55 protein-coding genes, 1 other RNA gene and 5 pseudogenes (2 of these 61 only partly in view) are annotated in these 115,343 nt (G+C 63.3%); 42 read left to right on the top strand and 19 right to left on the bottom strand.

The annotated features are described in order from the left end of the window. A protein-coding gene (locus ABQZ00_RS18415) for a monovalent cation/H+ antiporter subunit A (RefSeq protein ID WP_323538541.1) crosses the window boundary here: on the bottom strand, positions 1 to 38 show its 5' portion. 2,791 nt of this gene lie to the left of the window's left edge; only the first 38 of its 2,829 coding nucleotides appear in the window; its start codon is at positions 36 to 38; its stop codon lies off the left edge, out of view. A gap of 167 nt (positions 39 to 205) precedes the next feature. On the opposite strand from ABQZ00_RS18415, the gene ABQZ00_RS18410 reads away from it, so the two are divergent. Beyond that, the gene (locus ABQZ00_RS18410) at positions 206 to 1,108 is read left to right on the top strand and encodes an NAD-dependent epimerase/dehydratase family protein (protein WP_323538542.1); all 903 of its coding nucleotides are present in this window, start codon (positions 206 to 208) and stop codon (positions 1,106 to 1,108) included. 88 nt (positions 1,109 to 1,196) lie between these two features. Here ABQZ00_RS18410 and ABQZ00_RS18405 read toward each other — a convergent pair. The 6 genes from ABQZ00_RS18405 to ABQZ00_RS18380 all read right to left on the bottom strand — a co-directional run bounded on the left by ABQZ00_RS18405 (position 1,197) and on the right by ABQZ00_RS18380 (position 7,784). Then, a non-coding RNA gene (locus tag ABQZ00_RS18405) (sX9 sRNA) lies at positions 1,197 to 1,272 on the bottom strand. A gap of 123 nt (positions 1,273 to 1,395) precedes the next feature. After that, the gene (locus tag ABQZ00_RS18400; RefSeq protein ID WP_323538543.1) at positions 1,396 to 1,881 is read right to left on the bottom strand and encodes an Mpo1 family 2-hydroxy fatty acid dioxygenase; all 486 of its coding nucleotides are present in this window, start codon (positions 1,879 to 1,881) and stop codon (positions 1,396 to 1,398) included. 110 nt (positions 1,882 to 1,991) lie between these two features. Further along, positions 1,992 to 3,587 (bottom strand): M4 family metallopeptidase, encoded by a 1,596-nt coding sequence (locus ABQZ00_RS18395; protein ID WP_055853261.1) that lies wholly within the window; start codon positions 3,585 to 3,587, stop codon positions 1,992 to 1,994. A 449-nt stretch (positions 3,588 to 4,036) separates the two neighbouring features. Next, positions 4,037 to 5,911, bottom strand: coding sequence for a peptidoglycan-binding protein (locus ABQZ00_RS18390; protein ID WP_323538544.1), 1,875 nt, complete (start codon positions 5,909 to 5,911; stop codon positions 4,037 to 4,039). A 51-nt stretch (positions 5,912 to 5,962) separates the two neighbouring features. Continuing rightward, positions 5,963 to 6,607: a hypothetical protein gene (locus tag ABQZ00_RS18385; RefSeq protein ID WP_503064297.1), complete on the bottom strand. Its 645-nt coding sequence runs from the start codon at positions 6,605 to 6,607 to the stop codon at positions 5,963 to 5,965. 250 nt (positions 6,608 to 6,857) lie between these two features. After that, positions 6,858 to 7,784, bottom strand: coding sequence for a phosphoribosylaminoimidazolesuccinocarboxamide synthase (locus tag ABQZ00_RS18380; RefSeq protein ID WP_311239012.1), 927 nt, complete (start codon positions 7,782 to 7,784; stop codon positions 6,858 to 6,860). A 207-nt stretch (positions 7,785 to 7,991) separates the two neighbouring features. Here ABQZ00_RS18380 and ABQZ00_RS18375 point away from each other — a divergent pair, with 207 nt between their 5' ends. Next, a complete protein-coding gene (locus ABQZ00_RS18375; RefSeq protein WP_055853254.1) occupies positions 7,992 to 8,321 on the top strand; it encodes a J domain-containing protein in 330 nt (109 codons plus the stop codon). A gap of 119 nt (positions 8,322 to 8,440) precedes the next feature. Here the strand turns inward: ABQZ00_RS18375 and ABQZ00_RS18370 are convergent, their stop codons facing one another. Then, the gene (locus ABQZ00_RS18370) at positions 8,441 to 9,280 is read right to left on the bottom strand and encodes an outer membrane protein (protein WP_323514485.1); all 840 of its coding nucleotides are present in this window, start codon (positions 9,278 to 9,280) and stop codon (positions 8,441 to 8,443) included. A gap of 129 nt (positions 9,281 to 9,409) precedes the next feature. Between ABQZ00_RS18370 and rpe the strand changes: the two genes are divergently transcribed. From rpe to ABQZ00_RS18335, 7 genes are all read left to right on the top strand, one after another. Next, positions 9,410 to 10,081: a ribulose-phosphate 3-epimerase gene (rpe, locus tag ABQZ00_RS18365; RefSeq protein WP_104614356.1), complete on the top strand. Its 672-nt coding sequence runs from the start codon at positions 9,410 to 9,412 to the stop codon at positions 10,079 to 10,081. Continuing rightward, the gene (locus tag ABQZ00_RS18360; protein ID WP_323538546.1) at positions 10,078 to 10,569 is read left to right on the top strand and encodes a GNAT family N-acetyltransferase; all 492 of its coding nucleotides are present in this window, start codon (positions 10,078 to 10,080) and stop codon (positions 10,567 to 10,569) included. Before rpe ends, ABQZ00_RS18360 begins: the two co-directional genes overlap by 4 nt. A 364-nt stretch (positions 10,570 to 10,933) precedes the next feature. Next, the gene (yegS, locus tag ABQZ00_RS18355; RefSeq protein WP_323538547.1) at positions 10,934 to 11,863 is read left to right on the top strand and encodes a lipid kinase YegS; all 930 of its coding nucleotides are present in this window, start codon (positions 10,934 to 10,936) and stop codon (positions 11,861 to 11,863) included. Positions 11,864 to 12,665: 802 nt separating this feature from the next. Further along, entirely contained in the window at positions 12,666 to 14,141 is a 1,476-nt protein-coding gene (gene trpE, locus ABQZ00_RS18350; RefSeq protein WP_323514483.1) for an anthranilate synthase component I, read from the top strand. Further along, the gene (locus ABQZ00_RS18345) at positions 14,141 to 15,226 is read left to right on the top strand and encodes a threonine aldolase family protein (RefSeq protein WP_323538548.1); all 1,086 of its coding nucleotides are present in this window, start codon (positions 14,141 to 14,143) and stop codon (positions 15,224 to 15,226) included. The genes trpE and ABQZ00_RS18345 overlap by 1 nt, the downstream gene beginning before the upstream one ends. 13 nt (positions 15,227 to 15,239) lie before the next feature. Continuing rightward, positions 15,240 to 15,995, top strand: a complete 756-nt coding sequence (locus ABQZ00_RS18340) for an SIMPL domain-containing protein (protein WP_323538549.1) — start codon at positions 15,240 to 15,242, stop codon at positions 15,993 to 15,995. 187 nt (positions 15,996 to 16,182) lie between these two features. Further along, entirely contained in the window at positions 16,183 to 17,406 is a 1,224-nt protein-coding gene (locus ABQZ00_RS18335) for a tyrosine-type recombinase/integrase (protein WP_323522789.1), read from the top strand. 251 nt (positions 17,407 to 17,657) lie between these two features. Here ABQZ00_RS18335 and ABQZ00_RS18330 read toward each other — a convergent pair. Beyond that, positions 17,658 to 17,865 (bottom strand): annotated as a pseudogene (locus tag ABQZ00_RS18330) (transposase); the annotation flags it as partial. Positions 17,866 to 18,418: 553 nt separating this feature from the next. Between ABQZ00_RS18330 and ABQZ00_RS18325 the strand changes: the two are divergent. Then, a complete protein-coding gene (locus ABQZ00_RS18325) occupies positions 18,419 to 19,183 on the top strand; it encodes a helix-turn-helix transcriptional regulator (RefSeq protein WP_323522790.1) in 765 nt (254 codons plus the stop codon). Positions 19,184 to 19,207: 24 nt separating this feature from the next. Here the strand turns inward: ABQZ00_RS18325 and ABQZ00_RS18320 are convergent, their stop codons facing one another. Next, positions 19,208 to 19,891, bottom strand: coding sequence for an acyl-homoserine-lactone synthase (locus ABQZ00_RS18320; RefSeq protein ID WP_323522791.1), 684 nt, complete (start codon positions 19,889 to 19,891; stop codon positions 19,208 to 19,210). A 534-nt stretch (positions 19,892 to 20,425) separates the two neighbouring features. On the opposite strand from ABQZ00_RS18320, the pseudogene ABQZ00_RS18315 reads away from it, so the two are divergent. From ABQZ00_RS18315 to ABQZ00_RS23890, 20 genes and pseudogenes are all read left to right on the top strand, one after another. Next, positions 20,426 to 21,138, top strand: a pseudogene (locus ABQZ00_RS18315) (transposase); the annotation flags it as partial. 73 nt (positions 21,139 to 21,211) lie between these two features. Beyond that, a protein-coding gene (locus tag ABQZ00_RS18310) for an IS3 family transposase (RefSeq protein WP_323522792.1) occupies positions 21,212 to 22,332 on the top strand; the annotation gives its coding sequence in 2 pieces (ribosomal slippage) (positions 21,212 to 21,470 and positions 21,470 to 22,332; 1,122 coding nt in all). 14 nt (positions 22,333 to 22,346) lie between these two features. Continuing rightward, positions 22,347 to 22,894: pseudogene (locus tag ABQZ00_RS18305) on the top strand (integrase core domain-containing protein); the annotation flags it as partial. Between the two features lie 505 nt (positions 22,895 to 23,399). Further along, positions 23,400 to 38,408 (top strand): SDR family NAD(P)-dependent oxidoreductase, encoded by a 15,009-nt coding sequence (locus tag ABQZ00_RS18300; RefSeq protein WP_349775720.1) that lies wholly within the window; start codon positions 23,400 to 23,402, stop codon positions 38,406 to 38,408. A 106-nt stretch (positions 38,409 to 38,514) separates the two neighbouring features. Beyond that, the gene (locus ABQZ00_RS18295) at positions 38,515 to 63,081 is read left to right on the top strand and encodes a non-ribosomal peptide synthetase (RefSeq protein ID WP_323522794.1); all 24,567 of its coding nucleotides are present in this window, start codon (positions 38,515 to 38,517) and stop codon (positions 63,079 to 63,081) included. Between the two features lie 57 nt (positions 63,082 to 63,138). Next, the gene (locus tag ABQZ00_RS18290) at positions 63,139 to 77,679 is read left to right on the top strand and encodes an SDR family NAD(P)-dependent oxidoreductase (protein ID WP_323538550.1); all 14,541 of its coding nucleotides are present in this window, start codon (positions 63,139 to 63,141) and stop codon (positions 77,677 to 77,679) included. Further along, the gene (locus tag ABQZ00_RS18285; protein WP_323522796.1) at positions 77,676 to 84,893 is read left to right on the top strand and encodes an alpha/beta fold hydrolase; all 7,218 of its coding nucleotides are present in this window, start codon (positions 77,676 to 77,678) and stop codon (positions 84,891 to 84,893) included. The genes ABQZ00_RS18290 and ABQZ00_RS18285 overlap by 4 nt, the downstream gene beginning before the upstream one ends. 68 nt (positions 84,894 to 84,961) lie before the next feature. Beyond that, a complete protein-coding gene (locus ABQZ00_RS18280) occupies positions 84,962 to 85,879 on the top strand; it encodes an ACP S-malonyltransferase (protein ID WP_323522797.1) in 918 nt (305 codons plus the stop codon). 93 nt (positions 85,880 to 85,972) lie between these two features. Further along, complete coding sequence (locus tag ABQZ00_RS18275) at positions 85,973 to 86,410, top strand: lipocalin-like domain-containing protein (protein ID WP_323522798.1); 438 nt, start codon at positions 85,973 to 85,975, stop codon at positions 86,408 to 86,410. 241 nt (positions 86,411 to 86,651) lie between these two features. Then, on the top strand, positions 86,652 to 86,855 hold the full coding sequence (locus tag ABQZ00_RS18270) for a hypothetical protein (protein WP_323522799.1): 204 nt from the start codon (positions 86,652 to 86,654) through the stop codon (positions 86,853 to 86,855). Between the two features lie 1,112 nt (positions 86,856 to 87,967). Further along, positions 87,968 to 89,227 carry a hydroxymethylglutaryl-CoA synthase family protein gene (locus ABQZ00_RS18265; protein ID WP_323522800.1) on the top strand — a complete coding sequence of 420 codons (1,260 nt, stop codon included), beginning with the start codon at positions 87,968 to 87,970 and terminating at the stop codon, positions 89,225 to 89,227. Beyond that, the gene (locus ABQZ00_RS18260) at positions 89,215 to 90,000 is read left to right on the top strand and encodes an enoyl-CoA hydratase/isomerase (RefSeq protein WP_323522801.1); all 786 of its coding nucleotides are present in this window, start codon (positions 89,215 to 89,217) and stop codon (positions 89,998 to 90,000) included. The genes ABQZ00_RS18265 and ABQZ00_RS18260 overlap by 13 nt, the downstream gene beginning before the upstream one ends. Positions 90,001 to 90,088: 88 nt before the next feature. Continuing rightward, positions 90,089 to 90,328: an acyl carrier protein gene (locus ABQZ00_RS18255; protein ID WP_039412192.1), complete on the top strand. Its 240-nt coding sequence runs from the start codon at positions 90,089 to 90,091 to the stop codon at positions 90,326 to 90,328. Then, entirely contained in the window at positions 90,315 to 91,601 is a 1,287-nt protein-coding gene (locus ABQZ00_RS18250) for a beta-ketoacyl synthase N-terminal-like domain-containing protein (RefSeq protein WP_323522802.1), read from the top strand. Before ABQZ00_RS18255 ends, ABQZ00_RS18250 begins: the two co-directional genes overlap by 14 nt. Continuing rightward, positions 91,598 to 92,731, top strand: a complete 1,134-nt coding sequence (fabD, locus tag ABQZ00_RS18245) for an ACP S-malonyltransferase (protein ID WP_323522803.1) — start codon at positions 91,598 to 91,600, stop codon at positions 92,729 to 92,731. The genes ABQZ00_RS18250 and fabD overlap by 4 nt, the downstream gene beginning before the upstream one ends. 46 nt (positions 92,732 to 92,777) lie before the next feature. Further along, positions 92,778 to 93,761: an acyltransferase domain-containing protein gene (locus ABQZ00_RS18240; protein ID WP_323522804.1), complete on the top strand. Its 984-nt coding sequence runs from the start codon at positions 92,778 to 92,780 to the stop codon at positions 93,759 to 93,761. Positions 93,762 to 93,849: 88 nt separating this feature from the next. Continuing rightward, the gene (locus ABQZ00_RS18235; RefSeq protein ID WP_323522805.1) at positions 93,850 to 94,566 is read left to right on the top strand and encodes a 4'-phosphopantetheinyl transferase superfamily protein; all 717 of its coding nucleotides are present in this window, start codon (positions 93,850 to 93,852) and stop codon (positions 94,564 to 94,566) included. A gap of 105 nt (positions 94,567 to 94,671) precedes the next feature. Next, positions 94,672 to 95,634, top strand: a complete 963-nt coding sequence (locus tag ABQZ00_RS18230) for an IS1595 family transposase (RefSeq protein WP_323522806.1) — start codon at positions 94,672 to 94,674, stop codon at positions 95,632 to 95,634. A 356-nt stretch (positions 95,635 to 95,990) separates the two neighbouring features. Continuing rightward, positions 95,991 to 96,941 (top strand): DUF932 domain-containing protein, encoded by a 951-nt coding sequence (locus tag ABQZ00_RS18225; protein WP_323522807.1) that lies wholly within the window; start codon positions 95,991 to 95,993, stop codon positions 96,939 to 96,941. Further along, the gene (locus ABQZ00_RS23890) at positions 96,911 to 97,450 is read left to right on the top strand and encodes a JAB domain-containing protein (protein WP_503064296.1); all 540 of its coding nucleotides are present in this window, start codon (positions 96,911 to 96,913) and stop codon (positions 97,448 to 97,450) included. Before ABQZ00_RS18225 ends, ABQZ00_RS23890 begins: the two co-directional genes overlap by 31 nt. Positions 97,451 to 97,557: 107 nt before the next feature. On the opposite strand, the gene ABQZ00_RS18215 is transcribed toward ABQZ00_RS23890, so the two are convergent. Next, a complete protein-coding gene (locus ABQZ00_RS18215) occupies positions 97,558 to 97,755 on the bottom strand; it encodes a helix-turn-helix domain-containing protein (RefSeq protein ID WP_228318198.1) in 198 nt (65 codons plus the stop codon). A gap of 237 nt (positions 97,756 to 97,992) precedes the next feature. Between ABQZ00_RS18215 and ABQZ00_RS18210 the strand changes: the two genes are divergently transcribed. The 4 genes from ABQZ00_RS18210 to ABQZ00_RS18195 are packed head-to-tail and all read left to right on the top strand — an operon-like array spanning position 97,993 to position 99,877. After that, entirely contained in the window at positions 97,993 to 98,718 is a 726-nt protein-coding gene (locus ABQZ00_RS18210) for a J domain-containing protein (RefSeq protein ID WP_323538551.1), read from the top strand. 25 nt (positions 98,719 to 98,743) lie between these two features. Beyond that, on the top strand, positions 98,744 to 98,962 hold the full coding sequence (locus ABQZ00_RS18205) for a hypothetical protein (protein WP_323522809.1): 219 nt from the start codon (positions 98,744 to 98,746) through the stop codon (positions 98,960 to 98,962). Between the two features lie 2 nt (positions 98,963 to 98,964). Continuing rightward, entirely contained in the window at positions 98,965 to 99,234 is a 270-nt protein-coding gene (locus ABQZ00_RS18200; protein ID WP_323522810.1) for a hypothetical protein, read from the top strand. A gap of 10 nt (positions 99,235 to 99,244) precedes the next feature. After that, complete coding sequence (locus tag ABQZ00_RS18195; RefSeq protein WP_323522811.1) at positions 99,245 to 99,877, top strand: hypothetical protein; 633 nt, start codon at positions 99,245 to 99,247, stop codon at positions 99,875 to 99,877. 361 nt (positions 99,878 to 100,238) lie between these two features. On the opposite strand, the gene ABQZ00_RS18190 is transcribed toward ABQZ00_RS18195, so the two are convergent. The 5 genes from ABQZ00_RS18190 to ABQZ00_RS18170 all read right to left on the bottom strand — a co-directional run bounded on the left by ABQZ00_RS18190 (position 100,239) and on the right by ABQZ00_RS18170 (position 104,715). Next, positions 100,239 to 100,955, bottom strand: coding sequence for a MobA/MobL family protein (locus ABQZ00_RS18190; protein ID WP_323522812.1), 717 nt, complete (start codon positions 100,953 to 100,955; stop codon positions 100,239 to 100,241). Positions 100,956 to 101,606: 651 nt separating this feature from the next. Continuing rightward, entirely contained in the window at positions 101,607 to 103,046 is a 1,440-nt protein-coding gene (locus ABQZ00_RS18185) for a YfjI family protein (protein ID WP_323522813.1), read from the bottom strand. Then, on the bottom strand, positions 103,043 to 103,330 hold the full coding sequence (locus ABQZ00_RS18180; protein ID WP_323522814.1) for a hypothetical protein: 288 nt from the start codon (positions 103,328 to 103,330) through the stop codon (positions 103,043 to 103,045). Before ABQZ00_RS18180 ends, ABQZ00_RS18185 begins: the two co-directional genes overlap by 4 nt. A 12-nt stretch (positions 103,331 to 103,342) precedes the next feature. Continuing rightward, on the bottom strand, positions 103,343 to 103,747 hold the full coding sequence (locus ABQZ00_RS18175; protein ID WP_323522815.1) for a helix-turn-helix transcriptional regulator: 405 nt from the start codon (positions 103,745 to 103,747) through the stop codon (positions 103,343 to 103,345). 125 nt (positions 103,748 to 103,872) lie between these two features. Next, entirely contained in the window at positions 103,873 to 104,715 is an 843-nt protein-coding gene (locus ABQZ00_RS18170; protein WP_323522816.1) for a hypothetical protein, read from the bottom strand. 427 nt (positions 104,716 to 105,142) lie between these two features. Between ABQZ00_RS18170 and ABQZ00_RS18165 the strand changes: the two are divergent. After that, positions 105,143 to 105,594 (top strand): annotated as a pseudogene (locus ABQZ00_RS18165) (DDE-type integrase/transposase/recombinase); the annotation flags it as partial. Between the two features lie 97 nt (positions 105,595 to 105,691). Here the strand turns inward: ABQZ00_RS18165 and ABQZ00_RS18160 are convergent. The 3 genes from ABQZ00_RS18160 to ABQZ00_RS18150 all read right to left on the bottom strand — a co-directional run bounded on the left by ABQZ00_RS18160 (position 105,692) and on the right by ABQZ00_RS18150 (position 109,792). Then, positions 105,692 to 106,150, bottom strand: coding sequence for a hypothetical protein (locus ABQZ00_RS18160; protein WP_323522817.1), 459 nt, complete (start codon positions 106,148 to 106,150; stop codon positions 105,692 to 105,694). A gap of 100 nt (positions 106,151 to 106,250) precedes the next feature. After that, positions 106,251 to 108,233 (bottom strand): XVIPCD domain-containing protein, encoded by a 1,983-nt coding sequence (locus tag ABQZ00_RS18155; protein WP_503064304.1) that lies wholly within the window; start codon positions 108,231 to 108,233, stop codon positions 106,251 to 106,253. Positions 108,234 to 109,129: 896 nt separating this feature from the next. Next, positions 109,130 to 109,792 (bottom strand): imm11 family protein, encoded by a 663-nt coding sequence (locus ABQZ00_RS18150; RefSeq protein ID WP_323522819.1) that lies wholly within the window; start codon positions 109,790 to 109,792, stop codon positions 109,130 to 109,132. A 188-nt stretch (positions 109,793 to 109,980) separates the two neighbouring features. On the opposite strand from ABQZ00_RS18150, the gene ABQZ00_RS18145 reads away from it, so the two are divergent. The 7 genes and pseudogenes from ABQZ00_RS18145 to ABQZ00_RS18115 all read left to right on the top strand — a co-directional run. After that, entirely contained in the window at positions 109,981 to 110,118 is a 138-nt protein-coding gene (locus ABQZ00_RS18145; RefSeq protein WP_503064295.1) for a transposase, read from the top strand. Between the two features lie 67 nt (positions 110,119 to 110,185). Further along, positions 110,186 to 111,050 (top strand): annotated as a pseudogene (locus ABQZ00_RS18140) (IS3 family transposase); the annotation flags it as partial. A 604-nt stretch (positions 111,051 to 111,654) separates the two neighbouring features. Then, positions 111,655 to 112,233, top strand: coding sequence for an anthranilate synthase component II (locus ABQZ00_RS18135; protein ID WP_055853244.1), 579 nt, complete (start codon positions 111,655 to 111,657; stop codon positions 112,231 to 112,233). A 202-nt stretch (positions 112,234 to 112,435) separates the two neighbouring features. Next, a complete protein-coding gene (locus ABQZ00_RS18130) occupies positions 112,436 to 113,068 on the top strand; it encodes a flavin reductase family protein (protein WP_323538552.1) in 633 nt (210 codons plus the stop codon). 126 nt (positions 113,069 to 113,194) lie between these two features. Then, positions 113,195 to 114,232, top strand: coding sequence for an anthranilate phosphoribosyltransferase (gene trpD / locus ABQZ00_RS18125; RefSeq protein ID WP_115552772.1), 1,038 nt, complete (start codon positions 113,195 to 113,197; stop codon positions 114,230 to 114,232). 141 nt (positions 114,233 to 114,373) lie between these two features. Then, positions 114,374 to 115,171: an indole-3-glycerol phosphate synthase TrpC gene (trpC, locus tag ABQZ00_RS18120; RefSeq protein WP_311239007.1), complete on the top strand. Its 798-nt coding sequence runs from the start codon at positions 114,374 to 114,376 to the stop codon at positions 115,169 to 115,171. Continuing rightward, positions 115,164 to 115,343 carry the 5' end (the start) of a haloacid dehalogenase-like hydrolase gene (locus ABQZ00_RS18115; RefSeq protein ID WP_055853237.1) on the top strand. Its footprint extends 537 nt past the window's final position, so 180 of the gene's 717 nt are visible here — the first part of the coding sequence; its start codon is at positions 115,164 to 115,166; the stop codon falls past the right edge of the window. Before trpC ends, ABQZ00_RS18115 begins: the two co-directional genes overlap by 8 nt.

Raw genomic sequence — 115,343 nt, 5'->3', positions numbered from 1 at the left:
AAGGGCAGCGCCAGCAGAATTTCCAACGGAAAAGGCATGCAGGGAACACAAGATTCGCGAGCAGGCCAGAGAGTTTAACAAAACGTTGACTGACGCCCGTGTCAACGCCGGTGCCGTGCATGCGAAGGTTTCCCCGCCAAACGGCAGGCGCATCGGCGTGAGGGACTCGGTATGCTGCTGTCATTCATCACCGCGTAGTTTTCCTGTGACCGCTGCCCATCCCGCTCCGTCCACCGCTGTGTCTGCGCCGCGCGCCCTGGTGTTCGGCGGCAGCGGGCAGATTGGCGAGCGCCTGTTGACCCGGCTGTTGAGCCGCGGCTGGCAGGTAACGGCATGGTCGCGGCAGCCGCGCGCGGCGCGCTCCGGGTTGATCTGGCGGCAAGGCGATCTGGCCGTGCCGGCCGCCGCGGGCGAGGCGTTCGAGGTGATCTTCAGCTGCGGACCGCTGGACCACTTCGCCCGCTGGTATGCCGAGAACCCGGTCGCCGCGCCGCGCATCGTGGCGTTCGGTTCGACCAGTGTCGAGGTCAAGGAGCATTCGATCGATGCGGCCGAGCGCGACGTGGCGCAACGGCTGGCGCATGCCGAACAGGCGCTGTTTTCTGCGGCCATGGCGCGCGGCGCCACCGCCACCGTACTGCGCCCGACCCTGATCTACGGTGCCGGACGCGACAAGACGCTCACCCAGATTGCCGGCCTGGCGCAGCGCACCGGCGCCTTCGTGCTGCCCGCCAATGCCACCGGTTTGCGTCAGCCAGTGCATGTGGACGATCTGGCCAGCGCGGCGCTGGCGGTGATCGGACAAGCGGCGACCCAGCAACGCAGCTACGCGGTGGGCGGCGGCGAAGTGCTGGCCTACACGCAGATGGTGGAGCGGGTGCTGGAGGCGCTGCCACGGCCGGCGCGGCTCTATCAGGTGCCTCCAAGCCTGTTCGGGTTGGCGCTGACTGCAGCGCAACGCCTGGGCCGCCTGCGTGGCATGAACGCGGCGGCGCTGCAACGCATGCGCGACGATCTGGTGTTCGACCTGGAGCCGGCACGTCGCGACTTTGGCTATGCCCCGCGCGCGTTTCGCCCGCTGCCCGAAGAGCTCGGTATTGGCGAGTAAGCGATTGCGCGCGTCCGGTCGCGGTGTTGAGCAGCGCATAGCGGGTTCGACGCGCCGATAGCCGCAGTGCTCACGCGCGACTCAAAGCGGCTAACAAACTTAGCGAACAGTCGTCAGGTGGGTACGGACGGCCCACTCAGAACCGGAAGGTGCGCGTGGTACATGCTGCACCGAGCACCGAGCACCGAGCACCGGCCTGGCAGTGAACCCAGTCGTTTTGTTAGCCGCTCTAGACGGGATGACAGCTGCGTGGCCTTGCATCTGCCGGGTCTGCGCGCTCACCGCACTCAGTAGCGCCAACCCAACTGCCGATACACCTTGGCCAGCACCCAGATCGGCCCGATCAGCAGATAGGTCAGATCGGTCAAAAAGCTCGGCTTGCGGCCTTCGATCTTGTGGCCGACAAATTGCGCAATCCACGCCAGCACGAACACCGATAGTGCGGTGGCGAACAATCCAGTCAGCCCAATCCGGCCTTCGATCAACCGGCACAGGCAGCCGAAGAAAAAGAAGATGCCCAGCATGCCCAACCCGAGCGGGCGCGACAGCCGGTTGTAGTACGACCATGTCGCGAACATCGACAACGCCGCCCACACGCCGCTGCTGAACCAGGTGCCGCCCACCGGAATGCACCACAGCAGCCCCACCACCGACCACAGGATTGCCGGCACGGCCACCACATGGATCAGTTGATTGGTGTCGTTGCGGTGATCATCGGAATAGCTGGCGAAATAGCGTTCGATCGGTCGCGCGGTCGCGGTGCGTTCGGTCATGTTCCCTCCCAGGAATGACTCCAAGCATACGCGTGCGAACGGCCGCAGTGGCGCTCTGCCGGCAACCGGGCCCCACCACGCCCCAATGGCATGGGGAGGCCCGGACAGCATCAGTTGACCGACACCGCACTCCAGGCGGCTGCAACCGCGCGGTACTGCGTGGAGGTGCCGCCATACAGATCGGTGGCCGCGCTCAACGTCGCCCGACGGGCTGCCGCGTAATTGGTGGAGGACGTCATGTAGACGGTGAGTGCGCGATACCAGATACGGCTGGCCGCGGCCCGGCCGATCGCCGTCAATGCGGTATTACCGTTGCAGACCAGTCCGGCCGGGGTCACGTTGTAGCTGGTGCCCGCACCGAAACCACTCGGCACTACCGCGCCTTCGGCCAATAAGTAGTAGAAGTGGTTGGCCACACCGGAGCTGTAATGCACGTTGAGCGAGCCGATGCCGCTGCGGTAGCAGTCCGGCGAATCGCCATCCAGGCTCGGCTTGAACATGTAGCGCAACGCCAGCGTCCCGCTGCTGTTGCCGGGGATGATTTTCTCGCCGATCAGGTAATTCCCCGGCTCGGCCGGGTTGTTGGCGTAGTACTCCACCATGCTGCCCATGATGTCGGAGGTGGCCTCGTTCAATCCGCCCGATTCGCCGGAATACACCAGCCGTGCCGAGCGGCTGGTCACGCCGTGTGTCATCTCGTGGCCTGCCACATCCACCGACACCAGCGGCGTCAGGCTGCTGCCGTCGCCATCGCCGAAAGTCATGCAGAAGCAGTCGTCCGACCAGAATGCATTGTTGTAGCGGCTTCCGTAATGCACGCGGCTGCGCGCGCCTTTGCCGTCGTTGGCGATCCCGGTGCGCGCGTGGGTGTTCTTGAAGTAATCCCAGGTCAGCGCCACGCCGAAGTGCGCGTCGGCAGCCACCGTCACTGCATCGCTGGTGGCGCCGTTGCCCCAGGTGTTGTCGGCATCGGTGATCAAGGTGCCGTTGCCGGAGGTGGCATTGCGCAGGTTGTAAGTGGCGCCGCCACCGCGGCTCAGATCGGTCAGCTCATATCCGCTGCTGCAACGCGTGGTCGACAGCGCCACGCTGCCCGCATACAGCGAGCGCCCGGTGCCGGCCGCACTGGTGCCGCCTGCGCATGCGGTATGCACCGTGTCCCAGGATTCGAGGATGCGTTGATCGGCCGCATCGACGATGTAATGCATTTCGGTCGGCGTCTGATCGGGTTTGATACCGCTATAGATCACCTCATACACCAATCGCGGTGCGCCTTGGCGCGCGTACAGCGCAAGGCTGGCGCGTGGCGCGGCAGCCTGCGGCACATCGAACTGCGCGCCAGCCACGCGCAATGCGGTGGCTGCATCGATGCCCGGCAGCAGGCTGGGACGTAGGTTGGTGTCCATGGTTTGACTCAACTGCCGCATCACCCCGCGCCGCGAATGCACCACCACATCGCCGCCGATGACCGGCAGGCCCTGATAGGTACGATCGAAGCGCACATGCTCGGTGCCATCGGCATCGACGATGCTGTCGCGTGCGATAAAGGTATCGGCCGGCGCACGATTGGCCAGCGCTGCGGCGTTGTTCCCCAGCAGGGACTGCGCACGCGATACCGCCGCAGTGGTGGATAAATCAGCAGCCGTAGCGACAGCAGAAAACGATAGCGCGCAGCAGATTGCTGCGCCCAGTACATGGAATTGCATGACGACTCTCTCCAGAAAACGTGCAATGCAAAGACCGGCGGCACCCCCCGACAGCCGGTCGCCGATGGCACCTCGGGTGCCGGCAGCTACGCTTGCACAGTCCCGAACTGGACAGTAGTAAAAATTACGGATGTATCGCGTTCTGTGCGCCCGGCCACTTTGCGCTGCGGACCGCATCGCAGAGATGTGCCTGCCCCATTGCGCGCAGAGCTCCCGCAGCCTTGTGTCCGCGCAATCTCTCTCTCGTGTTCGGCAGATTGCGTGGATTGATGCGCCGACATGCGGGTCGTGCTGCAGACGATCACGATGAATGACGCGGCTGCATGAAGTCAGCAGTCAAAAGCGTGAGATCTCACTTCTACCAGCGTGCATAAACCGCTGTGCAGATAAAAAGCAGATACAAAAAAGCCGGCCATACAGGCCGGCCGGCCTTTTCGTGCGCTGCGAACTCAGCGACCGCCGATGGCGACCTTTTGCTGCTCTTCGTGCGCCTGTTGCTGCTGCGACTGGCCGGCCAGCAACTGTGCGCTGGTCTGCTCCAACGGCGGGGCAGGCTGGTTCAGATCCACCGCCGCACGGAAGCCAGGCGTGGTCCCCATCACGAACGCCTTGCCGTCTTGCACCGTCACGCTTTGCAGTTTGTCTGCGCTGTCGATGCCGTTCTGCTTGGCCTGCAAAGTGATGTTGGCCGCGGTCTCGTTGGAGATCATGCTTGGCAGCTTGGTGCGAATCGCGTTGTGCAACGCATGGTCCGGATGCGATGCATCGTTGAGCGACGGACCCTTCGGCGCCGCCACCGGGGCGTCGGCCGCTTTGGCCGCAATCTGCGCCGCAGGCGCCGACAACGCCGTCCGCGTATCGCGACCGACGACACCGTCCTGCTGCAGCCCATGCTGCTTCTGGAACGCCATCACCGCCTCGCGCGTGTTGTCGCCAAAGCGCCCATCCTCGGCAAGCCGATTGCCCTGCGCATCGCGCACGCCGAGGCGGTTGAGGTCCTGCTGCAGCGACTGCACTTCGTCTCCGCGGACCCCGTGCTTGAGCAGCTGATGGGAGGTGGTGTCACCCGATGCCTGATGAATTGGCGAGACATTCGCAGGAACCTGAGTGCGCGCTGCGTTGGGTTCGGCCGCGCCGTGCAGCGGTGCACGCACCTGGAATTCGGGTTTGGGAGTCAACGCACCAACGATGCGCGTACCGCTTCCATCCCAGTAACCGCCAGGAGTGATTGTGACCTCGGCCGGCCCCGTGCTGCCCTGGGAGCCGATGAACTGGATATTCCCCTTGGCGTCGTAGCCTTTGAAGATCCCGACATGCTGGCCCTGCGACGACGAGAACATCAGGATATCGCCCTGATGCAACGATCCATTCGGCTTGCGCGCGTCTGCGGCCGACGTGACATCGAAATGTTCGCGCGCATAGGACGTAGTGTTGGTGCCACTGAACAGCTTGGCAGTCGTGAAGCCGGCAGCATTTTCACCGGGTACATCGTATCCAGCGTTTTTGAGGCCTCGCCAGACGAAAGCGGAGCAATCCACTCCCCGCCGTCCATCGCCGTCGGCATCACGCTCCAGTCGGCTGCTGTCTCGGCCTGGGCGCGGGTTATCCGGGCGGCCATACTCGTATTTCTGACTTCCGCCAAGGAAGTGCTGATACGCCTCGTTATACACGGCAGCACCACTGGCAGCTGCTGCGACCTGGCCGGCCACGGGCGTGGTCCCAGCCTGTGCGGTGGGTGATTGCGTTTGCACTGGCGCTGTTGTTGGCGTGTGCGAAGGTTGCTGGATGGTTTCTACCTCTCCTGCACGCCAGCCCTCGAAGCGCCGAATCCCATCTGCGAGTACCTCGCGTTCGCGCACGCTCATCTGTCCAACAGTTTTCTCGCGCAGGTCCACCCCGTGTCGATCGCCCTCTGCGAAAATCGCAGCGGCCTGCTCCTTGTGGTGGGTCTTGCCACTGTAGTCGGCGGTTGAATAACTGGGCAGCATCTCCTCGACGGTCTTTTCCGCGAAGCGACGCTCTAATAGCTGAATTTTGGCTGCGCGGCCAGCTTCGTAGCTTTCGAAGACAGCATTGCCCCATTGGTCCAAGCCAACCACGCCCTGGTAACGGTTCTGTGCGGCATCAAGTGCCTGATCGCGGGTGCGTGGGTTATGGGCAGTGGTATCGGCACTTCCGGCAAATTCAAACTTGAGATTGCCTGGATTGTTGTTACGCCACGATACGGTGCCCCCGGAGCGGGTGATGACGCTGCCATCGTCCATTTCCAGCGTACGCGTCGTGCCTACGCTACTGACTACACGGGTAATTTTTGGATCCGACATGAGCTGTTCCTTTGCTGGTTGGTTGGTCGAACCTGATGGGGATGAGATGGCTCACAATCCGTTCGAAAATACATCGAGTGCATCCGCACTCACCCATCCTTGCGCGCAATTGCCAACGTACTGCCCTGGTGCTGCTGCATGGCAGTTCTCGCCACTTGCAGGCTTCATCTGCTTGATCGGCCTGTCGCCATAGGTTTTGCACAATGCGTTGTTTTTGCACTTTGCAATGCTGTCCACGGGAATTGCGGCGACGTAGTAATAAAGCGGGTTCTGTCCTGCGCGGCCGATCGCCTGGACGCAGACGAGCTGGCCTTGCGCCAGGCTTGCGGTAGCCGTCGCGCTGCTGCCGGTGGTGGGCACGACATTCAATACATCCACTCCCTTCGCCTGTGCTACGCCGGCGAAGAAGCCGTCATCGCCACAATCGGGCGAAAGCTCCACATCATAAAAATCACCGCTGTCGACATTGCCTGCGGTGCATCCTTTTGCAGCCTTTGCATCCGTGCACGTTACGCCGGTGGCCTGGATCAACGCGCCAAGTCTGTCGCTGACGACCGGCGCTGCAGGTGTCGTGGTTTTCGCGGGTGCTGCTGGCGCTGCGACAGGAGGGGCGGGGGCTGCAGATTCGCCGGCCGTGCAGCCGCTCAGTGCGAGCAATAAAGCGGGGAATACCGCACTGCGGAAGGCAGGCAACATGCGGGAGAGGTGACTTGACCGAGCCATTGCGACCTCGTGGGGCAAGAGAGCACGCCATCGCGGCGAGCGTAGGGGGAATAAATTGGATGCGATTATGTGAATTGGCCGTCATGAAGCTGCACACACAACCGCCAACCCGGCGTCGGGAGGCAGTCGATTAACCGGGAGCGCGCCGAGTGTGTCAGCGCTTCAGTCATAACGGCGTCAGCGCAATACGACACCTTGCCCCCTTTAAATCGGGGGCAACTCATCAATCAACCGAAATATTGGCCAGCCGCTGCAGCGCTTCGGCGTATTTGGCGCGTGTGCGGTCGATGACGTCGGTCGGCAGGCTCGGGCCCGGTGCGGTCTTGCCCCAGTCCAGCGTCTCCAGATAATCGCGCACAAACTGCTTGTCGTAGCTTGGCGGGCTGGTGCCCACTTCGTACTGATCGGCCGGCCAGTAGCGCGACGAATCCGGGGTCAGCATCTCGTCCATGATGTACAGGCGGCCATCGGCGTCGGTGCCGAATTCGAACTTGGTGTCGGCCAGCAAAATACCGCGTTCGGCGGCAAAATCCGCGGCGAAGCGGTAGATGCGCAAGGTGGCATCGCGCACGCGTTCGGCCAGTTCGGCGCCGACGGTCTTGACCATCGCATCGAAGTCGATGTTTTCGTCATGGTCGCCCACGGCGGCCTTGGTCGACGGGGTAAAGATCGGCTCGGGCAGTTTCTCGGCCTGGCGCAGGCCGTCGGGCAATTCGATGCCGCTGACCTTGCCGGTGCGCTGATAGTCCTTCCAGCCGCTACCGATTAGATAGCCGCGGGCGATCGCTTCCACCGGCACCGGCTTGAGCTTGCGCGTGACCACCGCACGTTTGGCGTACAGCGCCGGGTCCACGCCCTCGGGCAGTACCTGCTCCACCGCGATGTTGACCAGGTGGTTGGGCATCAGGTGTTCGGTCTTGTGGAACCAGAAATTGGAGACCTGGCACAGCATCTCGCCCTTGCCGGGAATCGGGTCCGGCAACACCACATCGAACGCGGACAGGCGGTCGGTGGCCACCATCAACAGATAGTCGCCGGGCGGCGCGTTGGCGGGCAGGCGGTCGCGGGGAATATCGAAGACATCGCGGACCTTGCCACGATGACGCAACGGCAGGCCGGGCAGATCGGATTGCAACAGCGTGGTCGACACAGGCACTCCTAAGGACGTCGCTATGACGCTGTCCCCGGGACCCGGCGGGCCCGCGGGTGGGCAGCGGGCCGCGTAGTGTACGGCGCTTCGGCGCGCCCCGCTGGATTTATTGGCGGCTGCCGTGCACCGGTTGTGGACGGCCCGTCAGCCAGGCCGGGCGGGCGTTCGGGTAAGATCGCCAGCCCGCCTTGCCACCCCCGATTGCTCATGTCCTGGTACGGAAAATTGCTCGGCGCATTGGCCGGCGCCTTGCTGTTCCGAGGCGCGCCATTCGTGGGGCTGATGATCGGCCTGGCCATCGGGCACGCGGTGGATGCCGGCTGGTTCAAGCGGCGCGCGGAAAACCCGTACGAAGCCCTGGGACTGGAGCCGGACGCGACCACGGCCGAGATCGATCTGGCCTATCGCCGGCTGATGTCGCGCTATCACCCGGACAAGGTGATCAACGCCGAGCCGGAGGCGCGCCGCCAGGCAGAGAAAAAAGCCAGTCAGATCAACGCCGCGTACGACCGGATCCAGCGGCTGCGCAAGCGCTGAGTGGCAGAGGTGAACGCATTGCGCGTTCTACAGGTCCTAGCAAGCAGGGCCGCTGCCCATCCAAAACAGAAACAGCGCCACCCAGACCGAGCCCAGGTGGCGCTGCCGTCAGCCCTGTATCAGAAGCGATACGTCGCCGTCAGCCGCACTGCATTGGTCGAAAAGTCGGTGTCGGTGCGACGCAGGTCGGTACCGGCCGGATTGACCCGCAGGAACGGGTTGGTGGCAGGCGCGGTGCCTGGACCGACGCGCACGCGGGTGTCTTCGTCCTGCAGGCGGGTGAACAGATATTCCACGCCCACCGAGACATGGTCGCTTAAACGACGCTGCAGGCCCACGCCAGCCTGGTAGCCGTCGGCGCTGTCGCCGCCGCTGCCGGTGAAGCTGTTGGCGGTGTTGCTGCTGGCAAAGCTGTGGTCGAACTCGCCGCGCGCCACGCCGGCGGTGAAGTACGCCAGGTAATCGCCCTGCGCGCCGAATGCATAGCCGATCCGGCCGCGCAGCGCGGCGGTGCGGTTGAGCTGGCGGGTGAAGGTGTACAGCGCAGGCGTGGTGCTGAAGGCGCTGACGCTGTCGCGGATGTCGTTGCGGGTGTATTCGGCCACCACGCCATAGACCCAGTTGCCGGCTTGCCAGTCGTAGCCCAGCCGCGCACCGTATTCGGCGCCGCCCTTGTCCTTGCTGCAGCCGCTGGCCGGCGTGCGCCCGGCCGCCGCGCCGCCGCAGAAGCCCGGCGAGAACGCATCGGCGCCGGTGGCGGTGCTGACCTGGTCGCCGTCGCGGCCATCCAGGTTGGTATCGAAGCCGAAACGGCCGCCGGACACGCCGGCAGGATCGGCACCGCCCACATTGGCGCCAATGGAAAAGCCGGACCAGTCGGCCGGGCCGGTTTGCGCCCAGGCGGACGGAGCGAGGGCCAGCAACACGATGGCGGCGGAGGCGAGCGGGGTGGTTTTCATGGAGTCTCCTCAAATCGGGCGCATTGCGCCGGTTAAGTGCATACGCAGCTGGGCCCGCCACGGATGCACGCCTTTCCTCGTCGGGCAGGGGTTGCGACAATGGGGTTTCCGTCTTCCTACGAGCTGCCCATGCAATCGACGGCGATCGCCCCGTCCATCCTGTCCGCCGATTTCGCCCGTCTTGGCGAAGAAGTGAACAACGTCCTCAAGGCTGGCGCCGACTGGGTGCACTTCGACGTGATGGACAACCATTACGTGCCCAATCTGACCATCGGCCCGATGGTGTGCCAGGCGCTGCGCAAGCACGGCATCACCGCACCGATCGACGTGCACCTGATGGTCGAGCCGGTGGATCGCATCGTGCCGGACTTCGCCGAGGCCGGCGCCACCACCATCAGTTTCCATCCCGAAGCCAGCCGCCACGTGCACCGCACCATCCAGTTGATCAAATCGCACGGCTGCCAGGCCGGGCTGGTGCTCAATCCGGCCACCCCTGTGGATATTCTCGATTGGGTGCTGCCGGAGCTGGACTTGGTGCTGGTGATGTCGGTCAACCCCGGCTTCGGCGGGCAGGCGTTCATTCCGTCGGCACTGGATAAATTGCGTGCCATCCGCAGCAAGATCGATGCGCTGGGCAAGCCGATCCGCCTGGAAATCGATGGCGGGGTCAAGGCCGACAATATCGGCGCGATTGCCGCAGCCGGCGCCGATACGTTCGTGGCCGGCTCGGCGATCTTCAATGCGCCCGACTATGCCGATGTGATCGCGCAGATGCGCGCAGCGGTGGATGCGGTGCGATGAGTGCGACCACGCTGCAGATCCGCAGCGCCACGCCCGATGACGTGCCGCTGCTGCATGCGTTGATCACCGCACTTGCGGTCTATGAGCGCGAGCCCGACGCGGTCAAGGCCAGCCCCGACGATCTGCGTGCCAGCCTGTTCGCCGAGGGCGCCACCGCACATGCGCTGATCTGTGAGCACGACGGCCAGGCACTGGGATTTGCGGTGTATTTCTTCAATTACTCGACCTGGCTGGGCCGCAACGGCCTGTATCTGGAAGACCTGTTCGTGCGCCCGGAAGCGCGCGGCAAGGGCGCCGGTCTGGCGCTGCTGCGGCATCTGGCGCAGCTGGCGGTGCAGCGTGGCTGCGGGCGCTTCGAATGGTCGGTGCTGGACTGGAATCAACCGGCAATCGACTTTTACCAAGCCGTCGGCGCCCACCCGATGGACGGCTGGACGGTATACCGGCTTGATGGCGAGCGCCTGGCCGCATTTGCCGCAGGCGGTTAAGAGCGGCTGACAGATTGTCGCGAGCAGTCGACAGCTGGATGTTGACGGTGCACTCAGAACAGAATGTGCGCGTGGTCGATGCCGTTCCGCGCAATGCCACGTCCGCCTGACGCTGAGCGCAGTCGTCTTGCTTAGCCGCTCCAGGCCCGGCATCGCACACAAAAGGAAGGCCGCTCCACCCGGAGCGGCCTTCAAGAAAATTGGAGGCTGATCCTGCCTCCGCCCGTCGTCCCTGCTATGGACTTCTACTCTCCGGGTCATCGATGACATGCCAATGACAGCCCGGTGGCATTACGTATTCACGATCTACCTAGTGGCGCGCTGCTAGCCTGCGTGCACCACTCTCACAGCATCGGCAGCGCGCATGGCCCCGTCCCACTGGCGTCTGATCCTCAACGGCAAGTCCACCGATAATCTGGACCTGCGTGAGGCGGTTGGGGAGTTGCGCAAACGCGGTGTCCAGCTCGAGGTACGCGTTACCTGGGAAGAGGGCGACGCCGAGCGCTATGTCGCCGAAGCGGTCGCCGATGGCGTGCACACGGTGGTGGCGGCTGGCGGCGATGGCACCTTGAGCGAGGTGGCCGCTGCGCTCGCGCACCACGACGGCGATGCCGCCAGCCTGCCATCGCTGGGCTTGGTCCCGTTGGGTACCGCCAATGATTTCGCCACGGCCGCCAACATCCCGATCGAGCCGCTCGACGCGCTGAGCCTGATTGCCGAGCGCCCCGCCCAAGCGATCGATCTGCTGCGCCTGGACACCCCGCATGGCCCCCACTGGTGCGCGAATGTTGCCAGCGGCGGCTTCGGCACCCAGGTCACCGTGGAAACCGACGACGGCCTCAAAAAAATGCTCGGTGGCCTGGCCTACCTGATCACCGGCATGTCGCGGCTGGGCCGGATCGACCCAATCAGTGCCCGCTTTTCAGGTCCGGATTTCAGCTGGGAAGGCGAGTTCATCGCACTCGGTCTGGGCAACGGCCGTCAGGCCGGCGGCGGCCAGGCGCTGTGCCCGGAAGCGGTGATCGACGATGGCCTGCTCGACGTCACCATCGTGCCCGCGCTCAATGGCGAGGTCGCCGCCACGCTCGGCACCCTGGTCACCAGCGGCAAGCAGGCGGCGTTGGAACGCGTCGCCGTCCGCGCGCGCCTGCCATGGCTGGAAATCGTCTCGCATCAACCGCTCACGTTGAACCTGGATGGCGAACCGGAAACCTCGCTGCATTTCCATATCGACTGCGTCCCGGCGCGGCTGCGGATGCATTTGCCGCTGGATTGCCCGTTGCTGAGCGCGTGAGCGCGGTGATTGGGAAGTCGGGAGTCCGGTTTGGGGATTGTGGATTGGGAAGTCGAACGCAGGATTTGGAAAACCTGATCCTGCAGTGCGCACCGCTCAAAGCCCCTCTCCCCCCGGGAGAGGGGTTGGGGTGAGGGTCCCTGCGCCAACACCGATGCCGACACTAGAGGCACCTCGCCCTGCGACGGCTCAGGACAGTGGCTGCCAACAGCGCAACAGGCGCGCAACGACCTGCAGTGCGCGCCGCTCAGAGCCCCTCTCCCCCCGGGAGAGGGGTTGGGGGGAGGGTCCCTGCGCCAACACCAATGCCGACACTACTAGAGGCACCTCGCCCTGCGACTGCTCAGGGCAGTGGCTGCCAACAGCGCAACAGGCGCGCAACGACCTGCAGTGCGCGCCGCTCAGAGCCCCTCTCCCCCGGGAGAGGGGTTGGGGTGAGGGTCCCTGCGCCAACACCGATGCCGACACCAGAGATACCTCGCCCTGCGACTGCCCAGGGCAGTGGCTGCCAACAGTGCAACAGGCGCGCAACGACAGGCTCGCGTTGCCCGGACTTGATACCCATCCGCGTCGAGATGCGCTGACTACAACATCCAACCCCGACCCAACACTACCCAAAGCGCCTTCGCAATTCGCACCGCATCCGCCCGCGCACCTGCTGCCCTGAAGCGGCACTTGCGCTACAGTAGCCACGTGTCCCGCCTGACGACCCCACGCTCCTTCTCTTCCGCTCGCCGCTGGTGGCGATGGTGGCCCGTTGCCGTCGTCCGCCCCGCCACAGAGTCCCGGAAGGAAAGTCGTCTTGATCACTGCAGAGCAGTTCCAGCGCCAAGCCGCTGAAGGTCACACCCGTATCCCCGTTGTCCGCGAAGTGCTGTCCGACCTGGACACGCCGCTCTCGGTCTATCTGAAGCTCGCCGACGGCGCTTACACCTATCTGTTCGAATCGGTCGAAGGCGGTGAGCGCTTCGGTCGCTATTCCATCATCGGCCTGCCGGCGCGGCGCGTGTATAGCTTCCGCGGCCACACGCTGGAAGTCAGCGAACACGGCGAAGTCATCGATACCCGCAACGTCGCCGACCCGTTGGCCGAAGTCGACGCACTGCGTGCCGAGCATTCGGTGCCGCAACTCGATGGCTTGCCCGGCTTCACCGGCGGGCTGGTGGGTTGGTTCGGCTTCGAATGCATCCAGTACATCGAGCCGCGCCTGGGCAGCGGCGACAAGCCCGACGAACTGGGCACGCCCGACATTCTGCTGATGCTCTCCGAAGAGTTGGCGGTGTTCGACAATCTCAAGGGTCGGCTGTATCTGATCGTACATGCCGACCCGCGTCAGCCGCAGGCGTATGTGCGCGCAAACCGCCGACTGGACGAGCTGGCGCATCGCCTGCGTCAGGGCGGCGCCGGGTATCCGCAGGCGCAGATCTCCGACGCCATCGACGAATCGGATTTCCATTCCTCGTTCACCCGCGAGGAGTACCACGCAGTGGTGCGCAAGGCGCAGGAATACGTGCGCGCTGGCGATATCTTCCAGGTGGTGCCATCGCAGCGCTTGCGCGTGCCGTTCCGTGCGCGCCCGGTGGATGTGTATCGCGCGCTGCGTGCGCTCAATCCCTCGCCGTACATGTATTTTCTGGATGTCGGCGGCACCCAGGTCGTCGGCTCGTCGCCAGAAATCCTGGCGCGGCTGCGCGATGGCGTGGTCACCGTGCGCCCGATCGCCGGCACCCGCCCGCGTGGCGCAACGCCGGAGCTGGACAAGGCGCTGGAAGAAGAATTGCTGGCCGACCCGAAAGAGCGCGCCGAGCACGTGATGCTGATCGACCTGGGTCGTAACGATGTCGGTCGCGTTGCCGAGCCGGGCACGGTCAAGGTGGGCGAGCAGTTCGTCATCGAACGCTATAGCCACGTCATGCACATCGTCAGCGAGGTTACCGGCACGCTCAAGGCCGGCCTCAATTACAGCGACGTGCTGCGCGCCACGTTCCCCGCCGGTACCGTCAGCGGCGCGCCGAAAATTCGTGCGCTGGAAATCATTCGCGAGCTGGAGCCGGTCAAGCGCAACGTCTACTCCGGTGCAGTCGGCTACATCGGCTGGCACGGCGATGCCGATACCGCCATCGCCATCCGCACCGCGGTCATCCAGGACGGCTATCTGTATGTACAGGCCGGCGGCGGCGTGGTCTACGACTCCGACCCCGACCTGGAATGGCAGGAGACGATGAACAAGGGACGCGCGCTGTTTCGCGCCGTCGCCCAGGCCGCAAAGGGGCTGTGATGGACGGGCAGGGCGGCGCCGCGCGCATCAGCTTTCGCAACGATTACAGCGAAGGTGCGCATCCGCGCGTCTTGCAGGCGTTGGTGCAAGCCAGTGCCGAGCAGAACGGCGGCTATGGCACCGATCGGCATAGCGAACGTGCTGCGGCATTGGTTCGCAACGCCATCGCGCAACCGCAGGCTGCCGTGCAGTTGCTGGTGGGCGGCACGCAGACCAACCTGATCGCAATCAGTGCTTTTTTGCGCCCGCATCAGGCAGTGATTGCGGTCGAAGCGGGGCATATCGCCACGCACGAAACCGGCGCCATCGAAGCGACCGGGCACAAGGTGCTCACGGTGCCGGCGCTGCACGACAAGCTGACGCCGGCATTGATCGCGCCAGTGCTGGAGGTGCACAGCAACGAGCACATGGTGCAGCCGCGGCTGGTCTATCTCTCCAACAGCACCGAAAGCGGCACTATCTACACGCGCGCCGAACTCGATGCACTGTCGCGTTTTTGTCGCGCACACGATCTGCTGCTGTACCTCGACGGCGCGCGGCTAGGCGCGGCGCTCACCGCCAACGGCAACGATCTGGATCTGCCGACGATTGCCGTGCTCACCGATGCGTTCTATATCGGTGGCACCAAGAACGGTGCGCTGCTCGGCGAAGCCTTGGTCGTGATCCATCCTGCCTTGCAGGCCGATCTGCGCTATCTGATCAAGCAACGCGGCGCATTGCTTGCCAAGGGCATGGTGCTCGGCGCGCAGTTCGCCACCTTGTTCGAGGATGGCTTGTTCTTCGCACTGGCGGCGCACGCCAACGCCATGGCGCAGCGTCTGCGCGCCGGCCTGCTGGCAGCAGGCGCGGAATTCACCAGCGACTCGCCAACCAATCAGCAGTTCATCGCCGTCACCGCGCAGCAGGCCGAGCAACTCGCGCAACGCTACGACTTCGAACGCTGGGAAACGCGCGGCGATGGACGGCTGGTCATTCGCTTCGTGACCTCATGGGCGACCACGGCCGATGCAGTCGATCGGTTGTGTGCGGATGTTGCTGCGCTTCTGCCACTCCCGGTGCACCTGCCTTACCACTCTCAAGGATGAAACGATGAGAACGATGAAGCGAGTGACCAGTTGGATTTTCGCAAGCCTTCTCGCCCTGCCGTTCGTGGCAGCCGCCCAGATCAATACGCTACCGTCGCAACCACACCTACTGGTGAAGGGGGAGGCCAAGCGCGAGGTGATGCCCGATCGGTTCTCGCTGAGCGTCAACCTGCGCGCGGTCGATTTGCAGCCGGAAGCTGCCAGAAAGCGTGTCCAGGCATCGGCAGAGCACATCTTGACCGCGCTGAAGAGGCATCACGTGCTTAAGGACAGCATCGAAGCCTCATCGCTGCAGATCCAGCCTACCTATAAATACTCGCAGCAAGGCGAGCGTGATTTCGAGGGAACTGAGGTCAAGCGCGGTATCGGTGGCAGCTTTCAGTCGCTGGAGGATGTTCGCCAATTCCTGAGCGAAATAAAAACCAGTAGCGAGATGGAACTGTCTGGTATCAAGACCTCTTACAGCAAGGAAGATCAGCTGCGAGCGCAACTCAAGCGCCAAGCTGCCGAACAATCGCGTGCCTCTGCCGCCGAACTCGCGAAGGCGTATGGAGTCATTCTTCGTGGCCTTTATACGATTTCCGATGTCGCGCCGAAATTTTCCTATGGAGTCGAAGCTGGCGATTGGCCGGTCCAGGTATCGCTAGTGTCCGGGCCGCCGTTGCCTCCAGCACCAGCTGCCGACGTTGGAGCTACCGTTGATTCGCTGGAGGCGGGTTCGCTCACGATTTCCGAAAACATCTATGCGGTCTTCCTGATCGCGCAATGAGTCCCTTGCCATGCTGCTGATGCTCGATAACTAGCATTGCAGTGCAGGATGGTCCGCCAGAGTCCTGGAAAGCCTTTTGTATCAAAGGTTTCAAAGCATTTCTTGTCCAGTGTGATTCGTTTGGATCCATCGTAATCCAGTGAATTTGCGGGTATCGTAGCGGGTATCAATAGGCCGATACCCGCGCATGTCGCTGACCGACGCAAAAATCAGAACTGCCAAGCCTGGCGTTAAGCCAGTCAAGTTGACTGACGGCGGAGGTCTCTACCTTGAGGTGCGGCCCACCGGGGCAAAGCTGTGGCGCTATCGCTACCGTATCGCTAGCAAGGAAAACGTCTATGCCATGGGCGAGTATCCGGAGGTATCGCTGGCAGTTGCGCGCGCCGAGCATGACAAGGTGCGCGCGCTGGTAAAACAGGGGCTTCATCCTGCCCATAGCCGTCAAGCGGAGCGGCTATCCAACCACGCAGCGAATGCTAATACGTTTGAAGCAATCGCGGAGGAATGGATTTCGAAGAAGTCTGGAAGCTGGACGCCGTACTATCAGCGGCAAGTTGAAAACTTCCTCACTGCGGATGTCTTTCCTCATATCGGCAGGCTGCCGATTCGCACCGTAACGGCAGCTCACCTGCTTGAGATCATCAGGCGGGTAGAGCAGCGTGGAGCCTCCACTGTCGCCTTGCTTGTCAGGCAATGGTCTTCAGCGATCTTTCGCTATGCGGTTGCTACGCTCCGTGCAGACAACGACCCTGCAGCTGCCTTGAGGGGCGCAATTCATCGCCCAAAGGTCCAGCACCATAAGCCCCTGTCGCGCGAGCAGATTGTGCAGTTCGGCGCTGCGCTGGAGAAGTACGGTGGCTATCGCACAACAGTCATTGCCTTGCGTTTGATGTTACTGACCTTCGTTCGTACTGTGGAACTGCGCAACGCGCAGTGGCAGGAATTCGATCTTGATCAGACGACATGGTGGATACCTGCCGAAAGGATGAAGATGCGCGAACCGCATGTCGTTCCGCTATCTAGGCAGGCTATCGAGCTGTTGAAGGAATTGCAAACGTACACAGGTGGACGTGGCTTTCTATTTCCGAACTACCGGACACCGAAAGAGGCAATGACCGCCACCACGTTGAATCGCGCTCTTGAGCGAATGGGCTTTAACGGAAAAAGCAGTATCGGCTTCTCCGCGCATGGCTTCCGCGCAACGGCATCAACATTTCTAAACGAGATGGGCTTTCGTCTCGATGTCATCGAGCGCCAGCTTGCTCACGCCGAGCGAAATAAAGTTCGGGCGAGTTACAACCAGGCCGAGTACATGCACGAACGAGAAGTAATGATGCAAAAATGGGCAGATTTTGTTGAGAATCCAGCAAGAAGAATATCGAGAGCGGTATATGTGTTAGATAAGGTTTAAAATCACTGTGCTGAGGAACAGCCGTTAGCCGGTGCCCAGTGCACATCATCTGGCGTCATCCGAACCCTTGCACACCCACTGCAGTCGCTACTCGGGGTGGGGGGGCGTCGATACCAGCGCTCGTGATCGGAATCTCAGTGATTTGCTGAAACATCGCGTGCAACGAGGTATGGAACAGCGTCGCATAATGCAGCGCTTGGAATTATCTGAAGTAGCGCGTCCCTGATCAGGTCGTTATCGAGCAGCTGCTAGGCCAGCAGTTTCTTCAATAGCGCGCTCTCGGCATCAAGGTGCCTAAGCCGCTTTGCGTCGGACACGCTTATCCCACCGAACTTGCTGCGCCACAGGCAGAAGAGGCTTTACTGAAACCATGGCGCCGGCAAAGGTTTTTGATCGCCACGCCCGCTTCGCCTCGCGCAGGAGGCCGATGATCTGCTCTTCGGAAAAACGCTTCTTCACGTCCAATTTCCTCGGGGTAGAGAACTGGACTCCAAACTAGTGCGATTCTTAAAATCGGGGGGGGCGTTGTTCAATAGCCGATCGGAGCTCTTGACCCGTCAGCCAGAGTCAGGCACTAAGCTATACCAGCGCTATCCGCGGCTGGCATTAATCGATCCGATACGTGTCTGCTCAGTGCATATTAATAAAGCGAAAGTACTAAATTCAAAAAAACGTAGAGCAGGGGATTTTTTCGTAACATACTTCCTGGAACCATACCCCCGAGGTGGCAGTCTAAACCGCGAGGCAGATTATTGCTCGGATTAAGATTGATTCTCGCCCTCTTTTTTGTGTGATGTCATGCAAAATGAACTGGGATGGTCGTTGCATAAATCAGAGACAAACAGTTTTTCCGGCTCTTACAAAGTATGTCGATTCAATTATACAAAAAGTAAGTAAATTCGAATTGACTTATCTCAACGATGTGGCAATTATCAGCTTGGTAGATACATGCATCTTGACGTCTACTGTAATTGAATAGTAGACCTGCTGCACGACCTAGATAAGGATTGGAATGCTAAATGATCTTATTCGAAGTTTTATAGAGGAAGTGGAAGCCTGTAACGACAAAAAGGACTTGCAAGAAAAGTTCGAAAAGTACCTGTTAGCCTACGGCGTAAGATTTTTCGCCTATAATATCCATCGAATAAGTCCACTCATATCTCACAGCCATCTGGCGTCTGATTCTCAGCGTTTTTTAATAACGAATTATCCCCAAGATTGGTTGTCGTATTATTTCTGGGAAAAATACGATACTATTGATCCGGTAATTGAATTGTTATCTTCGAAATCAGGTTTTGTTGATTGGGATAACATAAAAGATCTAAGTGGATTAAGTAAAAGGCAGGCGGGCGTCATGATGGAGGCGCGTGGCGTTGGTTTATCAAGTGGAATTACATTTCCTCTATTAGCCGAGTTTGGGGAATCAGTTGCGATTAGTCTTGTGCCGCAGGGGCTGGCGGAAAAGGAAAGATTAATTTCATCAATTTCCGAAATATATATACTTGCGCAATGTTTTCACCATAGGGCTAGGAAAATTCTATTTGGCCAATCGATGAAAGAAATTTCATCTCGCAGAAAGACACTGTTATCTTCCAGAGAGGTGGATGTGTTGACCTGGATTGCGAAGGGTAAAACAGCCGCTGAGATAGCGCAAATACTAGAAATTTCAAAGAAAAGCGTGGATTTTTACACGGAAACTGCAAGAGAGAAACTTTATTCTGAAAATCGAGCTCATGCAGTCGTGAAAGCAATAATATTAGGATTAATTGAGTTATAACATTTCTCTGGTTAGCGCTGAATTTTAGTCATGAAGGGATTGCTCTACAGCAGGTGGTGAATGGATAATGCTGCCGTGGTGCTGATCTTGATTGCCAATGCAGTGAAGTCGAATATTTTGGCGTACCTCGCTGGATCGGATTTGATTGCGGCAATCGTTTAGGATTTTTACTGAAACTTCATGCTCAAGTGCCACGGTCGGCACACCATCAATTTCATGTATTTGACCAAGTCGTCTAAATGAGTAACCCGTTTTAGTCAGCATACTTTCTAGATGGAGATAAGTTACTGAGACAAGTTTATCGGCACCGATAGCCAGCGCTGTAGCTTGAATGCCCCATAGTAAAGAAGCTCGAAGATCTAAGTTGTCTCTTATGCGATCCTTGCGCTGGTCAATGGCAAAACGGGTTATTTCAAAAGTTCGAGAAGACCTCGGTGAATTAGCATCAATCAGTTCCGGGAACATATCTATAATTCCGGGAGTAGACGTTGGAATTAGACGGGCACCTGCAACCACTTGGCCCCGGCTATTATTTATCATTAAATAAATAGCTTGATCGTTATCAAATTTATCCTGTTCTATTTTGTCGTTCGCCGTCGGGATGCGCCAGCCTAGCTTTTTAATGAAAATATCATGGCGAAGTTCAAGAAAAGACTCAAATAAATGATTATGCGTTTCGGAACTATGGTTTTTTAATAAAAATATCATTTATAATTCTCATCCAATGATTAAAAAAATGATTAATCATTTGGCGAGAGATTGAATCTGGGGAAATAACTGCTTTGATGGGCAGGTAAAATTACCGGGTGCCCTATGTCGCGCGTGCATCTAACCGCACGGTAAGGCGATCTAAAGATTCAAGTGCAATGCATGATTTGATCGGCGCGAGTTATTTTTCCACCGCCTCCCTGGGTGTATTCCATACCGGTGATTGTCGGTGGATGCGCGTTCATCAGTAACGTGATGTGGTTTAGATACTTCTGGCTGATGGTGGCTAGGTCCGCCCCTTTGGACAGGAGCTGGCGAAGTAGATCGTTAGTGTGCTCGTTGCCGCCGGATCGCCACTGTGCATCTGGATCGGCAAATCACGGCCGATGTTCAGCCGCTCTATCAGTTCGGTAAAACGCATATGTCGGGCCCACTATCAGCCCAGCTGCAGGACTGTATTTGTCAGCCCCCCGTAAAATTGATCCATCCATCACTAGAGGTCTCCGGGCACACTAGCCCCCGAGGAGACCAACGATGCGCAAGAGCAAGTTCACCGAGAGCCAGATTGTCGCCACGCTGAAGCAGGTTGAGGGCGGCCGCCAAGTCAAGGATGTGTGCCGTGAGCTGGGTATTTCCGACGCGACGTACTACGTCTGGAAGTCCAAGTACGGTGGCATGGAGGCAGCTGATATGCAGCGCCTTCGCGACCTGGAGACCGAGCACAGCAAGTTCAAACGCATGTACGCCGAGCTCGCGATGGAAAACCATGCATTCAAGGATGTCATCGCAAAAAGGCTGTAGACCCGGCGCACAAACGCCCGCTTCTTGCCTGGCTCGTCGAGCAGCACGGCTGGAGCGAGCGCCGGGCTTGTTCAGTCGTTGGCGTGGCGCGCTCGACAGCGCACTATCGGCGCCGTCCCGATCGCGATGAGGAGGTCATTGCGCTGTTGTCCGAATTGGCCGAGCGCTTTCCCGAGCGTGGTTTTGGAAAGCTGTTTCAACTCATCCGCCGTCGTGGGCATGTGTGGAATCACAAAAGGGTGTGGCGCGTGTATTGCCTGATGAAGCTCAATCAACGTCGTCGCAGCAGGCGCCGGGTCCCGACGCGCCATCCACAGCCGCTGGTGTGCGGACAACGGCCCAGTCCCGGATGGTCAATCGACTTCATGTCCGATGCGCTGTGGGATGGTCGGCGTTTCCGCACGTTCAATATCATTGATGACTTCAGCCGGGAAGCCTTGGCGATCGCGTAAGCTCCCCCGATCGGCAGACACCGCATAAGTAGATCTTTCTGGCATCGTTCCCAAGTCAGGAGGTTCCATGCGCACATCGAAGTTCACCGAGACACAGATCATCGCCACGCTCAAGCAGGCCGACGCAGGCGTTCCAGTCAAAGACATCTGTCGCCGTCGCCAGGTCGGCATCAGCACGGCGACCTATTACCAGTGGAAGAGCAAGTACGGCGGCTTGGAGGCGTCCGAGCTGCTGCGGGTCAAGGAGCTCGAGTCCGAGAACGCCAAGCTCAAACGGATGTACGCCGAGTTGGCGCTCGACAATGCGGCAATGAAGGACCTGATCGCAAAAAAACTCTAGGGCCGGCGCGTAAGCGCGAGGCGGTGCGGTTCCTTATCGAGGTCCACGCGCGGCCGTTGCGCCGGTCCTGTGCACGCGTCGGGCTGTCGCGTGCCGCCTGGTACGCACCGCCTCTGGACTGGACGGTGCGCGATGCCGAGCTGATTGCCGAGATCGCGCGTTACGTTGAAGCGCACCCCAGTCGTGGCTTCTGGAAGTGCAGCGACTACCTTCGCAAGCAGCAACCAGGCTGGAATCCCAAACGCATCTATCGCGTTTACAAGGCCATGAAGCTCAACCTACGCCGCGCTGCAAAGCGTCGCCTTCCCAAGCGTGAGCGGGTGCCGCTCTACGTGCCGAGGCTGCCAGACACGGTCTGGTCGGTCGACTTCATGAGCGATGCGCTGGCATGCGGACGACGCTTTCGCACCTTCAACGTGGTGGATGACTTCAATCGCGAGGCGCTGCACATCGAGGTTGACACCTCGATCAACTCGCAACGGCTTGTGCGTGTGTTCGAGCAGATCAAACGCGATCATGGCTTGCCGCAGGTGGTGCGCTCGGACAACGGCCCCGAGTTCCTAGGCGAAGCGTTCACCAGCTGGCTCAAGACGAATGGCGTCGCACTGCAGTACATCCAGCCGGGAAAGCCAAATCAGAATGCCTTCATTGAGCGCTTCAATCGCACGTTCCGCGAGGAAGTGCTCGACCTGAATTTCTTCGCCTGCCTCGACGATGTGCGCGAAGCCGCCCACTGGTGGATGATCGACTACAACGAAGCAAGATCCCATGATTCGCTCGGCGGAATGACCCCGGTCGAGTGCCGCAACAAGCACGCCGAAAGCTCTACTTTTGAAGTGCCTGCTTGACGGGGGAGCTTACGGAGGCAGCTGATGTGCAGCGCCTTCGCGACCTGGAGACCGAGCACAGCAAGCTCAAACGCATGTATGCCGAGCTCGCGATGGAAAACCATGCACTCAAAGATGTCATCGCAAAAAAGTTGTAGACCCGGCGGACAAGCGCCCGCTTCTTGCCTGGCTCGTCGAGCAGCATGGCTGGAGCGAGCGCTGGGCCTGTTCGGTGGTTGGCGTGGCGCGCTCGACGATGCGCTATCAGCGTCGTCCCGATCGGGATAATGATGTTATTGCGCTGTTGTCCGAATTGGCCGAGTGGGCTGAGCGCAAGGGCATCGCCCTGGACTTCATCGAGCCGGGGCGTCCGATTCAGAACGGTTTTATCGAACGCTTCAACGGCAGCTACCGGCGCGGCGTGCTGGACATGCATCTCTTCCGCACACTGAGCGAGGTTCGCGAACAGGCCGAACACTGGCTTGCCGACTACAACCAGCAGATCCCGCACGACAGCCTGGGCGGGCTAACGCCCGCCGAGTTCCGTGATCAACATCAACCGCAGACCCCTAGCTTTAGCTGACATTGAATTGCGGGGAGTCGACATATAGATAAGTAAGCCGCTAGGCAGGACATCAACGCATACTATCAAGCGCGCGTTTCAGGTGTTTGGCAGCATCAAAATATCCACATCTCGTTGCTTCTCTAAAAAGATACCGTAGCGCGCAAATAAATCTATATTTCTCTTCACATTCTTGGTCGATTCTAGGCTTGGAGTTCCTCGATTTTTTTAGTGCTGTTATAGAAAAAAATAAAAAAATAGAAACACATAGGACGTACATAAGAAAAAACAAGAGCATCATATTAGCTTCCAATTGCTAGTAGACAAAAGTGCGGGGGGGGTCTAATGATGCCATTTTATATAAGCATAGCAAGAAATATAAAGCGAAGAATCTAGGAATTTTACGGGATGTTGAGAAGGTTGATTTGGTTAACGATGGTGTCGCCAGTTGACCTCATTAATTTCTTACAAGAATTTCTAAAATTCGTTTAAGAACATTCCGTGGCTCGCAAAGGTAAAATTTCCCATGGAAACTGCATCATTAGTTCCGCCATTAGATGAATCATTTGCTTTTAGTCAAGAAGAAGTTGACCTGTTCTCGCTCTTAAGCGGGGATATCAACCCACTTCATATAGATCCTCAATATGGGAAGCGATCTTCCTTTGGCGCCTGCATTGTACCCGGTGTGATGGGAGTTTTAGCAGCACTCGAACGAATAAATATTACATTGGTAGGGAGGCTGGGTACGCTTAAAGTCAAATTTAAAAATCCTCTCTATGTGAATCGTAATTACTCCTGCACAGTCGATCTAGAAAGCGAAGGCTTCTGCAGGTTTTCCGTGCGGGAAGGAAGGCGGGTCCTAATACAAGTCGAAATTTATTGGCTGATCGGAGATGATAACGGGCAAGCTGTTCTAAGCCAGCTTAAGTATGAACCTGCTGGGCAGCAGCAGGAATATATTAAAGAGGCTTCTGATATCTGCGACTACGACGACGCTGTGCTCAATGCTGGCGTGGCGATGACTGGTAGCTATGCGTCGACAGGACTTGGTAAATTTTATAAAAGTGCAGTCAAGCGGTATGGTTCAGCGTTAATTGACATGCTTGCACTTACAAGTTACCTGACCGGTATGAAACTGCCTGGGGAGCGGGCGATATTTTCTGGGTTGAGCTTAAATTTCGAGCGAGGATCGCAAGGTGGTTATTTCAAATATATTCTATCGACGCAACACTTTAATCGAGATTATGGATTGTTAGAAACGCAATTGTTGGTAGATGACACGCAATCAACATTCGCACGGGGAGAGCTCCGATCGTTCGTTAGAAAGAAAATAACTGATTTACCAGTCCGAAATTACATCGCTGCGCTTGAGAGCTCAGAGACCCATCTTCTTTCAGGCAAGATTGCGTTCGTTACAGGAGGAGGGCGGGGACTTGGCTCAGCGCTTGTTCGAAGTCTTGCTGTATTGGGCGCACACGTTTATCTAAATTACCGAGATAGCGGTGATCAAGCACGTGAAGTAGCTCGCGACCTAGAGGAGCATGGTCTATCTGTGACACTGCTTCATGGCAATGCCGGAGACAGCACTTGGCTTGCCTCTGTAGAAGCTGAGCTGTCTGCGAAACACCAACGGCTTGACATCCTGGTTTGCAATGCTTGCGAACCTCCCTCAAGGGTGGATGAAGACGCGTCATCCTTACTTTACCGAGCCAACTACGTCAAGCGCAATTTGCATCTCATTGATGCGCCGCTCAGTGCATTCTCAACTCTGCTCGCGGCAAGTGGCGGTACATGCGTGGCGATCTCTTCGGAAATGGTCGACACCTCGCCGGCGGGGTATGCGCATTACGTTGACTTAAAGCGACAGACAGAAGCGCGCGTGCGGGAGCTTGCCGACGCCGAACCGTCGGTCCGCACGCTCGTCGTGCGTCCGTCGAACCTGTTGACCGAGATGAGCAACACGCCGACGCGAATACTGAACGCGCAGGCGCCAGACGAGGTTGCGATGCGGATCGTAAACGTGCTGTCGACGATGGATGAGCGGCATTGTCTGCTGACGAATTTCTCCGATAAAGCTGCGGCGGTTGCGGTGTCGGTGCTGATGTTGACCGGCAACTTCACGCTCGATGCGATGCTCGATGAATTCGACGGATGGCTGGCATGCCTGCCCGGTCAGCACGCAGTTCGGCAGACTGGCTACAACCGGATGATGCAGGATCTGGTGAGCCCGGACAGTACGTTGAACACGGCCGAGGGTACGGCCAACCTGCTGTATGTGCGCGTGTCGGACTGGCTATACGAGCGCGATGCCTGCTGGCGCGACAGCGGCCTCAATCTGTCCGGCGAGGAGGCGTTCGTTCATCAGATCGCCGATGAGTTCGTCGCTGCGTTGCGCGGCTTTGCCAAGCGCAGTCGCGCAACGCAACTGCTGATCGTCTGTCCCGATCCGCGCCTAGATCCGGCCGATCCGGGTGCTCCGGCCTTGCTCGAGGCGGTCTATGCGCAGTTTGCGGCCCTCGCGATCGAACTGCCGAACCTGATGACCGTATTTGCGCGAGATTATCACGCGATCCACGACATCGACCCCGGTCGGATCGACGACGCCCAGCGTAACCGGATCGCGCATATCCCGTATGTGCAGAGCTATTTCCGCTTTCTGGCGGCGCTGGCCGTGCGCATGCTAAACGCAAAGCGTCAGCAGACAGCGAAGGTGGTGGTGCTCGACTGCGACAACACGTTGTGGAAGGGGGTTTGCGGCGAGGAGAACGACGTCCGCAATCTCGTGATCGACGAACAGATGCGCGGGTTCCAGCGCTCGATGAAGGATCTGCTAGGCCGGGGTTTCATTTTGTGTCTTTGCAGCAAGAATCGCGAGGAGGACGTCTGGCACGTATTCGACCAGCATCCGGACATGGTGCTCACGCGCGACGATATCGCCGCTGCGAAGATCAACTGGCTGCCGAAATCCAGCAATCTCCGTGCGCTCGCAGGCGAACTCGATCTTGGCTTGAACAGCTTCGTGTTTTTCGACGACAACCCGCTGGAGTGCGCGGAGGTTCGGGCCAATGCGTCCGAAGTGCTGACGATCTGCACGACGCAGAGCGAGGTTCCTCTGTCGCAGTGGACGGGGCTTCTGTGGGTGTTCGACCAGTTGACCTTGACCCGCGAGGACAGTGCGCGCACTCAGATGTATCGTGAGCAATCGCAACGTGAAAGGTTCCGAGAGTCCGCCGAGTCGTTCCGCGGTTTCATCGAAGGACTGAATCTGCACGTTGCGATCAAACCGATGACGCCGGAGATGGTGGATCGCGCGTCGCAGCTGACGCTGCGCACGAACCAGTTCAACAACACCACGATCCGGCGTGACCGGTCGGAAGTCATTGCGATGATGCGCGACGACGCATGGCATCTGCTCGTGATCGACGTTGTCGACCGATTCGGTGACTACGGTACGACGGGATTCGTCGCGTATCGACTCGAACCGTCGTGCCTCTACGTCGAATCGTTCCTACTCAGTTGCCGAGTGCTCGGCCGAACCGTGGAAGACCGGGTGATGCAGCGGCTCATCGAAATCGCTGAGGAGACCGGCGTCGGGCAGGTCCATGTTGCGTTTGCGGCTACCAGGAAAAACACGCCGTTCCGGCAATTTCTGGACAAAATCGCGCCACAGGAGATTGTCTCCGGCGATGGTGCGGAGGCCACGCCTAGCCGCTACCTGTTCGATCGCGAGACTTTGCGCGCCGTGCTCGATCGGCAGGCATATCTGGCACAGCAGGAGGGCAGCGATGACGCGCCGGCCGAGCATCGGCCGCCATTCATCGTAAACGAACGGCGTCTGACGCACGACGTAGACTACGGGAAGATCGCGGAACGTATGAACCTGGCATTCGACGATATCCGCGTGTCCGGCGTTGAGGCGATCGCGTTCGGTGCCATGCAAGCGGACGTGCAGCCGATTGCCGGTGCGACTGTCGCTGCAGCCGACCAGCGTATGGCGATGGGCGTGGTTGGCCGCGAGGCGGAGCGCGAGGCGGCACTGATGCGTGAAGTCAAGGCGCGCTACGCGCGCGTGCTAGGTATCGGTCCCGACACGATCGACGAATACGAGGAACTCGAGCGATACGGTCTCGAGTCGATCGACGTAGTGAACCTGACTGTCGAACTTGCCAAGCTCGTACCGGGCCTCGCGCCGGCCTTCCTGTTCGAGCATCGTACCCTGCACAGCGCCGTACGCGCATTGATCACCGATTACAGCACGAGCGTGCCTGGCGCTGCACATGAAACTGCACATCCGGCCGCAACTCCCACTGCGCCGGCGGCGTCCAACACGTCGCGGCGGGCGCCGGCCGACCATGCTGAAGCGAACGAGAGCGACGGTACCCGCGAGGACATCGCGATCGTTGGCTTGCACGGCATCTATCCGGGCGCCGACGACATGAACGCGTTCTGGCAATTGCTGCAGACCGGCGAGTGCCGGATCGTGCCGATGCCCGAAGCGCGCCGGCAGCTGATCGATCGCGCGTTCCCGGGCATTGCATCGACGCTGCACGGTTACATGGACCGTGCCGGCTATCTAGACGGAATCGAGCGCTTCGAGGCAGAGCTGTTCGGCATCACGCCGAAGGAAGCCGAGTTAATGGACCCGCAGCAGCGCTTGTTCCTGCAGGTCGTTTGGGGGCTGTTGGAGGATGCCGGCTATACGCGGCATACACTCGATCGCTCGACTGGCGTGTTTGTCGGCGTGCTGTCGAACGACTATGCGATGTACGCAAATCTGCATGCTTTGCAGCATCCCGAGCAGTACCGCCACACCGACTACTACCAGATCGCGAATCGCGTGTCGTACCACTTCGACCTCACCGGGCCGAGCATGGCGATCGACGCGGCCTGCGCGTCGTCGGGCACCGCGTTCCATCTCGCTTGCCGGTCGATCCGCGATGGTAATTGCGAGTCAGCGATCGTCGGTGGCGTGAACCTAATCCTGCATCCGAGTCGCCTGATCCAGTACTCGCAGACGGGCATGCTGTCGGACAGCGGCAGCTGCACGCCGTTCGGGCAGCACGCCGACGGCACGCTGCTCGGCGAAGGCGTCGGCGCGGTACTGCTGAAGCCGCTGTCGCGCGCAACTGCCGATGGCGACAACATCTACGCGATCGTAAAAGCGTCGTCGATCAACAGCGGCGGCAAGACCAACGGCTTCACCGTGCCGAATCCGAACGCGCAGGCTGGCCTGATCGCGAGCGTACTGCGCGCATCGCGCGTGCCGGCACCAGGTATCGCGTACGTCGAGGCGCACGGCACCGGCACCGCGCTCGGCGATCCGATCGAGGTCAGCGCACTCAGCCGCGCATTCCGCGAAATCGGCGGCGAGAGCGTACGGCGCATCGGATCTGTAAAGGCGAACGTCGGCCACGGCGAATCGAACGCGTTCCTTGCGAGCCTGAGCAAGGTGCTGCTGCAGTTCCGCCATCGCCAATGGGCGCCGACGCTGACCTCTGAGCAGGGCAACCCAGCGATCGATTTCGCGGCGGCTGGCTTCGAGGTACAGCGCACACTCGGCGATTGGTCCGAGCGTGAGGCCGAAGGGACGGTCGCCGCGTGTATCAGCAACTTTGGCGCGGGCGGCTCGAATGCGCACGTGGTGCTGGAGGCGTGGCCCGCGCGTGCGGCGCGCACACCTGGCGGCGCGACGCGCCATCTGGTGCCGTTGTCCGCGCATCGGGCAGAGCTTTTGCCGCTCATCGCCCATCGTCTGCGCGAACATCTGCTGCGTGTCGACGCGATCGCGTGCGATGTCGGCTCGATCGCCTACACGCTGCAGATCGGCCGTCAACACTTGGACCACCGCGTCGTCTTCATCGTCGACGGGCGGAGCACGCTGCTCGATGCGCTTGAGCGATTCGCGGCAGGCGCTGGCGCAGACCCGTGCTGGCTGTGCGGCAGCACGGCCGAGCGCAATGTACTCGGCGATTTTCTCGACCGCCAGCCGGACATGCTCGAGCTGCTCCGGAAATGGGCTCGTGAGCACGACCATCATCGGATTGCGCAACTGTGGTTGCACGGTTTCACCCTGCCGTGGGAGGAGCTGCATGCCCCGACCCCGCCGGTGCGGATCAGTCTACCGACCTATCCGTTCCGCGGACGTCCGCACTGGCTCGAACACACGTATGCGCCTGCAGGACTTGCCGCGAAGCCGGCTCCGGCCTCCGTTGCCTCCGCCGATGGCGACGCGTCGTTGTTCACGCCGGCATGGGTCCGTGAGGATCTGCCCACCGAGGCGCGCTTGCCGGCGCGTAGCGGCGCGCGCCATATCGTGTTCTGCGGGCTCGACACCGTCGCGAGTGTTGCGCTGCGCGCCGCGCTCGGCGCAACCGACGCGACCGTGCAGTTCTTGCCGCCTGTACAGCCGGAGGACACCGCATTTGCCGACCACGCAGCCGCGCTGTTCGCGTCGCTGCGCGAGCGGCTCTTGCACGGTCTGCACGAGCCAGTGCTCGTGCAGGTGACGGCGGCCGGCGCAGACAGCGAAACCTTGGACGGACTCGCGGCGCTGCTGAAGACGGCGGGGCAGGAAAATCCGAATCTGTCGGCGCAATGCATAGTATTGGACGAGGCGCCGGCTGCGGCCGCATGGCTCGATGTTCTGCATGACGAAATGCGCGCTGGCCGCGACGTAGCGGTCCGCTATTGTCCGCAACGGTGCGTACGCGCATGGCAGCCGTTGACGCCGGCAATCGGGCCGTTCTTCGACGGGCTTGTCGTCTCCGCCGGTGCGCCGCGCGCGTACCTGATCACCGGTGGATCGGGGGCACTTGCGCTGCCGTGTGCCAGATGGATCGGCGCGCACGATCGCGACGCGACGATCGTCCTGCTCGCGCGTCGCGACGAGGCCGACTTGATGCGTTCGTCGCAGGGCCACCGGATCGACGCGCTGCGCGCCGAAGGGGTACGGGTCGCATACCGGCGCGTCGATGTTGGCGACCGCCGCGCGCTTGCGGAGTGCGTCGAGGAGATTTGCGCGTCGCTGGGGCCGATTCACGGTGTGATCCATTGCGCGGGCATCGTCCGCGACGCATTTCTGATGCACAAGTCCGAGGAGGACTTCCGCGCGGTCCTGACGCCGAAGGTCGCCGGCGCGCTGAATCTTGACTGGGCGACGCGGAACCAGCCGCTTGCGTTCGTCGCCTTGTTCTCGTCGATTTCGGGCGTGCTCGGCAATTCTGGCCAGGCCGACTATGCGACGGCCAATGCGTTTATGGATGCGTTCGCACATCGCCGCGCCGCGCAGGTGCGCGCAGGTGCGCGCTCGGGTCGGACCGTGTCGATCAACTGGCCGTTGTGGCGGGACGGCGGAATGACGCTGGACCGCGAGCTAGCGACGCTGTTGCACGAACAGCACGGCCTTGCGTCGATCTCGAACGACGCCGGAATGCGGGCGCTCGATCGTGCGCTTGGCTCGGACGCGCATCAAGTGTTCGTCGGGACCGGTATCGAGGACGAGGTCGCTCGTCTGCTGGCCGCGTCGGCGCGCCGGCAGCCAGCGGAGAGGGGCGGTCGCCAGCCGGTGGCGCCGTCTGCGCTCACTCTGGCGCCCTCGGTGTTGGCCGCGGCCGATCTGTATCCGTATCTGAAGCGTGTGCTCGGCGACGCTACGAAACTCGATGCCTCGGCGATCGACCCGCATCGGCCACTGTCGGAGCTCGGTCTCGATTCGATCATGCTCGCGAAGTTGAACAAGGTGCTGGCCGGGAGCTTCCGCCAGCTGCCGAGGACGCTGTTCTACGAATATCCGACGCTCGAGGCGCTCGCCGGCTATCTGGCAGAGCAGATCCGCATTCAGGATATTCCCGCCGACCGCTTTGTGCCCGCGCATGCGATGAGCGAACCGGCGGTGCCGGCGCTCGCGACGCGCTCCGCGGCAGAGCCGGCGCGGCTGATACAGCCGGCGGATGCGCCGGCCGCCCGGCCGCCAGTGCATCCTGCGATGCGCAGCGCAGCCAACACGCCGGCTATGCGCGATGCCGACCCTCCGCGCGAACAGCCGATCGCCATCATCGGTATCGGCGGTCGCTACCCGAACGCGCCGTCGTTCGAGGCGTTTTGGCGCCGTCTAAAGACCGAATCGAGCGAGATCGGCGAGCTGCCGGTGCGCCGCTGGTACGGTCCGCAGGCGGACCCGGAGAGCGACGTGCATCCGCTGCTGCGCGGCCGCAAGGGCGCGTTCCTCGACGATTTCGCGCAGTTCGATCCGGTCTTCTTCCAGATCGCGCCCATCGACGCGTATTCGATCGACCCGCAGGAGCGGCTGGTGCTGATGGCGAGCTGGGCAGCGCTCGAAAGTAGCGGCTACACGCGCCAGCGGCTCAATGCGCGGCACGGGCGCAATGTCGCGGTCTGCGTCGGCGCAACCAAGAGCGGTTTCAATCACTTCTCCTCGGGCGCCGCCGTGCCATCCGGCGGCGCCGACGCACGCGAGACCGTCACGTCGACCTCGTTTGCGAACATGGCTAACCGCGTGTCGTATTTCCTCGACCTGCGCGGCCCGAGCATCGCATTCGACACCATGTGCACGTCGTCGTTGACGGCGATCCATCACGCGTGCCGGTATCTGCAGCATGGCGAGGCAGAGCTTGCGATTGCGGCCGGCGTCAATCTACATCTGCATCCGAACGATTACCTCGCGCTGGAACGGCTCGACATGCTGAGCGACGACGCGCAGGTGCGCTGCTTCGCGATGGAAGGCAACGGCTTCATCCCCGGCGAGGCGGTCGGCGCGGTCGTTCTGAAGCGCCTCGACGCGGCGCTCGCCGACGGCGACCGGATCGACGCGGTCATCACGGCGACAGGCGTCAGCCACAGCGGGCGTACGCATGGCTATACCGCGCCGAGCCTCGCGCAACAGGAGACGCTGATTCTTCAGGTCATCGAACGCTCGGGCAATCACGTCGACGACATCGCCTACGTCGAATCCGCTGCGAACGGATCGAGCATGGGCGACGCCATCGAGTGGGGCGCGTTGAAGAACGTGTTCCGCACGCGGACGCAGCCATGCGCGATCGGCTCGGTCAAGCCGAACATCGGCCATCCGGAAGCCGCCGCCGGCATTGCGCAACTCAGCAAGGTCGTCGCGCAGCTCAGGCACCGCGCGCTCGCCCCGACACTCGTGGACGAGACATCGCTGGACAGCGATCTGCTCGCCGATAGCGGGTTGCGACTTGTCACGCGTTACGAACCCTGGCCGGCGCAGGCCGGCCCGCGCAAATGCCTGATCACGGCTGCGGGTGCAGGCGGCACCTACGCGGCGATGGTGGTCGAGCAGGCGCCGGACCGAGTGGATGCACCTGCGGATCGCACCGCCAACGCCGTCGTCGCGATCGCGCTGTCCGCGCGCACCGCAGAGGCCTTGAAGCGCGTCGCCGCCGATCTGCACGATCATCTCGCTGCATATCCCGAGCATCGGTTGGAGGACATCGCCTATACGCTGCACGAGGGCCGCGAGGCGATGAAGGTGCGCACCGGCTGTGTCGTCACGAGCCGCCGGGAGCTGATGGGCCGGTTGCGCGCAATGGCGTCGGGCGAGCCACCGACGTCTGGCGAAAGGGATGCCACGCTGCCTGTGGCGTCCGTGCATGCGCAGATGCGGCTGGAGGTGGCGTTGCAGGCGTGGGTGGACGGGCAGAATGTGGACTGGTCCGATGCGTACGGCAGCGCGTGGACGAACGCGCATGGCGCGCCGCTCGCGCTGCCCGCATACCCGTTCGAAACGCGCGACTATTGGCGCGCGCCAGCGCATGCGCCGGGCGTAAGTGGGCGCACGGGCTCAGCCTCGGCGCCGGTCGAACCGGAAGTGGCCGCGTACTCGCCCGCGGCATCCGCGCAGCGCAACGAGGCCGCGTCGAGACCCGCGGCTTCGCCCTCAGCATCGCCTGCACCTGTGTCGCCCGAGGCGACGTTGCGCGAGATCGTCGCCGAGGTGAAAGATGCGATAGGTGCGCTACTGGGTTTCGACAAGGCCGATGCGATCGACGACGGGGCGACGTTCTTCGAACTCGGCATCGACTCGATCCGGATGGTGCCGTTCGTAAGCGGAATCGCGGACCGGCTCTCAGTCGACCTCGACGAGACGGTGCTGTTCGATTACCCGACCATCTCCAGGTTCTGCGAACACGTTGCGCGCTTGCGCGCGGCCACCGTGGACCGCGCTACCGGGATGGATGACGGTGCTGCCGGTCGCAGTGCGCCGGTCGCGCTCGCGACGGCCGGCCGGACGCGCGTCGAGACGGCCGCACCGGTGACCGATGCGGTCTTGCGGCAACTGAAGGAGCTGGTCAGAACGATCCTGCAGTACCCGGAAACGGAGATCCTCGACAACGACGTGACGTTCTTCGAGCTGGGCGTCGATTCGATCCGGATGGTCGGTTTCGTCCGCGAACTCTCGGCGAGACTGGGCCTGGATCTCGAAGAGACAGTACTGTTCGATCATCCGTCGATCGTCGCGCTCGCCGGCCATCTCGCTGTGCTCCGGCGGGCCGACACCGCGGCGCTTGCCGATTCGCCGCCGGCATGGCTCGGTCAGGCGGAACTGCAGCAAAACCTGCGCCGCTACGGCCGCACCTATGAAGAAGCGGTGCCGCTCCAGACCGAGGGGGAGGGCCCATTGTTGTTCTGCCTGCATCCGGCGTCCGGCGACGTCGCGATGTTCGGCAGGCTGGTCACGGCGGTCGGCACACGCTGCCGCGCGGTGGGTATCAAAGCGCGGGGTTTCCTGACGAAACGGCTTTTGTGCGCCGACGCCTGCGAGATGGCGGAGTACTACGCCGAGGTGATCCAGGCGATCGATCCGGTCGGACCGTATTACGTGATGGGTGCGTCGATGGGTGGGGTCGTCGCCTACGAGGTTGCGCGCGTACTGCAACACGCGGGCAAGCACGTGAAGTCGGTGTTCATGCTCGAGACGCCACTCATCACCGACCAACGCGACGAGGAAATCTTCGCGCTCGACGAGCTGCAGAACTGGTTGACCAACGCGAACTTCCTGATGATCGCAATGCTGCATCTCGATCCGGCATTCCGGCAGCGCAAGAGGGCCGGGATCGTCAAATGGGAAGATCTCGTGATCACCGAGTCCGATTTGCGGATCGACGACGGCGCAGCGCTCGATGCCGACCAGGTCGAGGCGAGCCTCGTCGCGCTCATCGTCGAGCGGGGCGTTCGCCAGGCGGCGGATATCCTGCGCCTGCGCCTGCGGTCGATGTCCGACACGCACCGAAACAATTTGCGCAGCATGCGCGAATACCGCTGGCAACCGCTCGCGCGGCCGGACGAGGTCGAGATCCTGATGTTTCGTACCGAGACCGCCAAGGCGACGTCCGACGAGGTCTACAACCCGAACTATCTGTACAAGCTGCAGCGCGTGCACGGATCGATGATTCCCCTGCTCGATACATGGGTCGAGAAGATGCCGCAGGTTCGCACCGTGATCGTGGGCGGCGACGACCATTTCCAGCTCTGCAGCCAGGGCATCGGCAATGAGGAAGTCATCGGTCCCGTGCTCGCGTCGATGCATCGCATGCACCCGGCCGCGGCGCAACATGCGACGCCCGCCGACAGCGCGCCGATCGTCGCACAGGCGCCAGCCGCGGCGCCGGCGACCAGCGCCGGACCGGGCGCGTTTCGGGTCGCTGTGATCGGCCTGTCGGCGCGGTTTCCGGGTGCCGAGGACGTCGATGCGTTCTGGCGCGTGCTGTCTGCGGGCGAGAGCCTGATTCGCGCGGCGCCGGCCGGGCGCTTCGCCTCGGCGGACGGCGCGACGGACTACGGTTGCCTGTTCGAGCGCATCGACGAGTTCGACAATGCGTTCTTCCATCTGAGCCCGAACGAGGCGCAACTGATGGAGCCGGCCGAGCGGTTGTTCCTGCAGGAGGCGTGGCGCGCCGTCGAGGATGCCGGTCTCGTGTCCGATCGACTCGCCGGCTCGAACTGGGGGGTGTTCACCGGCAGCGGCGGCGACTACAACCTGCACGTCCAGACCGTACTCGGCATCGCGCCGCAGGTCTCGCAATCGACGCTGCCTGGCCGCGTTGCGTATCACATGAATCTGACCGGGCCGACGATGGCGATCGATGCGGGCTGCGCATCGTCGCTGATGGCGATTCGGCATGCATGCGACAGCCTGCGGCTCGGTCAGTGCGAGATCGCGATCGCGGGCGGCGCGATGGTGTATTCGACGCGCAACCTGATCGCGACCAGCCATTACTACCGCCTGCTGAGCGACACGGAACATGGTGCCGCACTGCTCTCCGGTACGACCGGCATGCTGCCCGGAGAGGCGGTCGGCACGATGGTGTTGAAGCCACTCGATGCGGCCGAGCGCGACGGCGACCGTATCTACGCCGTCCTCGATGCGTGGGGCAGCAACCACAATGGCCGGACCCAGGGCATCGCGGCACCGAGCGCCGTCGCGCAGGCGGATCTGCTGACGTCCACCTATCGGAGCTTCGGCATCGATCCCGATTCGATCGGCTTCTTCGAGGCCAACGCGAGCGGTTCGTCACTCGGCGACAAGGTCGAACTGCAAGGACTGCGGAAAGTGTTCGGTGAGCGCTCCACGCAGCGGCTGGTGCTCGGCACCGTCGAGAACAACGTCGGTCATTCGTTTGCCGCCTCCGGAATCGCACATCTGCTGAAGGTGATCCTTGCGCTTCATCGCGACACGCTGCTACCGACCGCGAACATCGATCCCGCGACGGCGATCGCCGGCAGCGACGGTGACACGTTCGAGCTTCCAACGCGCGTCCGGGCGTGGCCGCGTCAGGCGGGCGTGGCGCGTCGCGCGGGTGTCAGCTCGTACAGTGCGACCGGCATCAACGTCCATCTGGTTGTGTCCGAAGCGCCGCCCGCCGCTTTCACGGCATCGTCCGCGCGACCGGAGCCGGTGCTGCTGGCGATCTCCGCGCCCACGGTCGACGCGCTGCGGCAGCGCTGCCGCGATCTGCTCGATTACGTAAGCGCCACGCCGGCGCCGCCATGGTCGCTCGCGCAGCTCTCCGCGAACCTATTGTTGCGGCGCAATCACTTCCGTTATCGGTGCGCGCTGCGCGTGCGCGATCGCTTGCACACCGAGACCTTGCTGGCGCGGTTCCTCGCAAATGAGGCCGATCCCGACGTGCTGACGAATCTCGACTCGGCGTCGGGCGATGCGGAGTCGGCGGCCGATCAAGCGCGCCTTTCGGCACTGCGCCGCGATGCCGCGGAGTTCAACACAGGGCAGGACGCGTTGCCGCTCGCGCATGCCGCTCGCTGGTATGTGCACGATGTCGCGTTCGACGCTCGGCGCGGATTCGCCGCGAGCGATCTGGCGCCACTGTCGCTGCCCGCCTATCCGTTCGAGCGGACCCGCCATTGGTTACTGTCGCAGGCGATCGCGGCGCCCCTCGCACCGGAGGAGCCGGCAGCCGAACGGCCGGAACGCTGGTTGCTGCGGCAGGTCGCGGCGATCACGGGCGACCAACCCGACGCGTTGCGCGCCGATACGAACTGGAGCACGATGGGCTTCGATTCGCTGATGAGCATGCGGTTGCTGTCGGCGATCAACGAGCAGATGGGCGTCGAGGTGCAACTCGTCGACCTGCTAGACCGACGTACGCCGGCGGAACTGGTCGAGTATTTGAACGGGCTCGGTGCGTTCTCACCGCCGGACGGCGGGCGCGAGAGAACATCCGATCCGGTGGCGATGACGCTGCCGATGGTCCAGTACCCGTGGTTTGGCGAACGGCTCGCGGCGCTGCGTGCGCCGACCAGCGTGGCGAGTTTCGCGTTGCCACCGCAAGCGTCGGCGCCGGAGCCTCAGATCGACCGGCATCTGGTGCTGTCGTATATGCTCGACGCGGGCATCGCGGTGTTCCGCGATACCGACAAGGCGGTGCTGCTGGCCACGCGCTCGGTCGACATCGACGCGCACCTGCGGCACTTTCCCCACGACGCGGTCGCGGCGAGCCTTGGCGCGCTCGTACCCGGACGCTTGTGGGCGCCGCTGTCGCAAGAGCAGGCGCGCAACCTGTATCTGACCGAGCGGATGGACAACACTGCCTGGAACGTGTTCCACGTGTTCCGCCTGCATGCCGTCGCCGTCGATTTCGAACGGCTGCAGCATGCATTGACCCTGCTCGCGCGGCAGCAGGACCTGCTGCGCACGCGTTACGTGAAGGTTGGCGACGGTTATGCGCAATGCGTGTCGGAACTGGTATGCGTGTCGCTTGATCTGATCTCGACAAGCAGCCGTCAGGCCTTCTATCAGTTCATCCAGAGCTGCCGCAGTCACCAGATGCTGGAGGAACACGGCGGCTCGGCCATTCGGATGTGGCTTACAGAAACAGACGGTGCGTTCCATCTTGGTGTGGTTGCGCATCACGCACACGCGGACGCGTTCACGCCGGGCCTGCTGTTCTCGCAGTTGATGGCGCTGTACGAAAGCCTCGATGGCCAGGAAGCAGTACGCGCCGACGCCTATGCGCAACGCGACCAATACTGGCTGTACGCGCTTCGTCAACACGATGCGGGCGGGGCCGACGCCGAGGTGCACCGTGCGTACTGGCGCAACTCGCTGTCCGGCGTCGATGTCGCCATGCGCTTGCCGTATCGCGACGACATCGCATCGGCGCCGTCGTCGCGCAAGCTCGCGGTGAACCAGATCGTGTCTGTGTCGCCCGAGCTTGGCGATCGGATCTCGACACTGAGCAGGGAGCACGGCATTTCGTATCCGCAGCTGTTCGCGGCAGTGCTGGCTGTCGTGTTGCGCGAGTTCTTCGGCAACGATCGTCCGGTGCTGCAGGTGATCCACAACCAGCGCGATCGCGCTGCGTTGGCCGCATGTCTGGGCGACTTCTCGAACGTCGCGTTCGTGCCGTTCGAGATCGACGCGCGGCAAAGCGTGCTCGACACCTTGTACGCGGTGCGCCGAACCCTGCTGACCGGGTTGCAACATGCGCGGATTCCAGCGACGGAACTGCTACAGATCGTTGGTCTGGACGGTTATGCCGGGTACACGGCGATGGTCGGCGATGTCGTGTTGGACAGCGCGGATATCGATACGGCGAACGTCAGTGTCGCAGGCGAGCACGGCGTGTCCACGTACATGGATGCGGTGCTCGAGCAGCGCCGCATCCACTTCCTCGACCAGCCGCTCGCTTCGATGTTCTTCCAGTTCCTGCGGATCGATGGACGTCTGTACATCTTCCACTCGTACAGCCGTGCGCTGTTCGAGCACGAGAAGATGCAGAAACTTCCGCAACTGATCGTCGAACTGACCGGCGCGATGCTGCGCGATCTGGACGCGCCGGTCGCCAGCCTGGTCGCCGCATTCGGGCGGCAGTTCGGCGAGATCGGTCACGCCGTGCGTGCGCTGCCAACGCGCGATGCGCCGACTGGCGAGGCCGCCGGTCTGCTGGAGCGCTTTCTTGGCGGCGATCTGTCGGTCGGTCAGTTGCGCAGCACGCTGCGCGCGGCGTCCGGCGATGTCGAGGCTCTCGCCAAATGACCGGCGGCGCGAAACGAAAGGTGACCGGGGCGAGGCGCACATGCTGCGCTGTGCGTCCGGAATTGAGGATGGATCGATGAGGCAAAAGCGAGACGGGAGCGGTTCGATGAGTCTACTGAACAGGGTGACGGAGCCTGGAAGCAACAAGAGCGACGACGCACAGCGCGTTCTGAACGGGGACGACGTCGACGTATGGTTGAAGCAGCATTTCCTGCTGGACGCGATGTCGCCGCTATCGCAGAACCAGAAGGGCATCTGGTCGCGGCAGATGATGTATCCGGCAGATCCGCTGTACAACGTGGCCGTCGCCTGCGTGGTCGGGAACGGATTCGAACGTCATGCGTTCCGGCGGGCGTGCCAGCGGTTCGTGAACAACCATCAGCTGCTCAACGCGGGCATCGTCGCTCACGGACGCGAACTCGTGCAGTGCATCGATTCCGGGCGTGACCTCGCGTGGCGTGAATTCGATTCCGACGACACGCTCGAGGCGTGCGTGGCGCGCGCGAAGATCGATGCGGACGCACCGTTTTCGCTCGACGACGGTCCGCTGTACCGGATTCACGTGTATGCCACGGCGTCCGGCCAATCAGTCGTGCTGCTGGTCGTGCATCACATCGTTTGCGACGGCAGCTCGCTCAGCCAGTGGCTATCGACGATCTGGCAAGACTATCGGGCCATGCGGCAACAGCGTGCGCTATCTGCGCCGCCGGCGGCGGCCAGCTTCTTCGACTTCGTAAAGTTCGAAGCCGAGCATCTCAGCTCCGCGGCGGGGCAGAAGAGCCTCGCATACTGGCGCTCGCAGTGTGCGGACGGCCTGCCGCCGCTCGACCCGAAACTCGATGTCCCGCTTGCCGCCCACGATGCGTCGGTATTTGCGACCGATCGATTGTCGTTCGCGATCGACGCCGAACTGGCCGCCCGCGTGCACGGATTCCGCGAGACGGGTTCGTTCAACGCGGCCACGCTGCTGATGGGCGCGTTGTTGCTGGCGCTGTCCGCCTGGCGGGACACGCAACGCTTCACGATCGGCTTGCCGACGCTCGGCCGCCCTGCGAGCGAGTTCGCGTCGACGGTGGGCAACTTCGCCAACCTTGTGCCGGTCGTTTGCGATCTCGATCCGACCCAGCAGTTTTCGCGCTGGCTCGATGACTGTCAGCGCTACGTCTATCGCGCGCTCGACCACTGGTATCCCTTCGCCGGGCTGGTAAATGCGCTGCCGCGACACTCGAACCCGCATCAGGCGATCCAGGCCGTGTTCACCTACCAGAAGTTTGGCGACGCGATCGATATCGGCACGTTGCCGCATCGCATCGGAGACACGATCGACCTCACGTTCGCTCACGACATCTACCAGCGCGACGAATACCCGCTCACTTGCGAAGTCGTCGAGCAGGGCGATACCTGGGCGGTGAATCTGAAGTACAAAACTGCGATGATCGGGCGCGACGATGTGCTGTCGCTGCAACACGCATTGCTGGGCGTGCTTGACGACGCGCTTGCGGACCCAGGACAGCCGGTGGGTGTGCTGACGGCGCGCAATACGCATCGCGACGACGGCCCCATGGCGGATGCCGAACTCGTGTCAAATGGCGAGGCTGTGTCGGATGCCGGAGCCGCGCCGGATGCCGGAGCTGCAGGCGCGGCGCAACCGTCGCCCGATGCCATGAGTCTGCCCGCGCGATTCGCCGCACAGCGCAGGCGCGATCCTGCGCGGCACGCCTTAACGTTCAACGGCCGCCACGTCACGTATGGCGATCTCGATCGTGAGAGCGACGCCCTTGCCCGGCATCTGCTGGCGCTCGGTGTGAAGCCGGGCGATCTCGTGCTGTTGTGCGCCACGCCATCGCCGGAACTGATCGGCGCAATTCTCGCGATCCTGAAAGCTGGCGCGGCGTACGTGCCCGTCGATCCCGCATCGCCGCGGCAACGAATCGACCATATCCGCGCGGACACCGGAGCACGCTACGCCATCACGACGTCGGCGTGCGAGGCCTCGGTCGAAGGCGTCGCGCATCGCGTCGTGCTCGACCGCGACGGTCGCTCGATCGCGGCATCGGCCGCACGCGCGTCGGCGCATGCGCTCCCCGAGGTGCGGCGCGAGGACCTTGCCTACGTGATTTACACGTCGGGCACCACGGGCAAGCCGAAGGGCGTGATGATCGAGCACGGCAACGTGTTGCGCCTGTTCGACCGGACTGCGCACTGGTTCGATTTCGGTCGGGACGACGTCTGGGCCCTGTTCCATTCGGTGGCGTTCGATTTCTCGGTCTGGGAGATCTGGGGCGCGCTGCTGTACGGCGGCCGGCTGGTCGTTCTCGACGCCGAGCAACGCAAGGACACGGAGCTGCTGCTCGACGTGCTAGCCGACGAGAAGGTGACGGTGTTCAATCAGACACCGGCCGCGTTCTATTCGGTGGTGCGCGCGGCGACCGGCGGTACGGATCGACGGACGCTGTCGCTGCGCTATGTGGTGTTCGGCGGCGAGAAGCTCGACTTCGCACAACTCGCGCCTTGGGTCGAGCGTTACGGCGAGCATCGGCCCGCGCTCATCAACATGTACGGGATCACCGAGACGACAGTGCACGTGACCTATGCGCCGGTGACAGCGGCTGGCGTAAAGGGCGCGCATGCGTCGGTGATCGGCAGACCGATTCCCGATCTGGATCTCCATCTGCTCGACGAGAACCGCGTGCCGGTGCCGGCCGGCGAGATCGGCGAAATCTACGTCGGTGGCGCGGGCGTGGCGCGCGGTTACCTCAACAGGCCGGAGCTGACGCGACAGCGCTTCGTCGAATACGCGGGTGCGCGGTTCTACAAGACCGGCGATCTGGCGCGCTATAACGCGCAGGGCGAGCTCGAATACATCGGGCGTAATGACGCGCAGGTCAAGATCCGCGGCTTCCGCATCGAACTCGGAGAGATCGAGGCGTGCGTCAACCAGCATCCGGCCGTCGAGAACTGCGTCGTGGTCGCACACGAGCACACCAACGGCGTCAAACATCTCGTCGCGTACTACTGCGCGAAAACGTCGGCCATGAGCGGCAGCGTCGAGGCGCGCGCATTCCGTGAATTCGTCGGCGCAAGCCTGCCTGACTACATGGTGCCGGCTTTTTTCGTCGAACTCGCACAGCTGCCGGTGACCGGCAACGGCAAGTTCGACCGGCAGGAACTGAGCCTTAGGTCGATCGAGCTGGCGCCCGGCGAGCACTCCGCCGCTGCCGCGAGCGCCACACAGCAGCGAGTGCTCGCGCTGTGGCAGCAGGTGCTGAGCGTCGCGCCCGCGCATCTCGATCAGGGCTTCTTCGAGGCAGGCGGCGATTCGCTATCGGTGGTCTTCTTCGCCCGCGCGATCGAGCAGACGTTCGACTGCGTGTTTTCGCCCGCGAATCTGTTCCGGTATGCGACGGTGCGCGACATAGCGAACTACCTGGACAATCTCAAACCGGTCGCTGTCGAAAGCGACGCAGTGCCTGGCGATACGCCGCTGATCGCCGGTGTGGATAATGAAATGTCGTCGCCGGTCGTGCCCGCGTATTACGGCGACAGCCTGGCGATCATCGGCATCTCGTGCGAAGTCCCGGGCGCCGTCGATCACCACGCGTTCTGGGCCAATCTGTTGGCCGGCCGCGAGAGCTCGGAACGGCTGTCGCGCGCCGCGCTCGACGATGCGGGCGTCGGCCCGGAACTGGCCGACCACCCCGACTACGTCCCCATCCGTTTCACCATCCCGGACAAGACGACGTTCGACGCGGACTTCTTCAAGCTGTCGGCGAAGCTTGCGGAGTTCGCCGATCCGCAATCGCGCCAGTTGCTGATGCATGCGTGGAAGGCGGTCGAGGATGCCGGCTATGCGCCCGCGGGGCTCGACGACACAGGCGTATTCGTCGCGACCGGCAACAGCGGCTACCAGACGTTGCTCGACAACGCCGACGACATCGAGCACAACGATCGCTATCTGGCGTACGTGCTGTCGCAGGCCGGCTCGTCGGCGGCGCTGATTTCCTACCATCTGGGTCTGACCGGCCCGAGCATGCACATCGGCACGAATTGCTCGTCGTCGCTGGTCGCGATCGACGCCGCGTTCAAGAGCCTGCGCGCAGGCGAATGCCGGCAGGCGATCGTGGGCGCGTCGACGCTGTTTCCGCATCCGAATGCGGGCTTTCTGTATCAACCCGGCCTCAACTTCTCGAGCAGCGGGCATTGCCGGACCTTCGACGCTGACGCCGACGGCATGATGGCCGGCGAAGGCGTCGCGGTGATCGTTTTGAAGAACGCGCTACGGGCGGTTGAGGACGGCGACGCGATCTACGCGATCTTGCGTAGCGTCGCCGTCAACAACGATGGTCGGCAAAAGAGCGGCTTCTACGCGCCGAGCGTGGAGGGCCAAGGCCGAGTGATCCGGACCGCACTTGAGCGCGCGGCCGGCGTCGACGTCGAATCGATCGCGTACGTCGAGGCGCACGGCACCGGCACCAGGCTCGGCGATCCCGTCGAGGTGATGGCGATCAACGACGTGTACAGGCAGCGGACCGACGCGATGCAGTTCTGCGCGATCGGCTCGGTGAAACCGAACATCGGCCATCTGGACACGGCGGCGGGGCTGGCCGGCTGTATCAAGGTCGCGTTGGCGCTGCACGCTCGCACGATCCCGCCGACCATCAATGTCGCCACGCCGAATCCCGCGATCGACTGGCAGGCGTCGTGCTTCCGCCTGCCGCGCGAGGCGTCGCGCTGGCCCGAGACCTCGCATCCGCCGCGCGCAGCGCTGAGCTCGTTCGGGCTCGGCGGCACGAACGCGCATGCGATTCTCGAAGCATGCCCCGACGCGTGGACTGCGCCCCGGCGTGCCGCCGGGCCGGAACGCGGACCGCAGCTGCTGGTGCTGTCCGCCGACGATCCGCGCTTGCTGCCGACGATGGCAGACACGCTGGCCGGATACTTGGCGGCGCATCCGGATCTGCCGCTCGATTCGGTGGCCTGCACGCTGCAGCTCGGCCGCCAGCCGATGCGGCACCGGCTCGCGATCGTCGCGGCCGACCTAAGCGAGGCCTGCGCGCTGCTCCAGCATTACGCCCGCGGTACGGAGGCCTCGCCGCTGCCCGCGGCGATTGCGATCTCTCGGCCCGACAACACGGCGCCGGCCGCTGGCGACGCGGCCGATGCGGTTGCGGCCGGGCTCGCGCGCCGCGATCTGGCTGCGCTGGCCGAACTGTGGGTGCAGGGACACGCCATCGACTGGCAGCCCCTGTATTCCGGCGTGCGGGTGCGTCGGACGCATCTGCCGACCTATCCGTTCGCGCGCCGTCACTACGCGGTTGCCGCCGGCCCGGCCTTGCGAACCGGTGGGGCCATATGGGCGGGTTCCGCCGCGACGTCTGCTCCGCGCATCGCGTTGCAGCTCGACGAAGACGGATCGAGGCAGGTGCAGTTCCGCCTGCGTCGCGACGATTTTTACCTCGCCGATCACCGCGTTGACGAGCGCGCGGTGCTGCCGGCGGTGATGACGTTCGAACTGCTGCGTGCGGCCGCGATGACCGACGGGACGATCCCAGGCGAACCGTTGTTGCGCATCGAGCGGGTGGTCTGGATGCGACCGGTGGTCTGCGACGGCGACGAGGTGCTGCTGAGAGTCGAGCTCGCCGCGCGGGGTGGCGAGCAGGACCGGCGCGCGCCCGTCGCGTTCGCGTTGACAGGCGCCGATCCAGCGACGGGCGAGTCGTTCGTGTTCGCCGAGGGCGAACTCAGTCTCGACACGGGCGACGGGCGGCACGCAACAGACGCGGGCGCTGGCGAGGACGTGGTCGCGTCGGCGGCGTTGCCGCAGCCGCTGTCGTCGAACTGGATCGACGGCGCGGCTTTTTATCGCCGCATCGCTGCGGGCCGCGTGCACTACGGAGCGGCTTATCTGGGTCTCGTCGAGGCGCACTGGAACCAGGACGGGTTGACCGCTCGCGTGCGCTTGCCGGAGTCGCTGTCCGGGTCGCTTGCGGCGTTCCCGCTGCATCCGAGCTTGCTGGATGGCGCATTGCAGGCGAGCGCAATGCTGGACATGATTCGGCAGCACGGCGGCGACCCTGCCAGCTGGCCGGCGGCAGCGCTCGCGGGGCAGAAGTTGCCGTTTTTCGTTCAGCAGTGCGATGTGCTTGCGCCGCTCGAACCGGAAGTGCTGGTGCGCGTGCGCGACCACCAATCGGCGCCGGCCGCGGGCGAGGCGCGGCACGACATCTTCATTTATGGGGCTTCCGGAACGCTGCTGCTCGCGATTCGCGGTTTCGTCACGCGCGCGCTACGCACGGCGCCCGGCGAGCGCCGTACCGGGTCCGGTCTCGAGGTCGAAGCCGATTCGTCCGGCGTGACGCGCGCTGACGACGTCGACGAGGCCGGCAGCAACCTGAGCGCACTGACGATAGGCTGGACTGCGCTCGGTGCCGATCGCCAATCCGGCGCTTCACCCGCCCCTGTTGTGCTGTTCAGTATCGGCGAAAAGCCGTCTGCCGCGCTTGACGTGCATTTTGCCGGCCGTCTCGCCCGTTACGTGCCGCTGCACGCGGCGCCGGATAATTCTTTGTTGGCGGCCCTGCCGGCCGACGCGCAGATGGTGTTCGCGTTTCCGGCGGTCCAGACGCCAGCCGACGATCCAGCGCTGATCGACGCCCAGCGCGATGGCGTGATCGCGGCGTTTCGCTGGATTCGGGAGATGGTAGGCCACGGTTTCGAACACACGGACTTGGACTGTACGTTCGTTGTCGAGGGTACGCAGCAAGTGCGCGATGACGATACGGTCGCTCCTGCGCACGCAAGCGTGATCGGCTTTGCGCAGAGCCTCGCCGGCGAATACGCGCACTGGCGGGTTCGCGCGCTCGACGTGCGCGCGTTCGCCGAACTCCCGGAGCCGGCGCATTGGCCACGCGCGGATGGGCAGGTCGTGTTCGCCTGGCGCGATGGCCGCTGGTTCGCGCGCGGCCTGGTCGAGATCTGTACACCCGCGCCGCGCCCGACGCTGTATCGGCAGGGCGGTCACTATCTGGTGCTCGGCGGCGCCGGCGGCATCGGTCGCACCTGGACCGAAGCGATGATCCGCGACTACCGTGCGCAGGTGATCTGGCTGGGACGCAAGCCACGCAACCGCGAGATTGACGACGAGATCGCTCGTCTCGGCACGCTTGGCCCCGCGCCGATCTACCTGCAGGCCGACGCAACGGATCTTGCGTCGCTACGCCGCGCGCGGCATGCGCTCGCCGGACTCGGCATCGACACGCTGCACGGCGTCGTTCACTCGGCGCTCGTGCTCGACGATCGCGGCATCGCAAGCATGAGCGAATCGCAATTCGTCCGCGCGCTCGACGGGAAGGTCGCCACCTCTGTGAATCTCACCCACACATTCGGCGATTGCGACCTGGATTTCATGCTGTTTTTCTCCGGCACGATCTCGTTCGTGAAAGCCGGGGGGCAGTCCAACTACGCTGCCGGTTGCAGCTTCCAGGATGCCTATGCAATGGCGATCGGGCAGCAGTGGCGCTGTGCAGTCAAGCTCGTTCATTGGGGTTACTGGGGAAGTGTCGGGATCGTCGCTACGCCCGAATACCGTCGCCGGATGCGAGCGGCCGGCGTCGGCTCGGTCGAGCCAAACCTTGCGATGCAACGACTCGCGCAATTCATGCAGGACAATCACATGCAGCAACTTGCCTTCGAACAACGTCTGTCTGCGCCCGGCGCGCCTTCCGCAAGACTGCCGGTGATGGCTGCGGCAGAAGCCTCGCTCCCGCCCGCCACGGAACCCGATGCCGCGGTCGATTATCGGCAGCACCGGTTGCACAACGCCGCGAGCCCGCTGCTACGTCACCTCGATACGCTGTACGAACACAACGGGCTGCGCGATCCGGTCGTTGAGCGCGCGGCGCTGCTGAAGGTTCGCCAGGCGCTCGGCGAGATCGATGCGCTGCCGATCGGCCGTGCCCACGATGGCGCATACCGCGCCGGTCCGCGCAGCCGCCTCGTCGAAGCGTACGAGCGCTGGTATCAGGAAAGCTGCCGGCAGTTGCAGCGCTACGGTCTGCTCGACGTGTCCGGCGTTGGCTTGCCGGATGCAGACGAAGCTCCGGATGCGGCCTGGGCACAGGTGCGCGACCGCTATTGCGCGCATCCGAGCGTGCGCGCCGGCATCGAGCTGATGGATGCGTGCCTGCGCAATCTGCCGGCGATCCTGCGCGGCGAAACCGCCGCGACTGCGGTGATGTTTCCCGATGGATCGATGCAGCTCGTTGAGAACGTGCACCGCAATCATCCGATCGCCGACTACTTCAACGAGGGCGTTGCGGAAACGGTGATCGACTACGTGAGCTATCGCGCCGGGCGCGATCGCGGCGTACGTCTGCGAATCCTTGAAATTGGTGCGGGAACGGGCGGCACCAGCAGCAAGGTACTGCCGAAGCTGCTGCCGTGGCGCGAGCAGATCGACGAATATCACTACACCGATCTTTCCAAGTCCTTCTTGTTCTATGCGCAGGACACCTACGGTCCGGACGCACCGTTCCTGAAGACTTCGATTCTCGACATCGAGGCACCGCTGACGGCCGAGCATGCGCATGCAGACAAACGCGGTAGCTACGATGTCGTGATCGCGGCCAACGTTCTGCACGCTACGCGCAACATCGACCGAACACTGCGCAACGCGCATGCGTTTCTGCGCGATGGCGGCCTTCTCGTGCTGAACGAAATGAGCGAGAACTGCGCGTTTTCGCATCTAACGTTCGGTCTCCTCGAAGGCTGGTGGCTCTACGACGACGAGTCCGCGCGAATGCCGGGGTGTCCCGGGCTCTTTCCCGGCGAGTGGGCTCGCCAGCTCGAGCGTATCGGTTTCGCAGACGTGCATTTCCCGCTCGATGGCGCGTTGTCGCTAGGCCAGCAGGTGATCGTTGCGCAACGTGCGTGCGACCGGCAGCCGACGCCGTCCGCGCCCGAGGATGCATATGCGGCACGCGACAGCCGCAGCCGAAGCGACCAGAGCAGGCGCGATCAGAGCAGGCATGACAAGGCCGGGATCGTGGCGGTGCTCGTCGCATCGGTCGCGGAGGTGCTGCGTATCAGTGCCGGTGACATCGATCGGGAGCGCAGCTTTTCTGACATCGGTCTCGATTCGATCCTCGCGATCCAGTTGACCAATCGGCTGAACACGCGTTTCGGAATACGGCTTGCCACGATCGAGTTGTTCGACCATAACACCGTCGCGCGGCTGGCCGCGCATCTTGTCGACCGGTATGGCGTGACCGGCGCGGTCAGCGGCACGGCGGTTGCGGACGCAGCGATCGAGGCCACGTCGTCCGAAGCCGCGTCGTCCGCCGGCGCCGGGTTCGCAGGCGTGATGGCGGTCGTACTGGAGCAGGTCGCGAACGCGGTGCGCGTCGGCGCCCATGAGATCGATCCGCACCGCAGTTTCGCTGACCAGGGCGTCGACTCGATCATCGGCGTACAGCTCGTCAACCGGCTGAACAAACTGTTCGGCCTGCGGATCGCGACGACGGCGATCTTCGACCACAACACCGTGCATCGTCTGGCTGGATTCCTGCACGAACGGCACTGCGCGACGCCGCTGGCGAAACCGACTGAAGCCGCCGCACCCGCTTTACCGGCCTCACAGGCCGCACCTGCCCCCGGGCGGCGCGACGCCGCGCCGGAGCGTCAGGCGATTCGCGCGCTGCTCGTCGAACGCTTGGCGGCCGTGCTGCGCATTGCCCCGGACGAGGTCGATGCGCAGAAAAGCTTCGCCGATCAGGGCGTCGATTCGATCATAGGAGTACAGCTGGTGAATCAGCTCAACAAGCGTCTCGGCCTCCGAATCGCGACGACCGTGATCTTCGATCACAACACCGTCGATCGGCTCGTGGCCCATCTGTGCGATGCGCACGGCGCCGCGCTTGAATCGACGGCTGCCGCGGACCCTGCGTCGACCCGCAGCATGGCGGGCGGCACCACCGCCGCGGCGTTCAGAGGCGCGCACGATCGCGCCGTCGTGCCCGCGCCGACGCTGGATTCCGCACCGGTCGCGATGCCGGCCGCCGTGCCGGGACGGATCCGCGCGGTCTCGATTGAGGGGCCCGGCGATATCGACGACCTGTCGATCGTGACGCTAGCGCCGCGCAGCCTTGCACGCGACGAAGTACGCGTGGCGGTGCGCGCGTTCTCGTTGAACTTCTCTGATCTGCTGTGCGCACGTGGGTTGTACCCGAACATGCCGCCGTATCCGTTCGTGCCAGGCAACGAAGCGGCCGGTGTCGTGATGGAGGTCGGCGCCGACGTGACAGGGTTGCGGTCCGGCGACGCGGTCGTCTGCCTGAGCCAGGGCTGCCACGCAGAGCAGGTCGTCTGTCCGATGAGCCAGGTGTTCGCGAAGCCCACGAGCTGGAGCTTCGAGCAGGCATGCGCGTTGCCGATCGTCGGTATCACGATGATCGATGCCTTCCGCAAGGCGGCCGTCACGCACGGCGAGCGAGTCCTGATCCAGACCGCGACAGGCGGCACCGGGCTGATCGCGATGCAGCTCGCCAAGCACCACGGCGCGGAAATTTTCGCGACGGCGGGCAGCGAGCAGAAGCTGCGGTATCTGCGCGAGCTCGGCGTCGTGCACGCGATCAATTACCGGACGCAAGATTTCGCGCAGGAGATCCAGCGACTCGCGCCTGGCGGCGTCGACGTCGTGATCAACACGCTCGGTGGCGATGCGCTGCAGAAGGGGCTGAACGCGCTCGCACCGGATGGCCGGTATATCGAGATCGCGATGACGGCCTTGAAGACCGCGCGGAATATCGACCTGTCATCGCTGTCCGACAACCAGACGTTCTATAGCGTCGATCTCGCGCGCCTGGGCGCGCGTTCCCCGCAGCGCATCGCGCAGTACTGGGACGAGCTTGTGTCGCTCACGGAGCGCGGCATCATCGCGCCGACGATCTCGGAAGTGGTCGAGTTCCGGGAATTTCGCGATGCCTATCGACGTCTCGCCGATCGGGCGACCATCGGCAAGATCGTCGTGCGCGTCAGCGAACCGACGCCGGTGGCGCGCAGCGCCATGCGCGCAGCCGGCACGCCGGCCCGCATGGCCGGCGCGGCCGACGACGCGACGCGCGGCGGAGCGCGCGCGCTCCACGACGACGACATCGCGATCATCGGGATGAGCGGGCGCTTCGCGCGCTCGCCGGATCTCGATGCGTTCTGGACGCATCTCGCCTCCGGCACCAGCCTGATCGCGCCGGTAACACGCTGGGACCTGGGTGACACCGGCCAGGCACGTTGCGATACCGGTAGTTTCCTCGACGACCTGTCGCTATTTGATCCGTTTTTTTTCAAGATCTCCGGCACCGAAGCGTGCTATATGGATCCGCAGCAGCGCTTGTTCCTCGAGGAAGCGTGGAAAGCGCTCGAAGACGCCGGTTACGCCGGCGAGCCCGGCAAGGCGCAGCGCTGCGGCGTCTATGTCGGTTGTTCCGGCGGCGACTATCACCTGCTGTTTCCCGGCCCGGGCGCGGCGGGCGACGCGGGCGAGCGGCCGCCGATCCAGTCGTACTGGGGCAACGCGGTGTCGATCATCCCGGCCCGTATCTCGTACTTCCTCGATCTGCACGGCCCGGCCATCGCGATCGACACGGCCTGTTCGAGCTCGCTCGTCGCGCTGCACATGGCATGCGCGGCACTGCGCAACGACGAGATTTCGATGGCGCTCTGCGGCGGTGTGTTCGTCCAGTGCACGGCCGGCTTCTACCAGCAGGCGCAGCGCGCCGGTATGCTGTCGGCGACCGGCAATTGCTACGCGTTCGATGCGCGCGCCGACGGTTTCGTGCCGGGCGAGGGCGTCGGCGCGATCGTGCTGAAGCGGCTGAAGGACGCGATCGCAGACGGCGACCATGTCGACGGCGTGATTCTCGCGTCGGGCATCAACCAGGATGGCAGCACCAACGGCATCACGGCGCCCAGTGCGCGCTCGCAGGAGGAACTCGAAACCGACGTCTACGACCGCTTCCGGATCGACCCGCGCGGCCTGCAAATGATTGAGGCGCACGGGACCGGTACGCCGCTCGGCGACCCGATCGAGTTCGCCGCGCTCGCCAACGCGTTCGGCCGCTACACGCAGGACCGCGGCTTCTGCGCGCTCGGTTCGGTGAAGACCAACATCGGCCATACGACCACGGCGGCGGGAATCGCCGGGGTGCTGAAGGTCCTGCTCGCGCTGCGGCACCGCCAGTTGCCGCCGTCGTGCAACTTTGCGAACGGCAATCCCGAAATCGATCTCGAGAACAGCCCGTTCTATGTCAACACGCGGTTGCGTCCGTGGGCCGCCGATGCCGGCGAGCGCCGGATGGCGGCCGTCAGCTCGTTCGGCTTCAGCGGCACCAACGCGCACGCGGTGATCGCCGAAGCGCCGCCGGTCGCGGCCGCTGGCCGCCGGCCGGCAACGGACGAGCCGGTGCTGCTGGTGCTGTCCGCGCAGACACGCGAACAGCTCGACCAGCAGCTTGCGCGGATGGCGGAGTTTGCGTCCGGCTCGGACGCGGGCGAGCTGTCGCTTGCCGACGTCGGCTTCACGCTCGCGGTCGGACGGCGCCAGATGCGTCACCGCTGGGCCTGCGTCGCGACGCGCATGGACGAATTTGCCGCGTATTGCCGCGCCGGCGTACCGGTGAAACCTTCCGCGTCTGCGGTGTTCTATGGCGATGCCAACGCGCCAGCGGCGCAGGGCGGCGTGGTCAGCGCTGCGCACGGCGCCAACGGCGATCTCATGGAGCGGGCCCGACAGTACGTCGCAGGCGATCGGCTCGATCCGGCGTCGTGGAGCGGCCTTGGCCACCGCCGCGTGCGGCTGCCGGTGTATCCGTTCGCCCGCGAATCGTATTGGGTCCAGACGCCGACCAGCGCGCCGGCCGAGGCGCGTAATCCCTGGCCGCCGCTCGCCGCGACGGGCGGCGAGCGCGGGCACGCGTACAGCTTCTCACGGCGTCTCGACGGGCAGGAGCCGTTCTTGCGCGACCATCGCGTGCATGGCGAGCCCTGGCTGCCGGCCGTCGTCTACTGGGAGATGACGCGCTGGTCGGTCTTGCAGGCCACGGACGCGGCGGGCCAGGTCGTCGTGCGCGACCTGGTCTTGCAGCAGCCGTTGTCGCTCGGCGCCGGTCCGCGTACCGTGTTCGTTCATCTCGACCGCGACGGTGCGCAGGCCTCGGCACCGCGCTTTCGCTTCACGATCGAAAGCCGGCTTGCGGATACTACCGGCGATGCGGCGGTCTATCTGACCCATTGCAGCGGTACGGTCGAGATTGCGCACACCGATGACGCCGATGCGCGGTGCTTCCTCGATCCATCGGCGTTTCGCCATCAGGCCGAGGAAATCGACGTTACCGCGTGCTATCGCACCCTTGCCGAGCTAGGCATCGAGTTCGGCCCAAGCCATCGCGGTCTGAAGAAGCTGTTCCGCTGCCGTGGCCAGCTGCTCGCGCAGGTCGGCCGTTCCGGCGCGGCCGGGGTCGACGCCGGCTACCTGTTATCGCCGACGATCCTGGACGGCGCGCTGCAGGCGAATATCGGCAATCTGATCGACAGCGCCGCCGACACGCTGCCGTTGCCTTACGCGATGGACAGTCTGACGATCGTCGACGCGCCGCAGGATCCGAGCTGGGTCTGGATCTATCCGAGCCGTGACGGCGCGCGCACCGCGACCGGCGCCAGCCACGACATTGAGGTGTTCGACGACAGCGGCCGGCTGCTGCTGGTGATGCGCGGTTGCCGTTCCGCGCAGGCGAAGCGCCAGCGCGCCCTGCATCCGCTCGTGCACGCGGCACCGAACGCGCACGAGCCTCACTATGTCAGCGCCTTCGACGGTCGCGAATTCTTTCTCGACGGTCACCGCATCGCTGGCGTGAAGGTGCTTCCCGCCGCGTGTTATCTGGAAATGGCGCGCTACGTGAACCAGTGCGCGGGCGTTGACGCCGGCGTGTTGCGCGACGTGATTTGGCTCGCACCGTATCAGGCGTCCGGTTTGCAGGACGGCGCGCGGCCAGCGTCCGTCGCGACGCATCTGGACGCTGGCGCCGAGCGGCGCTGCCGGATCGGCAGCCGCCGCGCGTCGGGCGACGAGGTGTTGCACTTCGTCGCCCGCTGTGATGCTGCGTCGGAGTCGACGCCGGACAGGGTGGACGTTGATGCCGTCGTACGACGCACGTCCGGCCGGCTCGACCGCGACGCAATGGCCGCGCTGGTCGAAACGGCATCGTCGTTCGGCGAGGCGTTCCAGGTGATGACGTGGCTACAGCACGGCGAGGACGAGGCGATCGCCGCGTACCGGCTGCCAGCCGGGCACAGCGAGCCGTTCCACTGGCATCCGGGCATCCTCAGCGCGGCGTTCGGCGCCGTCGAGATGTGGATCGCCGCGCGCGGCGAGGCAGGCGCACATCGTCTGCCTTACGGCATCGACAGCGTATTCGATTACGCACGACCAGCCGATAGCGGCTACATCCTGGTGCGTCGCGTGTCCGGCGAGGGCGCAAAGCTCGAACGCTACGACGTGGATCTGCTCGATGAGCGCGGTCACGTCGCGACAGCGATGCGCGGGTATTCGGTGCGACCCTGGGTGCCGGGCGAGCGCCGCGAGACGACGGATACGGCCACGCGCGCCAGCGCCGTGCCGGTGACGACGGCGACGCTGGGCTGGCGTGATGCGCCGGTTCCGGCGCTGACCTCGGTACAGGCGACGACCGACGTCGACCGGCTGTTCTTCGTGCCGGAGCACGACGTCGCGTTGCAGACGCTGCTGCGCGACCTCGATCCGGCGGCGCGGCTGTGCCGCCTGGGTTGCGCCGACGCCACCGCCGATGCCGAACCCGACGACGACGCCGTGGCGCGCCTGGAGCGCGCATACCGGCAGGCGTTCGAGATGCTTCGCGACTTCGCCGGCGCGTCGGGCACGCGCGCGGCGCACGTGCTGATGCTGGTGCCCGACTCCGGGCACGACGATGTGATGCCGAGCCTTCAGGCGTTGTGCGCGACGGCCGCGCTCGAATACGGCCGGCTGGCAGCGAAGACCGTGTTCTACGCCGTGTCCGGGGTCGCCGACCCGGCTGCCGACGCATACCGGTTGCGGTTGCAACACGAACTGTTGCGGCTCGACCCCGACGCGCCGGAGGTGCGTGTGGCGCTCGACGGAGGGCGCCACGCGCGGCGCGTCGATGTGGGCGTCTTGCCCGAGCGCGCGACGCTTGCCGGGCAACGCCGCGACGGCATCCTTGGGGTGCGTCCGCTCGAGCGCGGCGACGTGGTCTGGCTCGTCGGCGGGATGGGCGGGATCGGGCTGCATGTCGCGCGCGATCTCGCGGCGCGCGGGATGCGGGTGACGATCAGCGGCCGTCGTGCAGAGCCGTCGGGGTGGGACGCGCTCGCCCGCGCGGCGGGCGCGACGATCGACTATGTTGCGGTCGATGTCGCCGATCAGAGCGACGTCGAACGCGCGGTCGCCCGCATCGTCGCGCAGCATGGGCGCCTCGACGCCGTGATTCATAGCGCCGGTGTGATCGACGATGCGTATCTGCGTCATAGCGACGCGGCGGCTGCGGAGTCCGTGTTCGCTCCGAAGCTGCGCGGCAGCGTCAACCTCGATCACGCGACGCGTGCGTTGGACCTGAAGTGCTTCGCTATGTTCTCGTCGCTGTCCGCGCTCGGCAGCCCCGGGCAGGCCGCCTATGCGGTCGCGAACGCGTTCGTCAACCGATTGGCTGTGCGACGCAATCGCGACGTGCTCGCGGGTACCCGGCGCGGCCGAAGCTTCGCGATCGGCTGGCCGCTTTGGCTAGACGGCGGCATGGAGATGCCGCCGGAGCGCCGCGCAATGATGCGTGAGTTGACCGGGCTCGAAGGACTGTCGGCCGTGCAGGGCCTGGATGTGCTGGACGCAGTGCTGAACGCATGCCCGATCGGTATGCCCGACGATGGCGTGCTGCTGGTCGCGCCAGGCGCCGATCGCGAGCGGATCGTGCGCATGCTCGACAGCCGTTTCGTCGTCGCCGACGCCGTCTGCGATGCCGTGGCCGGCAGCGTCGCCGATGCGGTCGCGGCGGAGCCGGTACGGCTTCGTGCTGCCGTGCTCGATGCGCTGAAGACGATCATCGCCTCACAGCAGACGATCCCCGTCGCCAAGATCGATGACGGCGCGCTGTTCTTCGATCTTGGTTACGACTCGATCAGCCTGATCGGTCTTGCGCGGGATCTCGGCGAACGGCTCGGTCTGAGCCTGCAGCCGACGCTGTTCTTCGAATATCCCGCGCTTGGGGCGTTCGCGGACCATCTCGTCGAGGCATATCGCGAGCGGCTGGCTGCGCAGTTCAATAGCGTGCCGATGCGAGCGGACGCCTCGCCAGACGCCGGTGAGGCCGTTGCCGGCGTCACGCAGGAATCCGATGGCGCTGCACGCGCTAACCACGTCGTACGCCACGGACACGCCCTGCACGACGCTGGCGCCAGCCAGCGCGAGCGTGCCGGCGATAACGGCTGCAAGGCTTCACCCGGCGCTGCGCCAGCGCCGATGCTGCTTGCCGCCTTGATCGCGGTCGTTGCTGCGCACTGCCCGGACGCGCCGCAGGCGGTCACGGCGGACAGCGCGTTTTATCGGCTCGGCCTCGACTCCGTGGATTTTATCCAGCTCGCCGACACGTTGAGCGCTGCGCTGTCGATCCAAATACAACCGACGCTGTTCTACGAGTGCCCCGATCTTCGCGCGCTCGGCGAACATCTCGCGCGCACATGTCCGGACCTGTCGTGCGACGCGCTGGCGTCGCTCGCCTCGCATCTGGCGCGGTCCGCTGCCGTCGAGGCCGTCGCACCGCCCGTGGCAGAGGAGCGCATCGCGGTGATCGGGATGAGCTGCCGGTTTCCGGGCTCGGACAACCCGGACGAATTCTGGCGCAATCTGTCCGAGAACCGCGACTTGATCGGCCGCATGTCCGGGCTGCGCGCGGTGCTGTCCGCACGCGACACGATCGATGGCGACCGTACGCCGCCGCTTGAGGGCGGCTTTGTCGACGACATCGAGCGCTTCGATCCGCAATTCTTCGGCCTGACGCCGATGGAGGCGGAGTTCATGGATCCGCAGTCCCGCCAGTTCGTGCAGTGCGCATGGCGCGCTGTCGAGGATGCCGGCTACCGGATCGGCGATCTGGCGAAGCGCCGCGTCGGGGTGTTCGTCGGCGTGACGACGAGCGACTACCGCGATCTGTGGCTGAGCCGGATCGGCGCAGAATCGGCGACCCATCTTGGCTTGGCGCATTTTATGATCGCCAACCGCGTGTCCTACCTGTTCGACCTGCGCGGCCCGAGCGAGGTGATCGACACGGCGTGTTCGAGCTCGCTCGTCGCCATTCACCGCGCCTGCGAGAGCCTGGCGAGCGGCAACTGCGAGATCGCGATCGTCGGTGGCGTCAACGTGATCGCCAATCCCGCCGTCACCGAGGCGGCGAGCGCCGCCGGCATGCTGAGTCCGGACGGGCGCTGTAAGACCTTCGACAGCGCGGCCGACGGCTTCGGCCGCGGCGAGGGCGTCGGTGTCGTCGTGCTCAAGCGCGTGTCCGATGCGATCGCGCACGGCGACCATGTGGACGCTGTGATCGCCGCGAGCGGCGAGAATCACGGGGGCCGTTCAAGCTCGCCATCGGCACCGAATCCCGACGCGCAGCGCCAGCTGATAGTCGATCTCTACCGGCGTGCAGGCATCGACCCGGCGAGCGTCGGTTACATCGAGGCGCATGGCACCGGCACCTCGCTCGGCGATCCGATCGAGGTGAAAGCGCTCGTGCGCGCGTTCGCCGAACTGGCCGAAGGCCGGGCCGCCGCCTCTGCGCACTGCGCGCTCGGTTCGGTGAAGGCGAACATCGGCCATCTCGAAGCCGCCGCCGGCATTTCTGGATTCATCAAGACGGTGCTGATGTTGAAGCACGCCCGAATCCCCGGCAATCCGCACCTCAAGCAACCGAATCCGTATCTCGAGCTGGACGGCAGCCCGTTCCATCTCGTGCGCGAGACGCACGACTGGCCCGCTCCGCAGCGGCGCGCTGGCGTCAGCAGCTTCGGGATGGGCGGCTCGAACGCGCATGTCGTGGTCGACGCGGCCGAGGCCTACGTGATCACCCAGGGCGCCACGCCGGAAACCGCGCAGCGTCCGCTCGCGATCGGGTTGTCCGCGCGCCGACCGGCGGAACTCGACGAGATCGTCGGCAATCTGCTGACGTTCCTGTCATCGCGACCCGCGGGCAAGCTGGCGCTGCGCGATCTGGCGTTCACGCTCGCGCGTGGCCGCGAGGCGTTGCCGCACCGGCTTGCGTTCGTTGCGTGTGATCTCGACGACCTGCAGCGCAAGCTGACTCGCGCGCGATCAGGTGGCGACGCGCACGAACTGGCAAGGCAAGGCATCGCCATCGGCCGCGCCGGCGACGCCGCGCGCAAGGCCGATACGCAGCCGTTGGACGATGCGCTCGCCGCGGCGTATCGCGGCACTGCGCTCGCGCCGGACTCGCTGCGCGAGGTAAGCGCATGGGCGCATGGCGACCTCGACGTGTGGAGCGACACCCTCGCTGGCGACGGCAGGCGTGTCAGCCTGCCGACCTATCCCTTTGGCGGCAAGGCGTACTGGCTGCCCAATCCGGAGCCGGCGTCGCAGGCGCCTTCAGCGCCCAACGCCGCAATACCCGCCTCCCCGACGTCTGCCGGCGATGCGACGCCGGCGCATGCGCTGCATCCGCTACTCCATCGCGACGAACCCGTCGACGCACGCACGCGTCGCTTCGTCTCGTCGTTTTCCGGTAACGAGTTTTTCCTCGCCGACCATCGGGTTCAGGGACTGCGGCTGCTGCCCGGCGTGGCGAGTCTGGAGATGGCGCTGACAGCGGCGTGCATCGCGGCCGGCGAAACCGGCGACACGGGCGCAGTGCTGCGCAATGTCGTCTGGTCGCGGCCGGTCGTCTGGGAGCCCGCGCGCGCGACAGTCGCACTGGAACTGTTGTCCGGCGCCGACGTGCGGTCGTGGCGATACCGGCTCAACGACGGCGGCGGCGACGCGTGTGCCGAGGGCGAGATCGCGCTGACGGCGTCCATGCCGGCCGGCAAGCTCGACCTCGACCGGATGCGCCATGAGCGCGACGCCTCGCTCATCTCCGCCGAGGAATGCTACCACCGCTATCGCGCGGTCGGGATCGAATATGGGCCGGGCCATCGCGCGCTCGAGCGGCTGTTCGTCGGCCGTGACGATGTGCTCGCCGAGCTGGCGTTGCCGGCGGCCTTTGTCGACAGTGCGAGCCATTACAGGTTGCATCCGGGGCTGCTCGACGCCGCCTGGCAGGCGGTGATCGGTCTCGCGCCCGATCGCGGGCAGCGCGAAGCGCGCCTGCCGTTCGCGCTCGACGCGATGCGGATCGTGCGGCAGCCTCGCGCATCGCGACTGTGGGCCTGGATTCGCCCGAGCCGCGACGGCGATGCAAGCGTAGACATGGATATCGCGCTGCCCGACGGCAGCGTGTTGATCATGCTGCGCGGGCTGCATACGCGCAGCCAGGCTGCGGCTCCCGTGCGCGAATCCCGCGCCGACGCGTCGCAAGATCGCGCGGCCTGCCCGGATGGCGATATGCTGCCCGTCGGCGAGGTCACGCTGAGCCCGATCTGGGAGCCGCTGTCGGCCCCCGAAGCGGTGTCGCCGCCCGAGCGCGATGCGCTGTGGGTGTTCGGCGCAAACGACGAGGTGCGTCGGGTGCTCGGCAGCGCGCGCAATGTCGCGTTCTTCGACGGTCTCGACGGGACGGAAGATGCGTTCCGCCGCGCATTGCAGGCACACGTGGCGGACGCGAGAGGTGTCGCCCCGCATGTGCTCTGGATCGCCGGTGGTGGCACCGACGATGGCCTCGATCCGGATGTGCTGATCGCGCGTCAGGCGCACGGCATCCTGCCGCTGTTCCGGTCGATCAAAGCGCTGATCGGCGCCGGTCTCGACGTTGCGCCGCTCGCGTTGACGGTGGTCACGCGCAACGTCCATGCGCTCGCTGCCGATGGGCGCCACGACGTGTCCGATGCCGGCATCGTCGGCTTTGCCGGTGCCGTCGCGCACGAGTATCCGCACTGGACCGTCAGGCACTGGGACATCGACGCACCGGCTGACGCCGGCGGCCGCTTCTTCGGCGCGCTGGACGCGCATCTGGCGGCAACGGCCGGTTCCGACGGCGATGTTCGCGTGCATCGCGATGGCCGCTGGTACCGGCAGCGTCTGGTACGCGTCGTCGATGAAGGCACCGCCGAGCCGTTGTATCGCCAAGGCGGCGTCTACCTCGTGATCGGCGGCGCGGGCGGCCTTGGACGCACCTGGTCGCGGCGCATGATCGAGAGGTTCGGCGCTCGCGTCGTCTGGATCGGACGACGCCCGCTGGACGGTGAGATCCGCACGCATCTCGACGCATTCGGCGCGCCCGGCCGCGGCGGTGTCACCTACCTGCAGGCCGATGCGGGGAATCCGTTCGAGCTGGAACGCGCGTACGCAGAAATTGTCGCGCGTTTCGGCGCGATCCACGGCGTCGTGCATGCGCCGATCGTGCTGGCCGACCGCTCGTTGGCGCACATGGACGAGGCGACCTTTGCACTCGGTTACGACACCAAGCTGAAGACCTGCGTGAATCTGTATCCGCTGTTCAGCCGTGAGCCCCTCGACTTCATGCTGTTCTTTTCGTCGCTGAACGCGTTTTCGCGCTCGGCGGGGCAGAGCAACTATGTCGCCGGTTGCACTTTCACCGACGCCTACGCGAAGAAGCTCGACACGTTGCTCAGCTGCGACGTCAAGGTCGTCAACTGGGGTTACTGGGGCGATGTCGGTATCGTCTCGGGCGAGCGGCACCGCGTTCGCGCGGGTGCCGCGGGCCTTGATTCGATTGGCGCCGACGATGGGCTGCGCGCGGTCGATGCGCTGCTTGCGCGTCCCGGCGCGCAGATCGCCTACGTGAAGACCGCCCGGCCGATTTCCGCGCGCCATTACGATGCATCGACGGTGATGCGCCGCTATGCGCGGACGATTCCTGAAGTCGCCGCGCAGCTTATCGCGCCGCGTGCGGTCGCGGCGCCGGCCGACGTCACCGCACTGAGTCGCGAGACGCTGGCGTTCCGGCGTCGCGCGGGCGCGCTCGTCGAGCGCCTGCTGCTGGCGACGCTGCAGCAGGCGGCGCTCGCGCCGGAAAGTACGACGAGCGCGCGCGCTGCTGCGTTCGGAGATCGACTGCGCGCCTATGCGCCGCAGCACGTCGAGGTCTACGAGAAGTGGCTCAGGCAGAGCCATCGGCTGCTTGTCGAGGCCGGCCATCTGACGGACGCCGGCGGCGAGTTGTCGTGCCGGGTGTCGGCCGTCGCCATCAGTACGCTGTGGACCGACTGGCGACGGCTCGCCGCCGATTACGTGTCCGCGCCCGGCTACGTCGCGCAGATCGACCTGCTCGAATACTGCCTGCGCGCGCTCGGCGACATCCTGCTTGGCCGCGTCGCCGCGACCGACGTGATGTTCCCGGATGGCGGTATGGCCCGGGTAGAGGGCATCTACCGCAACAATGCGGTGTCGGACCACTTCAATGCCATGCAGAGCGAGGTGATCGCCGCCTACGTCGAGGCGCGGGTACGGATGCAGCCCGACGTGAAGCTGCGCCTGCTCGAAATCGGCGCGGGCACCGGCGGCACGACAGCCGGCCTGCTCCGCCGGCTCGAGCCGTGGCACGAGCACATCGCCGAATACTGCTACACCGACGTATCCAAGGCATTTCTGATTCACGGTCGTTCGCAGTACGGCGCACGCTATCCGTTCCTGACCACACAGTTGTTCGACGTCGGGAAAGCGCCGCTCGCGCAGGGAATCGCCGAGAACCGTTACGACTTGGTGCTCGCCACCAACGTGTTGCACGCGACAACGTCGATGCGCGACACCATGCGCCATCTGAAGGCGACGTTGCGCACTTCCGGCCTTGCGGTGGTCAACGAGGTCAGCGAGGTGAACGTGCTTGGGCATGTCACATTCGGGCTGCTGCCGGGCTGGTGGCTCAGCGAGGATCCCGAGCTGCGGATTCCCGGCAGCCCGGCGCTGTCGCCCGATGCATGGGCGGATCTCGGCGAGGCCGAGGGGCTGCGTGCGCTCGCGTTCCCGGCGCGCGAGCAGCATGACCTCGGGCAGCAGATCATCGTGTTCAAGAGCGACGGCCTGGTTCGCGCGCAGCCGCCTTCCAGCGCGATGCCGGACGCGACGGGCAACAGGCCCGAAACGCCCGCGGGCAGCATCGCAGTGCCGGCGCTACCGGCCGTAACCACGCCAATGCCGCCGTCGGAAGACACGCTGATGGAGCGTTCGCTCGCGTTCGTGCAGCGGCTCGTCGCCGATACCCTGAAGCTCGAACCGGACGAACTGACGCCCGACGAGCATTTCCAGGCGCTGGGGCTCGACTCGATTCTCGTCGTTCAGTTAACGAACCGGTTGCGCCACTACTTCGCCGACATCACCAGCCCGCTGCTGTTCAAGGTATCGACGGTGCGCGCGTTGACCGCGCATCTGCTGAAGACCGAACGCGAACGGCTGGTCGAACACGTTCGTCTCGCTTCGCCGGACTTGCCGGACAGCGGGTTCGTCGCAGTGGCTCTGGACCCTGCAGCGGGCCGTCCGGACGACGAGGCGCCGAAGCCGCGCGATGACTGGCACGGCGCCGGAGACGACGGCATCGCGGACACCGATATTGCGATCATCGGCATGAGTGGCCGGTTTCCGCGAGCGCCGAATCTCGCAGCTTTCTGGCGCAATCTGCGCGATGGGGTGAACTGCATCAGCGAAATCCCACCGTCGCGCTGGCGCTGGCAGGACTACTACGATCCGGAACCGGGCAAGGACGGCAAGATCTATGCGCGCTGGGGCGGGTTTCTGGACAGCATCGATCGCTTCGATCCGCTGTTCTTCCACATCTCGCCGAAGGATGCGGAACGGATGGACCCGCAAGAGCGATTGTTCCTCGAAGAAGCCTACCGTGCGATCGAGGACGCCGGCTACACGCCACGCGGGCTTAGCGACACTGGCAGCGTCGGTGTGTTCGTTGGCGCGATGAACGGCGTCTACAACGCGCAGCCGAATTTCTGGTCGATCGCCAACCGGGTCTCGTACTGCCTCGATCTGTCCGGCCCGAGCATGGCCATCGACACTGCGTGCTCGTCATCGCTGACCGCGTTGCATACCGCGGTCGAAAGCCTGCTGTGCGGTTCATGCGAGGCGGCGATCGTCGGCGGCGTCAGCCTGATCGTCGATGCTGTCCAGTACCAGGGGCTGTGCGCCATGACGATGCTATCGCCCGGCGATCGCTGCAAGGCGTTCGGCGCCGATGCGGACGGGTTCGTCGATGGCGAGGGCGTCGGTGCGTTTGTGATCAAACCGCTGCGCAGGGCGCTGGCCGACGGCGACGCGATTCACGGAGTACTGAAGGGAAGTGCGATCAACGCCGGCGGGAAAACGCACGGCTACATGGTGCCCAATCCCGTCCGGCAGTCGGAGACGCTGCGCCGGGCGCTCGAACGCGCCGGCGTGACGCCGGCGCAGATCGGTTACGTCGAGGCGCACGGCACCGGCACCGCACTCGGCGACCCCATCGAGATCTCGGCGCTCACCGACGTGTTCGCCGGTGCAGCCGACGCAGGTGGCGACGCCGCGCACTGCGCGATCGGCTCGGTGAAGTCGAACATCGGCCATCTGGAGAGCGCGGCCGGCGTCGCCGGCATCGCGAAGGTGCTGCTGCAGATGCGGCATCGCCAGCTGGTCGCGTCGCTCCACGCGTCCGATGCCAATCCTGAGATTGATTTCGGCCGCACGCCGTTCCGCGTGCAGCAGCAATTGGCGGACTGGGCGCCACGCAGGTCGGGCAACGGCGTGCCGGCACGCATCGCTGGCGTTTCGTCGTTCGGCGCGGGTGGCGCGAACGCGCACGTGATCATCGCCGAGGCGCCCGAGCGCCGGACCGCCGCGTCGCTATCCGCGACCGGTGCCACGTGCTCGCCCGAGATCGTCGTACTGTCCGCGAAAAGCGCGGACGCGCTACGCAGGAAAGTGAGCGATCTCGCGCGCTATCTGGAAACGGATGGCGCCGGCGTCTCGATTACCGATCTTGCATTCACTCTGCAGACCGGCCGCGAGGCGATGCATTGGCGCGCCGCGTGGATCGGCGACAGCGTCGAAGCCGTGCTCAGCCAGTTGCACGCTTGGCTCGTGCTGGAGGGCGAGGCCGGCAACGACACTGGCACTGGCGCGCGCGGCGCGGGCGCACGGCACGCCGATGCCGATGTGCGACGTCTGCTCGACGACGGTGAACTGGCGGGCGTCGCGCGCGTCTGGGTCAACGGGGCGCAGGTCGACTGGACGCGCTTGCAGCGCGATCCGGGGGTGTCTGCGCGCCGGCTGCATTTGCCGACCTATCCGTTCGCCGGTGCGTCGTACTGGCGTGCTGGCGCGCAGGCGACGTCGTGCGCGGAGCCCGGAGCGGGTGTCGGCGATGGCGGAGACGAAGATGCGTTTGACGAGGCCCTGTATGCCTCAGTGATCGACGATTTGATGCACCGGAATCTGGACGCGCACGCGGCGCTGCAGATTGTTCGTTCCGGTCTATGAACCTGGTCGTGCGACGGCGCTTCGGCGTCCGCCGGCAAGACCCACTACGGAAAACTCATGGCTAATTTCACTCTGGACATCTTTGGGCAAGTGGAGCGAAGCGATCTGCGGCGCGACGAAGCGCTGGATCTACTGCGCCAATATCGGCGTTCGGGCTGCGTCGACGCAACGGGCGTCGTTCGCTGGCTGCATACGCGCCTGCCGGGAGTGGGTCTTCATTCCGGCAGCGGCGCACGCGCGGTGCTGATCTGTGCGCTGACCGGCCGCGAGTTCTTCCTTGCCGATCACCGCATCGACGGCGTGCGCGTGCTGCCGGCTGCCGCCTATTTCGAGTTCGTGCGCGCAGCGGTCCGGCACGCGGGCATGATGCCGTCGGACGGCTTCGTGCTGAAGCATGTCAGTCTTGAGCGGCCGCTCCCGCTCGACGGCGACGGTGATGGCGACGAGGCGCATCTGCTCGTGGTCGAGCTGCTGGCCGACGCGCGCGGCCGGATCGGATTCACGCTTGCCTCGACCGCGCTGCCGCTCGCCGAGGCCGCACCGCGCCTCGACACGACCGCGCCTGGCGCGCTTGCGACCGTTGCGGAACTGACCGTTCACTGTATGGGCGTCTACCTGCCGGCGCCGGCGCCGGCGTTGGCGTCGGCCGACCCGCTCGCGGCGTCGGAGCGGTCGTCCGGGTTGACAGGCTTCGACGCCGAGACTTGCTATCGCTTCATGGCGGCACGCGGTTTCGAATACGGCCCGCGGCAACGCGCGCTGCAACAGGTCGCGTTGCAGTCGGACGATTGCCTGTACGCGGATCTCGTGTTGCCGGCGTCGCTCGCGTCGAGCCTGCCGGGGATGCTGCTGCATCCGAGCCTGCTCGACGGCGCACTGCAGGCCGCGGTCGGTTTCCATCTTGCGGACGCGGACGCCGCTGGCACGCAAGCCGGTCTGCCGTTCGCGGTCGAGGAGATCAGCGTGTGGCGTGCATGCGAGTCGCGCATGCGGGCACGGGTTACCCGTCACGCGATCGACGCTGGGTCGGTCAGCCGCGTTGATGTCGACCTCTACGGCGCCGGGGGGCGGCTCTGCGTCAGCCTGAAGGGTCTGACGTCGCGCGCCCGGCGTACGCATGCGTCGCACGACGACGCGCTGCTGCTTGCGCAGCCCGTCTGGCGCTCCGTGCCGCTTGCACTGCGGACCGGGCGCGAGCGGCAGCCCGGAGCGCACCGGATCGTGCTGGTCGGCGATCTCGGCGCTGGGGCGCACACCGGCGAGGCGCTCGTCGCGGCGCTGAACGCGCGTTGGCCGGCAGGTCTGCCAAGGCCCGAGGTCGTCCGCATCGACTCCGAAGCGGTGGCGCACGGCGGCGATCCGATCGCGGGGAGCCTGAGCCTGAAGCATTGCCTGCAGGAGTGCGTCGCGACACCGTCTCGGGAGTCCGAACGATTGCTGCTGGCCATCGACGACGCATCGGCGCTCGCGCATAGCGCGCATGCGCTGCTGAAATGCGTCGCGGCCGAATATCCGCAGCGCCAGCCGAAACTCGTGTCCTGGGCCCGGCCTGCGACCGTAGACGAAATCGCCGACGCGCTCGTCGGCGAGGCGCTCGCGGGCGACAGCGCCGACTGCGTGCGCTACGCCAGCGAGCGGGAAGTGAAACTCTGGAAGCCGCTCGCCGGCGATGCGCCCGCGCCCGCGCATGCCTGGCGCGACGGCGGCGCCTACCTGATCAGCGGAGGCGCCGGGCATCTCGGCCTCGATTTCGCGCGCGATATCGCGGTGTCGGTCGCCGCGCCACGCATCTTCCTGCTCGGCCGCAGCGACCCGGCGATGCTCGACGAACGGCAGCAGCAGCGTCTGTGCGAGATTCGCGATGCCGGCGCGCAGGTCGTGCAGTACCGCGTCGATGTCGCCGATGCCGACGCGTTGCGGGACGTCGTCGTGCAGATCGAGCGCGAGCATGGCCCGCTGCACGGCGTGCTGCACGCGGCGGGCGTGATCGGCGATGGCCTGCTCGTGAACAAGACAGACGCTGAGTGGGAGCGCGTACTGCGTCCGAAGGTGTTGGGCGCGGCGAATCTCGATCGGGCGACGCGCCACATGGCGCTTGACTGTTTCGTGCTGTTCTCGTCGGGTAGCGCCGTCTTCGGCAACGCCGGACAGAGCGACTACGCCGTGGCGAACGCGTATCTGGGCTGGTACGCAGAACGGCGCCAGGCCGATGTCGATCGAGGCGCCGCGCATGGCCGCTCGCTGTGTATCCACTGGCCGCTGTGGGATGGCGGGATGGCTGACGCAACGTTCGACGCGGACCAGTTGTACCGCGCGACCGGCATGCGGCCGATGCGCGCTGCGCTCGGTATCGAGGCGTTCTGCCGCGGACTCGTGGCGCCGTGCACCGAACTGATCGCGGCGGCGGGCGACCGCGACCGGCTCGAACGCCACTTGCCGGGCGCCGATCGCGCCGATGCTCAGCAGGACGAAGGAACGCTCGGCGCTGCAGCGGTGCAACCGCGCCGAGCGACGGACGCGGAGCGCGTGCCCGACACGCCGCAAGCCGATGCGGCGACACGACACGCCGCCGCCGCGCGCCTGCTGCAGCGGGTCGTCGCCGCCGCACTGAAGCTGTCGGCGGATCAACTACGGACCGACCAGCCGCTCGACCAGTACGGCATCGATTCGGTCGACATGATGAAGGCGACGCGTGAACTCGAGAAGACCTTTGGCGCCCTGCCGAAGACGCTGTTTTTCCAGTACCCGACGATCGACGAACTAGCTGCGTATTTCGCCGACAGGCATGCCGGACCGCTCACCGCGATGGTGGCGCCGATTACGCCGGCTGCGTCCGCGCAGGCACCGGTGCAAGCGCCTGCCAAGCAGGAGATCGAAGCAGTCGGCGCGCGGCGCGCGGCGCATCCGGGCACCACGACCGACCTGCCTGACGCTGCGCAGCGCGACCGACCCGGCGCGTTGCCGTCGTTCGGCGACCCGGAAGTTGACATCGCGATCATCGGCCTGTCCGGGCGCTACCCACGCGCAACCGACATCGCTGCGTTCTGGGACAACCTCGCGGGCGGTGTCGACGCGGTTGGCGAAATTCCAGCGCAGCGCTGGGACTGGAACGCGTACTACCGCGACAGCGACGGCCATCGCCCTGGCGCGCACGCGAGCAAGTGGGGAGGCTTCATCGACGGCGTCGACGAATTCGATCCGCTGTTCTTCAACATTTCGCCGAGCGAGGCGGAAATCATGGATCCGCAGGAACGTCTGTTCCTCCAGCACGCATGGGCGGCGCTCGAGGACGCAGGCTACTGCCGCAGTCGACTCGCAAGGGCCCGACGCGCGCGCGACACGGCCGGCCCAGGCGAGACAGGCGTCTACGTCGGGGTCATGTACAGCGAATATATCCAGTGCGCAGACAACGATCCGGAACGGCTCGTTGGCAGCAGCTATGCGAGCATCGCCAACCGCGTGTCTTATGCGCTCGATCTGCGCGGTCCGAGCCTTGCGATCGACACGATGTGCTCGAGTTCGCTGACCTGCCTGCATCTGGCGTGCCGCGAACTCGCGTCGGGCGATATCGCAATGGCGCTCGTCGGTGGCGTCAATCTGAACCTGCATCCGAACAAATACCACCTGTTGAGCCAAGGCCGTTTCGTCTCGCCGCGCGGCCGCTGCCACAGCTTCGGCGCGGACGGCGACGGGTACGTTCCGTCGGAAGGCGTCGGCGTCATCTGCGTGAAGCGGTTTGCCGACGCGGAGCGCGACGGCGATCCGATTTACGCGGTGATCCGCGGCAGCTCGATCAATCACGGTGGCAAGAGCCAGGGTTACAGCGTGCCGCAGCCGCAGCGGCAGCAGGACGTGATCCGCCGGGCGCTGAAACACGCGCGCGTCGACGCGCGTTCGGTCAGTTACATCGAGGCGCACGGCACCGGCACCTCGCTCGGCGATCCGATCGAGATCGCCGGCCTGAGCGGCGTGTTCGCACGCGATACCGGAGACACGCAGTTCTGCGCGATCGGCTCCGTCAAGTCAAACATCGGCCATTGCGAGGCGGCGGCGGGAATGTCCGCGCTGACGAAGGTGATCGGCCAGATGCGCGCCGGCGAGCTGTTCCCGTCGTTGCATGCACAACGATTGAATCCACACATCGATTTCGCCGCGAGTCCGTTTTCGGTGGTCCAGCAGCGGCAACCTTGGGCGGTCTCGGGGGAGCGACGGATCGCTGGTATCTCGTCGTTCGGCGCCGGAGGCTCGAACGCGCATATCGTGCTGCAGGATTACCCGCTGCCGGCCGCCGACAGCGACGCCGGCGAGCCGTGTCTGGTACCGCTGTCGGCGCGCACGTCGGAACAACTGACGCTGCAAGCGCGCGCGCTGGCTGCATACCTGGCCGATTGTGCACAGGCCCGGGCCGGCGGCCAGCCGCGCAGCGCGAAGGACTGGCTGCGACCGCCTGCCGGACTCGCCAGTATCGCGTACACGTTGCAGACAGGGCGCGAGCCCTGGGAGGCGCGCGTCGCGTTTATCGCCGATTCGCGCGACGAGCTGCTCGGTCTGTTGAACCGCTATCTGGACGGGCGGCCGGACGAGCACCGCACGTTTGCCGGTACCCGTGCGAACGGCAACCGGCTGCTGCCACTCCTCGGCGCGGACCAGGACAGTCACGCGCTGATCGATGTCTGGTTCAAAAAACGCAAATACACGCAGCTGTTGACTGCCTGGGTCGAGGGCATCGATCTCGACTGGGAACACCTGTATCGCGACGATGCTGGCGCAACAGGCCGTCGGCCGCGCCGGGCGAACCTGCCGACTTATCCGTTCGCGAAGGAGCGCTACTGGCTGCCGTCGGCGGGCGCCGATGTTCCGCAGCCGGCCACGCCGGACCGCGCCAGCACGGCGCGTCTCGGCTATCGCGTGCCCGCATGGGAGCGGTTGCCGTCTGCGGCGTCTAGCGAGGAGGCCGGAAGCGGGCGCGTGACGGACGTGCTGCTGTGCGGATGGGACGCGAACGCGGCACGACGGCTGATGTCGCAATGGCCGGCTGGCCACTGTCGTGTCGCCGCCGGTGGCGATATTGCCGATTCCGTCGACGGCGACTTCACGCGTAGCGCGCTGTCGCTGTTTGCCGAACTGCAACGCCTCCTGCCCGACAGCTCTGGCGCCGCCGTTCGCGTGCAAGTGCTGGTACCGTCCGGCGGCCGTGGCGACCTGCTGACCGCGCTCGAGGCGATGCTGTGCAGCCTGGCGTTCGAACAACCCGCGTTTGCCGGCCAGCTCATTCAGTGCGACGACGCGCCCTCGGACGACGCCGCGCGCGGAGTGCGCGAGCAGGCCGAAACGGCCGCGCGGCATCTGCGTGCATCGCTCATCCGCTGCCGCGACGGCGTACTGTCGCGCCGCGTGTGGCGCGATGCGGCAGTGGCCGGGGCTGTCGAGCCGCAGTGGCGCGAGCGCGGCGTGTATCTGATTACGGGCGGCGGCGGCGCACTCGGTTCGTTGCTCGCGCGACGGCTTGCGCGCGCTATGCCGTCGGTGGTGTTGATCCTGACCGGCCGCCGCGCGCAATCCGGGCGCGCGGACACGCCGGTCGGCACGCTGCTCGACGAGATGCGCGGACAAGGAATCACGATCGAATACCGGGCAGCAGACATCGCAGACCCGGCAGCATGCGAGCAGCTCGTCACCGACATCGAACGCGAGCACGGCGCGCTCCACGGTGTATTCCACGCCGCCGGCGTGACGCGCGACGGCGTGGCCCTATGCAAGACCCCCGACACGCTCCGCGCGGTGTTCGCGCCGAAGGTGGCAGGCACCGTGAATCTCGATCTGGCGACGCGCCACCTGCCGCTCGATTTTTTCGTGCTGTATTCGTCGCTGTCGGGCGCGATGGGCAACGCGGGCCAGAGCGACTACGCAACCGCCAACGCGTTCATGGACCGTTACGCGGCTTATCGCGACGCGCTGGTCGCGACAGGAGAACGCCGCGGCCGAACCGTGTCGATCGGCTGGCCGTGGTGGGAAAGCGAGGGCATGGCGCCGGACGCGCATGCGGCACGGCTGCTGCGCGAACAGACCGGCATGCTGCCGCTCCCCGCCGATGACGGCATGCATGCGCTGACATGCGCACTCGCACACAGCGGCGAACACCTGCTGGTCGTCTTCGGCGACGCGCAACGCATTCGCGAAGCCGCCGAGGCCGCCGAGCACGGCCAACCGGCTCCGGCGCGGCCGGCGACTGGCGATGCGATACCACCGCCGTCCGCCTCCGGGATCGACGAACGCGTGACGGACCGGCTGCGCGAAATGCTCGGCCGGCTCTGCAAACTGTCGCCGCAGCGCATCGATCCACTTGCGCAGATCGAGAGCTACGGCATCGATTCGGTGCGCATCCGGCATCTGCAACAATCGCTCGGCGAGCACTATCCAGGCATCGGCACCGCAGTGCTGTACGAGCACACGACGCTCGCGAGCCTAGCCACGCATCTGGTCGCGCAATACCCGGCTGAGAGCCGTACCTGGGCCGGCGTTCACGCGACGGTCGCTACTGCAACGCCGGCGATCGACGCCACCGCGGAGCGTACGCCCACGCCTGTCGCCGACGCGCGCGGCATTGGCGACAACGGCCGCACCAACGATGACAGCCTGGTGGCGATCATCGGCATCGCGGGCCGCTATCCGAAGGCCGCGAACCTTGACGAATACTGGCGCAATCTCGTCGCGGGCGTCGACTGCATCGGCGAAATCCCGGCTGAGCGTTGGCCGCTCGAGGGTTTTTACGTGGGCGACAAGGACGAAGCGTCGCGGACCGGCCGCAGCTACAGCAAGTGGGGCGGTTTCATCGACGGTTTCGCCGATTTCGATCCGCAGTTCTTTTCGATCGCGCCACGCGACGCGTATCTGATGGATCCGCAGGAGCGGCTGTTCCTGCAATGCGCCTGGGAGGCGCTCGAGGACGCCGGATACAGCCGCGAAGCGCTTGCCCGGCATCGCGACCGTGCGGGCGTGTTCGTCGGCGCGACCAAGACGGGATTCGAGCTGTACGGGCCGGAGTTCTGGCGTCAGGACAAGGCGTTCCTGCCACGAACCTCGTTCGGCTCGATCGCGAACCGCGTGTCGTATTGCCTCGATCTCGCGGGGCCGAGCCTGGCGATCGACACCATGTGTTCGAGTTCGCTCGTTTCGATTCACGAGGCTTGCGAATACCTGCGCCGCGGCGGCTGCGACATCGCGATCGCCGGTGGTGTGAACCTGTATCTGCATCCGGCCAATTACGTGTCGCTGTGTTCGGGCCATATGCTGTCGGGAGCAGGGCGCTGCCGCAGTTTCGGCGCGGGCGCGGACGGCTTCGTGCCGGGCGAGGGCGTCGGCGCGGTGATCCTGAAGCCGCTCGCGCACGCACGGCGCGACGGCGACACCATTCACGCGGTAATCCGCGCGAGCGGCATCAACCATTCGGGCAAGACGCATGGCTACATGGTGCCGAGCCCCGCGTCGCAGCAGGCGCTGATTCGCCAGACGCTGGCGAAAGCCGACTGCGATGCGGTGTCGATCAGTTATCTGGAGGCGCACGGAACCGGCACTGCGCTAGGCGATCCGATCGAGTTCCGCGGCCTCGTGCAGGCGTTTGGCGGCGAACGCGGCGACGGCGCGCAATGCGCGCTGGGCTCGGTGAAGTCGAACATCGGGCACCTGGAGGCGGCGGCCGGCATTGCCGCGCTGACGAAGGTCGTGCTGCAGCTACGCCATCGCACGCTGGTGCCGACGCTTCACGCCCGCGAGCTGAATCCCGAAATCGCGCTGGCCGGCTCCGGCTTCTATTTGTCCGACACGCTGCGCGACTGGACGGCGCAGTCGGGCACAGACACGCCACTGCGTTCGGGCATCTCATCGTTCGGCGCCGGCGGCGTCAACGCACACCTCATTGTCGAGCAATATCGCGACGCCGATGCCGCGCTCGACACGTCGGCAGGCAGTCAGGAGACGCCCGCGATGTTCGTGCTGTCCGCGCGTAACGCCGATCGGCTCGACGCCTATCTGGACCGGATAATCGACTTCCTCGCCAAGGGCGGCGGCCCGCTGGCGGAGCTGTGCTGCGTGCTGCAGACGGGGCGCACGGCGATGCCGGAGCGCTGCGCGTTCGTCTGCCGCTCGACGTCGGAACTGCTCGACGCGCTGCGCGCGCATCGGCGCGGCGAGCATGTCGACGGCTTCCACCGTGGACGTATCACCGGCGTGCCCGCGGCCGGCGAACCGGAGGCACCGCTTGCGCCGGGCGACCTCGACGCATGCGTAGGTGCGTGGGTGCGCGGCGCGGCGCTCGACTGGCGCGCGCTGCGCGCGCTGCCGCATGGTGCGCGGCCGGCCCGCGCCATCGCCGTGCCTACCTATCCGTTCAAGCGGCAGCGGTTCTGGCTCGATACGCTGCCGCCCGCGCTGGCACTCGATGCGCGCGACGGCGCGGCTACCTCGGCAATCGCCGACGGCGGCGCGATGGGTCCGACGTCGCCGCGCAACTCGGTGTCGGTCGGCGATGCCCGCGAAGCGACCGGCAGCGGCGCGATCCGACTGCCGGCGCCGCGCGCGTTCGTTGCGTCGCGCCGCTACACGGTGGCGATGCCGATCACGCTCGCGGCGCCTGCCGCGCGCGCAAACGCCAGGCTGAGCGCGGCGTCTGAATCCGCTCCGGCGACGCGTTTGCCGGCTGCAGAGCCGCCGCGCGCGAGCTACCCGGGCGAACCGCTCGTCCCGTTGCGCGATAGCGCGCATCCGACGCGCGTTCACGTTGCGCTGCCCGCCGGCTGCGACGCGATGCGGCTGGTCACGCAACTGACCGCGCTGTTCGAACAGCCTGCGGGCGGCGATCCGATCGACGTGGTGGTGTTGCACGGCCCGCCCGACGGACTGCGCCAATCCCTCGACGGCGTGTCCGATGGCGCGGCGACACGGCTCGTCGATGCGATCGGCCGATCGTCGTCGGTCGTCCTGGCCGCGTTCCACGGCGATGCGATCGAACTCGGCTGGGTGATCGGCGCCGCAAGCGATCTGCTGATTGTCGACATCGACGGCCGCTATGGCTGCCCGTCCGCGCCGCGTCGCGCGATCGACGGCGCGCTTCGTGCGCGTTTCGGCGCTCGCCCCGGCGCCGCCGCGATGCTGTCGGGCGAGGTGCGCACCGGCGCGGCGTGGCAGGCGGAAAATCTCGGCATCCTCGCACTACCCGCACACGCGATCGCCGCACAAGCGCTCACGACCACCGAAGCGCTGGTTGGCGGTGGCGGTCGCGCGGGCGGCCTGCTCAAGGCGCATTGGCGTACGACCTTCCTTGGCGAAGACGGTGCGCTGGGGAACGTGTCGTCGTGGCCGCTGCTTGCGGACCGTGCGCACGCGCCGGATGTGGCGACCGTGGGGCCGGACGCGACGGACCTCGGCAGCCCGGTGCCGCTGCCGCATCCGTGCGTCGAGCTGACGTTTAACGCGCTCGGCGTCGCCACTGCGCGGCTCAACCAGGTGGCCAGCAAGAACGCATTCACCCCGGAACTGGTCGCCGCGATGGAGGCGGTCGTCGCCTGGGCCGGCGCGACCCCTGCGTGCAAGGTGCTGATCCTGACCGGCTACGGTCACTACTTCGCAACCGGTGGGACGCTGCAGGGCTTGAAGGCGATCCAGCAGGGCAACGCGAAATTCACCGACGCGCGTCTGTACGAACTGCCGCTTGCGTGCCCGGTGCCGGTGATCGCGGCGATGCAGGGACACGCGATCGGCGCCGGCTGGTCGATGGGGATGATGTGCGACGCGGTGCTGTTCGCGGAGGAGAGCGTCTACCACAGCCCGTATCTGTCGTACGGCTTTACGCCGGGCGCAGGGTCCACCCTCGTATTCCCGATGAGGCTAGGCCTGGATCTCGGCCGGGAAATCCTGCTCGGCGCACAGCCCTACAAGGGACGGGAATTGCGCGAACGGCTGCCCGGGTTGTCGGTCGTGCCGCGGGGCGAGGTGCTCGCGCTTGCGCACCGGATCGCGACACGCTGGGCGACACCACAGACGCGTGAGGAATTGATCCGCGCCAAGCAGCTGCGTCTTGCGCCGCTTGTGCAGGGGCTACCCGAAACGATTCAAAAGGAACTAGCGATGCACGAAAAAACGTTCTATCACAACCCCGCCGTCGCAGCACTGATCGACCGCTCCTTCGGTCTCGGCGCGGCGCGCACCGGTGACGCGCCGGGCGCGAACGCCGCCGCCGCGCGCGCCCGGTCCCTGGAGACGCTGCTGAAATCGACGCTCGCCGCCGAAATCCAGCTCGCGGTCGAGGAACTCGACGATCAGGCGAGCTTCGTCGACCTCGGACTCGATTCCGTGACCGCGGTGACCTGGACCCGCACGATCTGCCGCGCACTGTCGGTCGAGCTGTCGCCCGCGCACGTCTATGAGTATCCGAGCGTCGCCAGGCTGCTCGCGTATCTGCTCGACATCACCAGCGGTGGGCTCGTGCAACACCCCGTGCCGGCGGACGCGCGTGCCGAGTCGCCGGTACTGCCTGTGCCGACACCGGCGCCCGCCGAACGCACGATCGCCGACATCGTCATGCAGACGCTTGCGGCCGAATTGCAGCTCGACGCGCAGGACATCGACGCGCAGGCGAGCTTCGTCGATCTCGGCCTCGATTCGGTGACGGCGGTGACCTGGGCGCGCAAACTGCACGAACAGCTGTCCGTCGAGCTGTCGCCGACCCAGCTCTATCAGTATCCGAACGTCGCTACGCTGAGCGCATATCTCGGTAGCGCGGGCGCATCGTTGCGCGTTGCGCAACCCGCCGCGACGAACGTGGCGAGCGCGCTGCCGCCGGCCTCGGTCACGCTGCACGGCAGCAAGCCCGGCGAACCCGCCGTGGGCGTTTCTGCGGTTGTCCCCGCCTCGCGCGAGGCGACCCTTTCGAGCGCGGCAACAACATCAGTACCAGCACCAGCACCCGCGAGGTCGCCAGGCGAGCCTGAATCCCGCAAGCGCGTCGATATCGCGATCATCGGTATGGCCGGGCGCTTCCCGGGCGCAACCGACCTCGACGCATTCTGGCGCAATCTGGTCGAAGGGCGCGACAGCATCGTCGAGGTGCCGGCGCACCGCTGGTCGCTCGACGGGTACTACGACCCGAACCCGCAGGCGAAAGGCAAGACCTACAGCCGCTGGATCGGGCTGCTCGACGACGCCGACGCGTTCGACGCCGAATTCTTCGGCATCTCGCCGCGCGAGGCGGAACACATGGATCCGCAGCAGCGGGTGTTCATGGAGAACTGCTGGCATGCGATCGAGCACGCGGGCTACAACCCGTTCAGCCTCGCGACCAAGCACACAGGCGTGTTCGTCGGGTGCGCGACCGGCGACTACGCCGATCTCGGCGAGCGCAACGAAGCCGGTGCGCAGTCGTTCATGGGCGGCGCAAGTTCGATCCTGTCCGCACGGATGCCGTATTTCCTCAATCTCGATGGCCCGTGTCTGGCGATCGATACCGCATGCTCATCGGCGCTCGTGGCGGTCAACGAAGCATGCAACAGCCTGTTGCTCGGCAACTGCGATCTGGCGATCGCCGGCGGCGTGTGTGTGATGGCCGGCCCGACCCTGCATATCCTGTCGAGCAAGGCCGGGATGCTGTCACCGACCGGCCGTTGTCGCACGTTCGACGACGCGGCGGACGGCTTCGTTCCCGGCGAGGGCGTCGGCACCGTGCTGCTGCGCCGGCTCGACGATGCGATCGCCGCTGGCGACACCATCCACGGCGTGATCCGCGGCTGGGGCATCAACCAGGACGGACGCACCAACGGCATCACTGCGCCCAATCCCGACGCGCAGCGGCGGCTTGCCGCTGGCGTCTACCGCCGTTTCGGCATCGACCCGAAGCGCATCACGATGGCCGAGGCGCATGGCACCGGCACCAAACTGGGGGATCCGATCGAGGTCCGCGCGCTGACCGAGGCGTTTCGGGAGTTCGACGCCGGTACCGGCTACTGCGCGCTCGGCTCGGTCAAGAGCAACATCGGACATCTCGCGCTTGCCGCGGGGATCGCCGGTCTGATGAAGGTGCTACTGAGCCTGAGGCACCGGACGATTCCGCCAACGCTGCATTGCGAGAACGTCAATGAGCACATCGATCTGGCGCGTTCTCCGTTCCACGTCCCGCGTGTCGCGCAGGCCTGGCGCACGCTCGACGACGAGTCGCGGATGGCGTGTGTGAGCTCGTTCGGTTTCAGCGGAACCAACGCGCATATGGTGGTCGAGGAGGCGCACGCCGAGGACCGGCGCGCCTCTTCCGACGACGGCGCGCGCGACCGTCTCGTCGTGCTGTCGGCGCGGAACCCGGAGTCGCTGCGGGCGTCCGCCGCGCGACTGCGCGACGCGCTCGCAGCGGGCATCGCGATCGATGACCCGCCTCACCTGACCGATGTCGCATACACGCTGCAGACCGGGCGTGCCGCGTTCCGACACCGGCTCGCGATCGTCGCGCCGTCGGTCGCCGCACTGATCGAGCGGCTCGACGCATGGCTCACGCGCGGGGCCGATGCGGGTGTCGGCATCCACGATGGCACGGCGCCGGCATCGCATGCCGCCGAACGCTCGGCGAGTGTCGCGCAGGCGCTCGCCGACGGCGATGCGCGCGAGGCGGCGTCGCTGTGGGTCAAGGGCGGCGACATCGGCGGCGATACGCGTGCGTTCGATGGGCTGTCGCCGCGTCGGATCGCGTTGCCCGGGTATATGTTCGCCAAACAGCGTCACTGGATCGGCGGTGCGACGCCGGCGCCGGCTCCGCATGTCGATGCGCCGGCCGCCGCTCGGCATGCCGATGCGCCGGCGGCCGGCCGGTCGCGCAAGCGGATCGCGGTGGTCGGTGCCGGACCGGCGGGACTCGTGATGGCGAAGTCGCTCCTCGAGGAAGGCCATCAGCCGGATGTATTCGATCGGCAGGCCGATCTCGGCGGCGTCTGGTTGCTGCACACGCAGAACAAGCGCGCGGGCGCTTACCGCAAGACACGCTTCCAGACGTCCAAGCATACGAGCGCATTTTCCGATTTCGAGGGCGCGTCGACCGACGGGCACTTTCATGGCGTCGCCGACATGCATCGCTATCTGCGCGACTATGCCGAGCACTTCGGTGTGTCCAAGCACATTCGCTACCGGACCGAGGTCAGCCGTATCGAACCGCACGGTGAGCAATGGCGCGTCACCACGTTGCGCGACGGGGAAGCGCGCGCCGAGGTTTACGACGGCGTGGCGCTGTGCCAGGGGCTGTACTGGAAGCCCTGGCGCCCCGCGTTTGACGGACTCGACACGTTCCGCGGCCAGATCCTGCATTCCGCCGAGTACATCGACGAAGCCTGCCTGAAGGGCAAGCGCGTGCTCGTCGTCGGCAACGGGATCAGCGGGATGGATATCGCCGAGGAGGCGACGAAGAGCGCCAGTCAGGTGATCTGGACCATGCGCAAACCGAAATTCATCATGCCGCGGATGACAGGGTTCGTGCCGAACGACTTCCAGTCGCCCGCAAGTCTGCTGGCGACGGTCGATCCGGGACAGATGCTGGAACGGCTCCGTTACTCGATGCCCGAGTACTTCCGTCAGTACCAGGACAGTGGCCTGCTGCCCGACCTCGAAGATTTCCGCAAGCAGCCATTGGTGCAGATCAACGACGGTGTCGTTCCGCTCGTCGCGAGCGGCCGGGTCGAGGCGGTGGTCGACGAGATCGGCGAGTTCGACGCGAGCGGTTGCCGGTTCCGGCATAGCGGGCGCCGCGTCGATGTCGACGTCGTGGTGTTTTGCACCGGCTACACGATGGACGAGCAACTCGACTGCCTGCCGGGCGTATCGATGCGCTCCGATTTTGCGATGGGGATTTTCCACCGCGACAGGCCAAGCCTCGTATCGACGTCGTGCCCGCTGCCCGTTGCGTACTCCGGCACGTTCTTTTTCCCGGAAATGGCGGCCCGCTGGTATTCGCGCATGATGTCCGGCAACACGGAGCTTGCCCGCAGCGAACGCGACTACCGTTTCGATCGCCGTCACGCGGCGATCAATGGGCCGATCGCGAATGTGATGTTCGGCCTGAGGCTCGGCCTGCTGCCCGATCCGGCGCGCGAGTTCCGCGCCTTCTGGGAACTCGTGAATCTGCCCTCGTTCCCGCCGATCTACCGGCTGCGTGGCGATCACGCGGACCCGAATGCCGCCGCGCGCCTGAAGGCGCTGAACCGGCGCAACCTGACGAGCGCCAAGTCGAGCGCAGCCCTCGACACGGTCCGCTACCGGATGCTGGCGGGACTCGGTGACGCGGCGTTGCGCGACCTGGTCGCGCGCGGCGAGATCGACGAGGACGACTACCGGAACGCTGGTCGACACGTGGCCGATGCGATCACGCTCGACTGGAAGCTGCAATACATCCTGCGCACGGACGTTGCGGAGCCGGCCCAACCCGAGCGCGTTCCGCAACTCCCGGATCGCAAGCTGCGGCCAGGCAGCCCGGAATGGAACAGCTATCGGACGCTGCTAGCTCGGCTGAAGGCGGGAGAACTGGATATGCAGGGCGTGCTGAGCGCCCTGGCAGAGCAGGGAGAATTGACATGAACGAGAGTTTTGACGGTTTACTGGATCGGCTGCGAAACGATGAGTTGGGCGTAGCCGAGGGTATCGCGCTGCTCGCGAAACTCCGCGACACGCTCCAATACGACGGCGCGAAGCAAGGCGGCGGCGCCAATGACGACAGCATGCAGCTGCCGCGCTTCGCTACGCCGAACTGGGTTCCTCGGACGTATCGTGAGGAGACGCTAGCGGCAAACATGGCGTTCGATACGATATTGCTTATCTGCGACGCTGCAGGTGCGTCCGACTGGCGCGACTGGCGCGACGGGCTCGCGGCGGCTTATCCGTCCGCCCGGATCGTGCGGATCGATGTGGCCGAAGCCGAACAAACCTCCGATACGCTCAAGGTGATACCCGTCGGTGCGCGTGTCGCCGTGCTGCTGCTCGACGACCTCCATCGGGACACTCCTGCAGCCGATGTCGATGTGCCCGAACGCTATCTGGCGCGCGTGCTGTCGGGATTCGCCTTGATGCGTGAGCTGCTTTGCAGACGCGAAATCGAGCGTTGCCATCTTCTGCATCTGCTACCGATGGGGCACGCGTTGCCGCACGCTGCGGCGTGGCAGGGTCTGGCGAAAAGCGCCGTGCTCGAGTGCCCGCGTTTCGCGAGCGCCGGTATCTGGCTGTCCGATTCCGATCTCGGTCGCGCGACGGTCGCGCTGGTGGTGCGCGAGTTGGCCGAAATGGAACCGGAGCGGCATCGCGACATCGGATGGATCGATGGCCAACGCTGCATGCGTGTGCTTGTGGCCAAAGCACAGGACGGCGGCGTTCCAACGTCTGGGTTGTTCGCTCGCGGCGAGACCGTTCTGATCACCGGCGGTGCGGGCGGGGTCGGCCTTGCGATCGCCAGTCGCCTGACGGCTCGCTTCGATCTGCGTGTTGTGCTATGCGGGCGCCGGTCGGCAGCGGTGCTGGACGTCTGTCAGCGCGACTGGCTTGCACGGCATCCCAACGTGCGCTACGCATGCATCGATGTAAACGATGCGTCGAACGTGCGCGAACTGATGGCCGAGCTCGGCGCGTCCGCACGGCTCGCTGCCATCTTCCATGCAGCGGGCAGCGTTGACGATGCGCCGTTGCGCCACAAGCCGCTGAGCGCGATTCGCGCGGTGCTTGCGCCAAAAGTGCTGGGCACTCAACTGCTGGACCGTCATTCTGCCGGTCTCGGCGTCAGATACTTCGTCTGCTTTTCCTCGATCGCCTCGCTCGTCGGCAGCGCGGGCCAGACGGATTATGCGAGCGGCAACGGTTTCATGGACGAATACTGCCGAATCAAACAGGCAGCGATGGATGCCGGTGCAGGCCAATGCCGTTACATCAGCATCAACTGGCCGTACTGGCGCGAAGGCGGGATGCGCGCCGATCCACGGCGTCTCGAGCGGCTAACCGCGCAGAGCGGCCTGACCTCGCTCGGCGCATCCGAGGGCTTTGCCAGCCTGCTGCATCTGCTCGCGCATCCGGCGCCACAGGTCGTCGTCTTGCCAGGAAATCGCGCGCTGATCGACCGCGCCTTTCTTTCGCCCCAACGGTCGGGAGCGGCGGAGATTACCGACGCTGTGCCGGCGCGCGCGCGACCGCACGCTGCTGACGCTCTGGAGTCCGAACTTCGTGCGCTGATCGCGCAAACGCTGAAGATGGAAGCAGAGGCGATTGCCTGCGATACCCCATTCAACGAATATGGCTTCGACTCGATCCTGTTGACCGAACTCGCCGCGACGATCGGCCGTCGTTATCCGGACCTCACGCTCGCGGTCGATGTATTCCTCGATCATCCGACGCTGCGCGAGCTGAGCGCGTGGATGCATGCGCGGCTGCCGGCGGCGCCGGAAGCCGCGCCGGCAAAGGCCGCCGGCGACGATGACGCATCCTCTTCGCGTCCTGGAGATAGCGTGATGCCAGCGCACGACGTGCTGCTAGATGGGTTACGCGCGCTGGCGTCGACGATCCTGAAACTGCCTGAGGCCGACATCGACGCGGACACGTCGTGGTCGCAGTTTGGTTTCGATTCGATCACCCTGAGCGAATTCGCGACGCTGATTGCACGTGCGTTCCCGACCGCGTCCATCGCGACAGATCTGTTCCTGTCGTGCGCCACGCTCGCGGAACTGGCTGCGCATCTGGGTGCATTGCTGCCGGCGCAGGTTCCGCAAGCGTCGGCGCCGGCACTTGCGAGCATCGTTGTGCACGAGGGCGGTGCGTCCGACAGCACGCCCGCAGACGACGCGCCGGGCGCCACAGAGGAAATCGCCATCATCGGCCTGGCCGGACGTTTTCCGGCTGCCGACGATCTCGCCGGTTTCTGGCGCAATCTCATCGAAGGCCGCTGTGCGGTGACAGCGATTCCTGCTGATCGCTGGCGCTGGCAGGACTATGTGGTCGATGCACCTGGCGAGCCGGGCGGCACCGATTGCCACCATGCCTCGTTCCTGACCGCGATCGACCGGTTCGACGCCGCGCACTTCGGTATCTCGCCGCGCGAGGCGGAGCTGATGGATCCGCAGCAGCGGTTATTGCTCGAGTGCGCGTGGGAGGCGTTCGAGAACGCGGCGATCGCGCCCGACTCCGTGCGTGGCCGCAAGATCGGACTGTTCTTCGGCGCGGAGAAGAACGACTACCTGTCGCTGATCGCCGACGCCGACGTCGCGATGGATGCCTACATCAACACCGGCAACGCGCACGCGATGCTGACGAATCGCGTGTCCTACTTTTTCGGCCTGACCGGGCCGAGCATCACGCTAAACACCGCGTGTTCGAGCTCGATGACCGCGATCTGGGCTGCCGTCGCAGGCTTGCGTAGCGGCGATTGCGAGATGGCGCTCGCTGGCGGCGTGAACATCCTGCTGAGTCCTGGCCTCTTCGCGTTGAACCGCAAGATGGGAATGTTAACTGCCGACGAACACGTCAAGCCGTTCGATCGGGACGCGTCCGGCCACCTGTTCGGTGAGGGGCTGGGACTGGTGCTGCTGAAGCCGCTACGCCAGGCGTTGCGCGACGGCGATCCGGTGCACGGCGTGATTCGTGCCGCCGACGTCGCGCACGGTGGCGGCGGCAGGTTCTTGACATCGCCGCACGCGCCGTCGCACGAGGCGCTGATCCGCAGCGTGCTTGATCAGGCTGGCGCGTCGCTCGACGACATCGATTATCTCGAAGCACAGGGCAGCGGCGACCAAGTCACCGACCGTATGGAACTGGACACCTATCACGCGCTGTACGGAGCCAGCACTCGCCGCACGCCGCTGCCGATCGGCAGCATAAAGGGGCACATCGGCCATCTCGGCGCGGCGTCCGGCGTGACCGCGCTTATTAAGGTTCTTCTGTGCATGAGCCAGAATCGCTTGCTGCCCGTGCTGCATCACCGCCAGCTCAACTGGCCGCACGACGCGCCGTTCGCGTGCCGGTTGCTCACCGAGCATGTCGAATGGCCCCCGAAGACCATCGAGGGCCGCCGCGTGCCGCGCGTCGCCGCCCTACACAACTACGGCTACGGCGGCGTGAATGGCCATCTGCTGGTGCGCGAATGCCTGCCGCTGCCCGTCGCTGCCCTGCGCTGGCCCGTGCTCGCGCGGCTCTGGATTTTTTCCGCGCGCACGGCCGCGCAGCTGCGGCAGACGGTTGCGCGCTTCGTTGCGTACCTGCGGGACGGCGGATATCGGCTATACGGTCAGCCCGAGCCGGGTGTCGAATCAATCGCGTATACGCTGCAAACCGGGCGCCAGTCGCTGAAACACCGTCTTGCGCTGCTGATCGACGACGCGCCCACGGACACTGCGCTGCATAGCGCACTCGGGCGTCTCGACGGATGGCTTGAGCACGGCCAGGGCGACGAACGGTTGCTGGCCGGTGTCGCGGCGCCGGCTGGCGTCTCGGCCGACGATGAAGCGTTCGACGCGCCTCTGCGCGTCGCCGCTCTCTGGGTGAACGGCGCCAGGATCGATTGGGCGCGTTTCTATCGCCCGGTGCGCCCGACGCGGATCCGTCTGCCGACCTATCCGTTCGCGGCGACCCGGCACTGGGTCACGCAGCCCCGCGATTCTGTGCGCCCGCCTGCCATCATGCCGGCCTCGGCGTTCGCCGCCACGCAGTCGTCGTCCACCGCGCTGCATCCTTTGCTGCACCGGATGTCCGGCTCTGATCGCAATCTGCGTTTCGTCAGCACGTTCGCCGGCGACGAGGCGTTTTTTCGCGACCATCGTGTGCGGCGCGCGATGACGCTGCCGGGCGCCGCTTATTGCGAGATGTTTATCGCCGCAGCGACTATGACCATGCCGGAATGTGAGCGGCAATCAATCGGCTACCGGCTCGATAACCTCGTCTGGACCCGCCCGCTGGCGCTGACGGACGCGCCGGTTGCCATTGCGGTCATTATGGAGCGGCTTGATGCGTCGGCGCGCCACCCAGGCGTCCCCGGATACGACGCTTTCCGCTTGCTGGCCAAGGACGCGCACGCCGACGAAGCACCGCCCTATGCGCAGGCCATCGCGTATCCGGAGGCGCGCGCCACGCTCGCTTCTCCTCCGGCCGTCGCAATCGAACGGCTGCCAGTGCATGTGCGCGGCGCGCGGATCGATGGTACGGAGGTTTATCGGCGCTTCCGCGCGCTGGGTTTCGATTACGGTCCGAGCCATGAATGCATCGAGACGCTGTTCCACGACGGCGACGAGGTGCTCGCACTCCTGCGTTTGCCGGAGACGAGCGTGCCTGCGGTGGCGGGTTATCTGCTCGATCCTGGCCTGCTGGACAGCGCCTTACAGGCGTCGATCGGCTTTGGCCTCGATGCACTCGAACAAGGGGGCGCCGCGATGCCGCTTCTGCCGTTCGGGCTCGAACGGCTGCGTTGCTATCGCGCCTCCGATCTGTCGCGCCAAGTCCGCTGCGTGCATCTACGCCGGCGTGCGGATACGGCCGGCAACCCGGTCGTGAAGCTAGATGTCGATCTGCTGGACGGCGACGGCGCCGTTTGCGCGAGGCTGGAAGGCTACAGCGCGCGCCGTGTGAAACCTGATGTGCCCGCCCGGTCAGCGCATGCGCGTGGCGAGACGGTGCAGGCAGCGTCAATGTCGGTGGCCTGGCGCGAAGAGCAGGGCGCGCGCGTCTATCCGTTTCGTTTTCATCCGGACGACCTGTATCTGCGACACCACCAGATTGACGGGCGCTATCTGATGCCGGCCTTTGCAATGATCGATCTCGCGCGCAGCGTCTCCGATACGCTTCCGCACGACGATGGCGCAGTGCTGCGCATCGGCCGCGCGACATGGCGCAAGCCGCTGTTCGTCGGCACGACGGGCCGCGATGCGGTAATGCGGATCGTCCCCCGCGACGGCGGCTGGACGGTCGCTCTCGAAAGTGACGACGAAGGTGGCAACGCGGTCGTCTATGGGCAATGCGAACTCATGTGGATGACGGATGCGCCCGCTATCGATGGTTGGGCCGATCTCGCGCACGACTTGGCCGATCCGTCGGAGGCGCAAGACACAGCGCGCTTGCTCGCCGGTTCGGTGCGCGTACCTGACGGGATCGAGGTCGTCGAATGGGCGCGCCGAGACGACACGATCCGGCTGACCCTTAATTGCGGCAACAGGCCTGGTAATGCCACGCCGGACGCTGGCACGACAAGCTTTGCCCTGGGGTTTGTGATCGTCGACATCTGCGGTGGCAGCGATGACTCGGCCGGGCTTGTGGTGCCCTACGGAATCGAAGAATGCCTCCTGTATCGCGCACCTATGCAACAGGTGCGGGTCGAGATCCGCATGCTGCAGACACTGGGCAGTGCGCGCACGCGTGCTTACGATATCCGCGTCGCCGATCTCGAAGGCAGGGCGGTGATGAAGCTCACGCGGCTCGTACTGGTCGCGCTGGACGACGCTACGCCGCGAGTGGCGCCTGCCGTGTCCGTCGTGGAGACATGCGCCGCCTCGAATCGGTCGGCGGCATTGCAACGCTGGCTTCAGGAACAGGTCGGGCAATTACAGAAAATCGATCCCGACCAGATCGGACTCGACGACGACTTCACACAGTTTGGTCTCGACTCGTTCAGCTTCACTGAGTTGTCGAACCGGGTGAATCGCCTGTTCTCGATTGATACGATGCCGACCCTATTCTTCGATCATGGCACCGCGCGCGCACTCGCCGACTGCCTGCTGCGCACCTATCCGGATCTCGATCTCGAGGCCTGCATTGGTGACGCCGGCCCCGAGACGTCGCCCGACCTCGCGTTGGCGGAGCATGCCGCGACGTCACAGCGCATGGACATCGCCCAGCGTCGCGACAACGTCCATACCTCGCACGAGCACGACAATCTGGGTGATGATGGGGTGCTGCCGAAAGGGACCGCCAAGGCGCCCGAAGCCTTTGATGCCTCCGATGATCTGTTCGTACGCTACTATCGGATGGCGTTCGGTGCGATCGATGGTTTCGGCCGTGAATTTGTCGCGCTACCGAACGGTATGACGCTCGATGTGCTGCACAACTTTGACCAGGACAACCCGAAACCGCCGCTGCTGCTGTTATCGCCGATGGCGTGTCTTGGCACCGCGTGGCTGCATCAGGTACGCGAGTTTGCTGCCGACTACTCGGTGTTCGTTTGCCATTACCCCGGCCATGCGGCGAGCAGCGGGGCGGGTGCGCTGCGCAACGGCGCCGGCGGCCTGGACTGCGTCGCGGAGCTGTTCTGGTCGGCTCTCGATTGTCTCGGGGTCGACGCGCCGGTGCATCTGGTCGGCTGGTCGATGGGCGGGCTTGTCGCGCAGTGTATGGCGCGCGTGGCTTGCGCCCGGGTCGCATCGCTGACGCTGGTGAATTCGATCGAAGGACCGAGCGATGTCGGTGGTGGGGTCGCCGGCGCGATGCGCGCACTGGTCGGCGAGATATCGACGCACGTCGCGCCGGAGGTTAACCGTCATTTTGACGGGGACCATCGCGCGATCAAAGCTTGCTACGACGTGTCGACGTACGACGTCTATCAGCGTCTCGTGATGCAGGGCGGAGTGCTCTCCTGGTTAGCATATCCGCCATTTCCGGTACTTGTGCTCGCGGGCGAGCGCGATCGCGTGGTTCCGATCGAGACCGCGCGGCGCTTGCACGCACGGTTGGGCGAAGCTGGGTTCGAAGTGTTAAACGAAGCCGGGCACTACCTGCCGATGACGCACGCCGGATTTTTCAACAAGCGGCTGCGTCAGCAACTGGAAACGACGTTCTAATCGTCTTTCGTTGGAGGACGCAGCGAGGCCTCCAACGCCCCCTTTCATCCTGCGAAGCGATGTACATAATGAGAAAAGTATTCATGTTCCCCGGACAGGGCTCCCAGCGTCGAGGTATGGGGCGCGAGCTGTTCGGCGAGTACCGCTCGCTCGTCGCGCAAGCGAGCGAGCAGCTCGGCTACGACGTCGCTGAGCTGTGCACCGAGGATGCTCATGGCGAACTCGGCCAGACCCGTTTCACGCAACCGGCGCTCTACGTCGTCAGCTGTCTGTCCTATTTGCATCGGATTGACACTGGCGATAGTGCGCCCGATGTCGTGGCCGGGCACAGTCTTGGCGAATACGCGGCCCTGTTCGCCGCCGGCGCATTCGATTTTGAGACAGGCCTTTCGATCGTGGCAAAACGCGCGATGCTGATGGGCGAGGCGCTCGATGGCGCGATGGCTGCGGTGCAGGGTATTGAAGAGCTGCGTATCCGAGAAATACTGGACAGTTACAACGACGAAATTTCCGATAACGCGCGAGTGCAGGGCGCTGTTTCGTCTGCTCCCGCGTCCGTGGTCGAGATCGCCAATCTGAATCATAGACTGCAATGCGTGATATCCGGGGCACGTGAGCATGTGACCGGTCCGTCACTCGCGCAGCGCTTCGATGACGCCGGCGCGAGCTTCATTGCACTGGATGTCAGTGGCGCGTTTCATTCTGCGCGCATGAAAACGCTGGCTACGCGTTTTGCCGATTTTTTGTCCAACATCGCACTTGCACCGCTGAAGATGCCGGTCGTCTCAAATTGGACTTCGCGCGTATATCCAGGCGGTGATTACCGGCCTGCGATGGTCAACCAGATGTTCAGTCCGGTGAGATGGTACGAATCGATATCCCGGCTGTTGACGCGAGATTATCGCGAGTTTCACGAAGTCGGACCGGGGGACGTGCTTAGCCGGCTGCAACGCCATATCGAAAACGCGCCGTTTCAGTGCACGTGAGGCTCGCCACGGCGATGCAGTCGACCCCTTTGGAATTCATAAACGCTCCAGGCAACGAGGTTATTCATGCATTCAGCTCAAGAGAATTCGTTGATGAAAAAGCCTCCACTTGAAGGCGTTTGGTCACTTATTTCATATGTCGCACGGAGCACATCTGGAGAGGAGTCACTTCCCTTTGGTGAAGAACCGATGGGCCGGCTCATCTACACCCCAACGGGGCATGTGTCCGCAACTCTGTGCCGAATGCCGAGACATCTGGTTGCATCCGACGAAAAAAGTATGAGGATGGATGCCGAGTTCCATATTACATCTGATTGGTTCGACGCCTATGCGGGGATCTATGAAATTGATGTCGCCGCTAACCAGGTAGCGCATCGCGTCGCGCTGTCCAGTCGGCCCAACATGATCGGCACGGACCAAATCCGATACTACAAGTTCGAGAATAATGATCATCTGGTTCTGTCAACGCCACCAATTCTTTCGTGTGGCCACGAGTTGGTTCTTAAGCTTGTGTGGTGGCGGCTCGCGTGACGGTGCCTGTCTCTTCCTTCAACCGGACCCGCCTGTTGCGGTCCGTTTGAGTCATACCTAGACGGTGGTGGATTGAGAATCTTCTGGCATCCCGCTCCACCCGCTATAGCCGCTATCGATGGCCTGCTTCGGGTAGCAATTGCTGTGTTCATGGCAATCGGTCTCGCGGTATTGCGACCTTGGCTTTGCTGGATCAGGCAGTGCAATGCTTGGCCATGAGCGCCTGCACCAGGGGTGTCTTATGACCGCTGACGTTGTCGAATATGAGATGGATCTGGCGAAGGCTGAACTGAGTGTCGAGCATATCTTGGAGGCAGCCTACGAACTGCTGGTGTGGCGCGCGGTGGCCTTGCCCAATAATTCATCGGTGCAGGTATTGAGCGAAGCGGACAGGGGAGTATGCTTCTACGCTTGTAGTCGAATCAGTAGCTTTCAGCGTACCTGAGCGGTAGCGGTAGCATACGATCCTTGCGATCAAGCGCCTGGATCACCGTCTTTTTAATCTATGCAAAATATTGCTGCGTGCAGATCCAGGCCGATCACGTAGGCGGCTTTGGTCTCGAGCTTCAGATCATCGGAGGCCATTGGGTCGTACGCCGATGCGGGTGCGCTTCACAACAAAACCCAGCGTGCCGGGCGCGACAAAGCGACAATATACCGTGACGTCGACGAATTATCGAATTAACCGCGCGCTGTTCGATTATTAGGTCGGTATTTTCGTGTATGAATAGTTGTGTAAAATTATTTATAAATTAATTATTCAGCGAACTATTTCATGTAGACCGTTAACGCAAAGTCATAGCCACTTAGCGCACATGCTTGTGCGGCCTACGTTAGAAAAAAATATCTTAATTGTCTTAACAGGTCTGCCAGGGTATCCGGCAGTTTTTACTGCTGCTTTATTTGCGTATATGATAAAAGGCGATCACGCTTTTATTGTCATCCCCTGCAAGCGTAGCGCTAGCATAATTTTTCCTGATTAGCCCTGACCTTCAGCTGCAGCACCTCCGCGTTTATCGCTAAACCCGCCCAATGCAAGGCCACGATGGGGTCCTGGCTGAAAGAACTTCGGACCGGCTCCTAGCGTCAACGGCGCCGAGAGCGGACATCACGGAAAACATTAGGAAAACGAAGCGATTTGCAGGACTGCAACAAACATCCAGCTGAGGGTCAGGGCTAATCAGGTAATTTTTTAAGCAGCAGATAAGATATTAAAATGGCTAGTAAAATATATAAATATAGTGATCAGCCGGTCAGCTAAATTAGTGCGCAGATAAAGAGCTTTTTGTGAAAAATTTGGGCATCCTTCGTTGTATCTGGGATTTTTCCTGGATTTTTTTTGCACCGCTTTCGCCGAACATTGGGTCGTACTTTTGCTATTTGCTAGAGCGTGTTGTGCAAGTTGAGATGCGATGTATGGTCGTTGGCGGAGCGGGTGCTGTATGGCAAAGGCTTGACTGGCGCCAAGGTAAGAGTGGTAAGGCATGTATTGCCCTGGCGCATCGGAATCTGCATCGCATTCGCCCCGAAGGACGCGCCGTCTAATTTGAGATAAAAATGGATATGGTCGGAATCGAAGCAATGAATTTGTATGCGGGTGTTGCCCGTCTGAACGTGGCGACGCTGGCCCGGCATCGCGGTCTCGACATGCGGCGCTTTGAGAATTTGCTCATGAAAGAGAAGACCGTCGCGTTGCCGTACGAAGATCCTGTGACGTTCGCCGTCAACGCGGCGAAGCCCATCGTCGATGCGCTGGCGCAGCGCGAGCGCGACCAGATCCGTATGGTGATTACCTGTACCGAATCGGGTTTCGACTTCAGCAAGTCGATGAGCACGTATTGCCACGATCTGCTCGGACTCAGCCGTCATTGCCGGATGTTCGAGATCAAGGGCGCCTGCTATTCGGGCATGGCCGGTCTGCAGATGGCGGTCAACTTCGTGCTCTCGCAGACGTGCCCCGGTGGCAAGGCACTGGTGCTTGCGACCGACGTGTCGCGCTTCATGGTCGAGGAGGGTAGCGACGCGCTGTCGGCAGACTGGTCGTTCTCCGAGCCGAGCGGTGGCTCCGGCGCGGTTGCGATGCTGGTCAGCGATCAGCCGCACGTGTTTCAGATCGATGCCGGTGCCAATGGCTATTACGGTTTCGAGGTGATGGACACCTGCCGTCCGGCGTCGGACACCGATGCCGGCAACGCCGACTTGTCGCTGCTCTCATATCTGAGCTGCTGCGAGAATGCGTTCCTCAACTACCGCGAGCGCGTCGCCGACGCGGATTTCGCGACGACCTTTGAGTACCTGGCGTTCCATACACCGTTCGGGGGCATGGTCAAGGGCGCGCATCGGACGATGATGCGCAAGCTGGCGATGGCGAAACCGCCTGCAATCGAGGCGGACTTCGAGCGGCGCGTGGCGCCGGGCCTTGCGGACTGTCAGCGCGTCGGCAACATCATGGGCGCGACCGCCGCATTGTCGCTCGCGAGCACGATCCGACATGGCGATTTCGTGGAACCACAGCGCGTCGGCGTGTTTTCGTACGGCTCCGGTTGCTGCTCCGAATTCTTCAGCGGCGTTGCGACGCAAGAGGGCGCACGCCATCTTGCGGCGCTTGAGATTGGCGAAAGCCTCGACCGGCGCTACGACCTGACGATGGCGCAATACGACACGCTGCTGGAGCACAGCCGCGAGATTCGCTTCGGCACCCGGAATCTCGACTCGGACGCCAGCTTCATCACGCAGGCGCGCGGCGTGCATGCCAGGCCGACGCTGTTCCTGAAGGCAATTCGCGATTTTCATCGGGAATACGAATGGGTCAGTTGAACGGAACATGGCCCAACCTGCGCGTCCGGCTGGACGATGGCGTCTGCCGGATGCAGATCGATCGGCCGGATACCGGCAATGCGATCGATGCGCATCTGGTCGGCGAAATGGCGGACGTGCTCGATCGCTTCGAGGCGACGGCGCGGATCGTCGTGCTTGAGGGGCTGCCCGACGCATTTTGCGTCGGGATGGATTTCGCGCAGCTGGACGCGCGGCGTGCAGGCGGCGCACCGCCGGCGGCGCCGGATCCGGCGCCGCTCTACGATCTGTGGCGGCGGCTCGCGGACGGCCCCTATATCAGCATCGCGCATGTGCAGGGACGTGCGAACGCGGGCGGTGTCGGATTCGCCGCCGCCTGCAACGTCGTGCTCGCAGCGCCAACTGCGAGCTTCAGTCTCTCCGAGCTGCTGTTCGGTTTGATGCCGGCCTGCGTGCTGCCGTTTCTGATCCGTCGGGTAGGATTTGCGAAGGCGCACTACATGACGCTGACGACACAGCCCGTCGACGCCCGGCAAGCACGCGACTGGGGGCTCGTCGACGTCTGCGATGCGAACAGTGACAATCTGCTGCGCCGGCATTTGCTGCGCTTGCGGCATCTGCAAAAGGACGCGATCGTCCGCTACAAGCGTTACGCGGCGTCGCTCGACGACAGCCTCGCTAAATCCCGTGCGCCGGCGCTTGCCGCCAATGTCGAGGTGTTCGGCGACGCGGCCAACCTGGACGGCATCTCGCGCTTCGTAAACGCCGGCAGGCTGCCGTGGGAACGCGACTGACGCCGGATGCACGGCGGCCGCGCGCCCGATCTGGTGCATCAACGCATGCTTCGATCACCGATACTTCAACCAACACGAGAGAAGAGCCATGAGTCAGCAACATATTCTGGAAGTGATTATCCGCCACGTGCGCGACGTCGTTCCCGGGCTGGAAAATCACGTTTTCACGCCGGGTGATTCGCTGCGCGAAATCGGCGCCAATTCGATCGACCGGGCGGACATCATCATGATGACGCTCGAATCGCTGTCACTGAATATCCCGCTCGTCGACATGGCCGGCGCGCAGAACATCGGCGAAATTGCGGATATCATCCATGCAAATGGGTGAATCACATGCCCCAATCATCAGCGGCGTCGGCGTGGTGTCGGCGATAGGTCAGGGCAGCACGGCGTTCGCCGATGCACTGTTCCAGGGACGCCACAGCTTCGATGTGATGCGTCGGCCTGGGCGGCAGTGGTTACTGGACGGCAAGACCCAGGGCACCCGATTCCTCGGTGCCGAAATCGGCGAACTGATGATTCCGGAGACCATCCCGCGCGGCCCGTTGCGTACTGCGTCGTTGTCCGCGCAGGCGGCGCTCGCGGCGCTGCATGAGGCATGGTGCGACGCACGCCTCGACGACGTCGCACCGGAACGGGTCGGCCTCGTGGTTGGCGGGTCCAACGTGCAGCAGCGCGAACTCGTGCTGCTGCAGGACGCCTATCGCGAACGCGTCCCGTTCCTGCGTCCGACCTATGCGATGTCGTTCATGGACACCGATCTGTGCGGACTGTGCTCGGAAATGTTCGGCATTCGTGGTTTCGCGCAGACGGTGGGGGCTGCCTCCGCAAGCGGCCAGATGGCGGTGGTGCAGGCGATCGACGCGGTACTGTCCGGACGTGTTGATGTCTGCATTGCGCTCGGCGCGTTGATGGACCTGTCGTACTGGGAATGCCAGGGGTTCCGCTCGCTCGGCGCGATGGGGTCCGACCGTTACGCTATGCAGCCGGCGCGCGCGAGTCGGCCGTTCGATGCCGACCGCGACGGCTTCATCTACGGCGAGGCGTGCGCGGCGCTCGTGATCGAGCGCGATGGCGCGCGGCACCGCGACGGTGTGACGCCTTATGCGCGCATCGCCGGCTGGAGTCTCTCGCTCGACGCGAACCGCAATCCCGATCCGTCGCTTGACGGGGAGATCGCCACGATCCGTGGCGCCCTCGCGTGTGCCGGCCTCGATGCGCGCGACATCGACTACGTGAATCCGCACGGCAGCGGCTCGCTGGTCGGAGACGTCATTGAACTGCAGGCGCTACGCGAGTGCGGGCTTGCGCATGCTTATCTGAACGCCACTAAGTCAGTCACTGGACACAGCCTGACCGCCTCCGGCGCAGTCGAGCTGGTTGCCGTGCTGTTGCAGATGCGCGCTGGACGCCTGCATCCGACGCGCAATCTCGATTGCCCGATTGCGCCAGATTTAAATTGGGTGCGGCAGAAGCCGATATCGCACGCTATCCGACACGCGCTGAATCTCAGTTTCGGTTTCGGAGGCATCAATACTGCTGTGTGTGTGAGTCGCCACGACGTCGCCGCCATTAACTCTTTCCAGGAGCAAGCGCTATGAAAGTATTCATGTTTCCGGGCCAGGGCTCGCAAGCTAAAGGTATGGGTCGCGAGCTGTTCGATCGGTTCGTCCACCTAGCTGACGAAGCGAGCGAGGTGCTAGGCTATTCGCTTCGCAGCCTGTGCGTCGACGATCCGCGCGGTGAGCTGAAGCGGACGCGCTTCACGCAGCCAGCTTTATATGTCGTAAACGCACTTTCTTATTACGCGCGAATCGAGGATGGCGCCAGCGCCCCGAACTTCCTGATAGGCCACAGTCTCGGCGAGTTCAATGCGCTGCTCGCGGCCGGATGCTTCGATTTTTTGACCGGACTGAAGCTTGTCCAGTATCGCGGCGAGTTGATGGCGCGCGTGTCGAATGGCGCGATGGCCGCAATCGTCAATGCAGATAAGCCGACCATCGAGAGGATTCTCTCCGAGAACCAGCTGACAAAGGTGAGCATCGCGAACTATAACACGCCGTCGCAGATAGTGATCTCGGGCGCTGCCGACGAGATCGCGAAGGCGCAAGCGCTGTTCAGCCAGAATCCGATGCGTTACTACCCGCTCAACACAAGCGGCGCGTTTCACTCGTCTTTCATGCGTCCGGCACGCGAAGAGTTCGCGCGCTTCTTGAAGTCGTTCCGTCTGAACGCGCCGCAAGTGCCTGTGATCTCAAACGTATCCGCGCGTCCGTACGAGCTGTCCGGCATCGACGAGTGCCTCGCAAACCAGATCGACAGCGCTGTGCGCTGGTCCGAGGGTGTCCAGTATCTGCTTGGCATCGCCGAGCGCTGCGGTGAGAGCGTTGAATTCGAAGAATTAGGGCACGGCGACGTGCTGTCACGTTTGGTGGATGCAATCCGGCAGCAAACACCGCAGGGCGTGGCTGCGCCCGCCATCGCGACGGATAGGGGCGCAATTGGTGACGCGTCCGGTCGTACGGCTTCGACAGAATCGCGGACTGCTGAGGATAAAGTTGCAGAATGGAACCGCCGCTATGCTGTCGGCACGCGTGTAACTTCGCGGTTGCCAGATTACAGGGACTTGACTACGCGGACGGAGGCGATGCTGCTGTTCAAACATCGTGCAGCAGTCTATATGAACGGTTATCACGGCTACTTCGATCTCGACGATCTTACCGCCGCTTGAATGCTTGTCTTGATCAATCCGTCGTCGTTTTTCGGGAAGCATCCAGGTGTCCAAATCACGCGTCACATTTTTGTTTTCCGGACAAGGTTCGCAGTCGTTTCAAATGGCGCGCCCACTTTACGAACGGAACCCGGTATTCCGCGAGTGGATGGATTTGCTCGATGACGTCGCAAGCGAACTGGCCGGTGAGTCGATTCTGGCAACGCTTTACCATCGCAACCACGCTCGGACTCAGCCGTTTGATCGCACGCTGCTGAGCCATCCGGCGATCTACATGACCGAATACTCGCTCGCGCGCACGTTGATCGCTGCGGGGGTTGAACCCGATGCGACTCTCGGCGCGAGCCTCGGCACCTTCGCAGCGGCAGCAGTGGCGGGATGCATCGATGCACGCGACGCGCTCGCGGCAGTCATCCGCCACGCACAGGCGCTCGAGGCGAGCTGCGCGCCTGGTACTATGATCGCTATTTTTGCGGAAGCAAGCGTGTTCGATGATGCGAAGCTAGGGCGACATGCCGAACTCGCGGCGCTAAATTTTGACGGGCATTTTGTAGTTGCTGCGACGCTGGCAGGTGCAGTTGAGGTCGAACAGATCCTGCGCAAACGTCAGCTCACATTTCAAAGGCTACCTGTTGAGTTTGCTTATCACTCGCGCCATGTCCGTGCTGCTGAATTGCCACTTAAGGCCGCGCTAGATAAGATGGAAGTGCGCGAAGGGAATATGCCGGTAGTGTGTTGCGCAAGCGGGGACCTTGCTAAGCCAATGAGCCATGCACATTTTGTCGCCGCAGTGCGCGAGCCCATCTATTTTGGAAAAGCGATTGAGCAAATGGAACTTTCCGGTCATCACGACTATATAGATGTGGGGCCGTCTGGAACGCTTGCCACGTTTGTAAAATACGCGATACCCAGCGCCACCTCACGTACTCATACGATATTGACGATTCAAGGCAATGACCTCGAACGGCTTGCTCATGTAATCTCTCGATTCACTGCACACAGCGCGTTCGCTGCTTCACGTGTGAGATGAAATCATGCGACGGGTATCTCGGATTGACGACCGGCGACGGGCAATTGAGCTATGGTGCGCTACGCCTTCGCAAATCGATGAATCACTTATGAGCGAGTATCGAAAGTTGCTCAGTGAAACAGAGCGTGCGCAAGAAATGCGAATGTATTTTGACCGTGATCGATGCCGTTATCTTGTAACGCGTGCGCTAGTGCGGATTGTGCTTTCGAAGTACGCACCGGTAGCACCAGAAGATTGGGTTTTTGCGTTATCTCAATATGGAAAGCCAAGTATTAGTAGTCCACACTCGCTCGCTGCTGATATTTCGTTCAATATAACGCACGGTGGTAATTTAATAATTATCGCTGTTACGCGTGGAATTGATATTGGTGTAGATACGGAAAGTATATCTTCACGTTTGGCTCCTTTGGGAGTGCTAAAAAGTAGTTTCTCGAGTTCGGAAATATCCAGCATATTATCTTTGCCAGGAGATGAGAAAAATCAAAGATTTTACGAGCATTGGACGCTCAAAGAGGCATATGTAAAGGCGCGTGGGCTGGGTACCTATATCCCTCTAGAAGCCGTTGATTTCGATTTAAAAAAAGAAGGATTGATAGAATTAAAGTTCGATCCAATATGGTCGGATCAATCTTCTCGCTGGTATCTATGGCAGCTGTGGCCAGATGATGAACATGTGGTCGCCGTGTGTGCGGAGAATCTAGGAACGGATCCGCCGAAACTATCGATGACATCGATAGTGCCATTTTTAAAGGAAGTACCGTGTTCCTACCGACTGACACGCGTATCTGCGTTGCCTAAATTTTAGCTTTTATGGATTATCCTGATTAGCCCTGATCTTCAGCCGCCAGTCGCAGGATCTGCGTCGGGCCTTGTGGATGCTGCTGTCACCGGAAGCCAATGAGGTAGCGTGATGAGCATCAATGCCGTGCAGTTCCAAGCAGGATTGTCGATGCCTGAGTTCTTCGCGTTCTACGGCACCGAAGCCAAGTGCTATCGCGCGCTTTACAAGTGGCGCTGGCCGCAAGGCTTTCGTTGCCCTGCCTGCACCGAACGGGCGCGGTCGCGCTTCAAGCGTGGCGGTGCCATCTACTACCAATGCAGCGCGTGCCGGCACCAGACCAGCCTGATCGCTGGCACGATGTTCCAAGGCACCAAGCTGCCGCTGCGCACCTGGATGCTGGCCTTGCACCTGTTGACCTCGACCAAAACCAACATGGCCGCGCTGGAGCTGATGCGCCATCTGGGTATCAATTACAAAAGCGCCTGGCGGATGAAGCACAAGATCATGCAGGTCATGGCCGAGCGTGAAGCCATGCGCAAACTGACTGGTTTCGTGCAGATCGACGATGCCTATCTTGGCGGTGAGCGCAACGGCGGCAAGGCCGGACGCGGATCGGAGAACAAGCAGCCGTTTCTGATTGCGGTGCAGACCGATGCCACCTTCACCGCACCACGCTTTGTGGTGATCGAGCCGGTGCGCAGCTTCGACAACATCTCGCTGCAGGACTGGATTGCCCGTCGCCTGGCGCCCGACTGCGAGGTCTATACCGACGGATTGGCTTGCTTCCGCCGCCTGGAAGAGGCAGGCCACGCGCACACCACGCTGGACACCGGTGGTGGTCGTGCTGCGACCGAAGCCGCCGGTGCCCGTTGGGTCAACGTGGTGCTGGGCAATCTCAAGCGCGCCATCAGTGGGGTGTATCACGCTGTCGCGCAAGGCAAATACGCAAGGCGTTACCTGGGAGAAGCGGCTTATCGTTTTAATCGCCGATTCCGCTTGCGCGACATGCTGCCACGACTTGCTACAGCCATGATGCAGTCCACACCCTGTCCAGAACTGGTGCTGCGTGCAGCGAGCAATTTTCATGGCTGAGAGTCAGGGCTAATCAGGTTGTCTTTTGAACTGCATGTGCAGCAACAAAATTATTCTCAGACCCATATTACCTAAACGAAGCAGGGTGTCCTGCCTCGCGTCCGGCGCTCCGCATTGCAGTGCCAGCTTGGGATGCACACGTGATGATGAAGACCAAGGTCGAGTTGATCTACTGCATCATGGTCGTTGCGACAGCCGTCATGGCGGGTATCGTCAAATGCACGGTAGCGTCTACTTGCCCTAACTGCAGTGATTTCTTCGATCACTGATCAGCACAACTAACGTCATATCTCCACAAGGCCCGGCTTGTCCGGGCCTTGTGCATTTTTATGCCCCTCAACTATTCGGAAACGACAATGCACTTGCTTGAATCAATGGCCTATGTAGGCACGAAACCGTGGCATGGCCTTGGGAACCAACTTGCTCGGCAGCAGTCCATCGAAAGATGGAAGCAGCAGGCCGGGATGGATTGGAAGATCGAGGAGTCCGAGGTTCGATACATCGCCGGCAACCAGAACGTTGGAGCTATCAATGCGTTCCCTGGAAACAAGGTCCTTTATCGTTCGGACACCAAAGCGCCCTTGGCGGTGGTCTCAAAGCGCTTCCAGGTCGTCCAGCCAGGGGAGATCCTGGAGTTCTATCGCGACCTGACGGCAAGCAGCGGCTTCGAGCTTGAGACAGCTGGCGTCCTGCGCGAGGGACGCAAGTTCTGGGCGCTGGCTCGGACCGGTCAAAGTACCGTGCTTCGGGGGCGAGATAGAGTGAATGGCTATCTCCTATTGGCGACTGCGTGCGACGGAACACTGGCCACGACGGCTCAATTCACTTCCATCCGCGTCGTCTGCAACAACACCCTGGCAGTTGCACTGGGCAACGGTGGTGCAATCAAGGTGCCGCACCGCAGTCACTTCGACCCAGACCTCGTGAAGCGCCAGCTCGGCATTACGGTTTCAGCCTGGGATGGTTTCGTAGAGCGTATGAAAGCACTGTGCGAATTCCCTGTTGAGCCGGACTCTTCAGATGCACTGTTGCGTCGTGTGTTGACATGTACGGCTCCCAACGCAGTACAGGTGGTCAATGAACAGGCTGTGGCTAAAGTGCGCGCGCTGTACAAGGGCGATGGGCGAGGATCCCAGCTTGCTTCCAGCCGAACAACGGCCTGGGGCTTGCTCAATGCCATCACCGAACACGTTGATCATCATCGGCGTGCTCGAAGCGATGACCATCGCCGTGACGCAGCCTGGTTCGGGCAGGGCGCCCAGATCAAGCAACGCGCATGGGAAGAAGTGTTGGGGATGGTGGCGTGATGCGGGCCGGATCACGCACATCTACGCCGTCTAGCGGCGAGCCTGCATCATCTCAGGAAGTCGCCCGGGCACGGAATGACAGGATCGTTGCACTGGCCTTGCGCATCCTCGAACAGCGTGCCTGTGAGCCAGGGCCGCGACTTGGTGATGTCTCCAAGTGCGGCGCCTTCTTCCGGCTGCGGTTGGGCGGTGAAATTTGCGAGCACTTCGAGATTGCGTTTCTTGATAGCCAGCACCGGCTTATCGGCGTAGAGCGTTTGTTTTCCGGGTCCGTAGAGGGCGCGGAGGTGCATCCGCGCATCGTCGTCCAGCGCGCGCTGGCCTTGAACGCCGCGGCAGTCATCGTCGCTCACAACCACCCAAGTGGCCACACTGAGCCTTCAGCAGCCGACCGGGCTGTCACTGTCCAGTTGAAGACCGTCTTGCAGTTGGTGGAAATCCGGCTGCTGGACCATTTCGTGGTCACGGCACACCAGGCGGTTTCGATGGCTTCCCGGGGATGGGTGTAGGGCTGACATCCGCTCTGGGTTCGGTCTCGGCACAGCGCGCCGTACATCGACTCTTCGTGTTCCACGTTCAGTGGCCGAGCCCTGAAGGGCCGGCCACAGGATTGCCGTCAGTCGAGAAGTGACCCGGGGCGAACCCGGAGCGCCAGTGCGATGCGCTCGATGTTGTAGATCGTCACATTCTTCTCGCCACGCTCGAGCATACCGATGTAGGTCCTGTGGACGCCGGCTGCCTCGGCAAGGTCTTCCTGCGACAGCCCGCGCTCCTTTCTCAATCGCCGGACGTTGCCAGCAAAGACGGTGACCAACCGAGTTTCGTGAACTGCCCGAGCCATCGCGAGATGGTCTGGGTTTGAATACTACTATTCGACATACTACGATTAGCACTAGCTTGGGCTGGAGCCGGCTTCGGCAGGGTCAAGCCGGTTGGGCAGCAGATCAGAAGTTGGGTGGATGAATGAAAAAAGTGGCTCCTCCCTGCGTGGTGCCGGCGTCTGCCTTCCTGGTCGGTCGTAGGGGGAGGCGGCCGTCCTGGGCTTACGCACATGGGCACGCTCAAATCGACGAGAAGCAGGAGATCTAAATTGGGGAAGGGCTACTACGAAGTACTCGGGATCCGTACAAATGCCGGGCCAGAAGAGATAGAGCGGGCATATCGGGGCCGACGTAGCCAGTACCACCCGGACCGCTACGCAAACTCGGATTCGGAGACGCTGGACTGGGCGACCTCGAAGATGCAGGAGGTCAACCAGGCCTACGCGGCACTTCGGGATCCGGTCAGTCGTGCACGCGTAGATGAAGAAGTGCGAAATAAGTCAGCGCGCCCAGCAGGCCCGGCATACGCCACCCGCGCGCCCAAGCCGGAGCCGTCGTATGCACCGACGTTGGTGCAGGCGCTGGACGGCCTGGCACTAAACGGTGAACCGCTTGAGAGGATCTTCATCGCCCCGCGTATCCCTCAGAAAAAACTTGCCGGCGCACTGGAATCCTACGGGCAAGGACTGCAACCACAGGATGTGGTTGTGCTGATTGACGACACGCTCTTTGGCGGTGCACGCGAAGGTGTCCTGATCACCGAAGCACAGATCAGATGCAAAGCCGTGTTCCAACCAGTGGAGATTCGCCTGCTTGGAGTCCTGTCGGCGATCACGACAGAAGGGAAGTACGTCTACATCAATGGCGAGCGCTTCGCCGATCTGAACATGCCTAACAAAGGCGACTTGAAGGCGCTCTTCAAGGCCGTAAGCCGCTATCTGCAGCAAGGCCATTAACCATCACAACAACAGGGGGAAAGAGATGAAATATCTGATTGGGCTCTACGGAGCCTCGGTCGTAGTTGCTGCAATCTGTTTCGCCAATTGGGGGCAATACGCCTACAAAGGCTTTGCCTACAACCTCGGCCGCGCGCTGGTCTGGCCAGCAATTGTGTTCCCGTCGTTCGGGGGGCTTCTCAGCGGGTTGATTTGGCTTGGCGTCATCGGCGGCGTGCTGGTCCTTGTGCAAAGGAGGGCCTAGTCATGGCACGAGATATCGCGAAGGTTGCGGCCGCTCTGGCGGCGTTGCTGATGCTTGGAGCATGCAGCAGCAAGGCGGACAAGGCACGCAGCGAATTCATCGGCAGCTGTGCCAGCAGCGGAGGGAGCGAGTCTGTCTGCGAATGCGCTTTCGACAAGCTGCAGGCGCATTACGGGGAAGAAGGAATTGTTGCAATTCAGTCCGAGGGCTCTCCGCCCCCGGACTTCATCGATCAATTGGCCGATGCCGCACAACAGTGCAGGAAGCGATAAGGAAATGAAGATGAAGCAGATTTACCGGTCCACGATGATCCTGCTAGCCACGCTAGCCGTAACAGGATGTGGTAACGCAGATGAGGTAACAAAAGCCGGCGAGCTCAATCTCGCTGGTTGCAAGGTGCCCGCGGGTACCAAGCGAGTAGAGGCCGAAGCTATCCAGTGCGATGCAGCCAAGGGCGTAACAGCTGAGTCAGAGAAAGCGCCTGCGCTGGAAGCTGTCCAGATCACCCCGGACGCTGAGGTCATCAACGCAGCCATCGCCCAAGAGGCGAGGAAGGCTGACGGAGCGACCGAGTACAAGGACGCGCGGAAGGTGATCGAAGGCGATCTGACCGCGGATGGCAAGCCAGAAGTGGTGGCCCTTTATACGTTAGAGGGTAGCGGAAACGGCAATGGTGCGGGCAGTTATCTGGCGGCATTTGAACGCAAGGAGGGTTCCCAGTTGCAGCTGGCCGGCACGACGTCGGTAGCTGGCTTCGGGGTCGCAGCCCAGAAGGTGAGCTTGAAGGACGGCACCGTGCATGTGACGTTGCTGGTGCCAGGACCCGATGATCCGGCTTGCTGTCCCTCTACGGAAGAGGAAAGCTTGTACGTCTTCCACGGAGGCAAGTGGCTGCAGGTGCAGCCATCACCCTAATCTCTGCCTGCCTCACTACGTAAAGGGAGCATCTGCTCCCTTTACGTAGTACCGACGCCGAGCCATTCTTTTTTTGCAGACGCTCTAAGGTGAGGGGGATCTGGTGTCCGAGGCCACTAAGCGCAGTCAAAGTGTCAACGGCTCTGCCAACCGACCTCATTGCGTATTCTTGCTTGCGCTCTCTGGCTCTACATGCTGTAGCAATGCCAGCAGAAGATCGCCAGGCAAATTGGATAGGCTCTAGGCTGTGAAGCATGATCTGGCATCGTTTCCGAGCTGCCACGACGGTTGCAGCTTAAGTTCTTGCTAGCAAAGTCGCGGGCCCGAAGTGGTTGATGAAGGCGCGGCGCACAGTTGAGCCTCACAAGCTGTGCGCCGACTGGCGGTTAGCAACGTATTCATCCCGTTGCGTTTGGCTCATGTGCCTGATTTGCGCCTTGCCCAAATGGGTCTCGGCCTTGCGGTCGATGCCGCGTGCTCTGAAACTGCGGTGATCGACCTGCCACGAGAGGCCTGCTTCGGCCAGGTACCGATTGATGATCGTGGAGATCGTCATCCTAGATGCGACGAGATCCTGGCTCATCTCGAACGGCGTCTTGCCGCCACTGAGCTTCCTGCAGCCGCCACGCTCGGGATGGGCTGGGTTGTAACGGGTGAAATAGCGATCGGCAGGACGTGCGGTGCCGTCGTCAGGGCGATCGGAGTACATTAGATGGCAGTGGAGATTGATGCACCCGCCAAGCTCTGCCTCTGGGCCATGCAGGGCGGCCTGCCAAGGGCGCGGCCCGACAACAGCCTGCGCGATCTCCTTCATCAAAGATATGTTGGTCTCGATGCTCAGCTGGTTGGGGAGGGCAATGATCCACTCTCGATAGGCGGCGCCGCCATTGCGCTCCCACTCGTCAGCGTACTTCCAGAACGTCAATGGATGGTCCCGGCTCCACTCGGGCATGTTGTCGAAGGCGAAAGCGAGTAGGTCATCTTGCGCAGCCCACTTGCCCATGCGGGCATCGTACCGGCAGTGCTCGGCGGCGCTGCCTTTGTTTCCTTTCTTGATTTCTGCGTGGAACTCGAACACTGGTGCTACTCCGGTTGCGCAGGAAGGCGTGGGCAGGCGCACATTTTGAGAAACGTTAAGTCCGCCTCCTCATTCCTCCCCTATGTGTGGTTGACCAACAGAGGCTCTCAATGGAGGCGAGTACGCTGTTGTCTGATCGGGGTGTGCGGGGTGTGTGCGGTGTATCCGTACATACGGTTACCCTTCCGGTAGAAAAATACCGATCATCGACTTCGTATGAATGATCTTTGGAGCGAACATCCTGCGGCTGTTGGCTAGTGCAGGATACTAGGGAGCCAGCGCCTGCCTTGGGGACGTCAGAGCTGAGGAAGCAAGAAGTATCGGACCGGAACAGTTACTCATCTGGAGGTGACACGCCGGGCAAGCGTCGAAGGCCCTGCCTGATGCCCCAAGATCCAGCGCGCGCTAGCCGCAGTGCTGGAGCGCTGATACGCCAGTGAATGCGTCCTGACACCAAGTTGCATCGTCGGTGCCTCCGCTGCCCGCAGATCATCGGGGAGAGGGGCTGGGTGCTAGCCCCGGCAGAAGCTTCTCGCCCTAGGCCGTGCATACAATGCACACCGCTACTTTTGGGGCACTGTGCATGGTGTGCAGCGTCTTAGATGAACAAAAAAGCCGCCCAGTGGGCGGCTCTTGGAGGGGGGCTCCCCTCTACAAGGAGGGCTTGTCAAAGAAGCTCCGCAGCATCTCAACCCAGAGCGGTCCGCTGCCGCTCTCTTCGTTGTGATAACGAACCCGTATCACGCCGGTGTCTTGGAGGTAGTCAAGCGCTGCCTCAAAGCGTCCCTGATGGCGGATCGGGCCTTCCTTCCGGAGAAGGTTGCGGCGAACAGTTGACCGTCCACGTGAGTAGTACTTGCGATGCATGAAATTGGTCAGTTTGTAGGCATCATCCTCATCCTCGGGGATATCGTCTCCGCTGAACATCCGAAGTGCTTCGTTGATGTGCCAGTTAACTACGGCCAGCGCACGCTTAAGCGTCTCGTGACTGATCTCCGTCCCCGCCTGGCCCGAGAAAAAGTGCAGGATCGCTGCCAGGCGGCTCGCGTTGTCCAGTGCCTTTGCGGCAAAGTCGCGGATACCGAAGAGCTGCCCGTCCTTATGCATGGCTGCCTCAACACGATTCTGGTGGTCTACCCAGAGCTCCTTTGCCTCTTGGGCAAAGGTCAGCCGCACCGGCGTCGAGCGAGCTTGGAAACGTAGTTCGAGGAGCTCGCGAACCCGGGTGTGGAAGAGCTTCAGCTTCTCCCACACTGGCTCATCCAGAGTCATGTAGCGAAAGCCCATGGTTGAAGACGGCCAAGCGACCAGGAACCGAGCCAAGAAACCGGAGCCGCGCGCGAGCCGGCCACGCTTGTCCATGAAGTCCTTGAACACCTCCTCCTGCACCATGAAGCTGAGCGTCATGTTGGGATGCCGTGCAACATAGTTCACGTCGGCGCGCTGGAAGCTGAGGATCTTCGGGCAATCCCACGCCTCATTGATCACGCCGAACTTGTTGGTGACACCTCCCTTCAAGATGATTTCACCCTCGGAACTCATAATCACCACGGACTTGCCCTCGCCACGCAACGCCTCCATCAGTGGGCGTTCGGTGATGCTCTGGTGAATCAGCTGGGCGTGTTCAATTTTCTGCGGCATCTCGGCGTTGAGTGCGATCAGCTTAGTGCGAATCGAATTTACCTCCTCATCGGAGTCTGCCTCGATTGCCTTCTGAAGTTTGCGCTGAAGGACCTTGTGCTTTGCCTTCCAGCAGGTCACCTCTGCTTGGTACGTATGGATATCGCTCTCGGAGGTGGATGCGAGGCGAATGTCGTACTCGAGCAAAGGATCACCTACGAGATTGTCGCAGGCAGTCTTGCGCTCACCGGAGTCGGCGATGGTTGCGTAGAACAGCGACGCGGGACGCTCCTGGCCGGTAGGTGTCTCCACCACAACCAGGCCTTGGCACGCCGCAGACATGACCGTGCCGAAGGAACTGGCGATCAGCGCGAGCGGTGCCTGGAGGTTGTCCTGGGTCTCCAGTACGGCGTCGCGGATCAGCGGATACAGCGCGTTGGTCGGGAAGTTGTCGGGGTTGCGGCGGATCATGCTGCGTCCTCCCCGTCCGAGGTGACCGTTTCCTTGGCGTGCTGCTCCAGCAGTTCCTTGAAACGAGCCGGGTGGAGCTTCAACCCCTTCTTGGACAGCATGGCGAGGATGGACTTCTGCGTGATGCCCTGGTCCATCAGCTCGGTGATCACCGGGTAGAGCAGGGCAAACAGCTCCTCCTTCTGCTGCTTCGGATTGGGTTTGAGGGTGCGCAGCGACATCGCGATGCGCTCGGCCTGGGTCTGCACGCTGGCGGCAGCCGACTTGATGTTGATCTCGTTCATTGGTCGGCCTCCTTAGTGCGAGCTGCGCGCAGCGGCGCAGGATTCGATGTAAACGACGATGTCCTGGTGCAGCCAAGCCGTGGGTGCGCGGTCGCCCTTGCCCAGCTTGAAAGGGCGGGGTATGTCAGGGTCGTACTGCGGAGAAGACTCGTCGAGGCGGTTGTACAGCGTGCTGCGCGAGATCCCCAGCAACTGCAGGACTTCAGGCAGGCGTACCGCGCGAGGTGAAGGAGCCTGGCCTGTCTGGTTCGATTGACCATTGCTGCGGAAGGAGGCAAGGATGCGTTCGAGATGCTTCAGGACGATGGCCTGGAACTCGCGGTCGACCTGATCAAGGCTCGAAGCCGAAGCGCTGCGCGCTGCAGGCTCTGCCATGCGGGTACGGGCGTGACGGTGTGCGTTGGCGATGTTGTTCATGCTGACTCCAAGTGGTTGTGGGCTGAGAGCCCGTCCCTCAGACGGCGTCATTGCCGTCTGAGGGGTCGCACTTTGGAGCTGCTTTTGAATCCTGTCATGGTAAAAACAGGCTGGAGTTTGACGGTCTATCGTTTTTGTAGTAGTGGGTCAGAAAGGAGGCGGGAGGCCTTTTCGGCCACCTTACTGAGCTCTGGGTACTTAGCGGCTTCCTTGGTCGCCCAACGGAGCAGCGGACCTGCGAGCCGGTGCCCTGGCTCGCCCTCTTCTGCAGGGGGGCCTTTGATGGTTTTGTCGTAGTCCGCCACCACAGCGGCGTACCGTTCGGAAGACAATAGCTCCTCCGATACCTGCTCCATCATTGCGTCCTTGTGGAAGCGCTTGTTAGGCGACGCATCTCTCGGTCTGCTTTCCATCCATGACGTGAGCACCTCAATCGCGGCTTGCTCAAGAGCTTGCCTTTGTTGCAAGCCGCGCTTGCTGCCTTGCGCGCTCATTGCTTCGGAGTGCGTCATCGGTGAATTGATGATGCCGATGTAGTAGTGGCACTCGATCAATGCGTGCAGCATCCGTGTCTCGTCGCCGGCATCAGCGGCATTCTTTGCTTCAACCCAGTATCCGATGGCGATGTCCGTGACTTCACGCGTTGCCTGTCGCAGCCATTTTTCGTGTCCCTCCTTTCTGCTGGCCGCTGAATCCTTACGGGTCTTGATGAAGGGGAGGAGAAAGAGCTTCAACTCGTCCTCTGGTCGCGCACGCTCCTCCTTCCAATGCCTGTAGCTGGTGGCGTTGCCGTATTCCTGGAGATTCTCTGTGGCGGATAGCCAGCGCTCTTCGAAGGACTCTCCTGCAGCAGCACGTTCTTCGTAGATCGTTTTGATCTGCACCAAGGTACGTTCAAGGAGGGCCGTGGTAGTTGGCAACGTCGCGCTGCTGTCATAGCGGCCTTGACTGCGGCTTTGCTCGCCCAAGCTCAGTGCAACTATCGGGAGTTTAAGGTGCCGGAGGCGCCTGTCATTGAAAGGTGTAGTGCGATCAGGTGCTGTGTTCATTGCTCGATTTTTAGTCTGGATGCTTCGGGCTTTTAGGAGGGGTGGGAAGTGGCTTCCCCCTGCATTTTCGAACATCAGAACCAGTCGAGGAAGTCACATATCTATGATAGGTCCATCGAGAGAGAGTGGCACCCAGTGATGAGCAGCATCAGAACTCAAAGAGATGTATGTATGTAAGTATTCGCATATTTAAGTATGTTGATGCTGCATACACTGAAGCCAAGAAACATCAAGGAACTCTATCGCCATGAATCCGCGCGCCTTGCCGAGGGCTCAACGAATCAGGCCATCACACCATGCGCGAGCGTTCTTCGGAGCCGGTTGAGACCAGTTCAAGCAGCCGGCGTGCGAGAGCGAAGATCGCAACGTCGAACTGCGCGCGCGCATCCTTGCGTTGGCGCATTGCCATCGCCGCTAAGGCGTGGCGATGAGCTATCTCACATTGCGACAGAAAGAACGCCTCGTGAACTACAAGCGCGTGGAGCGGTTGTATTGCGAGCAGCAGCTGAAGGTCCGACGGCGCAAACGAAAAAAGGTACCCGTGGGCGACGGTCAGCCGCTGTTGCGGCCATCGCAGGCTAACCAAGTGTGGCCAATGGGTTTCGTGTTCGACCGCAACGCCGAAGGTCGAGTGATGATGTGTTTTGTGACCCTGGACGACGCAACGCGCGAAGCGGTCGCAATCGACGTGGAGCGCGCGATCTCGGGCCACGATGACACGCGTGCTGGACCGATTGGTGCACAGTCGCGATTCGCCTCAAGTCATCCGTGCTGACAAAGGCAAGGAGTTTTTCGGCGCGGTGTTCGCTGCTGACGCAAGAAATGGGTGTGTCGAAGATCGCATGAGGCGTGGCGCCGTCCCTCGCTTACTGGGCAAGAGACGATGTGGGCGCTGCTACATTGTCCGCTGTTGCGGGAGCTGCATGTGCTGCTTCTCAGCAGGCAAAAGAGAGCGCAGAAAATCGTACCATTCGAGGTTTGTAGCCTCGCAGCGCGCCTCAACTTGCTCAACAATCCAATGCGAGTAGACCAGCACGGGTGCATTGCCTTCTGCGATGTCATCAACTGCGGCGCCGACGAGCCAGCCAAGTGCAACCATCTCATCATCAGTGCCGGCGACAGGATCATCTTTCACTACGACTGTCCAAGAATCCGTATCGTCACCCTCAACGTAGGCAAGAACAGCTCCATCTTCCCCAATGAGTTCAACAATGATGTTGCGCTCGGCATCAAAAGCGGCCATCCAATCTTTAACCTTACTTGGGGCTGTGAGTAGTCGCGCCTGCGCTTCTTCAGCTCTCTTGCGACGCTCCTTGAGCTTCGCTTTTCGTGCTGCATCCGATTTCTTTGCCATTGTTGCTCCTAGCGTAAAACGCGGTACAGATGCCTGCGCGGCAGATGTGGGCTGTCGTTGTCAAAGTCTAACTTTCGATTCAATCAGCTACCTGTCCCGGTTATGACATTCTCGGCCCCGTCCTGCTCGGGTCGTTTTGGGTCTGGTCACGTGCTTGCGCTAGCTCCTGCAATCGAGTCTGTTCTTGCGTATCGCGGGTCTGACTCGCAGCTAGGTATTGCTGTTCCGGAGCTGCCGCTAGCGCCTCGCTGGTCGGCATATGTGCCCGGTTGGCGAAAGGATCCGGGGAGGAGCCTGGGCCTGAGCGCATCACGAACATCGTCACCCCGCCTGGAAGCTTGTCGGTCGGGACGTTCAGTGCCACGTCCACCTTGTCGCCGGGCTTGAATCCCGCCTCCACGGCTATTTTGTAGGCGCTCGCAACCATGCGATCGCTGCGCTCATCCCACGGCTTGTTGGCGCTTTCATCGAGCCTTGCGATGGAAGAGCGTAGCTGCTCCACCAATGCCGCATCTTGTGGCTTCGGGCCGGCGGCGCTCAGACGATTCACAGACAGCTGCTCGTCTTCCCGAGGATCGTGCGATGCAACAGAGCGCGCACCCATCTGCATTCCCGGTGCGGCGACCTGTGTTGTGGTCGTGCTCGTGGACGCTGCACGCCCTTGCACGTGGTCATCATCCAGCGCAGATGAACGTCCCGGTGCTGTCTGCGGCGACGGCGCGTTGGGTAAGGCGGTTTGCGTAGGCGGTGCTGCAGGCTGCTGCGTCTGAGGCGACTGCGTAGGGGGATTGGGCGAGGTGGCATTCACAGGTATGGCCTGCTGGCGTTCTGCTTGCGATATCTCTGCTGCCGTCGTGGTCGCCCTGATCTCCATGCGGTCGTCGTTCTGGCCAACCACCGTGGCGATTGAGCCATCTTTCTGCAGCTGCAGGAAAAAGGGCATCTGCTTGCCCGTATCGCGTGCATGGTCTTGTGCAACTGCCGTCGTGGCTGCATCGATCTGCGCGTCAGTGCGCGTAATGCCAGCGCGGGCGTACATCCCGGCCACCTGGCTGTGCAAGTCGCTCTGCGTCGGCGTGGGATTGCTGCGGGCGACCTCCGCCATCGACGCCATGTCTTGAAGCCCGGCCTGTTGGCTCTGCCACGTTCGGTTCAATTCCTCGCGTGTGTTGCCAGTGGCCGCATTGGTGCCATAGAACGTGCCGGGCGTGGTCCATTCGCCCCTGGCGTCGCGGATATATGAGTTACCGTCAGAAGCCTGTAAGGGCTGCGGTTGCGTCCGCGCGTTCGTGATGGCCTGCGGCACCGGTTCGCGATTGGTGAACTCATTCCAGCCGAATTGGTTGTAGGCGATCTGGTAGCGGGCCGCTGTTGCTTCCGGAGTGTTGGCGGCGTTCTGCGCGATGATCGTCTGCGATTGGCTCTCCAACGCGGTCGCACGCTCGGTGCTAATCGGGGCGTTATGTGTGATCGGTATCTTGCCGTCGATATTTTCCCTGATTTCAAGCTGCCACTTCCCGGTCTGCGCATCGCGCACGTAGTCGCGGCCCGTTTCAAATGGTTCGCGCGGCGGATGCGTTTCGTTCTTGGCATCCAGGCGGTATGGATCCTGTGGCTTTGGTGGATTTGCCAGCCCGAGTGAGTACGAGTCGTTGGCCGCGCGGTAATTCAGCTCGTCGGCAAGACGGCCAGCAGCAACCAGCCGCGTTTCCTGAAAACCGCCGTTTGGCATCGGTGCGCTCACCTTGCGTGACCAGGTGCCTTGGGGATCTTCCGGGTTGCGCGTCCACTCGTTGCCGCTGCGGTCTGGCTGTGTGTAGATCCGGTTGATGTCCTGCTTCTCGGCCCAACGTTCGCCAAGGTAGGCGCCCGCCACGCCGCCAACCAAGCCAGTAGCCAGCGCGCCAGGCCCCGTCCACGACCCTGTGACGGCACCATAGCCTGCACCAAGCAGGAAGCCGCCTGCGATACCGCCAGCGTTGCGGCCGACGAAGTGCGTGGCCGCTGAGGCGGCCCCTGTGTCATTGCCTTGCGTACTTAGCTGGACCACGCGATGGCCGGTCACGGCGAAGTCGTAGGCTATCAGCGCTACGCCGGCAGCACCCGCGACGCGAGCACCAGAAAGCCCGCGCGCTCCGGCCGCTTCTGCTGCAGCAAGCCCTTCGCCGGCCACGATGCTGCCTTCGCCTGGGACGCCGGGCATGCAGGGCGCAGTCGGTGGCCGTGCGAGGATCGGTGGCATCTCTTGAGGAAAGGTGAGGCGCAGACGCGCCTCCATCGGTTGTGTGATTGGCAGGCGCCCGGCTTGGTTCGCTTCAGCGACTGCTTCGCCCAGTGATTGCCGGCCGCCCCATCTATCACTGAGGGTGGAGGTTCCCGGCTGATCGATCGCGTCCAACGCAAGTTGGACATTGCCTTCAGACCGCGTCACGCCGGCCCAGCGCGCCTCTGCTGCGGCCATCTTCCCCACATCGGCAATCTGCCCAGCATGACTTTGTTGGTAAGCCGCGAGATCGCCATGAAAGGCCCGGATCTTTGCGTTCGCCTGCTGTGGGGTCATGCCCTGCGGCGTGTTGCTTACAAGGTCGCCATTGACCAAGCCCACCTTGAGTGTGTCGGTCAGGCCGTTGACTCTAGCCGCGATGCGCTGTGCTGCGGCTTGATCGCCGCGCAGCGTTGCTTGCCCGTCGGGGGACAGTTCCAATCTTTCAAGCCGATTCGCAAGTTCCTCTGAGTACGCCCCAAGCGGTCCACCGGGGTGAGGCGACAAACCCATCCTCGCGGCCAGTGCTTGGTCCGCAGGAAGATTGAGGATGTTGCGTGGACCATGCAGCTCGAACAGACCGCTTCTGGAAAGCGACTGCAGCAAGCGGCTCTCACTGAAAGCCGCTTGCTCAATGACATGGTGCCCTTGGAAAGCCGGTGTATCAGCCATCGGTGCAACTCCCGCTCAGAAATCCGTATCGAGGGTTTGACGCGTCAGAGGTCTGCGGCGTCTCGCAGCGAAGGGCCGCTAAGTTGGGCTGCGTTCAAGGCATCGAACAGAACGCGGTCACAAATGGCCTCGGTTCCTAGGCGTGACTGGCGGAAGATGTGGGCGTTACCAACGACCTCGCGCTTGAATACAAGGCTTGCACCGCCGGATACGCTGTAGAAGTTGAGGTCTTGCCCGGTCTCGTAATCGTGTTCGATCTCGATCTGGACCCGCGATTCACTCTCGTCAATCGCATCAAGCCAACGCGTCACGCTGCAGAGGTAGTACTGAGGACCCTGCGTGCCGTCGGCAAGGGTGAAGTCGCATGCCGCGAAGGCGAAGCCTTCCGAATCGAAGGTGTCGAACACCTGCTTCAATGCTTCCGAAACGATCCAGATGCCCGCCAGCTTCTCGAAATCACGCGGCATCTCTTGCTGTCCCGGCACCTGCACTAGGTGTGGCCTCACCGGATACTGGCTCGGATCACCATTGGGAGGATCCATGGTGTTCATGCCAGGGGGCAGAAGCAATTCTTCATTGGCAATCTTCAAGCCAGCGCTTTGACCATTGCCTCGGAAGCTTGGCCGGAGGACAAAAAATTCCCCCAGATGGGAGTCGCTCGCGACAGTGACGGGGATTGCTGCCTCATCGTTCATGGTGATTTCCATCGTGGACGGGTGCGCCGCAGATCGCAGCTGATTCCTTTGGTGTGAGGGATTCTATGGCAATGGGCGGCATGCCTGTAAGGCAGGTGGCCGAACATGCGCTAGGGAGACCTCCACCATTGGCGCCCCGTTGAAGCGTCCTCGTTAACTCGATCCACTTGGAAGTAGAGTTCCATCCCAAGGAGCTCTGTATGAAGAAGTCGAAGTTCACCGAAGAACAGATGGTTCGGATCCTCAAAGAAGTCGAGGCCGGTGCAAGGGTTGGCGAGACCTGCCGCAAGCACGGGATCAGCGAGCCGACCTATTACGTCTGGAAGTCCAAGTTTTGACTCCCCGTAAACTTGATCCATCCATAGTTAGAGGTCTCCGGGCACACTAGCCCCAAGGAGACCAAGCATGCGCAAGAGCAAGGTCACCGAGAGCCAGATCGTCCCCACGCTGAAGCGGGTCGAGCGCGGCCGCCAGGTCAAGGATGTCCGTCGCGAGCTGGGCATTTCCGAGGCGACCTACTACGTCTGGAAGTCCAAGTACGGTGGCATGGAGGCAGCTGATATGCAGCGCTTTCGCGACCTGGAGACCGAGCACAGCAAGTTCAAACGCATGTATGCCGAGCTTGCAATGGAAAACCATGCACTAAAGGATGTCATCGCAAAAAAGCTGTAGACCCGGCGCACAAGCGCCCGCTTCTTGCCTGGCTCGTCGAGCAGCATGGCTGGAGCGAGCGCCGGGCCTGTTCAGTCGTTGGCGTGGCGCGCTCGACAGCGCACTATCGGCGCCGTCCCGATCGCGACGAGGAGGTCATTACGCTGTTGTCCGAATTGGCCGAGCGCTTTCCCGAGCGTGGTTTTGGAAAGCTGTTTCAACTCATCCGCCGTCGTGGGCATGTGTGGAATCACAAAAGGGTGTGGCGCGTGTATTGCCTGATGAAGCTCAATCAACGTCGTCGCAGCAGGCGCCGGGTCCCGACGCGCCATCCACAGCCGCTGGCGTGCGGACAACGGCCCAATGCCGGATGGTCAATCGACTTCATGTCCGATGCGTTATGGGACGGTCGGCGTTTTCGCACGTTCAATGTCATCGACGATTTCAGTCGGGAAGCCTTGGCGATCGAAGTGGGCTTCAATCTTCCGACCGCCCGCGTCATCCGCACGTTGGAACGTATCGCGACCTGGCGCGGCTATCCCGCTAAGCTTCGCCTAGACAATGTCCCGGAGTTGTCGCATTAGCCTTGGCCGAGTGGGCCGAGCGCAAAGGCATCGCTCGAGCCGGGACATGCCGCGCCTGATGCCGTCGAGTAGTTCTCCAAGTTCCTTAGGGCTCCACGGCTTGCCGTGCCGCGTGGGTAGGTCGGGGGTCTTGGACGAGGACTTCGTGGACGCAGTCATGTTTCTGCTTCCATGCTCTTCACGCGGTGGTTCAGGCTTCGGCCCCGACACAGCTCAGGCACAGCGTGAGGGCTTTTGTCTTATCAGCCATCTCATTTGTGGCCCGATCTGTTATCTCACACGGCCATGGCTTGTTGGGCGACGTAATTGAGCAAGTAGCCCTGTGCTCGCCCGTATGTCTCGCTGTACTGAGCATAGTGGCGCGCGACGACTATCAGACCCCTGAGGCTGTGATAGATGGCGTTTTGCGCGCACAGCCCATACTTCACGTTCAGTGGCGTCAACCGGCTTGCACGGCAGTCTCGTAGGCTTGCAGCCGCGCAAGGGTCCAAAAGCTCGAGCGAGCCCGTGCGAAGATATGATCCTGTGTTGCTCGCTCCCCAGTAGCTCGGGTATCAAACGAATTGGCGGGTATCAGAGCGGGTATCAGTGAGTGTTTTCGGGCTTTGTCCCTTTTAAAAACAAATAGATAGGCCTGACATGTTGCTCATGCTCGACAACTACGACAGCTTCACCTACAACCTCGTGCAGTACCTGCAGGCACTGGGCGCCGAGGTCACGGTGGTGCGCAACGATGCGATGAGCGTCGATCAGATCGCCGCGCTCAAGCCCGAGCGCATCGTGATCTCGCCCGGCCCATGTACGCCCAACGAGGCCGGTATCTCGCTGCAATTGATCGAGCAGCTTGGCCAGACCACGCCCATCCTTGGTGTGTGCCTGGGTCACCAGAGCATCGGCCAGGTGTATGGCGGCGATGTGATCCGCGCTGGCAACATCATGCATGGCAAGACCTCGCCGATCCGCCACGAGGGCAAGGGGGTGTTCGCCGGCCTGCCGGACAGTTACCAGGCCACGCGCTATCACTCGCTGGTGGTGGACAAGACCACCCTGCCGGATGCGCTGGAAGTCACCGCATGGACCGAGAATCCGGATGGCTCGGTGGAAGAGATCATGGGCCTGCGCCACCGTCAGTTCCCGGTGGAAGGCGTGCAATTCCATCCCGAGTCGATTCTGACCCAGCACGGTCATGCCCTGCTGAAAAACTTTCTGGAGCGGTGATCGCGATGGGCGCTACACCTGTTGCCGCTGGCGGTGCAGCTTGTCTGGGCCGCGAGACATCCGCGTGGCACTCCCGCGCCGGCACGCGTGCCTACGGCGCAATACGCAGTGGGTTGCTGACGGTTTCGCTGCAGCACACAGACAGCGAAACCATCGCTGAGCAAGGCCTGCACGCTGCGCAATTCGCCAAGGTCGCTTCACGATGAACACGTCCAACGACAGCATGCATTTCTACGAACCTGCGCACGGCCACGGGCTGCCACACGACCCGTTCAATGCCATCGTCGGTCCGCGCCCGATCGGCTGGATCGGCTCGCACAGCGCCGAGGGCATCGCCAATCTGGCGCCGTATAGCTTCTTCAACGCCTTCAACTACACCCCGCCGATCGTCGGGTTTGCCAGCATCGGCCGCAAGGACAGCTTGCGCAATATCGAAGCGACCGGTCAGTTCACCTGGAATCTGGCCACGCGCCCGCTCGCCGAAGCAATGAACGCGAGCGCGGCGATGGTGCCGTCGGAGGTCGACGAGTTTGCGCTTGCCGGCTTGCAGATGGCGCCGTCGCGTTTGATCGATGCGCCGCGTGTGGCGGCAAGCCCGGTCAGTTTCGAATGTCGGTTGAGTCAATTGGTGCAGCTGCACAGTGCAAGCGGTCAGGCCGTAGAAACCTGGCTGGTGCTTGGCGAAGTGGTGGGCGTGCATCTTGCGCACGCCGCGCTCGATAACGGCGTCTACGACCCGGCCAAGGTGCAGACCATTTTGCGTGCCGGTGGCCCGGCCGATTATTTCGAAGTGCAGCCGCAGGCGCGCTTCCAGATGCGTCGGCCCGGCCAATGACCGACTGACCGCATCGATTCGGTCCTGCGCACCTGGCTGCCTGTAACAGCCCCGCGCAGTGATCCCTGCGCGACACACTGCAGGCCCTCGCTTGCAGCCGTTTTCCTTCTGTCTATGGCCGTTCCCATGCCCATCACGCCCCAAGAAGCCCTGCAGCGCACCATCGAACATCGCGAAATCTTCCATGACGAAATGGTCGAATTGATGCGGCAGATCATGCGCGGCGAAGTCTCCGACATGATGGTCGCCGCCATTCTCACCGGGCTGCGGGTCAAGAAGGAAACCATCGGCGAAATTGCCGGCGCCGCTACCGTCATGCGCGAGTTCTCGCGCCGCGTGGAGGTGAGCGATCGCCAGCACATGGTCGACATCGTCGGCACCGGCGGCGATGGGTCGCATACGTTCAACATCTCCACCTGCGCGATGTTCGTGGCCGCCGCCGGCGGTGCCAGGGTGGCCAAGCACGGCAATCGCAGCGTCTCATCCAAATCCGGCAGCGCCGATGCACTGGAAGCCCTCGGCGCGGTGATCGAATTGCAGCCCGAGCAGGTCGCCGCATCGCTGGCGCAGACCGGCATCGGTTTCATGTATGCGCCGGTGCATCACCCGGCCATGAAGGTGGTGGCGCCGGTGCGTCGCGAAATGGGCGTGCGCACCATCTTCAACATCCTGGGCCCGCTGACCAATCCGGCCGGTTCGCCCAACATCCTGATGGGCGTGTTCCATCCGGATCTGGTCGGCATCCAGGCGCGCGTGTTGCAAGAGCTGGGCGCCGAACGCGCCTTGGTGGTGTGGGGGCGCGACGGCATGGACGAACTCTCGCTCGGTGCCGGCACCCTGGTTGGCGAACTGCGCGACGGCCAGGTGCGCGAATACGAAGTGCATCCGGAAGATTTCGGTATTGCCATGTCGGCCAGCCGCAACCTCAAGGTGGCAGACGCCGCCGAGTCGCGCGCGATGCTGCTGCAGGTGCTGGAGAACGTACCCGGCCCGGCGCTGGATATCGTTGCGCTCAATGCTGGCGCTGCGCTGTACGTCGCCGGCGTTGCCGACAGCATCGCCGAAGGCATCGTGCGCGCCCGCGCCGTGCTGGCCGATGGCTCGGCGCGCGCCAAATTGGACGCGTATGTCGCCTTTACGCGCCAGGTCGGCGCATCGCACTGACCATGCCTGGCGCTGCAATGCTTCGGCAATCATGCGGCGGCATCTTCACCCTTCCGCAGGCATGCTGCGCAGGTTGGCGTGCAGCCGCGGCCCATTGCGGCCGTCTTGACCGATAATGCCCGCCCGCCAGGACCCGATACGATGAGCGATATCCTCAACACCATCCTTGCCCGCAAGGCCGACGAAGTCGCCGAGCGCAGTGCACGCGTGCCGCTGGCCGAGCTGATCGCGCGCAGCGCAGATTTGCCGCTCACGCGCGGTTTCGCCGCGGCCATGCAGGCCAGCATCGCTGCCGGCGACCCGGCCGTGATCGCCGAAGTGAAGAAGGCCAGCCCATCCAAGGGCGTGATTCGCCCCGATTTCCACCCCGCCGACATCGCGGTCAGCTACGAATTCGGCGGCGCCAGTTGCCTGTCGGTGCTGACCGACGTGGATTTCTTCCAGGGCGCCGATGCCTACCTGCGCCAGGCGCGCGACGCCTGCACGCTGCCGGTCTTGCGCAAGGATTTCACCGTCGACCCTTATCAGGTCTACGAAGCGCGCGTGTTGGGTGCCGACTGCATTCTGTTGATCGTCTCGGCGCTGGAAGACGCGCAGCTGGTCGATCTGTCCGGATTGGCGATGCAGCTGGGCCTGGACGTGCTGGTGGAAGTGCACGACATCGACGAGCTCGAGCGCGCGGTGCAGGTGCCGGTGCCGCTGATCGGCATCAACAATCGCAATCTGCGCACCTTCGAGGTGTCGCTGCAGACCACGCTGGACATGCGCGCCGCGGTGCCGCGCGACCGCATCCTGGTCACCGAAAGCGGCATCGTCACCCATGCCGATGTCCAGCTGATGCGCGGCCATGGTGTGAACGCGTTTCTGGTCGGCGAGACCTTCATGCGCGCGCCCGAACCCGGCGAGTCGCTGCGTCAGCTATTCTTTGCGCATGACTGAGTCGTTTCCCGCACCGCGCGACGATGCGCCGTTGGTGGTCTTCGACTTCGACCACACCTTGTACGACGGCGATTCCGGCAGCCATCTGTTTGCCTGGTTGATCAAGCGCAATCCGTTACGTCTGCTGGTCGCGGTATTGGCCTCGCCGATTCTCGGGCCCATGGTGGCGATG

This window comes from Xanthomonas sp. WHRI 10204 (assembly GCF_040202875.1).
Taxonomy (GTDB): Bacteria; Pseudomonadota; Gammaproteobacteria; order Xanthomonadales; family Xanthomonadaceae; genus Xanthomonas.
This window is presented reverse-complemented; position numbering and strand designations above follow the sequence as displayed.

Bases quoted from the DNA above. Each gene is read 5' to 3' on its own strand.
- ABQZ00_RS18400 (WP_323538543.1), bottom strand. From the start codon at position 1,881: ATGACCGAACGCACCGCGACCGCGCGACCGATCGAACGCTATTTCGCC.
- ABQZ00_RS18395 (WP_055853261.1), bottom strand. From the start codon at position 3,587: ATGCAATTCCATGTACTGGGCGCAGCAATCTGCTGCGCGCTATCGTTT.
- ABQZ00_RS18390 (WP_323538544.1), bottom strand. From the start codon at position 5,911: ATGTCGGATCCAAAAATTACCCGTGTAGTCAGTAGCGTAGGCACGACG.
- ABQZ00_RS18385 (WP_503064297.1), bottom strand. From the start codon at position 6,607: ATGTTGCCTGCCTTCCGCAGTGCGGTATTCCCCGCTTTATTGCTCGCA.
- ABQZ00_RS18375 (WP_055853254.1), top strand. From the start codon at position 7,992: ATGTCCTGGTACGGAAAATTGCTCGGCGCATTGGCCGGCGCCTTGCTG.
- ABQZ00_RS18370 (WP_323514485.1), bottom strand. From the start codon at position 9,280: ATGAAAACCACCCCGCTCGCCTCCGCCGCCATCGTGTTGCTGGCCCTC.
- rpe (WP_104614356.1), top strand. From the start codon at position 9,410: ATGCAATCGACGGCGATCGCCCCGTCCATCCTGTCCGCCGATTTCGCC.
- ABQZ00_RS18360 (WP_323538546.1), top strand. From the start codon at position 10,078: ATGAGTGCGACCACGCTGCAGATCCGCAGCGCCACGCCCGATGACGTG.
- yegS (WP_323538547.1), top strand. From the start codon at position 10,934: ATGGCCCCGTCCCACTGGCGTCTGATCCTCAACGGCAAGTCCACCGAT.
- ABQZ00_RS18345 (WP_323538548.1), top strand. From the start codon at position 14,141: ATGGACGGGCAGGGCGGCGCCGCGCGCATCAGCTTTCGCAACGATTAC.
- ABQZ00_RS18340 (WP_323538549.1), top strand. From the start codon at position 15,240: ATGAAGCGAGTGACCAGTTGGATTTTCGCAAGCCTTCTCGCCCTGCCG.
- ABQZ00_RS18335 (WP_323522789.1), top strand. From the start codon at position 16,183: ATGTCGCTGACCGACGCAAAAATCAGAACTGCCAAGCCTGGCGTTAAG.
- ABQZ00_RS18325 (WP_323522790.1), top strand. From the start codon at position 18,419: ATGCTAAATGATCTTATTCGAAGTTTTATAGAGGAAGTGGAAGCCTGT.
- ABQZ00_RS18320 (WP_323522791.1), bottom strand. From the start codon at position 19,891: ATGATATTTTTATTAAAAAACCATAGTTCCGAAACGCATAATCATTTA.
- ABQZ00_RS18300 (WP_349775720.1), top strand. From the start codon at position 23,400: ATGGAAACTGCATCATTAGTTCCGCCATTAGATGAATCATTTGCTTTT.
- ABQZ00_RS18295 (WP_323522794.1), top strand. From the start codon at position 38,515: ATGAGTCTACTGAACAGGGTGACGGAGCCTGGAAGCAACAAGAGCGAC.
- ABQZ00_RS18290 (WP_323538550.1), top strand. From the start codon at position 63,139: ATGGCTAATTTCACTCTGGACATCTTTGGGCAAGTGGAGCGAAGCGAT.
- ABQZ00_RS18285 (WP_323522796.1), top strand. From the start codon at position 77,676: ATGAACGAGAGTTTTGACGGTTTACTGGATCGGCTGCGAAACGATGAG.
- ABQZ00_RS18280 (WP_323522797.1), top strand. From the start codon at position 84,962: ATGAGAAAAGTATTCATGTTCCCCGGACAGGGCTCCCAGCGTCGAGGT.
- ABQZ00_RS18275 (WP_323522798.1), top strand. From the start codon at position 85,973: ATGAAAAAGCCTCCACTTGAAGGCGTTTGGTCACTTATTTCATATGTC.
- ABQZ00_RS18270 (WP_323522799.1), top strand. From the start codon at position 86,652: ATGACCGCTGACGTTGTCGAATATGAGATGGATCTGGCGAAGGCTGAA.
- ABQZ00_RS18265 (WP_323522800.1), top strand. From the start codon at position 87,968: ATGGATATGGTCGGAATCGAAGCAATGAATTTGTATGCGGGTGTTGCC.
- ABQZ00_RS18260 (WP_323522801.1), top strand. From the start codon at position 89,215: ATGGGTCAGTTGAACGGAACATGGCCCAACCTGCGCGTCCGGCTGGAC.
- ABQZ00_RS18255 (WP_039412192.1), top strand. From the start codon at position 90,089: ATGAGTCAGCAACATATTCTGGAAGTGATTATCCGCCACGTGCGCGAC.
- ABQZ00_RS18250 (WP_323522802.1), top strand. From the start codon at position 90,315: ATGCAAATGGGTGAATCACATGCCCCAATCATCAGCGGCGTCGGCGTG.
- fabD (WP_323522803.1), top strand. From the start codon at position 91,598: ATGAAAGTATTCATGTTTCCGGGCCAGGGCTCGCAAGCTAAAGGTATG.
- ABQZ00_RS18235 (WP_323522805.1), top strand. From the start codon at position 93,850: ATGAGCGAGTATCGAAAGTTGCTCAGTGAAACAGAGCGTGCGCAAGAA.
- ABQZ00_RS18230 (WP_323522806.1), top strand. From the start codon at position 94,672: ATGAGCATCAATGCCGTGCAGTTCCAAGCAGGATTGTCGATGCCTGAG.
- ABQZ00_RS18225 (WP_323522807.1), top strand. From the start codon at position 95,991: ATGCACTTGCTTGAATCAATGGCCTATGTAGGCACGAAACCGTGGCAT.
- ABQZ00_RS23890 (WP_503064296.1), top strand. From the start codon at position 96,911: ATGGGAAGAAGTGTTGGGGATGGTGGCGTGATGCGGGCCGGATCACGC.
- ABQZ00_RS18210 (WP_323538551.1), top strand. From the start codon at position 97,993: ATGGGCACGCTCAAATCGACGAGAAGCAGGAGATCTAAATTGGGGAAG.
- ABQZ00_RS18205 (WP_323522809.1), top strand. From the start codon at position 98,744: ATGAAATATCTGATTGGGCTCTACGGAGCCTCGGTCGTAGTTGCTGCA.
- ABQZ00_RS18200 (WP_323522810.1), top strand. From the start codon at position 98,965: ATGGCACGAGATATCGCGAAGGTTGCGGCCGCTCTGGCGGCGTTGCTG.
- ABQZ00_RS18195 (WP_323522811.1), top strand. From the start codon at position 99,245: ATGAAGCAGATTTACCGGTCCACGATGATCCTGCTAGCCACGCTAGCC.
- ABQZ00_RS18185 (WP_323522813.1), bottom strand. From the start codon at position 103,046: ATGATCCGCCGCAACCCCGACAACTTCCCGACCAACGCGCTGTATCCG.
- ABQZ00_RS18180 (WP_323522814.1), bottom strand. From the start codon at position 103,330: ATGAACGAGATCAACATCAAGTCGGCTGCCGCCAGCGTGCAGACCCAG.
- ABQZ00_RS18175 (WP_323522815.1), bottom strand. From the start codon at position 103,747: ATGAACAACATCGCCAACGCACACCGTCACGCCCGTACCCGCATGGCA.
- ABQZ00_RS18160 (WP_323522817.1), bottom strand. From the start codon at position 106,150: ATGGCAAAGAAATCGGATGCAGCACGAAAAGCGAAGCTCAAGGAGCGT.
- ABQZ00_RS18150 (WP_323522819.1), bottom strand. From the start codon at position 109,792: ATGGAAATCACCATGAACGATGAGGCAGCAATCCCCGTCACTGTCGCG.
- ABQZ00_RS18145 (WP_503064295.1), top strand. From the start codon at position 109,981: ATGAAGAAGTCGAAGTTCACCGAAGAACAGATGGTTCGGATCCTCAAA.
- ABQZ00_RS18135 (WP_055853244.1), top strand. From the start codon at position 111,655: ATGTTGCTCATGCTCGACAACTACGACAGCTTCACCTACAACCTCGTG.
- ABQZ00_RS18130 (WP_323538552.1), top strand. From the start codon at position 112,436: ATGAACACGTCCAACGACAGCATGCATTTCTACGAACCTGCGCACGGC.
- trpD (WP_115552772.1), top strand. From the start codon at position 113,195: ATGCCCATCACGCCCCAAGAAGCCCTGCAGCGCACCATCGAACATCGC.
- trpC (WP_311239007.1), top strand. From the start codon at position 114,374: ATGAGCGATATCCTCAACACCATCCTTGCCCGCAAGGCCGACGAAGTC.